The 111,826-nt window shown below is 61.6% G+C and carries 105 protein-coding genes and 2 pseudogenes (1 of these 107 cut by a window edge); 60 read left to right on the top strand and 47 right to left on the bottom strand.

From position 1 onward, the window contains the following. Positions 1 to 113: 113 nt before the first annotated feature. The 4 genes from gyrB to dnaA are packed head-to-tail and all read right to left on the bottom strand — an operon-like array spanning position 114 to position 6,346. Positions 114 to 2,534, bottom strand: coding sequence for a DNA topoisomerase (ATP-hydrolyzing) subunit B (gene gyrB / locus ACIP1G_RS13605; protein ID WP_400737693.1), 2,421 nt, complete (start codon positions 2,532 to 2,534; stop codon positions 114 to 116). 4 nt (positions 2,535 to 2,538) lie between these two features. Further along, positions 2,539 to 3,642, bottom strand: a complete 1,104-nt coding sequence (recF, locus tag ACIP1G_RS13610) for a DNA replication/repair protein RecF (protein WP_400737696.1) — start codon at positions 3,640 to 3,642, stop codon at positions 2,539 to 2,541. 15 nt (positions 3,643 to 3,657) lie between these two features. Next, positions 3,658 to 4,761: a DNA polymerase III subunit beta gene (dnaN, locus tag ACIP1G_RS13615; RefSeq protein ID WP_003253156.1), complete on the bottom strand. Its 1,104-nt coding sequence runs from the start codon at positions 4,759 to 4,761 to the stop codon at positions 3,658 to 3,660. A 40-nt stretch (positions 4,762 to 4,801) separates the two neighbouring features. Then, a complete protein-coding gene (dnaA, locus tag ACIP1G_RS13620) occupies positions 4,802 to 6,346 on the bottom strand; it encodes a chromosomal replication initiator protein DnaA (protein ID WP_400737700.1) in 1,545 nt (514 codons plus the stop codon). Between the two features lie 596 nt (positions 6,347 to 6,942). On the opposite strand from dnaA, the gene rpmH reads away from it, so the two are divergent. The 21 genes from rpmH to glmS all read left to right on the top strand — a co-directional run bounded on the left by rpmH (position 6,943) and on the right by glmS (position 27,568). Further along, positions 6,943 to 7,077 (top strand): 50S ribosomal protein L34, encoded by a 135-nt coding sequence (rpmH, locus tag ACIP1G_RS13625; protein WP_003253163.1) that lies wholly within the window; start codon positions 6,943 to 6,945, stop codon positions 7,075 to 7,077. 13 nt (positions 7,078 to 7,090) lie between these two features. Continuing rightward, complete coding sequence (gene rnpA, locus ACIP1G_RS13630) at positions 7,091 to 7,495, top strand: ribonuclease P protein component (protein ID WP_016712775.1); 405 nt, start codon at positions 7,091 to 7,093, stop codon at positions 7,493 to 7,495. Next, on the top strand, positions 7,488 to 7,733 hold the full coding sequence (gene yidD / locus ACIP1G_RS13635; protein ID WP_075046823.1) for a membrane protein insertion efficiency factor YidD: 246 nt from the start codon (positions 7,488 to 7,490) through the stop codon (positions 7,731 to 7,733). The genes rnpA and yidD overlap by 8 nt, the downstream gene beginning before the upstream one ends. A gap of 2 nt (positions 7,734 to 7,735) precedes the next feature. After that, the gene (gene yidC / locus ACIP1G_RS13640) at positions 7,736 to 9,418 is read left to right on the top strand and encodes a membrane protein insertase YidC (protein WP_016502301.1); all 1,683 of its coding nucleotides are present in this window, start codon (positions 7,736 to 7,738) and stop codon (positions 9,416 to 9,418) included. Between the two features lie 88 nt (positions 9,419 to 9,506). Further along, the gene (gene mnmE, locus ACIP1G_RS13645) at positions 9,507 to 10,877 is read left to right on the top strand and encodes a tRNA uridine-5-carboxymethylaminomethyl(34) synthesis GTPase MnmE (RefSeq protein ID WP_400737703.1); all 1,371 of its coding nucleotides are present in this window, start codon (positions 9,507 to 9,509) and stop codon (positions 10,875 to 10,877) included. 866 nt (positions 10,878 to 11,743) lie between these two features. Further along, positions 11,744 to 13,636: a tRNA uridine-5-carboxymethylaminomethyl(34) synthesis enzyme MnmG gene (gene mnmG / locus ACIP1G_RS13650; RefSeq protein WP_400737706.1), complete on the top strand. Its 1,893-nt coding sequence runs from the start codon at positions 11,744 to 11,746 to the stop codon at positions 13,634 to 13,636. Continuing rightward, the gene (gene rsmG, locus ACIP1G_RS13655) at positions 13,633 to 14,283 is read left to right on the top strand and encodes a 16S rRNA (guanine(527)-N(7))-methyltransferase RsmG (RefSeq protein ID WP_400737709.1); all 651 of its coding nucleotides are present in this window, start codon (positions 13,633 to 13,635) and stop codon (positions 14,281 to 14,283) included. Before mnmG ends, rsmG begins: the two co-directional genes overlap by 4 nt. An 18-nt stretch (positions 14,284 to 14,301) precedes the next feature. Then, a complete protein-coding gene (locus ACIP1G_RS13660) occupies positions 14,302 to 15,093 on the top strand; it encodes a ParA family protein (RefSeq protein WP_012274913.1) in 792 nt (263 codons plus the stop codon). A gap of 9 nt (positions 15,094 to 15,102) precedes the next feature. Continuing rightward, positions 15,103 to 15,975 carry a ParB/RepB/Spo0J family partition protein gene (locus tag ACIP1G_RS13665; protein WP_400737712.1) on the top strand — a complete coding sequence of 291 codons (873 nt, stop codon included), beginning with the start codon at positions 15,103 to 15,105 and terminating at the stop codon, positions 15,973 to 15,975. 149 nt (positions 15,976 to 16,124) lie between these two features. Then, positions 16,125 to 16,532, top strand: a complete 408-nt coding sequence (locus ACIP1G_RS13670; RefSeq protein ID WP_201200285.1) for a F0F1 ATP synthase subunit I — start codon at positions 16,125 to 16,127, stop codon at positions 16,530 to 16,532. Between the two features lie 16 nt (positions 16,533 to 16,548). After that, positions 16,549 to 17,418, top strand: coding sequence for a F0F1 ATP synthase subunit A (atpB, locus tag ACIP1G_RS13675; protein ID WP_056793867.1), 870 nt, complete (start codon positions 16,549 to 16,551; stop codon positions 17,416 to 17,418). A gap of 144 nt (positions 17,419 to 17,562) precedes the next feature. Further along, positions 17,563 to 17,820, top strand: a complete 258-nt coding sequence (gene atpE / locus ACIP1G_RS13680) for a F0F1 ATP synthase subunit C (RefSeq protein ID WP_003097235.1) — start codon at positions 17,563 to 17,565, stop codon at positions 17,818 to 17,820. Positions 17,821 to 17,879: 59 nt separating this feature from the next. After that, complete coding sequence (locus ACIP1G_RS13685) at positions 17,880 to 18,350, top strand: F0F1 ATP synthase subunit B (RefSeq protein ID WP_003260032.1); 471 nt, start codon at positions 17,880 to 17,882, stop codon at positions 18,348 to 18,350. 12 nt (positions 18,351 to 18,362) lie between these two features. Further along, complete coding sequence (locus ACIP1G_RS13690) at positions 18,363 to 18,899, top strand: F0F1 ATP synthase subunit delta (RefSeq protein ID WP_003253191.1); 537 nt, start codon at positions 18,363 to 18,365, stop codon at positions 18,897 to 18,899. A 21-nt stretch (positions 18,900 to 18,920) separates the two neighbouring features. Continuing rightward, positions 18,921 to 20,465 (top strand): F0F1 ATP synthase subunit alpha, encoded by a 1,545-nt coding sequence (gene atpA, locus ACIP1G_RS13695; RefSeq protein WP_400737715.1) that lies wholly within the window; start codon positions 18,921 to 18,923, stop codon positions 20,463 to 20,465. Positions 20,466 to 20,513: 48 nt separating this feature from the next. Further along, positions 20,514 to 21,374 (top strand): F0F1 ATP synthase subunit gamma, encoded by an 861-nt coding sequence (atpG, locus tag ACIP1G_RS13700; RefSeq protein WP_400737718.1) that lies wholly within the window; start codon positions 20,514 to 20,516, stop codon positions 21,372 to 21,374. A gap of 27 nt (positions 21,375 to 21,401) precedes the next feature. Next, a complete protein-coding gene (atpD, locus tag ACIP1G_RS13705; RefSeq protein ID WP_009684662.1) occupies positions 21,402 to 22,778 on the top strand; it encodes a F0F1 ATP synthase subunit beta in 1,377 nt (458 codons plus the stop codon). 44 nt (positions 22,779 to 22,822) lie between these two features. Continuing rightward, a complete protein-coding gene (locus tag ACIP1G_RS13710) occupies positions 22,823 to 23,242 on the top strand; it encodes a F0F1 ATP synthase subunit epsilon (protein ID WP_201200279.1) in 420 nt (139 codons plus the stop codon). 121 nt (positions 23,243 to 23,363) lie between these two features. Further along, positions 23,364 to 24,731 (top strand): bifunctional UDP-N-acetylglucosamine diphosphorylase/glucosamine-1-phosphate N-acetyltransferase GlmU, encoded by a 1,368-nt coding sequence (gene glmU / locus ACIP1G_RS13715; RefSeq protein WP_400737721.1) that lies wholly within the window; start codon positions 23,364 to 23,366, stop codon positions 24,729 to 24,731. Between the two features lie 221 nt (positions 24,732 to 24,952). Next, on the top strand, positions 24,953 to 25,729 hold the full coding sequence (locus ACIP1G_RS13720) for a DeoR/GlpR family DNA-binding transcription regulator (protein ID WP_400737723.1): 777 nt from the start codon (positions 24,953 to 24,955) through the stop codon (positions 25,727 to 25,729). 3 nt (positions 25,730 to 25,732) lie between these two features. Next, the gene (gene glmS, locus ACIP1G_RS13725) at positions 25,733 to 27,568 is read left to right on the top strand and encodes a glutamine--fructose-6-phosphate transaminase (isomerizing) (protein ID WP_400737726.1); all 1,836 of its coding nucleotides are present in this window, start codon (positions 25,733 to 25,735) and stop codon (positions 27,566 to 27,568) included. 136 nt (positions 27,569 to 27,704) lie between these two features. On the opposite strand, the gene lpdA is transcribed toward glmS, so the two are convergent. Further along, entirely contained in the window at positions 27,705 to 29,105 is a 1,401-nt protein-coding gene (lpdA, locus tag ACIP1G_RS13730; RefSeq protein ID WP_400737728.1) for a dihydrolipoyl dehydrogenase, read from the bottom strand. Positions 29,106 to 29,312: 207 nt separating this feature from the next. On the opposite strand from lpdA, the pseudogene cfaB reads away from it, so the two are divergent. Further along, a pseudogene (gene cfaB / locus ACIP1G_RS13735) lies at positions 29,313 to 30,494 on the top strand (C17 cyclopropane fatty acid synthase CfaB); the annotation flags it as partial. Between the two features lie 121 nt (positions 30,495 to 30,615). Here cfaB and cls read toward each other — a convergent pair. Then, positions 30,616 to 32,055 carry a cardiolipin synthase gene (gene cls / locus ACIP1G_RS13740; protein WP_400737731.1) on the bottom strand — a complete coding sequence of 480 codons (1,440 nt, stop codon included), beginning with the start codon at positions 32,053 to 32,055 and terminating at the stop codon, positions 30,616 to 30,618. Positions 32,056 to 32,187: 132 nt separating this feature from the next. On the opposite strand from cls, the gene ACIP1G_RS13745 reads away from it, so the two are divergent. Beyond that, a complete protein-coding gene (locus tag ACIP1G_RS13745) occupies positions 32,188 to 32,715 on the top strand; it encodes a DUF3617 domain-containing protein (RefSeq protein ID WP_400737733.1) in 528 nt (175 codons plus the stop codon). Here ACIP1G_RS13745 and folE2 read toward each other — a convergent pair. Together folE2 and ACIP1G_RS13755 are read right to left on the bottom strand one after the other, a co-directional pair. Then, entirely contained in the window at positions 32,712 to 33,605 is an 894-nt protein-coding gene (gene folE2 / locus ACIP1G_RS13750; protein WP_400737736.1) for a GTP cyclohydrolase FolE2, read from the bottom strand. The two genes, ACIP1G_RS13745 and folE2, sit on opposite strands and share 4 nt — an antisense overlap. 25 nt (positions 33,606 to 33,630) lie before the next feature. Next, positions 33,631 to 34,011, bottom strand: coding sequence for a glutamine synthetase (locus tag ACIP1G_RS13755; RefSeq protein ID WP_400737739.1), 381 nt, complete (start codon positions 34,009 to 34,011; stop codon positions 33,631 to 33,633). Positions 34,012 to 34,126: 115 nt separating this feature from the next. On the opposite strand from ACIP1G_RS13755, the gene zigA reads away from it, so the two are divergent. From zigA to ACIP1G_RS13770, 3 genes are read left to right on the top strand one after another with little or no spacing between them, the layout of a single operon-like run. Beyond that, positions 34,127 to 35,335: a zinc metallochaperone GTPase ZigA gene (zigA, locus tag ACIP1G_RS13760; RefSeq protein ID WP_400737742.1), complete on the top strand. Its 1,209-nt coding sequence runs from the start codon at positions 34,127 to 34,129 to the stop codon at positions 35,333 to 35,335. Continuing rightward, positions 35,332 to 35,958, top strand: coding sequence for a DUF1826 domain-containing protein (locus tag ACIP1G_RS13765; protein WP_400737744.1), 627 nt, complete (start codon positions 35,332 to 35,334; stop codon positions 35,956 to 35,958). Before zigA ends, ACIP1G_RS13765 begins: the two co-directional genes overlap by 4 nt. Before the next feature lie 39 nt (positions 35,959 to 35,997). Then, complete coding sequence (locus ACIP1G_RS13770; protein ID WP_400737747.1) at positions 35,998 to 36,969, top strand: CobW family GTP-binding protein; 972 nt, start codon at positions 35,998 to 36,000, stop codon at positions 36,967 to 36,969. On the opposite strand, the gene ACIP1G_RS13775 is transcribed toward ACIP1G_RS13770, so the two are convergent. Further along, entirely contained in the window at positions 36,970 to 37,362 is a 393-nt protein-coding gene (locus ACIP1G_RS13775) for a DUF3301 domain-containing protein (RefSeq protein ID WP_013974846.1), read from the bottom strand. 120 nt (positions 37,363 to 37,482) lie between these two features. Between ACIP1G_RS13775 and pdxY the strand changes: the two genes are divergently transcribed. Then, positions 37,483 to 38,355 carry a pyridoxal kinase PdxY gene (gene pdxY, locus ACIP1G_RS13780; protein WP_400737750.1) on the top strand — a complete coding sequence of 291 codons (873 nt, stop codon included), beginning with the start codon at positions 37,483 to 37,485 and terminating at the stop codon, positions 38,353 to 38,355. On the opposite strand, the gene ACIP1G_RS13785 is transcribed toward pdxY, so the two are convergent. Next, positions 38,352 to 38,837: an acyl-CoA thioesterase gene (locus ACIP1G_RS13785; protein WP_003253263.1), complete on the bottom strand. Its 486-nt coding sequence runs from the start codon at positions 38,835 to 38,837 to the stop codon at positions 38,352 to 38,354. The genes pdxY and ACIP1G_RS13785 overlap by 4 nt on opposite strands. A 346-nt stretch (positions 38,838 to 39,183) precedes the next feature. On the opposite strand from ACIP1G_RS13785, the gene ACIP1G_RS13790 reads away from it, so the two are divergent. Then, the gene (locus ACIP1G_RS13790) at positions 39,184 to 40,944 is read left to right on the top strand and encodes a cation:proton antiporter (RefSeq protein WP_400737752.1); all 1,761 of its coding nucleotides are present in this window, start codon (positions 39,184 to 39,186) and stop codon (positions 40,942 to 40,944) included. 268 nt (positions 40,945 to 41,212) lie between these two features. Here the strand turns inward: ACIP1G_RS13790 and ACIP1G_RS13795 are convergent, their stop codons facing one another. The 5 genes from ACIP1G_RS13795 to zwf form a co-directional block, all read right to left on the bottom strand. Continuing rightward, complete coding sequence (locus tag ACIP1G_RS13795) at positions 41,213 to 41,620, bottom strand: SMI1/KNR4 family protein (RefSeq protein WP_400737754.1); 408 nt, start codon at positions 41,618 to 41,620, stop codon at positions 41,213 to 41,215. Between the two features lie 114 nt (positions 41,621 to 41,734). Further along, complete coding sequence (locus tag ACIP1G_RS13800) at positions 41,735 to 42,589, bottom strand: Tim44 domain-containing protein (protein ID WP_400737757.1); 855 nt, start codon at positions 42,587 to 42,589, stop codon at positions 41,735 to 41,737. A gap of 278 nt (positions 42,590 to 42,867) precedes the next feature. Then, positions 42,868 to 45,054 carry a DNA helicase II gene (gene uvrD / locus ACIP1G_RS13805; RefSeq protein ID WP_400737760.1) on the bottom strand — a complete coding sequence of 729 codons (2,187 nt, stop codon included), beginning with the start codon at positions 45,052 to 45,054 and terminating at the stop codon, positions 42,868 to 42,870. A gap of 133 nt (positions 45,055 to 45,187) precedes the next feature. Next, positions 45,188 to 45,556 carry a hypothetical protein gene (locus ACIP1G_RS13810; protein ID WP_400737762.1) on the bottom strand — a complete coding sequence of 123 codons (369 nt, stop codon included), beginning with the start codon at positions 45,554 to 45,556 and terminating at the stop codon, positions 45,188 to 45,190. A 33-nt stretch (positions 45,557 to 45,589) separates the two neighbouring features. Next, entirely contained in the window at positions 45,590 to 47,032 is a 1,443-nt protein-coding gene (zwf, locus tag ACIP1G_RS13815) for a glucose-6-phosphate dehydrogenase (protein ID WP_400737765.1), read from the bottom strand. Positions 47,033 to 47,135: 103 nt separating this feature from the next. Here zwf and hexR point away from each other — a divergent pair, with 103 nt between their 5' ends. Together hexR and ACIP1G_RS13825 are read left to right on the top strand one after the other, a co-directional pair. Next, complete coding sequence (gene hexR / locus ACIP1G_RS13820; protein WP_012274878.1) at positions 47,136 to 48,002, top strand: transcriptional regulator HexR; 867 nt, start codon at positions 47,136 to 47,138, stop codon at positions 48,000 to 48,002. Between the two features lie 197 nt (positions 48,003 to 48,199). Continuing rightward, the gene (locus tag ACIP1G_RS13825) at positions 48,200 to 48,418 is read left to right on the top strand and encodes a PA3496 family putative envelope integrity protein (protein ID WP_201199557.1); all 219 of its coding nucleotides are present in this window, start codon (positions 48,200 to 48,202) and stop codon (positions 48,416 to 48,418) included. Here ACIP1G_RS13825 and ACIP1G_RS13830 read toward each other — a convergent pair. Further along, a complete protein-coding gene (locus ACIP1G_RS13830) occupies positions 48,360 to 49,322 on the bottom strand; it encodes a LysR family transcriptional regulator (protein WP_400737769.1) in 963 nt (320 codons plus the stop codon). The genes ACIP1G_RS13825 and ACIP1G_RS13830 overlap by 59 nt on opposite strands. Positions 49,323 to 49,512: 190 nt before the next feature. Between ACIP1G_RS13830 and ACIP1G_RS13835 the strand changes: the two genes are divergently transcribed. The 4 genes from ACIP1G_RS13835 (at position 49,513) to ACIP1G_RS13850 (ending at position 54,535) form a co-directional block, all read left to right on the top strand. Beyond that, complete coding sequence (locus ACIP1G_RS13835; protein WP_016489867.1) at positions 49,513 to 50,928, top strand: acetyl-CoA carboxylase biotin carboxylase subunit; 1,416 nt, start codon at positions 49,513 to 49,515, stop codon at positions 50,926 to 50,928. Between the two features lie 11 nt (positions 50,929 to 50,939). Beyond that, on the top strand, positions 50,940 to 52,748 hold the full coding sequence (gene oadA / locus ACIP1G_RS13840) for a sodium-extruding oxaloacetate decarboxylase subunit alpha (protein WP_400737772.1): 1,809 nt from the start codon (positions 50,940 to 50,942) through the stop codon (positions 52,746 to 52,748). A gap of 186 nt (positions 52,749 to 52,934) precedes the next feature. Then, positions 52,935 to 54,260 (top strand): type II toxin-antitoxin system HipA family toxin, encoded by a 1,326-nt coding sequence (locus tag ACIP1G_RS13845; protein ID WP_400737775.1) that lies wholly within the window; start codon positions 52,935 to 52,937, stop codon positions 54,258 to 54,260. Continuing rightward, positions 54,257 to 54,535: a helix-turn-helix domain-containing protein gene (locus ACIP1G_RS13850; protein WP_400737778.1), complete on the top strand. Its 279-nt coding sequence runs from the start codon at positions 54,257 to 54,259 to the stop codon at positions 54,533 to 54,535. The genes ACIP1G_RS13845 and ACIP1G_RS13850 overlap by 4 nt, the downstream gene beginning before the upstream one ends. Positions 54,536 to 54,606: 71 nt before the next feature. On the opposite strand, the gene ACIP1G_RS13855 is transcribed toward ACIP1G_RS13850, so the two are convergent. From ACIP1G_RS13855 to ACIP1G_RS13865, 3 genes are read right to left on the bottom strand one after another with little or no spacing between them, the layout of a single operon-like run. Then, positions 54,607 to 55,278, bottom strand: a complete 672-nt coding sequence (locus ACIP1G_RS13855; protein ID WP_400737780.1) for a GNAT family N-acetyltransferase — start codon at positions 55,276 to 55,278, stop codon at positions 54,607 to 54,609. Positions 55,279 to 55,285: 7 nt separating this feature from the next. Continuing rightward, positions 55,286 to 55,732 (bottom strand): GNAT family N-acetyltransferase, encoded by a 447-nt coding sequence (locus ACIP1G_RS13860; protein WP_400737782.1) that lies wholly within the window; start codon positions 55,730 to 55,732, stop codon positions 55,286 to 55,288. Between the two features lie 12 nt (positions 55,733 to 55,744). Continuing rightward, positions 55,745 to 56,374 carry an FMN-binding negative transcriptional regulator gene (locus tag ACIP1G_RS13865; RefSeq protein ID WP_400737784.1) on the bottom strand — a complete coding sequence of 210 codons (630 nt, stop codon included), beginning with the start codon at positions 56,372 to 56,374 and terminating at the stop codon, positions 55,745 to 55,747. Between the two features lie 89 nt (positions 56,375 to 56,463). Between ACIP1G_RS13865 and ACIP1G_RS13870 the strand changes: the two genes are divergently transcribed. Beyond that, the gene (locus ACIP1G_RS13870; RefSeq protein WP_400737786.1) at positions 56,464 to 57,996 is read left to right on the top strand and encodes a PLP-dependent aminotransferase family protein; all 1,533 of its coding nucleotides are present in this window, start codon (positions 56,464 to 56,466) and stop codon (positions 57,994 to 57,996) included. A 102-nt stretch (positions 57,997 to 58,098) separates the two neighbouring features. Here the strand turns inward: ACIP1G_RS13870 and ACIP1G_RS13875 are convergent, their stop codons facing one another. The 4 genes from ACIP1G_RS13875 to aspA form a co-directional block, all read right to left on the bottom strand. Next, positions 58,099 to 59,202 (bottom strand): polyamine ABC transporter substrate-binding protein, encoded by a 1,104-nt coding sequence (locus ACIP1G_RS13875; protein WP_400737788.1) that lies wholly within the window; start codon positions 59,200 to 59,202, stop codon positions 58,099 to 58,101. Beyond that, positions 59,202 to 60,245: a histone deacetylase family protein gene (locus ACIP1G_RS13880; RefSeq protein WP_400737791.1), complete on the bottom strand. Its 1,044-nt coding sequence runs from the start codon at positions 60,243 to 60,245 to the stop codon at positions 59,202 to 59,204. The genes ACIP1G_RS13875 and ACIP1G_RS13880 overlap by 1 nt, the downstream gene beginning before the upstream one ends. A 206-nt stretch (positions 60,246 to 60,451) precedes the next feature. After that, complete coding sequence (locus ACIP1G_RS13885; RefSeq protein WP_400737793.1) at positions 60,452 to 61,444, bottom strand: AraC family transcriptional regulator; 993 nt, start codon at positions 61,442 to 61,444, stop codon at positions 60,452 to 60,454. Positions 61,445 to 61,628: 184 nt separating this feature from the next. Next, positions 61,629 to 63,053 carry an aspartate ammonia-lyase gene (gene aspA / locus ACIP1G_RS13890; protein WP_346644335.1) on the bottom strand — a complete coding sequence of 475 codons (1,425 nt, stop codon included), beginning with the start codon at positions 63,051 to 63,053 and terminating at the stop codon, positions 61,629 to 61,631. Between the two features lie 182 nt (positions 63,054 to 63,235). On the opposite strand from aspA, the gene ACIP1G_RS13895 reads away from it, so the two are divergent. The 5 genes from ACIP1G_RS13895 (at position 63,236) to ACIP1G_RS13915 (ending at position 66,849) form a co-directional block, all read left to right on the top strand. After that, the gene (locus ACIP1G_RS13895; RefSeq protein WP_177313738.1) at positions 63,236 to 64,168 is read left to right on the top strand and encodes a LysR substrate-binding domain-containing protein; all 933 of its coding nucleotides are present in this window, start codon (positions 63,236 to 63,238) and stop codon (positions 64,166 to 64,168) included. A gap of 172 nt (positions 64,169 to 64,340) precedes the next feature. After that, complete coding sequence (gene purE / locus ACIP1G_RS13900; protein WP_003253304.1) at positions 64,341 to 64,832, top strand: 5-(carboxyamino)imidazole ribonucleotide mutase; 492 nt, start codon at positions 64,341 to 64,343, stop codon at positions 64,830 to 64,832. A gap of 10 nt (positions 64,833 to 64,842) precedes the next feature. Further along, positions 64,843 to 65,925 carry a 5-(carboxyamino)imidazole ribonucleotide synthase gene (locus tag ACIP1G_RS13905; protein WP_400737795.1) on the top strand — a complete coding sequence of 361 codons (1,083 nt, stop codon included), beginning with the start codon at positions 64,843 to 64,845 and terminating at the stop codon, positions 65,923 to 65,925. Between the two features lie 96 nt (positions 65,926 to 66,021). Then, entirely contained in the window at positions 66,022 to 66,267 is a 246-nt protein-coding gene (locus ACIP1G_RS13910; RefSeq protein WP_201199533.1) for a GlsB/YeaQ/YmgE family stress response membrane protein, read from the top strand. A gap of 48 nt (positions 66,268 to 66,315) precedes the next feature. Then, complete coding sequence (locus ACIP1G_RS13915) at positions 66,316 to 66,849, top strand: DUF3299 domain-containing protein (RefSeq protein ID WP_400737798.1); 534 nt, start codon at positions 66,316 to 66,318, stop codon at positions 66,847 to 66,849. A gap of 116 nt (positions 66,850 to 66,965) precedes the next feature. Here ACIP1G_RS13915 and ACIP1G_RS13920 read toward each other — a convergent pair whose 3' ends face one another. Further along, complete coding sequence (locus ACIP1G_RS13920; protein WP_400737800.1) at positions 66,966 to 67,862, bottom strand: D-hexose-6-phosphate mutarotase; 897 nt, start codon at positions 67,860 to 67,862, stop codon at positions 66,966 to 66,968. A gap of 71 nt (positions 67,863 to 67,933) precedes the next feature. After that, complete coding sequence (locus ACIP1G_RS13925) at positions 67,934 to 68,332, bottom strand: acyl-CoA thioesterase (RefSeq protein WP_016712731.1); 399 nt, start codon at positions 68,330 to 68,332, stop codon at positions 67,934 to 67,936. A 362-nt stretch (positions 68,333 to 68,694) separates the two neighbouring features. Between ACIP1G_RS13925 and ACIP1G_RS13930 the strand changes: the two genes are divergently transcribed. The 8 genes from ACIP1G_RS13930 (at position 68,695) to ACIP1G_RS13965 (ending at position 79,387) form a co-directional block, all read left to right on the top strand. After that, the gene (locus ACIP1G_RS13930) at positions 68,695 to 69,984 is read left to right on the top strand and encodes an MFS transporter (RefSeq protein ID WP_400737803.1); all 1,290 of its coding nucleotides are present in this window, start codon (positions 68,695 to 68,697) and stop codon (positions 69,982 to 69,984) included. Positions 69,985 to 70,219: 235 nt separating this feature from the next. Beyond that, positions 70,220 to 71,218 (top strand): phosphate ABC transporter substrate-binding protein PstS, encoded by a 999-nt coding sequence (locus ACIP1G_RS13935; protein ID WP_400737806.1) that lies wholly within the window; start codon positions 70,220 to 70,222, stop codon positions 71,216 to 71,218. A gap of 139 nt (positions 71,219 to 71,357) precedes the next feature. Continuing rightward, on the top strand, positions 71,358 to 73,646 hold the full coding sequence (locus tag ACIP1G_RS13940; protein ID WP_400737809.1) for a phosphate ABC transporter permease: 2,289 nt from the start codon (positions 71,358 to 71,360) through the stop codon (positions 73,644 to 73,646). Between the two features lie 71 nt (positions 73,647 to 73,717). Beyond that, positions 73,718 to 75,334: a phosphate ABC transporter permease PstA gene (gene pstA, locus ACIP1G_RS13945; protein WP_400737916.1), complete on the top strand. Its 1,617-nt coding sequence runs from the start codon at positions 73,718 to 73,720 to the stop codon at positions 75,332 to 75,334. Positions 75,335 to 75,435: 101 nt separating this feature from the next. Beyond that, positions 75,436 to 76,269, top strand: coding sequence for a phosphate ABC transporter ATP-binding protein PstB (gene pstB, locus ACIP1G_RS13950; RefSeq protein ID WP_400737812.1), 834 nt, complete (start codon positions 75,436 to 75,438; stop codon positions 76,267 to 76,269). Positions 76,270 to 76,423: 154 nt separating this feature from the next. Then, positions 76,424 to 77,194, top strand: a complete 771-nt coding sequence (phoU, locus tag ACIP1G_RS13955; RefSeq protein ID WP_400737815.1) for a phosphate signaling complex protein PhoU — start codon at positions 76,424 to 76,426, stop codon at positions 77,192 to 77,194. Between the two features lie 165 nt (positions 77,195 to 77,359). Further along, a complete protein-coding gene (locus ACIP1G_RS13960; protein WP_400737818.1) occupies positions 77,360 to 78,250 on the top strand; it encodes a response regulator in 891 nt (296 codons plus the stop codon). 240 nt (positions 78,251 to 78,490) lie between these two features. Beyond that, on the top strand, positions 78,491 to 79,387 hold the full coding sequence (locus ACIP1G_RS13965; RefSeq protein WP_400737820.1) for a peptidoglycan DD-metalloendopeptidase family protein: 897 nt from the start codon (positions 78,491 to 78,493) through the stop codon (positions 79,385 to 79,387). A gap of 117 nt (positions 79,388 to 79,504) precedes the next feature. Here ACIP1G_RS13965 and ACIP1G_RS13970 read toward each other — a convergent pair whose 3' ends face one another. From ACIP1G_RS13970 to phoB, 3 genes are all read right to left on the bottom strand, one after another. Beyond that, positions 79,505 to 80,845: a hemolysin family protein gene (locus ACIP1G_RS13970; RefSeq protein WP_400737823.1), complete on the bottom strand. Its 1,341-nt coding sequence runs from the start codon at positions 80,843 to 80,845 to the stop codon at positions 79,505 to 79,507. A gap of 173 nt (positions 80,846 to 81,018) precedes the next feature. Beyond that, entirely contained in the window at positions 81,019 to 82,326 is a 1,308-nt protein-coding gene (gene phoR / locus ACIP1G_RS13975) for a phosphate regulon sensor histidine kinase PhoR (RefSeq protein ID WP_400737825.1), read from the bottom strand. Positions 82,327 to 82,374: 48 nt separating this feature from the next. Further along, entirely contained in the window at positions 82,375 to 83,064 is a 690-nt protein-coding gene (phoB, locus tag ACIP1G_RS13980) for a phosphate regulon transcriptional regulator PhoB (RefSeq protein WP_003253341.1), read from the bottom strand. A 173-nt stretch (positions 83,065 to 83,237) separates the two neighbouring features. Here phoB and ACIP1G_RS13985 point away from each other — a divergent pair, with 173 nt between their 5' ends. Next, positions 83,238 to 83,606 carry a hypothetical protein gene (locus tag ACIP1G_RS13985; protein ID WP_400737827.1) on the top strand — a complete coding sequence of 123 codons (369 nt, stop codon included), beginning with the start codon at positions 83,238 to 83,240 and terminating at the stop codon, positions 83,604 to 83,606. Between the two features lie 103 nt (positions 83,607 to 83,709). On the opposite strand, the gene ubiA is transcribed toward ACIP1G_RS13985, so the two are convergent. Then, positions 83,710 to 84,600, bottom strand: a complete 891-nt coding sequence (gene ubiA / locus ACIP1G_RS13990) for a 4-hydroxybenzoate octaprenyltransferase (RefSeq protein WP_400737830.1) — start codon at positions 84,598 to 84,600, stop codon at positions 83,710 to 83,712. Then, positions 84,600 to 85,157 (bottom strand): chorismate--pyruvate lyase family protein, encoded by a 558-nt coding sequence (locus ACIP1G_RS13995; protein ID WP_400737833.1) that lies wholly within the window; start codon positions 85,155 to 85,157, stop codon positions 84,600 to 84,602. Before ACIP1G_RS13995 ends, ubiA begins: the two co-directional genes overlap by 1 nt. A 235-nt stretch (positions 85,158 to 85,392) precedes the next feature. Here ACIP1G_RS13995 and ACIP1G_RS14000 point away from each other — a divergent pair, with 235 nt between their 5' ends. The 4 genes from ACIP1G_RS14000 to ACIP1G_RS14015 all read left to right on the top strand — a co-directional run bounded on the left by ACIP1G_RS14000 (position 85,393) and on the right by ACIP1G_RS14015 (position 87,734). Then, positions 85,393 to 85,560, top strand: a complete 168-nt coding sequence (locus tag ACIP1G_RS14000; RefSeq protein WP_003253349.1) for a rubredoxin — start codon at positions 85,393 to 85,395, stop codon at positions 85,558 to 85,560. 15 nt (positions 85,561 to 85,575) lie between these two features. Beyond that, positions 85,576 to 86,724: an NAD(P)/FAD-dependent oxidoreductase gene (locus ACIP1G_RS14005; RefSeq protein WP_400737836.1), complete on the top strand. Its 1,149-nt coding sequence runs from the start codon at positions 85,576 to 85,578 to the stop codon at positions 86,722 to 86,724. A 187-nt stretch (positions 86,725 to 86,911) separates the two neighbouring features. Next, on the top strand, positions 86,912 to 87,211 hold the full coding sequence (locus ACIP1G_RS14010; RefSeq protein ID WP_400737838.1) for an HU family DNA-binding protein: 300 nt from the start codon (positions 86,912 to 86,914) through the stop codon (positions 87,209 to 87,211). A 148-nt stretch (positions 87,212 to 87,359) separates the two neighbouring features. Then, entirely contained in the window at positions 87,360 to 87,734 is a 375-nt protein-coding gene (locus ACIP1G_RS14015; RefSeq protein ID WP_400737840.1) for a helicase, read from the top strand. A 117-nt stretch (positions 87,735 to 87,851) separates the two neighbouring features. On the opposite strand, the gene ACIP1G_RS14020 is transcribed toward ACIP1G_RS14015, so the two are convergent. The 6 genes from ACIP1G_RS14020 to exbB form a co-directional block, all read right to left on the bottom strand. Then, complete coding sequence (locus tag ACIP1G_RS14020) at positions 87,852 to 89,255, bottom strand: HDOD domain-containing protein (protein ID WP_400737843.1); 1,404 nt, start codon at positions 89,253 to 89,255, stop codon at positions 87,852 to 87,854. Positions 89,256 to 89,333: 78 nt separating this feature from the next. Continuing rightward, positions 89,334 to 91,412, bottom strand: a complete 2,079-nt coding sequence (gene recG, locus ACIP1G_RS14025) for an ATP-dependent DNA helicase RecG (RefSeq protein WP_400737844.1) — start codon at positions 91,410 to 91,412, stop codon at positions 89,334 to 89,336. Positions 91,413 to 91,415: 3 nt separating this feature from the next. Then, positions 91,416 to 92,342 carry a LysR substrate-binding domain-containing protein gene (locus ACIP1G_RS14030; protein WP_346644314.1) on the bottom strand — a complete coding sequence of 309 codons (927 nt, stop codon included), beginning with the start codon at positions 92,340 to 92,342 and terminating at the stop codon, positions 91,416 to 91,418. Between the two features lie 94 nt (positions 92,343 to 92,436). After that, positions 92,437 to 93,168, bottom strand: a complete 732-nt coding sequence (locus tag ACIP1G_RS14035; protein ID WP_400737847.1) for an energy transducer TonB — start codon at positions 93,166 to 93,168, stop codon at positions 92,437 to 92,439. Continuing rightward, a complete protein-coding gene (gene exbD / locus ACIP1G_RS14040; RefSeq protein WP_013974803.1) occupies positions 93,165 to 93,593 on the bottom strand; it encodes a TonB system transport protein ExbD in 429 nt (142 codons plus the stop codon). Before exbD ends, ACIP1G_RS14035 begins: the two co-directional genes overlap by 4 nt. Positions 93,594 to 93,596: 3 nt before the next feature. Beyond that, complete coding sequence (gene exbB, locus ACIP1G_RS14045) at positions 93,597 to 94,571, bottom strand: tonB-system energizer ExbB (RefSeq protein ID WP_400737850.1); 975 nt, start codon at positions 94,569 to 94,571, stop codon at positions 93,597 to 93,599. 189 nt (positions 94,572 to 94,760) lie between these two features. Here exbB and ACIP1G_RS14050 point away from each other — a divergent pair, with 189 nt between their 5' ends. Further along, positions 94,761 to 95,618: an SDR family oxidoreductase gene (locus tag ACIP1G_RS14050; protein ID WP_400737853.1), complete on the top strand. Its 858-nt coding sequence runs from the start codon at positions 94,761 to 94,763 to the stop codon at positions 95,616 to 95,618. Positions 95,619 to 95,739: 121 nt separating this feature from the next. Here the strand turns inward: ACIP1G_RS14050 and ACIP1G_RS14055 are convergent, their stop codons facing one another. The 5 genes from ACIP1G_RS14055 to ACIP1G_RS14075 all read right to left on the bottom strand — a co-directional run bounded on the left by ACIP1G_RS14055 (position 95,740) and on the right by ACIP1G_RS14075 (position 100,444). After that, positions 95,740 to 96,471 carry a hypothetical protein gene (locus tag ACIP1G_RS14055; protein ID WP_400737855.1) on the bottom strand — a complete coding sequence of 244 codons (732 nt, stop codon included), beginning with the start codon at positions 96,469 to 96,471 and terminating at the stop codon, positions 95,740 to 95,742. Between the two features lie 59 nt (positions 96,472 to 96,530). Beyond that, a complete protein-coding gene (locus ACIP1G_RS14060; protein ID WP_009684531.1) occupies positions 96,531 to 96,911 on the bottom strand; it encodes a RidA family protein in 381 nt (126 codons plus the stop codon). A gap of 23 nt (positions 96,912 to 96,934) precedes the next feature. Continuing rightward, entirely contained in the window at positions 96,935 to 99,043 is a 2,109-nt protein-coding gene (gene spoT / locus ACIP1G_RS14065) for a bifunctional GTP diphosphokinase/guanosine-3',5'-bis pyrophosphate 3'-pyrophosphohydrolase (RefSeq protein WP_019471052.1), read from the bottom strand. A 59-nt stretch (positions 99,044 to 99,102) separates the two neighbouring features. Then, the gene (gene rpoZ / locus ACIP1G_RS14070) at positions 99,103 to 99,366 is read right to left on the bottom strand and encodes a DNA-directed RNA polymerase subunit omega (RefSeq protein WP_003253383.1); all 264 of its coding nucleotides are present in this window, start codon (positions 99,364 to 99,366) and stop codon (positions 99,103 to 99,105) included. A 205-nt stretch (positions 99,367 to 99,571) separates the two neighbouring features. Beyond that, entirely contained in the window at positions 99,572 to 100,444 is an 873-nt protein-coding gene (locus tag ACIP1G_RS14075; RefSeq protein ID WP_400737858.1) for a LysR family transcriptional regulator, read from the bottom strand. Between the two features lie 206 nt (positions 100,445 to 100,650). Between ACIP1G_RS14075 and ACIP1G_RS14080 the strand changes: the two genes are divergently transcribed. From ACIP1G_RS14080 to ACIP1G_RS14090, 3 genes are all read left to right on the top strand, one after another. Continuing rightward, positions 100,651 to 102,033, top strand: a complete 1,383-nt coding sequence (locus ACIP1G_RS14080) for a glutamine synthetase family protein (RefSeq protein ID WP_400737861.1) — start codon at positions 100,651 to 100,653, stop codon at positions 102,031 to 102,033. 4 nt (positions 102,034 to 102,037) lie between these two features. Continuing rightward, a complete protein-coding gene (locus ACIP1G_RS14085) occupies positions 102,038 to 102,805 on the top strand; it encodes a gamma-glutamyl-gamma-aminobutyrate hydrolase family protein (protein ID WP_400737864.1) in 768 nt (255 codons plus the stop codon). A gap of 119 nt (positions 102,806 to 102,924) precedes the next feature. Further along, the gene (locus tag ACIP1G_RS14090; protein ID WP_400737867.1) at positions 102,925 to 104,466 is read left to right on the top strand and encodes an APC family permease; all 1,542 of its coding nucleotides are present in this window, start codon (positions 102,925 to 102,927) and stop codon (positions 104,464 to 104,466) included. 133 nt (positions 104,467 to 104,599) lie between these two features. Here the strand turns inward: ACIP1G_RS14090 and gmk are convergent, their stop codons facing one another. Both gmk and ACIP1G_RS14100 read right to left on the bottom strand, forming a co-directional pair. After that, positions 104,600 to 105,220 (bottom strand): guanylate kinase, encoded by a 621-nt coding sequence (gmk, locus tag ACIP1G_RS14095; protein ID WP_400737870.1) that lies wholly within the window; start codon positions 105,218 to 105,220, stop codon positions 104,600 to 104,602. A 13-nt stretch (positions 105,221 to 105,233) separates the two neighbouring features. Beyond that, positions 105,234 to 106,097 (bottom strand): YicC/YloC family endoribonuclease, encoded by an 864-nt coding sequence (locus ACIP1G_RS14100; RefSeq protein WP_400737872.1) that lies wholly within the window; start codon positions 106,095 to 106,097, stop codon positions 105,234 to 105,236. 228 nt (positions 106,098 to 106,325) lie between these two features. Here ACIP1G_RS14100 and rph point away from each other — a divergent pair, with 228 nt between their 5' ends. Then, entirely contained in the window at positions 106,326 to 107,048 is a 723-nt protein-coding gene (rph, locus tag ACIP1G_RS14105) for a ribonuclease PH (protein ID WP_051096411.1), read from the top strand. 23 nt (positions 107,049 to 107,071) lie between these two features. After that, positions 107,072 to 107,440 (top strand): DUF4870 domain-containing protein, encoded by a 369-nt coding sequence (locus tag ACIP1G_RS14110; RefSeq protein ID WP_201199455.1) that lies wholly within the window; start codon positions 107,072 to 107,074, stop codon positions 107,438 to 107,440. A gap of 117 nt (positions 107,441 to 107,557) precedes the next feature. On the opposite strand, the gene ACIP1G_RS14115 is transcribed toward ACIP1G_RS14110, so the two are convergent. Then, entirely contained in the window at positions 107,558 to 108,337 is a 780-nt protein-coding gene (locus ACIP1G_RS14115; protein ID WP_400737875.1) for a catabolite repression control protein Crc, read from the bottom strand. An 80-nt stretch (positions 108,338 to 108,417) separates the two neighbouring features. On the opposite strand from ACIP1G_RS14115, the gene pyrE reads away from it, so the two are divergent. After that, entirely contained in the window at positions 108,418 to 109,059 is a 642-nt protein-coding gene (gene pyrE, locus ACIP1G_RS14120; protein ID WP_003253405.1) for an orotate phosphoribosyltransferase, read from the top strand. Between the two features lie 177 nt (positions 109,060 to 109,236). Here the strand turns inward: pyrE and argB are convergent, their stop codons facing one another. The 3 genes and pseudogenes from argB to dut all read right to left on the bottom strand — a co-directional run. After that, complete coding sequence (argB, locus tag ACIP1G_RS14125) at positions 109,237 to 110,142, bottom strand: acetylglutamate kinase (RefSeq protein WP_004575216.1); 906 nt, start codon at positions 110,140 to 110,142, stop codon at positions 109,237 to 109,239. A gap of 30 nt (positions 110,143 to 110,172) precedes the next feature. Beyond that, positions 110,173 to 111,540 (bottom strand): annotated as a pseudogene (locus ACIP1G_RS14130) (phosphomannomutase/phosphoglucomutase); the annotation flags it as partial. A 144-nt stretch (positions 111,541 to 111,684) separates the two neighbouring features. Then, positions 111,685 to 111,826, bottom strand: the 3' portion of a protein-coding gene (gene dut / locus ACIP1G_RS14135) for a dUTP diphosphatase (RefSeq protein ID WP_012274822.1). It continues 314 nt past the right edge of the window; the window shows 142 of its 456 coding nt (coding positions 315-456); the start codon falls outside the window, past its right edge; it ends in the stop codon at positions 111,685 to 111,687.

Genomic DNA, 111,826 nt, shown 5'->3' on the forward strand with positions numbered 1-111,826 from the left:
GGCCCTGAAAAACAAAACGCCCGATGCGGTGCACCGGGCGTTTTGAGGCCTACCGGCCTACCTGAACAGGTGTAAACCTATTTCAGGACTAGACATGGCAATCTACACCTGAATCAGAAGTCCAGGTTCGAAACCGACAACGCGTTGCTCTCAATGAAGTCACGGCGCGGTTCGACTGCATCACCCATCAGGGTGTTGAAGATCTGGTCGGCTGCGATCGCATCTTCGATGGTGACCTTGAGCATACGGCGCACGGTTGGGTCCATGGTGGTTTCCCATAGCTGGTCAGGGTTCATCTCACCCAGCCCTTTGTATCGCTGAATGGTATGACGCTTGGTGGTCTCGTTCATCAGCCAGTCCAGGCCTTCCTTGAATTCGACAATCACCTTGCGGCGCTCCCCACGTTGAACGTAGGCACCTTCACCCAGCAAGCTGGACAGCTTGGAACCGATGTTGACCACTGTGCGGTAGTCGTTGCTACCGAAGAAATCGCGGTTGAAAGTGACGTAGCTGGCCAGACCGTGGGAAGTTACTTCAACTTCCGGCAACCAAACGTTGCGCTCCTTGTCCTCGCGCAAGCTTGCCTTGTACACCAGGCCAGACTTCTGGCTGTTGTTCAAACGCTCCTGGAACTTGCTCAGCCACGACTGCATCACAGCATGATCACCCAACTGATCCAGCGTAACTTCGGGCAGGTAGATGAAGTGCTCAGTCAACTCTTCCGGGTACAGGCGAGACAGACGCTTGAGCGTCTTCATCACACTGCGGAACTCATTGACCAGCGCCTCGAGCTGCACACCGGAAACTGCTGGCGCTGACTCGTCCAGGTGCAGGCTGGCATCTTCCAAAGCCGACTGGGTCATGTACTCTTCCATGGCCTCGTCGTCCTTGATGTACTGCTCCTGCTTGCCTTTCTTCACCTTGTACAGCGGTGGCTGAGCAATGTAGATGTAGCCGCGCTCGACCAGCTCCGGCAGCTGACGGAAGAAGAAGGTCAGCAGCAGGGTACGGATGTGAGAACCGTCAACGTCAGCATCGGTCATGATGATGATGTTGTGATAACGCAGCTTGTCGATGTTGTACTCTTCGCGGCCGATGCCGCAGCCCAGCGCAGTGATCAGCGTGCCCACTTCCTGGGACGAGATCATCTTGTCGAAGCGTGCCTTCTCGACGTTGAGGATTTTACCCTTCAGCGGCAAGATCGCCTGAGTACGACGGTTGCGGCCTTGCTTGGCCGAACCACCTGCGGAGTCACCCTCCACCAGGTACAGTTCGGAAAGGGCAGGGTCCTTTTCCTGGCAGTCGGCAAGTTTGCCCGGCAGGCCGGCGATATCCAGCGCACCTTTGCGGCGAGTCATCTCACGGGCTTTACGCGCCGCTTCACGGGCACGCGCAGCGTCGATCATCTTGCCAACGACGGCCTTGGCCTCGTTCGGGTTTTCCAGCAGGAAGTCGGAGAAGTACTTGTTCATCTCCTGTTCCACGGCGGTTTTCACCTCCGAGGAGACCAGCTTGTCTTTGGTCTGGGAGCTGAACTTCGGGTCCGGCACCTTTACCGAGATGATCGCGGTCAGGCCTTCACGGGCGTCGTCGCCAGTGGTCGCCACCTTGTTCTTCTTGGCCAGGCCTTCCTGCTCGATGTAGCTGTTCAGGCTACGGGTCAGCGAAGAACGGAAGCCCACCAGGTGAGTACCGCCGTCACGCTGCGGAATGTTGTTGGTGAAGCACAGCAGGTTTTCGTTGAAGCTGTCGTTCCACTGCAGCGCAACTTCAACACCCACGCCATCGTCACGCTGGACGTTGAAGTGGAATACCTGGGAGTTGACCGGTGTCTTGTTGGTGTTCAGGTACTCGACGAACGCACGCAGGCCGCCTTCATACTTGAAGAACTCTTCCTTACCGCTGCGCTCATCCTTCAGCAGAATGCCAACTCCCGAGTTGAGGAAAGACAACTCGCGGATACGCTTGGCCAGGATGTCCCAGCTGAAGTGGATGTTCTTGAAGGTTTCAGCCGAGGGCTTGAAGTGGATGTGGGTACCGGTGGTTTCGCTGTCACCGACAACCGCCATCGGCGCTTGTGGCACACCGTGAACGTAGGTCTGCTCCCAGATCTTGCCGCTACGGCGAACAGTCAGCACCAGCTTCTCGGACAGGGCGTTAACAACCGAAACACCTACACCGTGCAGACCGCCGGATACCTTGTAGGAGTTGTCGTCGAACTTACCGCCGGCGTGCAGTACGGTCATGATGACCTCGGCTGCGGAAACGCCTTCTTCTTTATGCACGTCGACCGGAATGCCGCGACCGTTGTCGCGCACACTGATGGATTCGTCCGGGTGGATGATGACGGTGATGTCATCGCAGTGACCGGCGAGGGCTTCGTCGATCGAGTTGTCGACCACTTCGAAGACCATGTGGTGCAGGCCGCTACCATCATCGGTGTCGCCAATGTACATCCCGGGACGCTTGCGTACGGCATCCAAACCTTTCAGCACCTTGATGCTGGAGGAGTCGTACGTTTGATTTTCGCTCATGCCTTCACTCCCGATGGTCGTGGGTCTGGGTGATACGGCCTTGTTCCACGTGGAACAAAGCAACTGGCGTTTCCGTCTGCCAGCCTTCCCTCAGTAATTCGTGATCTACACAGGTGATGAACACCTGGCAGCGTAATTCTTCAAGCAAGCGGCACAGCGCGCGGCGATGCTGGTCGTCCAGTTCGGACGGCAAGTCATCCACGAGATAAATACAGTGACCGCGGCGAGCCTGGCTAACGAGGTGGCCTTGGGCAATGCGCAATGCGCACACCACCAGCTTTTGCTGACCTCGCGACAGGATGTCGGCTGCGTTGTTGGCAGCCAGACGAAGACGCAGATCAGCACGCTGCGGACCGGCTTGGGTATGGCCCATCTGCTGATCGCGAAGGAGAGAGGAGGCGAGGACTTCTTGCAGTTCCCGGTCCTTGTCCCAGCCTCGGTAGTAGCTCAGGGTCAACCCGTCCAGCTCGACCAGTTCGCTCAGGGTTCGCTCGAAGACGGGCTTCAAGGCCTTGATGTAGTTGCGACGGTATTCATCTATTTCCGCGCTGGCCAGGCACAATTCCCGGTCCCAGGCGGCTTGCGAAGCTGGGTCAAGTGTACCATGACGCAACCATGAGTTCCGCTGCCGCAGCGCCTTCTGCAGCCGCTGCCAGGCAAGTAAGAAACGAGGTTCCACGTGGAACACCCCCCAGTCCAGGAACTGACGGCGTATTTTCGGGGCACCTTCCAACAGCCGAAAACTGTCTGGGTTAATGAGCTGAAGCGGTAGCAATTCCGCCAACTGGGCCGCGCTGCGCGCATTCTGCCCATCGATGCGAATGGTGAACTCCCCCTGTCGCTCCCGGGATACCCCCAGGTTGCTGGTGCCACCCTCGGCCAGCTGCACTTCGCCAAACACGGTACAGGCAGGCTGTTCGTACTGAATGACCGGGTTCAAGCGGGTGCTACGGAACGAGCGCGCCAGCCCAAGCAGGTGCACGGCTTCAAGCACGCTGGTCTTGCCGCTGCCGTTGGCGCCGTAAAGGATGTTGATGCGGGGGGAGGGTGAGAGTGTCACCGGGTGCAAGTTGCGCACCGCGGTGACCATGATACGTCGAAGGGACATTTCGCCTGCTACGGGTTACAGACGCATCGGCATGACAACGTAGGAAGAATCGTCATTACCCGCTTCCTGCAGCAGGGCACTGCTGTTGGAATCGGACAGGATCAGACGAACTTGCTCGGTAGTCATCACGCCCAGCACGTCCAGCAGGTAGCTGACGTTGAAGCCGATCTCAAGCGAGCTACCTTCGTAGTCCACGCTGATTTCTTCTTCAGCTTCTTCCTGCTCGGGGTTGTTGGCCTGGATCTTCAGTTGGCCAGCAGCCAGTTGCAGGCGGATACCGCGGTACTTTTCGTTGGAAAGAATCGCAGTACGGCTGAAGGCTTCACGCAGCGCCTGGCGGTCGCCGACCACCAGCTTGTCACCGCCCTTGGGCAGCACGCGCTCGTAGTCCGGGAACTTGCCGTCCACCAGCTTGGAGGTGAAGGTGAATTCACCGGTGGTGGCGCGGATGTGGTGCTGGCCCAGAACGATGCTGACCATGCCTTCCGGGTCGGTCAGCAGGCGTGCCAGCTCCAGGATACCTTTGCGCGGCACGATCACCTGGTGGCGATCTTCCTGCTCGATGGGCGCGCTCATGGAGCAAAGCGCCAGGCGGTGGCCGTCGGTTGAGACAGCACGCAATGTGTTGCGGGAAACCTCCAGCAGCATGCCGTTGAGGTAATAGCGCACATCCTGCTGGGCCATGGCGAAGCTGGTACGTTCGATCAGGCGGCGCAGCTTGCTCTGCTCCAGGTTGCAGGTCAGCGAGCCTGGGCCTTCTTCCACGGTCGGGAAGTCGTTAGCTGGCAGGGTCGACAGGGTGAAGCGGCTGCGACCGGCCTTGACCAACAGTTTCTGCTCGTCGACCTTGATATCGATCAGGGCGTCGTTTGGCAGGCTTTTGCAAATGTCCATCAGCTTGCGTGCCGGGACAGTGATTTCGCCAGGCTCGGCCGGCTCTTCCAGTTGCACGCGGCCTACCAGTTCGACTTCCAGGTCGGTACCGGTCAACGACAGTTGCTGGCCTTGCACGACCAGCAATACGTTGGACAGGACCGGCAAGGTCTGACGGCGCTCGACGACACCGGCGACCAGTTGCAGGGGTTTCAACAGGGCTTCGCGTTGAATGGTGAAATGCATGGTCTAGTCCCTTGCCTTCAATTAGCTGCGCAGACGGCCATCAGGTCGTCAGCGTCCGCAGCAGGTTCTTGTAGTCCTCGCGGATGTCCGCGTCGGATTCCTTCAGTTCGTTGATCTTGCGGCAGGCGTGCAGCACGGTCGTATGGTCGCGACCACCGAACATATCGCCGATTTCCGGCAGACTGTGGTTGGTCAGTTCCTTGGACAGCGCCATGGCCACCTGGCGTGGACGCGCGACAGAACGTGAACGACGTTTGGACAACAGATCGGAGATCTTGATCTTGTAGTACTCGGCGACGGTACGCTGGATGTTATCCACACTGACCAGTTTATCTTGCAGCGCCAGCAGGTCCTTCAGCGACTCCCGGATCAGCTCGATAGTGATGTCGCGGCCCATGAAGTGCGAGTGGGCAATCACCCGCTTCAGTGCACCTTCCAGCTCACGTACGTTGGAGCGGATGCGCTGGGCAATGAAGAAGGCCGCGTCATGCGGCAGTTCGACCTTGGCCTGGTCGGCCTTCTTCATCAGGATCGCTACGCGGGTTTCCAGCTCTGGTGGCTCGACGGCCACCGTCAGCCCCCAACCAAAGCGCGACTTCAGGCGCTCTTCCAGGCCTTCGATCTCCTTGGGGTAGCGGTCAGAGGTAAGGATTACCTGCTGGCCACCCTCAAGCAGGGCGTTGAAGGTGTGGAAAAACTCTTCCTGCGAGCGCTCTTTACGGGCAAAGAACTGGATATCGTCGATCAGCAACGCATCCACCGAGCGGTAGAAGCGTTTGAATTCGTTGATGGCGTTGAGTTGCAGCGCCTTGACCATGTCCGCGACGAAGCGCTCCGAATGCAGGTAGACGACCTTGGCGTTCGGGTTCTTCTTCAGCAGGTGGTTACCCACAGCATGCATAAGGTGGGTTTTACCCAGGCCCACGCCGCCATAAAGGAACAGTGGGTTATAGCCATGCTTTGGGTTGTCGGCCACCTGCCAGGCAGCCGCACGCGCCAACTGGTTCGACTTACCTTCGACGAAGGTGTCGAAGGTAAAGGTGCGGTTGAGGTAGCTGGTGTGCTTGAGCGCACCTTCTACCTGCACGGTGCGCTGTTCGGTCCGGGCATTACCGGCCGGCGCTGAAGCCGGCTCGGCCATGGCATCGAAGCTGTCACGCGAGGAAGGCTCGGCCATTTCATCGACCAGCACAGGCTCGGCCGCCTGCACGGCGACCGGTTCAACCACCGGGGCTGCCGGCGCTGCCTTCTGTGTCTGGCTCTGCGCCTGTGTTTGCGCCAGCGAAGCGGCCACGGCGGCACTGACTGGCGCATTGGGCGCAGCCCGCGGTGCCGAGCTGCGGCGGCTGCCTATTAATAAGGAAAGGGCGGGCGCAATGCCGCTGCCGTTCTCACCCAACAGCTCGAGCAGACGACCCAGGTACTTTTCATTGACCCAATCGAGAACGAAACGGTTAGGCGCATAGACGCGCAACTCGTCGCCTTCGGCTTCGACCTGTAGCGGACGGATCCAGGTGTTGAATTGCTGGGCAGGCAGTTCATCGCGCAGAAGCTCCACGCACTGCTGCCAAAGTTCCACTGACACGGATATCCCCTGAGTTTGAAAGCCGGATGAGGCAAAAACAAACCGCCATTGTACCGGTCGAGCGCCCAGTTATCCACATGTGGACACGTTAGGAACCATGACAAAACAGCCATTTATCGACCAAAACAGCTTTTCCACACTGTGAATAAGCCCTGTGGATAAGCCGTCATGAGGGCTATGCACAACCCTGAGGCCAGCCCTGTTGATAACTCTACTGTGGATAAACGGTATTTTCATCCACAGCTTTCGCCCATGAACAAAACAAGCGCAGCACCGGTTGAGAACAAAGTTGTAAAACTCTGTACAGCGCGTATTTTCTGGCCTCAAGCATGTTATCCACAGAAGGTTATCCACTTAATATTTATAGATTCTTCTAAAAAGCTTTTTATATGTCTCTTCTTTTTTTTCATGTTGTCCCCAATTCGTGTGCCCGATCAAGCACCCCTCTGGGGATCGACCAGCACGCACCGTCCATCACACGCTCTATATGGAAAGACTGGTTGGAAATTGACCTATGGGCTTGCTTTCTCTAGAATCCCCGGTCTCTTAAAAAGGGGGCCATCCCGGCCCGTCGTCGACAAACCAGGTAATACGCCATGAAACGTACTTTCCAACCAAGCACCATCAAGCGCGCGCGCACCCACGGCTTCCGTGCCCGTATGGCTACCAAGAACGGCCGCGCTGTTCTGTCGCGTCGTCGTGCCAAAGGCCGTAAGCGTCTGGCCATTTGATTTTTCGGCACAGGTGGTGAGTCAGGACTTCAGTCGGGAAAAGCGACTGCTTACACCCCGACATTTCAAAGCGGTCTTCGACTCCCCAACCGGCAAGGTTCCAGGGAAAAACCTGCTGATCCTTGCTCGCGAGAACGGCCTCGATCACCCGCGCCTTGGCTTGGTGATCGGCAAGAAGAGCGTCAAGCTCGCCGTTCAGCGCAATCGCCTCAAGCGCTTGATGCGCGATTCCTTTCGTCTGAACCAGCAAATGCTTGCCGGGTTGGACATTGTGATCGTCGCGCGCAAGGGATTGGGTGAGGTAGAAAACCCGGAATTGCACCAACACTTTGGCAAGCTCTGGAAACGCCTGGCGCGCAGCCGGCCAACACCAGCAGTCACCGCCAATTCCGCAGGGGTAGACAGCCAAGATGCGTAAACTGGCGCTCGTTCCGATCCAGTTTTACCGTTACGCCATTAGCCCTCTGATGGCCAGCCACTGTCGTTTTTTCCCCAGCTGCTCCTGTTACGCGTATGAAGCCATCGAAAACCATGGCCTCTGGCGTGGTGGGTGGCTGGCCGTTCGTCGCCTGGGGCGTTGTCATCCGTGGAATGACGGCGGTTTCGACCCCGTTCCACCCGCTCCTTCCTCCCGAACTTCTTCGATAGCCGAGTAATCATGGATATTAAACGCACGATCCTGATCGCCGCGCTGGCAGTCGTGTCCTACGTCATGGTCCTGAAGTGGAACGATGACTACGGCCAGGCTGCCCTGCCGACTCAGAATACTGCTGCCAGCACTGTTGCGCCGGGCTTGCCCGATGGCGTGCCGGCCGGTAACAACGGTGCCAGCGCCGATGTACCGAGCGCCAACGCCGAATCGAGCCCTGCCGAATTGGCACCGGTCGCACTCAGCAAGGACTTGATCCGGGTCAAGACCGACGTCCTGGAACTGGCTATCGATCCGGTCGGTGGTGACATCGTCCAGTTGAACCTGCCGAAGTACCCACGCCGTCAAGACCACCCGAACATTCCGTTCCAGTTGTTCGACAACGGTGGCGAGCGTGTTTACCTGGCACAAAGCGGCCTGACCGGCGCCAACGGCCCGGATGCCCGCGCCAGCGGTCGCCCGCTGTATGCCGCCGAACAGAAGAGCTACCAGCTGGCCGACGGCCAGGAACAACTGGTGGTCGACCTGAAGTTCAGCGACAACGGTGTCAACTACATCAAGCGCTTCAGCTTCAAGCGCGGTGAGTACGACCTGAATGTCAGCTACCTGATCGACAACCAGAGCGACCAGGCCTGGAGCGGCAACATGTTTGCCCAGCTCAAGCGTGACGCCAGCGGCGATCCATCCTCGAGCACTGCCACTGGCACCGCAACCTACCTGGGCGCAGCCCTGTGGACAGCTTCCGAGCCTTACAAAAAGGTCTCGATGAAGGACATCGACAAAGGTAGTTTGAAAGAAAATGTGTCCGGCGGCTGGGTTGCCTGGCTGCAGCACTACTTCGTGACCGCCTGGATTCCGGCCAAGTCGGACAACAACGTTGTCCAGACCCGCAAGGACAGCCAGGGCAACTACATCATCGGCTACACCGGCCCGGCCCTCAGCGTACCTGCTGGCGGCAAGGTCGAAACCAGCGCCATGCTGTATGCCGGTCCGAAGATCCAGTCCAAGCTGAAAGAGTTGTCCCCAGGCCTGGAACTGACCGTCGACTACGGCTTCCTGTGGTTCATCGCTCAGCCGATCTTCTGGCTGCTGCAACATATCCACAGCCTGCTGGGTAACTGGGGCTGGTCGATCATCGTGCTGACCATGCTGATCAAAGGCCTGTTCTTCCCGCTGTCGGCTGCCAGCTACCGCTCCATGGCGCGTATGCGTGCCGTTGCGCCGAAGCTCGCTGCACTGAAGGAACGCTTCGGTGACGATCGCCAGAAGATGTCCCAGGCGATGATGGAGCTGTACAAGAAAGAGAAGATCAACCCGCTGGGTGGCTGCCTGCCGATCCTGGTGCAGATGCCGGTATTCCTGGCCCTGTACTGGGTACTGCTGGAAAGCGTGGAAATGCGCCAGGCCCCGTGGATGCTGTGGATTACCGACCTGTCGATCAAGGATCCGTTCTTCATCCTGCCGATCATCATGGGCGCTACCATGTTCATCCAGCAGCGCCTGAACCCGACTCCGCCGGATCCGATGCAGGCGAAGGTGATGAAAATGATGCCGATCATCTTCACCTTCTTCTTCCTGTGGTTCCCGGCTGGTCTGGTGCTGTACTGGGTTGTGAACAACTGCTTGTCGATTTCGCAGCAGTGGTACATCACTCGTCGCATCGAAGCAGCAACGAAAAAAGCTGCTGCTTGACGGGCTACTACGCTAGCCTGTGAATAAAAAACGCCCCCTAGTGGGGCGTTTTTGCTATCTGTCGTTTTTGTCGTAGAGGCTTTCGAGCATGAACACTGTGCGTGAAACCATCGCCGCCATCGCTACCGCCCAGGGCCGCGGCGGTGTGGGTATTGTCAGGTTGTCCGGCCCTCTGGCTGCCCAGGCCGGCCAGTTGATCACCGGCCGTACGCTTACGCCGCGGCATGCCCATTACGGCCCGTTCCGCGACGAGGAAGGCCTGGTACTGGACGAAGGGATCGCCCTGTTCTTCCCCGGGCCGAATTCGTTCACCGGCGAAGACGTGCTGGAACTGCAGGGCCACGGTGGCCCGGTAGTCCTGGATATGCTGCTGCAGCGCTGTGTACAAGTTGGCTGCCGCCTGGCCCGCCCGGGCGAATTCAGCGAGCGCGCGTTCCTCAACGACAAGCTCGACCTGGCCCAGGCAGAAGCCATTGCCGACCTGATCGAGGCCAGCTCCAGCCAGGCCGCGCGCAACGCCCTGCGCTCGCTGCAGGGGGAATTCTCCAAGCGTGTGCACAGCCTGACCGAGGCGTTGATTGCCCTGCGTATCTACGTCGAGGCCGCTATCGACTTCCCCGAGGAGGAGATCGACTTCCTCGCCGATGGCCACGTGCTGTCGATGCTCGATGCGGTGCGCGGCGAGTTATCCACCGTGCAGCGTGAAGCCGGGCAGGGTGCCTTGCTGCGTGACGGCATGACTGTGGTCATCGCCGGCCGTCCGAATGCCGGCAAGTCGAGCCTGCTGAACCAGTTGGCTGGTAGGGAGGCGGCCATCGTTACCGATATCGCTGGTACCACTCGGGATATCCTGCGCGAACATATCCACATCGACGGCATGCCGCTGCATGTGGTCGATACCGCAGGTTTGCGCGACACCGATGACCATGTGGAAAAGATCGGCGTAGAACGCGCCCTGAAGGCCATTGGCGAGGCTGACCGGGTGTTGCTGGTGGTCGACTCCACCGCGCCCGAGGCCAGTGACCCGTTCGCGTTGTGGCCTGAGTTTCTCGACCAGCGGCCAGACCCGGCCAAGGTCACGTTGATTCGTAACAAGGCGGACCTCAGCGGTGAGCGGGTAGCGCTGGAGCAGTGCGATGATGGCCATGTGACGATCACCCTTAGCGCCAAAGGCGACGACGCAGGGCTGCAGTTGTTGCGCGACCACCTGAAGGCCTGCATGGGTTATGAACAGACCGCCGAGAGCGGTTTCAGTGCCCGCCGGCGCCATCTGGATGCGTTGCGCCAGGCCAGTGGGCACCTGGAGCATGGGCGTGCGCAACTGACCCTGGCTGGCGCGGGAGAGCTGCTGGCGGAAGACCTGCGCCAGGCGCAGCATGCTTTGGGTGAGATCACCGGGGCATTCAGTTCGGATGATCTGCTGGGGCGGATTTTCTCCAGTTTCTGCATTGGCAAGTAATCCACAGCCAGCAAGGCCATGGGCCGCTCCTTCGGGGGCGGCTTTTTTTTGCCTCTGATAGAGCATCTCGGCTGAGGGGGGCTTGGCATAACATTTTTGTCGCCTTTGAGATCGAGCGCCGCCCGCGCGGCGCTTCGCGGGGCAAGTCGGATCGCCGCACCGCCGCTCCCACTGTCTGTTTCGGGCCAATCAGTCCTGTGAGGTCACCGCTGTCCGCCTTGTTTGTTCCATTTGATATCGAAGGGGACGCAGTTGCTCTTCATCCATCTCCAGCCATGCACCAAGGCTGCAACCCGCCTGGCACAGGAATAACTGGCCCGAAACAGATATGGGAGCGGCCTTGTGCCGCGAAGCGCCGCGCGGGCGGCGCTCGATCTGTGCATCGCCCTAAATCCCAAGACATGCACCTGGAAGCCCTCACTCCGCCTCCCCGACGGGCAAATCGCAGCCAATTTTTTACACACAGACACCAAACTCCTCTTAGGAGCCCTGTGGAAAACCCGCCTTCAGCTCCGTTGATAAGCGGGCTTTTTTTCTGAGGACAAACCCGCCTGTGGGTAAAGAGCCATTTAATCCACAGGCTAAAAGGCGTTATCCAAAGCCCTTATGGCACTCCAACCACAGGGTTTAAATTCTCTATACATAGCGTGAATTAAGGGCTGCAGCACTTTATCCACAGATCAGGCTGTGCATAAGAATAAACATAAAAACAAAGCTTTTATAAATTTCTCTTCTTTGATTTCTGTTGTTTGCCACTCATCCACAGACTGGTCAAAATTTGCTCAGATGGTTTCTTTAAGGGGGGGGAAGTCCCTATACTTGTCCGCTTACCTTCTCTATTCGCAAAAACAGGCACGAGGTGCGTGGTGGATTTCCCTTCCCGTTTTGAAGTGATCGTCATCGGCGGCGGCCATGCCGGTACCGAGGCTGCGCTTGCGTCTGCACGCATGGGTGTGAAAACCCTGCTGTTGACCCATAACGTGGAAACCCTCGGTCACATGAGCTGCAACCCCGCCATCGGCGGTATTGGCAAAAGCCATCTGGTCAAAGAGATCGATGCCCTCGGCGGCGCCATGGCGCTGGCTACCGACAAGAGCGGCATCCAGTTCCGCGTTCTGAACAACCGCAAGGGCCCGGCCGTACGTGCCACCCGTGCACAGGCCGACCGCGCCATCTACAAGGCAGTGGTGCGTGAAATCCTGGAAAACCAGCCCAACCTGTGGATATTCCAGCAGTCCTGCGACGATCTGATCGTCGAGCAGGACCAGGTCAAAGGCGTGGTAACCCAGATGGGCCTGCGTTTCTTCGCCGAATCGGTGGTACTGACCACCGGTACCTTCCTCGGCGGCCTCATCCACATAGGTCTGCAAAACCATTCCGGCGGTCGCGCCGGCGATCCACCTTCGATCGCCCTGGCCCACCGCATGCGCGAACTGCCGCTGCGCGTCGGCCGCCTGAAAACCGGTACCCCGCCACGCATCGACGGCCGTTCGGTTGACTTCTCGGTGATGACCGAGCAGCCAGGCGATACGCCGATCCCGGTCATGTCGTTCATGGGCAATGCCGAAATGCACCCGCGCCAGGTGAGCTGCTGGATCACCCACACCAATGCGCGCACCCACGAGATCATTGCCTCGAACCTCGACCGTTCGCCGATGTACTCGGGTGTGATCGAAGGTGTCGGCCCGCGCTACTGCCCGTCGATCGAAGACAAGATCCACCGCTTCGCCGACAAGGAAAGCCACCAGGTGTTCATCGAGCCGGAAGGCCTGACCACCCATGAGCTGTACCCCAACGGCATTTCCACTTCGCTGCCGTTCGACGTGCAGCTGGAGCTGGTGCGTTCGATCCGCGGTATGGAAAACGCCCACATCGTGCGCCCGGGCTACGCCATCGAGTACGACTACTTCGACCCGCGCGACCTCAAGTACAGCCTCGAGACCAAAGTCATCGGCGGCCTGTTCTTTGCCGGGCAGATCAACGGCACCACCGGTTACGAAGAAGCCGGCGCCCAGGGCCTGTTGGCCGGGACCAACGCCGCGCTGCGTGCGCAGGGCCGCGACAGCTGGTGCCCGCGCCGCGACGAGGCGTACATCGGCGTGCTGGTCGACGACCTGATCACCCTGGGTACCCAGGAGCCATACCGCATGTTCACTTCGCGCGCCGAATACCGGCTGATCCTGCGCGAAGACAACGCCGACCTGCGCCTGACCGAGAAGGGCCGCGAGCTTGGCCTGATCGATGACCAGCGCTGGGCTGCCTTCTGCACCAAGCGCGACGGCATCGAGCGCGAAGAACAGCGCCTGAAGTCGACCTGGGTACGGCCGAATACCGAGCAAGGCCAAGCCATTGTGGATAAGTTCGGCACCCCGCTCAGCCACGAGTACAGCCTGTTGAACCTGCTGGCGCGGCCGGAAATCGACTACGCCGGGCTGATCGAGGCGACCGGCGGTGACGCCATCGATCCACAGGTCGCCGAGCAGGTCGAGATTCGCACCAAGTACGCCGGTTACATCGACCGCCAGCAGGATGAAATCGCCCGCCTGCGCGCCAGCGAGGACACCCGGCTGCCTGTGGATATCGATTACTCGGGCATTTCCGGGCTGTCCAAGGAAATCCAGGGCAAGCTCGGCCAGACCCGTCCGGAAACCTTGGGCCAGGCATCGCGTATTCCAGGCGTGACCCCGGCGGCGATTTCCCTGTTGCTGATTCACTTGAAAAAACGCGGCGCTGGCCGCGAATTGGAGCAAAGCGCTTGAGTTCCCTGGTCACCCCGCAACACGCAGAAGAGTTGTCCACAGGTGCACGTCAGCTCGGAGTCGAGTTGAGCGCCGAGCATCACGAAAAGCTGCTGGGCTACCTGGCCCTGTTGATCAAATGGAACAAAGCCTACAACCTGACCGCCGTGCGCGACCCGGACGAGATGGTTTCTCGCCATCTGCTCGACAGCCTCAGTGTCATGTCGTTTATCCACAGCGAGCGTGACAATTGGCTGGATGTCGGCAGCGGCGGTGGCATGCCCGGCATCCCGTTGGCTATCCTGCATCCACACAAGCGCGTGACGGTGTTGGATGCCAATGGCAAGAAGACCCGTTTCCTGACCCAGGTGAAAATGGAGCTCAAGCTGGACAATCTCACGGTTATCCACAGCCGGGTCGAGGCCTTCACGCCGGCACAACCGTTCAGCGGAATTATCTCCCGTGCCTTCAGCAGCATGGAGAACTTCACCAACTGGACCCGCCACCTTGGCGACACCGGGACGCAATGGCTTGCAATGAAGGGGCTGCATCCTGCCGATGAACTGGTAGCATTGCCCGCAGACTTCACAGTGGAAAGTGAGCAGGCCCTGACCGTTCCGGGTTGCCAGGGCCAGCGCCATCTGCTGATACTGCGCCGCAAGGCATGACTGGGAACACGCGCATCAATGGCTAAGGTATTCGCAATCGCGAACCAGAAAGGTGGTGTGGGCAAGACCACCACCTGTATCAATCTCGCCGCCTCGTTGGCCGCGACCAAGCGTCGTGTGCTGCTGATCGACCTCGATCCGCAGGGCAACGCCACCATGGGCAGCGGTGTGGACAAGCACGAGCTCGAGCACTCGGTCTACGACCTGCTGATCGGGGAATGCGACCTGGCGCAAGCCATGCATTACTCCGAGCATGGTGGTTTCCAGTTGCTACCGGCCAACCGTGACCTGACCGCCGCCGAAGTGGTGCTGCTGGAAATGCAGGTCAAGGAGAGCCGCCTGCGCAACGCGCTGGCGCCGATTCGTGAGAACTACGACTACATCCTCATCGACTGCCCGCCGTCGCTGTCGATGCTCACGCTCAACGCCCTGGTCGCCTCCGATGGCGTGATTATCCCCATGCAGTGCGAGTACTACGCGCTGGAAGGTCTCAGCGACCTTGTGGATAACATCAAGCGCATCGCCGCCCGGTTGAACCCGGAGCTGAAGATCGAGGGCCTGCTGCGGACCATGTACGACCCGCGCCTGAGCCTGAACAACGATGTTTCGGCGCAGCTGAAGGAGCACTTTGGCCCGCAGCTGTACGACACGGTCATTCCGCGCAACATTCGCCTGGCCGAGGCCCCCAGCTTCGGCATGCCGGCCCTGGCCTACGACAAGCAATCGCGCGGCGCGCTGGCTTATCTGGCCTTGGCTGGGGAACTGGTCCGCCGTCAACGCCGTCAATCACGCACTGCACAAACAACTTAAGGAATCCGTATGGCCGTCAAGAAACGGGGTCTCGGACGTGGGTTGGATGCACTGCTCAGTGGTCCTTCCGTCAGCGCGCTCGAAGAGCAGGCAGTGAAGATCGACCAGAAAGAACTGCAACACTTGCCGGTCGAGCTGATCCAGCGTGGCAAGTACCAGCCGCGCCGGGACATGGACCCGGAGGCGCTGGAAGAGCTTGCACACTCGATTCGCAACCATGGCGTGATGCAGCCGATCGTGGTGCGCCCGATCGATGGCAACCGCTACGAGATCATCGCCGGTGAGCGCCGCTGGCGCGCAACGCAGCAGGCCGGCCTGGACACCATCCCGGCCATGGTCCGCGAAGTGCCCGACGAAGCCGCCATCGCCATGGCGCTGATCGAGAACATTCAGCGCGAAGACCTCAACCCGCTGGAAGAGGCCATGGCCCTGCAGCGCCTGCAGCAGGAATTCGAACTGACCCAGCAACAGGTGGCCGACGCCGTGGGCAAGTCGCGGGTTACCGTGGCCAACCTGCTGCGCTTGATCACCCTGCCCGAAGCGATCAAGACCATGCTCGCCCACGGCGATCTGGAGATGGGTCATGCCCGCGCTTTGCTCGGCCTGGAAGAAAACCGTCAGGAAGAGGGGGCGCGTCATGTTGTCGCACGTGGCCTCACCGTGCGCCAAACCGAGGCACTGGTTCGTCAGTGGCTCAGCGACAAGCCTGATCCGGTCGAACCGAGCAAACCTGATCCGGATATCGCACGCCTTGAACAGCGGCTCGCAGAGCGCCTGGGCTCGGCCGTGCAGATCCGTCATGGCAACAAGGGCAAAGGCCAATTGGTTATTCGTTACAACTCGCTTGACGAGTTGCAAGGCGTGCTTGCTCACATCCGCTGAAACAATTCCTGTTGTAGCGCGCAGTCGGAAATCACTACCGAAGAGTTGAATAGGGGTTAATCCACCCCTATACTCTGCGCGCATTTTGTCGGCACAAATTATGCCAAGTCATTGCTGACTTGTTGGTCGACTTCCGAGGAGCAGTTGTGATGGAAATACGCACGCCAAACCGCCTGCCTTTCCATCGCTGGGCGGTTTTTCCGGTACTGCTGACTCAGTTTGTTGTAGCGCTGCTGGCAACGTTGGTGTTGTGGCAGTGGAAAGGGGCGGTCAGTGGATATTCAGGTCTCTGCGGAGGTTTGATTGCCTGGCTACCCAATCTGTACTTCGCCTGGAAGGCTTTTCGCTTTAGCGGAGCCCGGGCAGCGCAGGCCATCGTCAAGTCGTTCTACGCTGGCGAGGCAGGCAAAATGATTTTGACGGCAGTGTTGTTTGCACTGACCTTCGCAGGAGTGAAGCCATTGGCGCCGTTAGCAGTATTCGGCGTCTTCCTGCTGACCCTCATGGTCAGCTGGTTCGCGCCACTGCTAATGAATAAAAGACTTTCGAGACCTTAGGGCGTTTGAGGCAACCATGGCAGCAGAAACCGCTTCGGGCTATATCCAGCACCACTTGCAGAACCTGACCTACGGTCAACTACCAGACGGCAGCTGGGGCTTCGCCCATTCGGCTGCAGAAGCCAAGGCAATGGGCTTCTGGGCGTTCCACCTGGACACCCTGGGTTGGTCCGTCGCGCTGGGCCTGATCTTCCTGTTCATCTTCCGCATGGCGGCCAAGAAGGCGACTTCCGGTCAGCCTGGTGGTCTGCAGAACTTCGTGGAAGTGATGGTCGACTTCGTCAACGGCAGCGTGAAGGACTCCTTCCACGGCCGTAGCCCGGTCATTGCACCGCTGGCGCTGACCATTTTCGTCTGGGTATTCCTGATGAACGCCGTCGACCTGGTACCGGTCGACTGGATTCCTCAGCTGGCCATCCTGATTTCCGGTGATCCGCACATTCCGTTCCGCGCCGTGTCGACTACCGACCCGAACGCGACCCTGGCCATGGCCTTCTGCGTGTTCGCCCTGATCATTTTCTACAGCATCAAGGTCAAGGGCCTGGGCGGCTTCCTCGGTGAGCTGACCCTGCACCCGTTCGGCAGCAAGAACATCTTCGTGCAGATCCTGCTGATTCCGGTCAACTTCCTGCTGGAATTCGTCACCCTGATCGCCAAGCCGATCTCGCTGGCACTGCGTCTGTTCGGCAACATGTATGCCGGCGAACTGGTGTTCATCCTGATCGCTGTAATGTTCGGCTCCGGCCTGCTCTGGCTGAGCGGCCTGGGTGTGGTGCTGCAATGGGCGTGGGCTGTGTTCCACATCCTGATCATCACCCTGCAAGCTTTCATCTTCATGATGCTGACCATCGTCTACCTGTCGATGGCCCACGAAGATAACCATTAAGACCGCCTGGCGTGTCTGATAGCCTTCCTCGCCTGTTCGGGGGGAGGGCTTAAAAAGTCCGCAAGGGCATGCTGTACCAAACGATTTGTTTTACCGCTTCAACTTAAAAACCTAACCAATACGACGTAAAAGTCGGGAGGAAAGATGGAAACTGTAGTTGGTCTGACCGCTATCGCTGTTGCTCTGCTGATCGGCCTGGGTGCACTGGGTACCGCCATTGGTTTCGGCCTGCTGGGCGGCAAGTTCCTGGAAGGCGCTGCTCGCCAGCCAGAAATGGTTCCAATGCTGCAGGTTAAAATGTTCATCGTTGCCGGTCTGCTCGACGCCGTAACCATGATCGGTGTTGGTATCGCTCTGTTCTTCACCTTCGCGAATCCGTTCGTTGGTCAAATCGCCGGCTAATCACTCGTTAACCACGAGTTGATAGCTGTGATGAACCAAAGACCGAGCGAGGTGTTGGCGTGAACATTAATGCAACCCTGATTGGCCAATCCGTTGCCTTCCTGATTTTTGTACTCTTCTGCATGAAGTATGTATGGCCTCCGGTCATCACTGCCCTGCAAGAGCGCCAAAAGAAGATTGCCGACGGCTTGGACGCTGCCAACCGCGCAGCTCGCGACCTGGAGCTGGCCCAAGAGAAAGCGGGTCAGCAACTGCGTGAAGCTAAAGCACAGGCAGCCGAAATCATTGAGCAAAGCAAGAAACGCGCTGCTCAGCTTGTCGAGGAAGCCCGTGACCAGGCCCGCGTCGAAGCTGACCGTGTGAAGGCTCAGGCTCTGGCCGAGATCGAACAGGAACTGAACAGCGCTAAAGATGCCCTGCGTGCCCAAGTGGGTGCCCTGGCCGTCGGCGGTGCTGAAAAGATCCTTGGCGCCACAATCGATCAAAACGCGCATGCGGAGCTGGTTAACAAACTGGCCGCTGAAATTTAAGCGAGGGCGATCATGGCAGAACTGACCACGTTGGCCCGACCTTACGCTAAGGCTGCCTTTGAGCATGCCCAGGCCCATCAGCAACTGGCCAATTGGTCAGCCATGCTCGGCCTGGCTGCTGCGGTGTCGCAAGACGACACCATGCAGCGCCTGCTCAAGGCCCCGCGACTGACGAGCGCAGAAAAGGCCGCCACGTTCATTGACGTGTGCGGTGACAAGTTCAATGCACAGGCACAGAATTTCATTCATGTTGCCGCGGAAAACGACCGTCTCCTGCTTCTGCCGGAGATTGCCGCCCTGTTCGACCTGTACAAGGCCGAGCAAGAGAAATCCGTGGACGTGGAAGTCACCAGTGCCTTCGCGTTGAACCAAGAACAGCAAGACAAACTCGCCAAGGTTCTCAGTGCACGGCTAGGCCAGGAAGTTCGCCTGCACGCGTCGGAGGATGCCAGCCTGATTGGCGGCGTCGTCATCCGCGCTGGTGACCTGGTAATCGATGGCTCTGTTCGCGGCAAAATCGCGAAACTGGCCGAAGCATTGAAATCTTGAGTTTGAAGGGGCAGCAGAGCAATGCAGCAACTCAATCCTTCCGAAATTAGTGAAATCATCAAGGGCCGCATCGACAACCTCGATGTGAGCTCCCAAGCCCGTAACGAAGGTACCGTTGTTTCGGTATCCGACGGTATCGTGCGGATCCACGGTCTGGCCGACGTCATGTACGGCGAAATGATCGAGTTCCCTGGCAGCGTATTCGGCATGGCCCTGAACCTGGAGCAAGACTCCGTAGGTGCAGTGATCCTGGGTGCCTATGACACCCTCGCCGAAGGCATGAGCGCCAAGTGCACCGGCCGCATCCTGGAAGTTCCGGTTGGTAAGGAACTGCTGGGTCGCGTCGTTGACGCACTGGGCAACCCGATCGACGGCAAGGGTCCTTTGGGCAACACCCAGACCGACGCGGTCGAGAAAGTGGCTCCAGGCGTGATCTGGCGTAAGTCGGTAGACCAGCCTGTACAGACTGGCTACAAGTCCGTCGACGCCATGATCCCTGTCGGCCGTGGCCAGCGCGAGCTGATCATCGGTGACCGTCAGATCGGCAAGACCGCCATGGCCATCGACGCCATCATCAACCAGAAAGACTCCGGTATTTTCTGTGTTTATGTTGCTGTCGGCCAGAAGCGTTCCACCGTTGCCAACATCGTTCGCAAGCTGGAAGAAGCCGGCGCCCTGGCCAACACCATCGTGGTCGTTGCCAGTGCTTCGGAATCCGCCGCACTGCAGTTCCTGGCGCCATACGCCGGCTGCACCATGGGCGAGTTCTTCCGTGACCGCGGTGAAGACGCCCTGATCGTTTACGATGACCTGTCCAAGCAGGCCGTTGCCTACCGTCAGATCTCCCTGCTGCTGCGCCGTCCGCCAGGACGTGAAGCGTACCCAGGTGACGTGTTCTATCTCCACTCCCGTCTGCTGGAGCGTGCTTCGCGCGTTTCGGAAGAGTACGTCGAGAAGTTCACCAATGGCGCAGTCACTGGCAAGACCGGTTCCCTGACCGCCCTGCCGATCATCGAAACCCAGGCTGGCGACGTTTCCGCGTTCGTTCCGACCAACGTGATTTCCATCACCGACGGTCAGATCTTCCTGGAATCGGCCATGTTCAACTCGGGCATCCGCCCTGCAGTGAACGCCGGTGTTTCGGTATCCCGCGTAGGTGGTGCCGCTCAGACCAAGATCATCAAGAAGCTGTCCGGTGGTATTCGTACCGCTCTGGCTCAGTACCGTGAACTGGCTGCATTCGCCCAGTTCGCTTCCGATCTGGACGAAGCGACCCGCAAGCAGCTGGAGCATGGTCAGCGCGTAACCGAGCTGATGAAGCAGAAGCAGTACGCGCCAATGTCCATCGCGGACATGTCCCTGTCGCTGTACGCCGCTGAGCGTGGTTTCCTGACTGACGTGGAAGTCTCCAAGGTTGGTAGCTTCGAGCAAGCACTGATCGCCTACTTCAACCGTGATCACGCCGCACTGATGGCAAAGATCAACGTGAAGGGTGACTTCAACGACGAAATCGACGCTGGCCTGAAAGCCGGTATCGAGAAGTTCAAGGCCACCCAGACCTGGTAAGCCGCAGCGGGGGCCCTGGCCCCCGCTTGCTAACCTGATAGGTGATACATGGCAGGCGCAAAAGAGATTCGCAGTAAGATTGCGAGCATCAAAAGCACGCAAAAAATTACCAGCGCCATGGAGAAAGTGGCGGTCAGCAAGATGCGCAAGGCACAAATGCGCATGGCTGCTAGCCGTCCTTACGCGGAGCGTATCCGCCAGGTGATCGGTCATCTGGCCAACGCCAACCCGGAATACCGCCACCCGTTCATGATCGAGCGCCCTGTAAAGCGCGCCGGTTATATCGTGGTGAGCAGTGACCGTGGTCTGTGCGGTGGCTTGAACACCAACCTGTTCAAGGCCCTGGTCAAGGACATGAACGAAAACCGCGAACAGGGCGTGGAAATCGACCTGTGCGTGATCGGCAGCAAGGGTGCGACTTTCTTCCGCATCTTTGGCGGCAACGTCGTAGCCGCGATCAGCCACCTGGGCGAAGAGCCATCGATCAACGATCTGATCGGCTCCGTCAAAGTGATGCTGGACGCCTACATGGACGGCCGTATCGATCGCCTCTCGGTGGTTTCGAACAAGTTCATCAACACCATGACCCAAAAACCGACGGTCGAGCAATTGGTACCGTTGGTGGCAACCCCGGATCAGGATCTCAAGCATCACTGGGATTACCTGTACGAACCCGACGCAAAAGAGCTGCTGGACGGCTTGATGGTGCGTTACGTGGAGTCGCAGGTATACCAGGCGGTGGTCGAGAACAACGCTGCTGAACAAGCAGCCCGGATGATCGCCATGAAGAACGCCACAGACAACGCCGGTGATTTGATCAAAGAGCTGCAGTTGATCTACAACAAGGCGCGTCAGGCTGCGATCACCCAGGAGATCTCGGAAATCGTCGGCGGCGCTGCCGCGGTTTAACGGTTCAAATATTCAGAGGATCCAGCTATGAGTAGCGGACGTATCGTTCAAATCATCGGCGCCGTCATCGACGTGGAATTCCCACGTGACGTCGTGCCGAGTGTTTACAACGCGCTGAAAGTACAAGGCGCGGAAACCACCCTCGAAGTTCAGCAGCAGCTGGGCGACGGCGTGGTTCGTACCATTGCAATGGGTTCGACCGAAGGCCTGAAGCGTGGTCTGGATGTCGTTGACACCGGTGCTGCCATTTCCGTTCCTGTTGGTAAGGCCACTCTGGGCCGTATCATGGACGTACTGGGCAACCCGATCGACGAAGCCGGCCCGATCGGCGAAGAAGAGCGTCGCGGTATCCACCAGCCAGCGCCTTCGTTCGCTGACCAGGCAGGCGGCAACGACCTGCTGGAAACCGGCATCAAGGTTATCGACCTGGTTTGCCCGTTCGCCAAGGGTGGTAAAGTCGGTCTGTTCGGTGGTGCCGGTGTAGGCAAGACCGTAAACATGATGGAACTGATCCGTAACATCGCCATGGAACACAGCGGTTACTCCGTGTTCGCTGGTGTGGGTGAGCGTACTCGTGAGGGTAACGACTTCTACCACGAGATGAAGGACTCCAACGTTCTCGACAAGGTAGCGCTGGTCTACGGTCAGATGAACGAGCCACCAGGAAACCGTCTGCGCGTAGCGCTGACCGGCCTGACCATGGCTGAGAAGTTCCGTGACGAAGGTAACGACGTTCTGCTGTTCGTCGACAACATCTATCGTTACACCCTGGCCGGTACCGAAGTATCCGCACTGCTGGGCCGTATGCCTTCTGCAGTAGGTTACCAGCCGACCCTGGCTGAAGAGATGGGCGTTCTGCAAGAGCGCATCACCTCCACCAAGGAAGGTTCGATCACCTCCGTTCAGGCCGTATACGTACCTGCGGACGACTTGACCGACCCGTCGCCAGCGACCACCTTCGCCCACTTGGACGCCACCGTCGTTCTGTCCCGTGACATCGCCTCCCTGGGTATCTACCCAGCGGTCGACCCACTGGACTCGACTTCGCGCCAGCTGGACCCGAACGTGATCGGCAACGAGCACTACGAGACCGCTCGTGGCGTTCAGTATGTTCTGCAGCGCTACAAAGAGCTGAAGGACATCATCGCGATCCTGGGTATGGACGAACTGTCCGAAAGCGACAAGCAACTGGTAGCCCGCGCTCGTAAGATCCAGCGCTTCCTGTCGCAGCCGTTCTTCGTGGCCGAAGTCTTCACCGGTTCGCCAGGCAAGTACGTATCCCTGAAAGACACCATCGCTGGCTTCAGCGGCATCCTCAAAGGTGACTACGACCACCTGCCAGAACAAGCGTTCTACATGGTCGGCAGCATCGACGAAGCGATCGAGAAAGCCAAGAAACTGTAATCCCGGCGCCCCGCGAGGGGCGCTAATCAGGTTGAGGCAAGCAGATGGCTATGACAGTCCATTGCGACATCGTCAGTGCGGAAGGGGAAATCTTCTCCGGCCTGGTCGAGATGGTAGTAGCGCACGGCAATCTGGGCGATCTGGGTATCGCTCCAGGCCACGCGCCGCTGATCACCAATCTCAAGCCTGGTCCGATCACGCTGACCAAGCAGGGTGGCACTCAAGAGGTGTTCTACATCTCCGGTGGCTTCCTCGAAGTGCAGCCAAACATGGTGAAGGTTCTTGCCGACACCGTGCAACGTGCTGCCGACCTGGACGAAGCTCAGGCTCAGGAAGCCCTCAAGGCTGCCGAGAACGCACTGAACACTAAAGGCTCGGACTTCGACTACGGCGCTGCTGCCGCACGTCTGGCCGAGGCTGCAGCTCAGCTGCGTACTGTCCAGCAATTGCGCAGAGGCAAGTAATCCGGCTTAGGCCAGGTACTTCCGTTGCGATTGAGTTAAAGGGTAGCCTCGGCTACCCTTTTTCTTTTTCTGAATTTCTATTTTGGTCACGTAGCTGACCGCCCAGGATTGGTAGCCAGTAATGTCACTCGATATCGTAATTCTCGCCGCCGGCCAAGGCACCCGTATGCGCTCGGCGCTGCCCAAGGTGCTGCACCCGGTAGCCGGCAACTCCATGCTCGGCCATGTTATCCACAGCGCGCGCCAGCTTCAGCCGCAAGGTATTCACGTGGTCATTGGCCATGGTGCCGAACTGGTTCGCGAGCGCCTGGCTGCTGACGACCTGAACTTCGTCATGCAGGACAAGCAACTGGGGACCGGCCATGCGGTTGCCCAGGCACTGCCGGCGCTGACCGCCGACACCGTGCTGGTGCTGTACGGCGATGTGCCATTGATCGAAGTCGAGACCCTGCAGCGTCTGTTGGCCAAGGTCAACGACCAGCAACTGGGCCTGCTAACGGTCACCCTCGATGACCCGACAGGCTATGGCCGCATCGTCCGTGACGAGCTGGGTAGTGTCACGGCCATCGTCGAGCACAAGGATGCCAACGATGCGCAGAAAGCGATCAAGGAAGGCAACACCGGAATTCTGGCCCTGCCGGCCGCACGCCTGGCTGACTGGATGGGCCGCCTGTCGAACAACAACGCTCAGGGCGAGTACTACCTGACCGACGTCATCGCCATGGCAGTGGCCGATGGCCTGGTGGTGGCTACCGAGCAGCCGCACGACCCGATGGAAGTGCAGGGCGCCAACGACCGTCGCCAGCTGTCTGAACTGGAGCGTCACTACCAGCTGCGCGAAGGCCGCCGCCTGATGGCGCAGGGTGTGACCCTGCGCGACCCGGCGCGCTTCGATGTTCGCGGCGAGGTCACCGTTGGCCGTGACGTGCTGATCGACATCAACGTGATTCTCGAAGGCAAGGTGGTCATCGAGGACGACGTGCAGATCGGCCCGAACTGCGTGATCAAGAACACCACCCTGCGCAAAGGCTCGGTGGTAAAGGCCAACAGCCACCTCGAAGGCGCAGTGATGGGCGAGGGCAGCGATGCCGGCCCGTTCGCCCGCCTGCGCCCGGGTAGCGTGCTGGATGCCAAGGCCCATGTGGGTAACTTCGTCGAACTGAAAAACGCCCGCCTGGGTGAGGGCGCCAAAGCAGGCCACCTGGCCTACCTGGGCGATGCCGAGATCGGTGCGCGCACCAACATCGGCGCCGGCACCATCACCTGCAACTACGACGGCGCCAACAAGTTCAAGACCGTGATGGGTGAGGACGTGTTCATCGGCTCCAACAACTCGCTGGTGGCGCCTGTGGAAATCAAGGCGGGTGCGACCACTGCAGCTGGTTCGACCATCACCCAGGCCGTCGAAGCTGGTGAGCTGGCGGTGGGCCGTGCACGCCAGCGCAACATCTCGGGCTGGAAGCGGCCGGAGAAGATCAAGAAGAGCTGAGTTATCCACAGCTGTTTCGATCGAAAGCCGACCTATGTAAGTAAGTCGGCTTTTTTATTGGCGTCACAAATACTCTTGGGGCCATCGTCTTGCTGAATTGCCAACCTTGGCGCACTTCATGTGGGAGCGGGTTGTCGCGAAGTTTTATCCACAGCTTGACGAATCGTCCATCTTAGGTTTTGATTGGCATCATTATCTTTCGAATCGAAACTTAACCGCTCATGTCGAAACGTAACACCCCCCAACGCCGCCACAACATTCTGGCCATGCTCAGCGAGCAGGGCGAGGTGAGCGTGGACGCCTTGGCCAAGCGTTTTGAAACCTCGGAAGTGACCATTCGCAAAGACCTCGCCGCCCTGGAAGCCAACGGCCTGCTGCTGCGCCGCTACGGTGGTGCGGTGCCGGTGCCGCAAGAGCTGCTCGGTGAACCCGCCCAGCCGGTGTCCTCCTATAAAAAGGCCATTGCCCGCGCCGCTGTCGGGCGTATCCGTGAGCATGCGCGCATCATCATCGACAGTGGCAGCACCACGGCAGCGATGATCCCCGAGCTGGGGCGCCAGCCTGGCCTTGTGGTGATGACCAATTCGCTGAACGTGGCCCGCGCCATCTGCGACCTTGAGCATGAGCCGGTGCTGCTGATGACCGGGGGTACCTGGGACCCGCATTCCGAGTCGTTTCAGGGCCAGGTCGCCGAGCAGGTCCTGCGCTCCTACGATTTCGACCAGCTGTTCATCGGTGCCGATGGCATCGACCTCGGCCGGGGCACCACCACGTTCAACGAGTTGCTCGGGCTAAGCCGGGTCATGGCTGAAGTCGCCCGTGAAGTGATCGTGATGGTCGAGTCGGACAAGGTGGGGCGCAAGATCCCCAACCTTGAGCTGCCCTGGGGCAGCGTGCACACCCTTATTACTGACGAACGCCTGCCCGCAGCGGCTCGCGAACAAATTCAAGCCCGCGGCATCAACCTGATCTGCGCCGCGATCAGCCAGGAGCAATAGAACATGTGTGGAATCGTTGGTGCCGTAGCCGAGCGCAACATCACAGCCATCCTGATTGAAGGCCTCAAGCGTCTTGAGTACCGCGGGTACGACAGTGCCGGCCTGGCGGTCCTCACCCAGAATGGTGAGCTGCAACGCCGCCGCCGTATCGGCAAGGTCGCCGAACTGGAAGCCGCAGTCGTCGCCGAGCCCCTCAACGGCCAGCTGGGCATCGCCCACACGCGTTGGGCAACCCACGGTGCACCGACCGAAGGCAACGCCCACCCGCACTTCTCGGGCAACGACGTGGCGGTGGTGCACAACGGCATCATCGAGAACCACGAAGAGCTGCGTGAAGAGCTGAAGGGCCTTGGCTACGTCTTCACTTCGCAGACCGACACCGAAGTCATCGTCCACCTGATCCATCACACCCTGAAGAGCATTCCGGACCTGGCTGATGCGCTGAAGGCTGCGGTGAAGCGCCTGCATGGTGCCTATGGCCTGGCGCTGATCAGCGCCAAGCAGCCGGACCGCCTGGTGGCAGCCCGTAGCGGCAGCCCGCTGGTCATCGGCCTGGGCCTGGGCGAGAACTTCCTGGCGTCCGACCAGCTGGCCCTGCGCCAGGTCACCGACCGCTTCATGTACTTGGAAGAGGGCGACATTGCCGAAATCCGCCGTGACCAGGTAACCATCTGGGACCAGGACGGCCACAAGGTCCAGCGCGAGACCGTGCAGTACCACGAAGGTGCCGAAGCTGCTGACAAAGGCACCTATCGCCACTTCATGCTCAAGGAAATCCATGAGCAGCCAACTGTGGTCCAGCGTACCCTGGAAGGCCGCCTGGGCAAGGACCACGTCATGGTCCAGGCTTTTGGCCCGCAGGCCGCTACGCTGTTCGCCAAGGTGCGCAATGTGCAGATCGTTGCCTGCGGTACCAGCTACCACGCCGGTATGGTTGCCCGCTACTGGCTGGAAAGCCTGGCTGGCATCCCGTGCCAGGTCGAAGTGGCCAGCGAGTTCCGTTACCGCAAGGTGGTGGTGCAGCCGGACACCCTGTTCGTTTCCATCTCGCAGTCCGGCGAAACCGCCGACACACTGGCTGCATTGCGCAATGCCAAGGAGCTGGGCTTCCTCGGCAGCCTGGCGATCTGCAACGTGGGCATCAGCTCGCTGGTGCGTGAGTCGGACCTGACCCTGCTGACCTTGGCCGGCCCGGAAATTGGCGTGGCCTCGACCAAGGCCTTCACCACCCAGCTGGTTTCGCTGATGCTGCTGACCCTGGCCCTGGGCCAAGTGCGCGGTACCCTGGAAGCCGGGGTCGAAGCCGAATTGGTCGAGGAGCTGCGCCGTCTGCCGGCGCGCCTGGGCGAAGCCCTGGCCATGGACGCCACCGTCGAGAAAATCGCCGAGCTGTTCGCCGACAAGCATCACACCCTGTTCCTCGGTCGCGGTGCGCAATACCCGGTGGCGATGGAAGGGGCGCTCAAGCTCAAGGAGATCTCCTACATCCACGCAGAGGCCTACCCGGCAGGCGAGCTGAAGCACGGCCCGCTGGCACTGGTGGACAACGACATGCCGGTGGTGACCGTTGCGCCGAACAACGAACTGCTGGAAAAGCTGAAGTCCAACCTGCAGGAAGTACGTGCCCGTGGTGGCGAACTGGTGGTGTTCGCCGATGAGCAGGCTGGCATGACCAATGGCGATGGTACTCACGTGATCAAGGTGCCGCACATCGCCGACGCCCTGGCGCCGATCTTGTACACCATTCCGCTGCAGCTGCTGTCGTACTACGTGGCCGTGCTCAAGGGCACCGACGTGGACCAGCCGCGTAACCTGGCAAAGTCGGTTACCGTCGAGTAAAGCGCAGGCTTGTCAGATTGCCGGGGGCGCTTTGCGCCCCATTCGCGGCACAAGGCCGCTCCTACAGGGGAACGCAATTCCCTGTAGGAGCGGCCTTGTGCCGCGATAGGGCTGCAAAGCAGCCCGCTCTCTCGAATCAGATCTGCATCGCCATCCCATCGACATTCATCGCTGCCTGGCGCAAAGCCTCAGAGCGGGTCGGGTGAGGGTGGCAGGTGAGGGCGATATCTTCGGCCGAGGCCGAGAACTCCATGGCCACGCAGAATTCGCCGATCATCTCGCTGACGCTTGGGCCTACCAGGTGCACACCCAGCACTTCGTCGGTTTCGGCATCGGCAATGACCTTGGCGAAGCCTTCGGTCTCATGGTTGATCTTGGCGCGGCTGTTGGCGGTGAAGGGGAACTTGCCAACCTTGTAAGCACGCCCTTCGGCCTTCAGCTGCTCTTCGGTCTTGCCCACAGTGGCCAGTTCCGGGCGGGTGTAGATCACGCCAGGGATGAGGTTGTAGTTGACCTCATGGGGCTTGCCGGCGATGCGTTCGATGCAGGCCACCGCTTCGTCTTCGGCCTTGTGCGCCAGCATCGGGCCGGAAGTGACGTCGCCAATCACCCAGACTCCAGGCACTGAAGTGCGGTGGTGCTCGTTGACGAGCATGCCGCGCTTGTCGGTTTCCAGGCCTACGCTTTCAAGGTTCAGCCCTTTGGTATAGGGGCGGCGGCCGATAGCCACCAGCACGTAATCGGCCTGCAGCGATTCTGCGGTGCCGCCAGCGGCAGGCTCCAGCGTCAGGCTTACGCCATCGGCACTTGCAGTGGCCTGGGTCACCTTGCTGCCCAGCTTGAACGCCATGCCTTGCTTGGCCAGTGCCTTTTGCAGGGTCTTGGCGGTTTCCGTGTCGGTGCCCGGGCAGATGCGGTCGAGGTATTCGATGACCGTAACCCGGCTACCCAGGCGACGCCATACCGAACCCAGCTCAAGACCGATTACACCGGCACCGATCACCACCAGGTGCTTGGGCACTTGTGGCAAGGACAGCGCGCCGGTCGAGTCGATGATGCGCTGGTTGTCGATGGTCACACCTGGCAGCGGGGTGGGCTCGGAGCCGGTGGCAATGACGATGTCCTTGGCCTCCAGCGCGGTTTCGCTGCCGTCCTCGGCCTTGACCACGACCTTGCCGACGCCGTCCAGGCGGCCCCAGCCTTTGATCCAGTCGACCTTGTTCTTGCGGAACAGGTACTCGATGCCCTTGGTCAGGCCAGTCACGCTCTCGTCCTTCTGTTTCATCATCTGGGCGAGGTTGAGGGTGGGTTTCACTTCGATACCGAGGTTGGCGAACTCGTCACCGCTGGCAGCCTCGTACAGTTCGGAAGCATGCAGCAGCGCCTTGGACGGCATGCAGCCCACGTTGAGGCAGGTGCCGCCCAAGGTCGAGCGGCCTTCCACGCAGGCGACGCTCAGGCCCAGTTGGCCGGCGCGGATGGCTGCGTTGTAGCCGCCAGGGCCACCGCCGATGATCACCACGTCATAGGATTTCATGGGTTCAACTCCAGGATGTAGAAGCGCGAGAGGGGCACAAGGGTAAGCTGAGACGCAAGAATTGTATACAATCTGCTGTGCGGATAAGATCGGTTGGTTCTAGACCATGGTCTTGTTTAGAGGAAACCTCCTACGAATGAACTACTCTGATCCGGCGACGTTCGAAATATCAGGCGTCGTGGCCAAATACGGACAGGAGGGTCGTTCATGCTTGCGCAACTTCCACCGGCCTTGCAGAGCCTGCATCTGCCGCTGCGGCTGAAACTGTGGGACGGTAACCATTTCGATCTTGGGCCTAGCCCGCAAGTCACTATCCTGGTCAAAGAACCACAGATGATCAGCCAGTTGACCCACCCGAGCATGGAGCAGCTGGGCACTGCATTCGTCGAAGGCAAGCTGGAGCTGGAAGGCGATATCGGTGAAGCCATCCGTGTGTGCGATGAGCTGAGCGAAGCGCTGTTTGCGCAGGAAGATGAAACGCCACCGCAGCGTTTGTCCCATGACAAGAGCACTGACGCCAAAGCCATCTCCTATCACTATGACGTCTCCAATGCGTTCTACCAGCTGTGGCTGGACCAGGACATGGCCTATTCGTGTGCCTATTTCCGCGAGCCCGATAACACGCTCGATCAGGCGCAGCAGGACAAGTTCGATCACCTGTGTCGCAAGCTGCGCCTGGACGCCGGTGACTACCTGTTGGACGTTGGCTGTGGTTGGGGTGGGCTGGCGCGTTTTGCCGCCCGCGAGTATGGCGCCAAGGTATTCGGTATCACCTTGAGCAAAGAGCAGCTCAAACTTGGCCGTCAGCGTGTCAAGGCCGAAGGCCTGGCCGACAAGGTCGAACTGCAGATTCTCGATTACCGCGACCTGCCCCAGGATGGTCGCTTCGACAAAGTGGTCAGCGTTGGCATGTTCGAGCATGTCGGGCATGCCAACCTGGCGTTGTATTGCCAGAAGCTGTTCGGGGCAGTGAGGGCAGGGGGGCTGGTGATGAACCACGGTATCACCGCCAAGCATATCGATGGTCGCCCGGTCGGGCGTGGTGCGGGCGAGTTCATCGACCGCTACGTGTTCCCCCATGGTGAACTGCCGCACCTATCGATGATCAGCGCTAGCATCTGTGAAGCGGGGCTGGAGGTGGTGGACGTGGAAAGCCTGCGTCTGCATTACGCCAAGACCCTGCACCACTGGAGCGAGAACCTGGAGAACCAGTTGCACAAGGCCGCCGCGCTGGTGCCCGAGAAGACCCTGCGCATCTGGCGCCTGTACCTGGCCGGGTGTGCTTATGCCTTCCAGAAGGGCTGGATCAACCTGCACCAGATATTGGCGGTGAAGCCTTATGCCGATGGGCATCATGACTTGCCTTGGACGCGCGAAGACCTTTACCGCCGAAACCTGCGGTCTAACCCATACCCTGTGAGAGCGGGTTTACCCGCGAATACGATGGTGGATTCACCGATGCATTCGCGGGTGAACCCGCTCCCACTTGAGCCTGAGTGAAAATGGGTTGTTACAGAATCGGCGAAATCAGCCGCGCAATCCGCATCCCCAGTTGTTGCAGCCGATGAGTATCACGGCTGTCCTCGGCAGTAATTTCCCGCGCCTGTTCGAAGTCATTGATCAGCATAAGCTCGACCTGATCGGCGAAGTCGCGGTCGACCGTCAGCAGGGTGATCTCGAAGTTCAAGCGGAACGAGCGGTTGTCCAGGTTGGCACTGCCGATCGCGCTGACATCGTCATCCACCAGCACGACCTTCTGATGCAAGAAGCCCGGTTGGTAGCGGTACATGCGCACCCCCGCGCGCACCGCTTCGAAGGCAAACAGGCTGGAGGCAGCGTAGACGATGCGGTGGTCCGGGCGTGACGGGATCAGCACACGCACATCGACCCCACGCAATACCGCCAGACGCAGCGCTGCAAACACCGCCTCGTCAGGGATGAAGTAGGGGCTGGTGATCCACACGCGGCGGGTAGCCGAATGGATCGCTTCGAGAAAGAACAGCGCGCAGGTTTCCTGCGGGTCGGCTGGGCCGCTGGCCAAGGCCTGGCACAGCACGCCGTTTTCCGGGTAGGCATCTGGCAGGATCAGCGGCGGTAGCTGGCGCGTGGCCCAGTACCAGTCTTCGGCGAACGATTCCTGCAGGCAGGCCAGTACCGGCCCGATAATCTGTACATGAGTATCACGCCAAGGGGAAAGCTGCGGGTGCTCGCCGAGGTACTCGTCCCCCACGTTGTGGCCGCCGATAAACCCGAGCAGGCCATCCACTACCACGATCTTGCGATGGTTGCGGAAGTTCACCTGGAAGCGGTTGAACCAGCCGCGGCGGCTGGCGAAAGCATGGATCTGCACGCCACCGTCACGCAGCACCTGGCTGTAGCTGGCTGGCAGGGCATGGCTGCCAATCCGGTCGTACAGCACGAACACCTGCACCCCCTCGGCGGCCTTGCGCATTAGCAGTTGTTGCAGCGCCTTGCCGAGGGTGTCGTCATGGATGATGAAGAACTGTACCAGCACCACATCGCGGGCTTTTTCGATAGCGGCGAAGATGGCTTCGAATGTTGCCGTGCCATCGATCAGCAACTTCACCTGGTTGTTGGCCAGGCAGGGCATGCGCCCCAGCTTGGGCATGGCACGCAAGGCCGCGTAGCTTTCCGACTCACGGGCCGTGAGGGCTTCTTCTACCCAAGGGCGCCAGTTGAGGTTGGCCATGGCCACGTGCATTTCCTGGTTGGCCTGGCGCCTTGCCTTGATGTAGGCATAGAACGAGCGGGCGCCAAAGATCAGGTAAGGGATCAATGTGAGGTAGGGGATGAAGAACAAAGGCATGGCCCAGGCGATTGCGCCCTGGGCAGTTCGCACGGTGAATAGCGCGTGCAGTGCGGCAACGATACCCAGCAAGTGAACGAGGCCGAGTAGGTAACCGAAGAAGTAGGGGCTGTGGTAATCCATATGCATCCTGCTTGCCGAGTACACTTGAGGTAACAGAACACGTTCCCGGTCCGACTTGCAACCCGCAGGTGGATTTGGCGTCTAAGGCTCAGCCCGGCCCACTTGGCCGGCTTTTTCCAGGAGCGTTCGTCCATGAAGATTCGTCTGCCACTGTTGGCGTTGGCCCTAGGTATGAGCAGCCCGCTGGTGCATGCTCAGATGCTGCAGCCAGGTTTGTGGGAGCTGACTACCAGCAACATGCAGGTCGATGGCAAGCCGTTACCCGACATGGAGTTCATGCTCGGCCAGTTGAAGAATTTGCCGCCGGAGCAACGCGCGATGATGGAAGGCGTGTTGGCCAAACAAGGGGTGACCGTCGGTGGTAAGGGTGTGCGTTCGTGCCTGACACAAGAGCAGGTGGCAACCAACGATATCCCGCTGCAGGATCCGAAGTCAGGTTGTACTCAGAAGATCACCGACCGCACCGGCAATGTCTGGAAGTTCCAGTTCAGTTGCCCGAAGGCTCAGGGCAGTGGCCAGGCTACTTTCCTCAGCGATCGGGAGTTCACCACCCAAGTCAACGGCACGTTCAACGCCTCGGGTGTTCAGCAGCAAGGCAGCATGAACACCCGTGCGGTGTGGTTGGGTAATGACTGCGGCACGGTCAAACCGCGCAGCTAAACATCCCATTGCCACTGGCTGGTGGCGACAGCGTCGTGGGCATGCAGGCTTTCTGCATGTTCCACACGCAACTTGAAGGCCGTGCTCCAGTCTATTTTCCGTAGCGCCTTATGAAGGCGTCGTGCGGCGTCTTCGCAGAACATCAGGTTCTGCCCGTTGGCCAAGGCGAAAGCTTGTTCATCTGCGCGTTTCACCGCGGTCTGCACCGCCGTCCCCAGGCTGGCCTCAATGCGATCGATCAAATCAGTGATGGGCAACACGTGCTGATTACTGCGTAGCCGTACCTGGATTTGCGCAGTACTTCGTTGGCTGTGAGGTGTAGCCACAATGCCTTCAGCGCTACCCAGCCATTCTAGAACCGCTGATTTGTCGAGCTGCATTTCGCTGAAATGCGCCTGGAACTGTTGCTGAATCAGCTGCCGAGCGAGTGCAGCCGAGCATGGGCAGGTCGAGGAGTAAGGTACGGAAACGGAAAGTTCCACGTGGAACATTTCATTTTCGATCTTTGCATCAACTGTCACGGCGTAACTTTTCCAGCCCGCCAATGGGCTGACCAACGCGGGCCGTTTCAACAGATGCTCGAAGCTGAGGCGCAAATAAGCCGAGGAGGAAAGGCCTTCATGGCTGCTCAGGAATTCAGCCAGAACCTGCCGGATTGCCAGCGGTGTGAGGGGCTGGTTTTCCAATGATTCCAGGGCAAGGTAAAGCCGCGACATGTGGATACCGCGCGAGCTCGCGTCTACCAGGCTTACCCCAGCATCGGCTTTGGCTGCTGCAGTTTTCCCTTCGAATTGCACAGGCAGGGCGATCCCGCACATACCTACCCAGTTCAACGGCAAGCTGTAGTGCTGGGTTTGTGCGGCGATATCGGGGAGCTTGAGCTGCGTCATTTGGCTTTCCAGATTAAAAGGGACATCAACGGCAACCACCGATCAAGCTGCAGTGCAGATTGAAGCTCTGCCCACTGGAACTCGATACGCGGTTCAAGGTGGTCCAGCCAATGCGCCGGCTGTAACCCACCCAAGCTTCACCATCGCTGGCAAGGCCGGTGAAAAAATTCAGCGCGCCATAGCGGCTATTGGTTTGTGCCCATAGGCGCCGGCTGCTGTAGTCGTATCCACGCAGGTACAACGTGCTGCCTTCGGTGCGCACGCTGTAGTAACTGCCCTTGCCGTCCTGGCAAGCGAGCAGAGTCGCGCTGCGCGTACATAGCGCCAATGCGTTGCCTTGTGGCATGGCCGGCAGCGAACTGGACACGGCGAACAACAGCAACACCATGGTGCGTGGCAGATTCATGTTTCATCCCCGGTGAGTACTCGTCCGTCGAGAACGGCTTGGCGAAATTGTATTGTTACTTTATAACATTGTGCAATGCATCGTTTCGAATGCGTCCGCTTGAAGAGGTTTCGCCATGTCCAACCGTCTCCCCGTCACCGTCCTGTCCGGCTTCCTTGGCGCCGGCAAAAGCACCTTGCTCAACCATGTACTGCGTAACCGCGACAACCTGCGGGTCGCGGTAATCGTCAACGACATGAGTGAAATAAACATCGACGCCACCGAAGTGCAGCGTAACGTCAGCCTCAACCGTGCCGAGGAGAAGCTGGTCGAGATGAGCAATGGCTGCATCTGCTGCACGTTGCGTGAAGACTTGCTTGAAGAAGTGGCGCGGCTGGCCGCTGAAGGGCGTTTCGATTATTTGTTGATCGAGTCCACGGGCATCTCGGAGCCACTGCCGGTGGCCGAGACTTTCACCTTTCGCGACGAACAGGGTCGCAGCCTGTCAGACATGGCGCGGCTGGACACCATGGTCACAGTGGTCGATGGCCTGAACTTCTTGCGCGACTACCAGGCAGCAGACAGCCTGGCCAGCCGCGGTGAGACCTTGGGTGAAGAGGACGAGCGGTCCATCAGTGATTTGCTGATCGAACAGGTAGAGTTCGCCGATGTGTTGTTGCTGAGCAAGATCGACCTGATCAGCCAGCACGAGCGCGAAGAACTCACCGCCATTTTGCGCAGCCTCAATGCCCGTGCGCAGATCGTGCCCATGGTCATGGGCCAGGTGCCGCTGGCGCGCATCCTCGACACTGGGCTGTTCGACTTCGACCAAGCTGCGCAAGCGCCCGGCTGGCTGCAAGCGTTGCGCGGTGACCATGTGCCAGAGACTGAAGAGTACGGCATCGCGGCCACTACCTGGCAGGCCAGGCGGCCGTTTCATCCACAGCGCTTTTTCGACTTTATCCACACCCCGTGGAGCAACGGCCGGCTGTTGCGTTCGAAGGGATTTTTCTGGTTGGCGAGCAAATACCAGGAGGCCGGTAGCTGGTCACAGGCGGGCGGGATGATGCGTCACGGCATGGCCGGTCGCTGGTGGCGCTTCGTGCCACGCGAGCAGTGGCCAGAGGATGTGGATAACACGGCTGCGATCCTGAAACACTGGTCCGCCGAGACCGGTGACTGCCGGCAGGAATTGGTGTTCATTGGGCAGAATATCGACTTCGGAAAACTATCCACAGCCCTCGATTTCTGCCTGTTGACGGATCAGGAAATGCATTTGGGGCACATGGGTTGGTTGCGCCTGCCCGATCCGTTCGGCCCTTGGCATGAGGAGTCGCCAGCATGACTCTAGCGCTTAAGCCTGTGGATAACTTACAGGTGTTCGGCGAGACGCCGCAAGTCCTGACCGAAGTGCTGCAGGATGGCGTGAACCTGGCAGTGTGGCGTCGGCGCTTGCCGGCACAGTTGGAGGACTTTGCCGAGTTGGTGGTCTGCCTTGGCCAACCTTTGACCGACCAGCGCGTCATCGACGTGGACGAGCAGCAAATGCCGGCCCTGGCTGACCTGTTGCGTGAAGCGGCTGACCTGCATGGCTACGAAGCCTTCGTTGCCGATGTGGCTTGGCTGGTGGCTGCCTATACGTGCCTGGTAGGCGCTCGGCGGGTCGGGTTGCGGCTGCGAGTACTGGCCGGCCCCATGTGCCCGCGCTTCCATGTGGATAACGTGCCGTTGCGCCTGCTTACCACCTACGTGGGCCCCGGCAGTGAGTGGTTGCAAGAGCAGGCCTGCCAGCGTGGAGAGTTACCCACAGCAAATCATGGTGTGGATAACATTCAGAGATTGCGGGCCGGCGAAGTGGCCGTGCTAAAGGGCGAGAAGTGGCAGGGCAACGAAGGCGCAGGCCTGGTGCACCGCTCACCTTCGGGGCAGCAGGGGCGCCTGTTGCTCAGCCTTGACTGGTTGGCCTGACGGCGCATAGTGAGGCATCACCACTGCTTGAAGCCCCCCATGCTGCAGAACATACCCACTCATGTGATTGCCGGCCCGCTGGGGGCCGGCAAGACCACCCTGATTCGTCACCTGCTGGCCCAGCGCCCGGCCAACGAACGCTGGGCCGTTTTGATCAATGAATTCGGGCTTGTGGGCCTGGATGCTGCCTTGCTAAGCCGCGATGAGGACGGGATTGCCATCGGCGAGGTCGCAGGCGGCTGCCTGTGCTGCGTCAACGGCATGCCGTTCCAGGTAGGTTTAGGCCGGCTGCTGCGCAAGGCCAGTCCTGATCGGCTGTTTATCGAGCCCTCCGGGCTGGGTCATCCTTTGCAGTTGCTGGCTCAGCTGCAGCAAGCCCCTTGGGCTGGAGTGCTGACAATACAGCCGTTGTTGATGGTTTTGGATGCCCAGTCAATGGCCCGAAACGAGCCACTTGCGGAGGCTCAAAAGCTAGCTTTCGAGGCGTGTGAAAGCGTTGTTTTCAACAAGTCGGAGGCTGTGGATGAATCATTTAAGTTGTTGATAACTAATAAATTTAAACAGAAAACTATTTCCTGGGTCAGCCAAGGAAAGCTGCCATTTTCGGGCCTTCCAGCCTCATCCATAAAGATTGTCGACAGCCCGTTTGCAGAAAACAAGATTGTCGACAATCTTAAAAGTGCCCCAGCAATGCTATTGGCAGACCCCGGCCAGCCGGTGTGTTCTGCGCAGCAAGGTGAAGGGGGTTGGAGCATCGGCTGGCGCTGGCACCCCGGCCAGCAGTTTTATCCACAGCGGTTACAGGCGTTCTTGCGCGCCTGGCCCTGGCAGCGTGCCAAAGGGGTTATCCACAGCGTGGAGGGTTGGCAATCATTCAATGGCCTGAATGGGGATATCCCCGCCTGGCAGCCCAGCGACTGGCGCCGGGATACGCGTATTGAGCTGATTTTCGAGCAGCCGCAATCGCAACCCGAACTGCAAGCCGGGTTGAGCGAATGCCGAGTCAGTTGATCAGTTGCGCCAGCGGTTGTGCTCTTGGCGCCACTGCTGCATCTCGATGACGTTGTCGGCGCGCGGTGGGGTCTTGATTTCGAACGGGTAGGGTGCCAGTTCGATCTGTACGCTGTGCGCACCGAACTGGGTCACGGTACCGGGGTGGCGTTGCTCGCCGGTGACGGTGAACTCGAAGGCGTAGACGCGCGCCAGGCGCTTGCGGCCATTGGCGTCACGGACAAAGGCGATGCGCTTGAGCGCGACGGCATCGTCGAGCAACTCGAGGTCGAGCTTGGCGCAATGCTGTTTGACCCGCTCCAGGGCTTTTTCGCGCAACCCGTGGTTGTGCCACAACCAGGCGCCTGCCGTGGCTACCAGCATCAGGACGAAGAGGTTCTCCAGGGTCAACATTTGCATATGCTCCAAACAGGTAGATCCAGCTTAACTGCGTCCCTGGCCTGTCGTACAGGTGGCAATCGAGTTCATACTGCGCTGCGCACAATCCCTGAAACAGTTTTGGAAACCTCCCGCATGAAACGTACCCCGCACCTGCTCGCCATCCAGTCCCATGTGGTGTTCGGCCACGCCGGCAACAGCGCCGCGGTGTTTCCCATGCAGCGTATCGGGGTCAATGTCTGGCCGCTCAATACCGTGCAGTTCTCCAATCACACACAGTATGGCCAGTGGGCTGGCGAAGTGCTTGCCCCAGCGCAAATTCCTGCGTTGGTGGAAGGCATTTCCAATATTGGCGAGCTGGGCCACTGCGACGCAGTGCTTTCCGGCTACCTGGGCAGTGCCGAGCAAGGCCGGGCGATTCTGGCGGGCGTCGAGCGGATCAAGGCCGTGAACCCAAAGGCGTTGTACCTGTGCGACCCGGTCATGGGGCACCCGGAGAAGGGCTGCATCGTGCCACCGGAAGTCAGCGAGTTCCTGCTCGACGAAGCGGCTGCCAGGGCTGACATCCTCTGCCCCAACCAGCTTGAGCTGGACAGCTTCTGCGGGCGCCGTGCGCAGTCGTTGGAGGATTGCGTAGGCATGGCGCGCAGCTTGCTGCAGCGTGGGCCGCAGGTGGTGCTGGTCAAGCACCTGGCCTACCCCGGGCGTGCCGAGGACCAGTTCGAGATGCTGCTGGTGACCGCCGAGCACAGCTGGCACCTGCGCCGCCCGCTGCTGGCGTTCCCGCGTCAGCCGGTAGGGGTGGGTGACCTGACCTCAGGCCTGTTCCTGGCCCGCGTGCTGCTTGGCGACAGCTGGGTGCAGGCATTCGAATTCACTGCCGCAGCGGTGCACGAAGTACTGCTGGAAACCCAGGCCTGCGCCAGCTACGAGTTGCAGCTGGTGCGGGCCCAGGACCGCATCGCTCACCCCCGGGTGCGTTTCGAGGCGCAGCCGCTGGCGCTTTAAATGGCGTCGGTTTTCAGGTCCTGATAGCGCTTCTCCAGCTCCTGACGGATCTGCCGGCGCTGCTGGCCTTGCAGGAAGCGGCGTTTTTCTTCGCTGCTGTGCGGCTGGCGCGGCGGTACCGGCACCGGGCGACGGTTGTCGTCGACCGCGACCATGGTGAAGAAGCAGCTATTGGAATGACGCACCGAGCGCTCGCGGATGTTCTCGGTCACCACCTTGATGCCCACCTCCATCGAGGTGTTGCCGGTGTAGTTGACCGACGCCAGGAAGGTCACCAGTTCACCCACGTGCACGGGCTCGCGGAAGATCACCTGGTCAACCGACAGGGTGACCACGTAACTCCCGGCGTAGCGGCTGGCGCACGCATAGGCCACTTCGTCGAGGTACTTGAGCAGGGTGCCGCCATGTACGTTGCCAGAAAAGTTGGCCATGTCCGGGGTCATCAGGACGGTCATGCTCAGCTGGGCGTTTCCAGGTTCCATAGTGTGCTCACGGTGAGGTTGCGCTGAATCGGGCGAATGGAGGGCGTTATCTTCTGCAGACACTTCTGTTCCCCTCTTTTTAATTTGCCTTGCTGATACGGGACGTTGGCTGACGCGCCATCGTCACGCTGATCATGCCATCAGCGGCGCTTTTCCAGCCGATCTGTTTCTGCATATTGCACCGGCTTTTTGGGGCGTGGCGCGATGTTAACCTGAGTACGCCCATGCAACATGGGCTTTCCTGCATTCAATACAGTATGTACTTGCTGCTCGCTCAGGGTTGCCTTGGCAGAGGAGCGGTCTGCCCAGGCATCCATAAAAAAGACGAGAAAAGGAGTATCACGCCATGCATGCCATCAGCTTCATCCAGGACCTGGCAGTCATCATGCTTGTTGCTGGCGTGGTCACCATTCTGTTTCACCGCCTCAAGCAGCCGGTGGTGCTGGGCTACATTGTCGCTGGCTTCATCATCGGCCCGCACACCCCGCCATTCGGCCTGATCCATGACGAAGACACCATCAAGACCCTCGCCGAACTGGGGGTGATCTTCCTGATGTTCTGCCTGGGCCTGGAGTTCAGCCTGCGCAAGCTGTTCAAGGTGGGCGCCACGGCATTTATCGCGGCGTTCCTGGAAATCGTGCTGATGATCTGGATCGGCTTCGAGATTGGCCGCTGGTTCGGCTGGAACACCATGGATTCGCTGTTCCTGGGTGCCATCCTGGCCATTTCCTCGACCACCATCATCGTCAAGGCGCTCAACGACCTGAAGATGAAGAACGAGCGCTTTGCCCAGCTGATCTTCGGCGTGCTGATTGTCGAGGATATCCTCGGCATCGGCATCATCGCCTTGCTGTCGGGCATCGCCGTCAGCGGCACGGTCAGCTCGGGCGAAGTGTTCTCCACCGTCGGCAAGCTGTCGCTGTTCATGATCGTCGCGCTGGTCATCGGTATTTTGCTGGTGCCGCGGTTGCTGGCCTATGTGGCCAAATTCGAAAGCAACGAGATGTTGCTGATTACCGTGCTGGGCCTGTGCTTCGGCTTCTGCCTGTTGGTGGTGAAGCTGGAATACAGCATGGTGCTGGGCGCCTTCCTGATCGGCGCGATCATGGCCGAATCGCGCCAGTTGCTGAAGATCGAGCGCCTGATCGAACCGGTACGCGACCTGTTCAGCGCCATCTTCTTCGTCGCCATCGGCCTGATGATCGACCCTCAGGTACTGATCGACTACGCCTGGCCAATCGTGGTCATCACCCTGGCGGTGGTACTGGGCAAGATGATTTCTTGCGGCATGGGGGCGTTCATTGCCGGCAACGACGGGCGTACGTCACTGCGGGTGGGCATGGGGCTTTCGCAGATTGGCGAGTTCTCGTTCATCATCGCCGCGCTGGGCATGACCCTGCAGGTGACCAGCGACTTCCTCTACCCGGTGGCCGTGGCGGTATCGGCAATCACCACGCTGCTCACGCCGTACCTGATCCGTGCGGCCGATCCGCTGTCGCAGAAGCTGGGCAATGTGGTGCCCGGCCGTCTGGCGCGAGTGCTTTCGTTGTATGGTGAATGGTTGCGCAGCATCCAGCCACAGGGCGAGAGCGCCATGCTGGCGGCGATGATCCGTCGCATCCTGTTGCAGGTGGGGGTGAACCTGGCACTGGTGATCGCCATCTTCTTCAGCGGCGGCTACTTCGCTGGGCGTATTGGCAACTGGCTCAGTGAGTGGGTCAGCGACGTCAGCCAGCAGAAAGCGCTGATCTGGGGCGCGGCGTTGTTGCTGTCGCTGCCATTCCTGATCGCCGCCTATCGTAAGCTCAAGGCGCTGTCGATGTTGCTGGCAGAGATGGGCGTGAAGCCGGAAATGGCCGGGCGGCATACCCAGCGTGTGCGCCGTGTGGTCGCCGAGGTGATCCCACTGTTGTCGCTGCTGGTGATTTTCCTGCTGCTGTCGGCGTTGTCGGCGAGCATCCTGCCGACCAGTGAGTTGCTGCTGGTGATTGCCGTGGTGGCCGCGGTGGTGGTGGCCTTGCTGTGGCGCTGGTTCATCCGCGTGCACACACGCATGCAGATTGCCTTGCTGGAGACGCTGGAGAACAGCCGCGAGAACTCGCACTGAGGGGGTAACGCTCCCTGCGCAAGATTTCACCGTTGTCCGAGGGGATGGAGCGGTAGCGATGTCGCCAAGCGCAGAAAGCTTGGCGATTTTAACTGCATTGGTGGCACTAAGCCATAAATTTTCCTGCGCTGGCCTCTTCGCGGCGGTTCGACGCCTCGATGAACCCGCTCCCACAGGACTGCTCAATGCTCAGCACCTATGCAGTCCCTGTGGGAGCGGGTTCACCCGCGAAGAGGCCAGCACAGGCTGCATCAATTAGAAACTGGAATCAGCTCTCCAGCCAAACATCCCGCGCCCAGTGCCACACCGATTCCCAACTGTCTTCGCCGACGATTTCGTCTTCGGCATCCCACAACACCACGGTGCCGTCTTCCTCGACACAGTAGTAATTGTCACCGTCCTGGCACAGCGGGATCAGCTCACGCGGCACGCCGGCATCCCAGGCGTTGGCGGCAACTTCTGGCAGGTAGGTGTGCGACTGTGGGTCGGTACAAGTAACCGGCTCAAGGGAGCCGTAGACCACATCACTCACGGTCAGCAGAAATTCTTTGAACACGAACGGAATGTTGATGAACAGCTGCTCTTCGATCTCTACCAGCTGGTCCTCGTCGGGAAGCTCCAAGGGTACTGGTACCGGCTCATTGGCTTCACGGAGTTGTTCGATCACTTCTTCCACGGTTCACTTCCTCTGACCTAGATGACAACGCTGCGCGTTATACCCTAGTAGGCCACTCTGGCAAAAGCAAAAACCCCGGGGCAGGCCCGGGGTTTTTTGTGCAGCACGCAGCGGTTAGCCGTTTTGACGGATACCGGCGACCAGCCAAGGCTGGTTCTCGCCCGGGGCGCGAACCATGTGCCAGCTTTCGCTGAACACTTCGCCCTGGTCGAAGCGCGAGTTCTTCGACACGCCACGGAAGGTCAGGGTGGCGTCGGTACGGTCGGCGCGGTCGTCGACGCCGTCCAGCTGCACTTCGAGGTTGTCGATGTAGGTGGCCTGGAAGCCATCACCCAGCTCAGCACGCTCACGCTTGAGGAACTCGAGCATTTGCGGGGTCACGAACTCGGCGATCTTGTCCATTTCGTTGGCATCCCAGTGCTGCTGCAGCGACTGGAAGTGGTTACGGGCGGCAGCCAGGAAGCTTTGCTCGTTGAACCAGGCCGGGGCGTTGATCACCGGGGCGGCTGCGGCAGCAGGTGCGGCCGAACCACCGAAGACCGACGGCTGGGCAGGCTGGCCGTGAGCTTCACGCTGCATCGGCGCATGGCCCGGCATGGCCATTTGCGGCTGCTGCTGGCGACGGCGCGCGGCGATGAAGCGGAACACCAGGAAGGCAATGAGCGCTACGATCAGGAAGTCCATGATCTGGAAACCTTCGAAACCGTCGCCCATGAACATGGAAGCCAGCAGGCCACCGGCGGCCAGGCCGGCCAGTGGGCCCAACCAGCGCGAAGCACCGCTGGCGGCCGGGGCTGCACGGCCAGGTGCGGTCGGCGCGGCGGCAGGCGTGGTTGGCGTGGCCTGGCGGGTCTGGTGGATAGGCGCGGAGCCCGAGCTCTTGCCGCCGCCGAAACGCTTGGCGTTGGCGTCCAGGCTCAGCGTCAGGCCGACGCAGAGCGCCAGTGCGATGCTAAGAAAACGTTGCATAAGTGGGATATCCCCTGTTGTGGATTGCACGCGCGTCATGGTGCACAGGTTCCCGGGCACATGACCAGCGACATAATGTTTCGAGCTTTTGCCTGGATGTTACAAGGTAGGTAGGACCGCCCCTCTGAATGCTGTCGCAATCCCTGTAGGAGCGGCCTTGTGTCGCGACAGGGCTGCGCAGCGGCCCTAGGATTTCTGCCGGGGTGCTGAAATTGTTGGGGCTGCTGCGCAGCCCTGTCGCGACACAAGGCCGCTCCTACAAGGGGCGGCGCTGGGCTTTAGATAGCTTCGAGCTTGGCATACCCCAGCATCAGCCACTTGCTGCCTTCGGCAAAATTCACCTGCACCCGTGCCTGCGCGCCGGAACCCTCGAAATTGAGGATCACCCCCTCGCCGAACACCGCATGTTGCACACGCTGGCCGAGGTTGAACGCAGTCTGCGGAATGCTGGCGTTGGCGAACAGGTTGCTGTTGGTGGCCGTCTTGACTCCGCCAAACGGGCGGCTGACGCTGTTTGACAAGCGCACTTCCTGAATCAGGCCCGCCGGAATTTCACGTACGAAACGCGACACCTTGTTGTAGGTCTCGCTTCCATACAGGCGGCGCGTCTCGGCGTAGGTCATGACCAGCTGGCGCATGGCGCGGGTAATGCCCACATAGGCCAGGCGGCGTTCCTCCTCCAGGCGGCCGGGTTCTTCCAGGCTCATCTTGTGCGGGAACAGGCCTTCTTCCATACCCACCAGGAACACATACGGGAATTCCAGGCCCTTGGCGCTGTGCAAGGTCATCAGCTGGACGCTGTCTTCATGCTCGTCGGCCTGGGTATCGCCTGCTTCAAGCGAGGCGTGGCCGAGGAACGCCGAAAGCGGCGAGAGCTCGGGGTCTTCGTCGGTGGACTCGAAGTTGCGCGCCGCGCTGACCAGTTCCTCAAGGTTTTCTACCCGCGCCTGGCCCTTTTCACCTTTTTCTTCCTGGTGATAGATGATCAGCCCGGACTGCTCGATGGTGGTCTGGGTCATGGTATGCAGCGGCATGTCCACGACCTTGGCAGCCAGCCCCTCGATCAGCTCGATGAATGCCCCCAGGGCGCTGGCGGCGCGGCCCTTGAGAGCCTTGGCGGCAAGCAGCTGGCACATGGCCCCCCACATCGACAGCTGGCTGTGGCGGGCGTGCTCGCGGATGGCTTCGACGGTTTTCTCGCCAATGCCGCGTGGTGGCACGTTGATCACGCGCTCCAGGGCGGCATCGTTGCCACGGCCTTCGATCAAGCGCAGGTAGGCCATGGCATTCTTGATTTCGGCGCGCTCGAAGAAGCGCTGGCCACCATAGATGCGGTAGGGAATGCGCTCGCGCAGCAGGGCTTCTTCCAGTACCCGCGACTGGGCGTTGGAACGGTACAGGATGGCGATTTCGTTACGCGCGTTACCCTGCTTGACCAGGCTTTCGATGGTCTCCACCACGTAGCGCGCTTCGTCGTGCTCGTTGTAGGCCGCATACAGGGTCAGCGGCTCGCCTTCGCCCATGTCGGTCCACAGCTCTTTGCCCAGGCGCCCGCTGTTGTTGGCGATCAAGGCGTTGGCCGCCTTGAGGATGCCACCGGTGGAGCGGTAGTTTTGCTCCAGGCGGATCATTTCGGCATCGGGGAAGTCGGCGGTGTACTGGTGAATGTTCTCGATCTTGGCGCCGCGCCAGCCGTAGATCGACTGGTCGTCATCGCCCACCGCCATCAGGCTGGCGCCACCGCGCGCCAGCAGGCGCAACCAGGCGTACTGCACGGCGTTGGTGTCCTGGAACTCGTCTACCAGCACATGTTGGAAGCGCCGCTGGTAGTGCTCCAGCAGCCCAGGGTGGTCGCGCCACAGGTCCAGCGCACGCAGCAGCAGCTCGGAGAAGTCGATGACCCCGGCGCGCTCGCAAGCCTGTTCGTAGGCGGTATAGACGTCGCGCATGGTCGACAGGAACAGGTCGCCCCCGGCCTGGATATGCTGTGGGCGCAGGCCTTCGTCCTTCTGCCCGTTGATGAACCACTGGGCCTGGCGTGCCGGCCATTTCTGTTCATCCAGGCCAAGCTCGCGCATCACGCGCTTGATCAGCCGCTGCTGGTCGTCGCCGTCGAGGATCTGGAAGTTCTGTACCAGCCGCGCTTCCTGCCAGTGCGCCCGCAGCAGGCGATGGGCCAGGCCGTGGAACGTACCCACCCACATGCCTGCCGGGTTGATCCCCAGCAGTTGCTCGATCCGCTGACGCATTTCGGCAGCGGCCTTGTTGGTGAAGGTCACCGACAGGATCGAGTGCGGCGATGCCTGCTCCACCTGGATCAGCCAGGCGATGCGGTGCACCAGCACGCGGGTTTTACCGGAACCGGCGCCGGCAAGCACCAGTTGACGCCCGAGCGTGGCCGCTACGGCCTGGCGTTGGGCATCGTTAAGGGAGTTCAGCAGGAGGGAGAGGTCGTCTGTGCGCATCGGGCCATTCTAGGGTGCGCCAGGAAATGGGGCAAATCTCTACTGTATAAATATGCACCTTTACCCTTGTCCGTTCATCGACCCGGTATAGGCAGCCAGGCCGCCACCTTGGGCTGGCCTGGCAGTAAATGGCTCAGTCTATCGTCTCCAGGGTGCGGATTTCGCAACGCTGAGAGCCATCGGCCTGGACGATCTCCAGGCTCTTCCAATAAGTACCGCCTACCCGCTCGAACATCACGGTTTTTTCCGTGAGTACCTGCATAGTGATAGCACCCGTGTCTTTCAGCTGCAGTTCCAGTACTTCCCAACCGCCCCTGTGGCGGATTTTCGGTTCCACCAGCACCGGCTCGATCGCAGGGTTGGCAACCGTCACGGTACAGTGAACCCTGAACACCTTCTCGCTGGCTGCGATGTCATTGATTGCAACGAGGTTGTTGATTACAGCCATGGTCTGCTCCTGATCGGATTGAAAGTAGCGCGTTTGCGCGGCGACTACTTTCACGGTTTCCGCACACCTCAGGAGCAGGGCAAGATTTCAGCTATTCCAATGTCTACCGTGCCTGGCGAGCAGACTGTTGGCCTGTTCCGGTCCGGAAGTTCCCGCTGGATAGTGACGAGGTGCCTGGAAGTGTTCTTCCCAGCCCTTGAGGATGGGGTCGACCCAGGCCCAGGCCGCTTCGACTTCATCGCGGCGCATGAACAGTGTCGAATCACCTTCCAGCACATCCAGCAGCAAACGCTCATAGGCCTCCCAGCGGCGGGTCTGGCTGAACACCTGGGCCAGGTTCAGGTTCAGGTCTACCGGCTCCAGGCGCATGCCCTTGCCCGGGCTCTTGGTCATCATGCGCAGGCTGATGCGTTCGTCCGGTTGCAGCTGGATCAGCAGCTGGTTGACCTGACCACCGTTGAACAGCTCGTGGGGCACCGGCTTGAACTGGATGACGATCTGCGAAGAGCGACGTGCCATGCGCTTGCCGGTGCGCAGGTAGAACGGTACGCCCGCCCAGCGCCAGTTTTCGATATGCGCCTCGATGGCGACGAAGGTTTCGGTGTCGCTGTCGTTGTCGACGTCCTTCTCGAAGTAGTAGGCCGACACTTCCTGGCCGCCGATGCGCCCGGCGCCATATTGGCCGCGCACGGTCTTGTCCTGCACGTCCTGGCCAGTGATCGGCTTGAGCGCGCGCAGGATCTTCACTTTCTCGTCGCGTACCGCTTCGGCTTCGAACTGCGCCGGTGGCTCCATGGCCACCAGGCACAGCAGCTGCAGCAGGTGGTTCTGCAGCATGTCGCGGATCGCCCCGGCGCGGTCGTAGTAGCCGCCACGGTTCTCAACACCCAGCGTCTCGCAAACGCTGATCTGTACGTGGTCGATCTGGTTGTTACGCCACACCGGCTCCAGCAAGGCATTGGCAAAACGCAGGGCCATCAGGTTCTGTACGGTTTCCTTGCCCAGGTAGTGGTCGATGCGGAACACCTGGCCCTCTTCGAACACCTCACCAATCGCTTCATTGATGGCGGTAGCCGATTCCAGCGAGTGGCCGATCGGTTTTTCCAGCACGATACGCGCTTCACTGTCGGCCAGCCCGGCAACGCGCAGGTGGTTGGCGATCGGTACGAACAGATTGGGCGCCGTGGCCAGGTAGAAGATGCGCGTCAGCCCGCCGGGCTCGCCCAGGTAGCGTGCCAGGCGGCCGAAATCGGCGCTCTGCGAAGCATCCATGGGGAAGTAGTCGAGGCGTGCGGAAAAACGCTGCCACACTTCATCGTCGAAGTCGTTGCGGGCAATCTGTGCTCGGCAGTGGCGTTCGGCGAGCTTCAGGTAGTCGATTCGGGGCAAGTTGCGTCGGGCCAGGGCAATGACCCGCACGGCGGGGTTCAAACGGGCCTCGCGAAACAGGTGGTAGAGCGCCGGAAGCAGTTTGTGCAAGGCCAGATCGCCGGTGCCGCCGAAGACCAGAATGTCGCAAGGAATAGTCAAACCGCCACTCTCCACGTTCGTTTAACTGGGCGGGTTGGCGTCCATGTAGTATAACTACAAGAAAGCTACAACCCGGCCAGCCGATCATAACCGAGTCCAGCCCGTGAATCTGTTGCAACATATCGCCCAATCGCGCCACCTGCTGCGCAAATCGGAACTGAAAGTGGCCGACCACGTGCTGCTCGACCCGGCTGCCGTCATGCACAGCTCGATGGCCGACCTGGCGCATAGCGTGGGTATCAGTGAACCGACCATCGTGCGTTTCTGCCGCGCCATTGGTTGCTCGGGTTTTCAGGACCTGAAGCTGAAACTGGCGCAAAGCCTGGCCGCCGGGGCCAGTTTCGGCCAGTTCGCCATCCATGAAGACGATTCGGTTGCCGACTACAGCCTGAAGATTTTCGACACCACCCTGCACACCCTGATGGAAGTGCGCGAGCACCTCGACCCGCACGCGCTGCAACAGGCGGTAAGCGCCATGGCCCAGGCGCAGCGCGTGGAGTTCTACGGCTTTGGTGCCTCTGGTGCGGTGGCGGCCGATGCCCAGCACAAGTTCTTCCGCCTGCTGCTCAGCGCGGCGGCGTATTCCGACCCGCACATGCAGGCGATGTCGGCGGTTACCTTGAAGCCGGGCGATGTGGCGGTGTGCATTTCCCAGTCGGGCCGTTCCAAGGACCTGCTGATCACGGCCAACCTGGTGCGTGAGAGCGGCGCCAACCTGATTACCTTGTGCCCCAGCCAGACGCCGCTGGCCGAGTTGTCGACGGTCAACCTGGCGATCGACGTGCATGAGGACACCGAAATCTACACCCCGTTGACTTCGCGTATTGCCCACCTGGTGGTGATCGACGTGTTGGCCATGGGCGTGGCCATGGCGCGCGGGCCGAGCCTGGTCAACCACCTGAAGAGCGTGAAGCGCAGCTTGCGCAGCCTGCGTTTGTCGCCCAAGTCGATCAAGGCTACAGACGACTGATTTTCGTTGCCTGTTCCGGCCTATTCGCGGGTAAACCCGCTCCTACACTGGAACGCGTACCTGTGTAGGAGCGGGTTTACCCGCGAATAGGCCGGCACAGGCAAAGCAACTTTCATTGTTTTGTCACCATTCCACAGCCAAACCGTAAACCATCAAGGCCAGTCTGAAACTCCCGCATCCTATCTGGGAGACAGGCAATGGCTCGTGACTTCGACGGTACATACCAACCCAACGCCAAAGCTCGCAAACAGCAGGAAAAGGATCAGCGCCGCATGGAGTACCGCCGCGCGATCGAGAGCTATTGCGACCAACGTCAACTGCTCCGCGACCTGGTGGACTACCCCGAGTTGCAGGAACTCACGGTTTGGCAGGCGTCGTCGGCAACTTCCCCGAAAAACGTTCAACAATCGCGCTGATCAGCGCACGTTCGCTGCGGATGAACGCCAGAAAGGCCAAAGCCACCGGCGATTGCCGCTTGGCCTTGGCCTGCACCACGCACCAGCTGCGGTACAACGGCAGTTCCTCCACCGGCAGTTCTTTCAACACCCCGGTGGCCAGCTCCAGGTTGACCGCGTGGCGGGTCAGCAGGGCGATGCCCAGGCCGGCGATCACACACTCACGCTGGGCATCGGCCGATGCCACTTCCAGGGTCTGGGTGAAGTGCACGCGCTTGTCCTTGAAGTACTCTTCGCAAGCCTTGCGCGTGCCCGAGCCTTGTTCGCGGACCAGCAGGGTATGAGGCTCCAGGTCCTGCAGGCGCAGCTGCTCCAGCTTGCACAGCGGGTGCTCGGGCGGCGCTACCGCGATGATCGGGTTGTTGAGGAACGGCAGAAACTCCAGGCCCATGTCCTGAGGTACCATGGACATGATGATCAGGTCGTCACGGTTGTCCGACAGGCGCCGGATGGCCTGGGCGCGGTTGACTACCGTAAGGGTCAGGTTGACCTCCGGGTGACGTTGCTTGAAGGCGGCGAACAGGTGTGGCACGAAGTACTTGGCACTGGACTCGATCGCCAGCTTCAACTGCCCCTGCAGTGAGCCCTGCATGTCCGACAGCTGCATGTCCAGGCTCTCCAGGCGCCCGAAGATATCCCGGCTGGCGCGCTGCAGCGCCTCGGCTGCTTCTGTCAGGTAGAGCTTCTTGCCGACGTACTCAAAAAGCGGTTGGCCGATCAGTTCTTCAAGCTGGCGGATCTGTAGACTAACGGCGGGTTGCGTCAGTGCCATCTCCTCTGCCGCTCGGCTGTACGAGCGCAAATCGCACACCTCGTTAAAGATCTGCATTTGACGCAAAGTCATACGCATCAAGGACTTACGCATTTTTTATTGGCTCTTCGGCAACACCTTGTTACCGAACTATAAGCTTTTGCTAATGCAGTCCCTAACAAATATTGATTTTTGTTTATCGACCTACAGCGCTAGGGTGAATGTGCGACTGGCCAGCAACGTCTGGTCACGCGCCGACCGGGAGAACCGGCTCGACTGTTCCTACGGCTTTGGGAAGACTCCAGTGATAAAAAAAATCCTGATCGCCAACCGAGGTGAAATCGCAGTTCGGATCGTGCGTGCCTGCGCCGAGATGGGCATTCGCTCGGTGGCGATCTATTCCGACGCCGACCGGCACGCCCTGCACGTCAAGCGCGCCGATGAAGCTCACAGCATTGGTGCCGAGCCGCTGGCCGGTTACCTGAACCCGCGCAAGCTGGTGAACCTGGCTGTGGAAACCGGCTGTGATGCCCTGCACCCGGGCTATGGTTTCCTGTCGGAAAACGCTGAACTGGCAGAGATCTGCGCCGAGCGCGGGATCAAGTTCATCGGCCCGGCCGCTGATGTCATTCGCCGCATGGGCGACAAGACCGAAGCGCGCCGCACCATGATCGCCGCAGGTGTGCCGGTAACCCCGGGCACCGAAGGCAACGTTGCCGATATTCATGAAGCCCTGAGCGAAGGTGAGCGCATCGGTTACCCGGTAATGCTCAAGGCTACCTCCGGTGGTGGCGGCCGCGGTATTCGCCGTTGCAACAGCCGCGAAGAGCTGGAACAGAACTTCCCGCGGGTTATCTCCGAGGCCACCAAGGCCTTCGGCTCGGCCGAAGTGTTCCTGGAAAAGTGCATCGTCAACCCCAAGCACATCGAGGCGCAGATCCTCGGTGACAGCTTTGGCAACGTGGTGCACCTGTTCGAGCGCGACTGCTCGATCCAGCGCCGTAACCAGAAGCTCATCGAAATCGCCCCGAGCCCCCAGCTTACCCCCGAGCAGCGCGCCTACATCGGCGACCTGGCGGTGCGTGCGGCCAAGGCGGTGAACTACGAGAACGCCGGTACCGTGGAGTTCCTGCTCGCCGATGGCGAAGTGTACTTCATGGAAATGAACACCCGGGTGCAGGTGGAACACACCATCACCGAGGAAATCACCGGTATCGACATTGTCCGTGAGCAGATCCGCATTGCCTCGGGCCTGCCGCTGTCGGTCAAGCAGGAAGACATCCAGCACCGCGGTTACGCGCTGCAGTTCCGTATCAACGCGGAAGACCCTAAGAACAACTTCCTGCCCAGCTTCGGCAAGATCACCCGTTACTACGCCCCCGGCGGCCCGGGCGTGCGCACCGACACGGCGATCTACACCGGCTACACCATTCCGCCGTTCTACGACTCCATGTGCCTGAAACTGGTGGTGTGGGCGTTGACCTGGGAAGAAGCCATGGACCGCGGCCTGCGGGCCCTGGACGACATGCGCGTGCAAGGGGTGAAGACCACCGCCGCGTACTACCAGGAAATCCTGCGCAATCCGGAATTCCGTAGCGGCCAGTTCAATACCAGCTTCGTTGAAAGCCACCCTGAACTGACCAACTACTCGATCAAGCGCAAACCCGAAGAGCTGGCCCTGGCCATCGCCGCCGCCATCGCCGCCCACGCAGGCCTGTGAGGAACCCCATAATGTCCAAGAAAATTCACGTAACCGACACGATCCTGCGCGACGCCCACCAGTCCCTGCTGGCCACCCGCATGCGTACCGAAGACATGCTGCCGATCTGCGAAAAGCTCGACAAGGTCGGCTACTGGTCGCTGGAAGTCTGGGGTGGCGCCACCTTCGACGCCTGCGTGCGCTTCCTGAAAGAAGACCCGTGGGAGCGCCTGCGCAAGCTGCGCGCAGCACTGCCCAACACCCGCCTGCAAATGCTGCTGCGCGGCCAGAACCTGCTGGGCTACCGCCACTACAGCGACGACGTGGTCAAGGCCTTCGTCGCCAAGGCTGCGGTCAACGGTATCGACGTGTTCCGCATCTTCGACGCCATGAACGACGTGCGTAACCTGCGCGTGGCCATCGAAGCGGTGAAAGCCGCCGGCAAGCACGCCCAGGGCACCATCGCCTACACCGTCAGCCCTGTGCACACCATCGACGCCTTCGTAGCCCAGGCCAAGCAGATGGAAGCCATGGGTTGCGACTCGATCGCGATCAAGGACATGGCCGGCCTGCTGACGCCGTTCGCTACCGGCGAGCTGGTCAGGGCGCTGAAGGCCGAGCAATCGCTGCCGGTGTTCATCCATTCTCACGACACCGCTGGCCTGGCTGCCATGTGCCAGCTGAAGGCTGTGGAAAACGGTGCCGACCACATCGACACCGCGATCTCCAGCTTCGCCTGGGGCACCAGCCACCCGGGTACCGAGTCGATGGTTGCTGCGCTCAAGGGCAGCGAATTCGACACCGGCCTGGACCTGGAGCTGCTGCAGGAAATCGGCCTGTACTTCTACGCCGTGCGCAAGAAGTACCACCAGTTCGAAAGCGAGTTCACCGCCGTGGACACCCGCGTGCAGGTCAACCAGGTGCCGGGCGGCATGATTTCCAACCTGGCCAACCAGCTCAAGGAGCAGGGCGCCCTCAACCGTATGAACGAAGTGCTGGCCGAGATCCCGCGTGTGCGTGAAGACCTCGGCTTCCCGCCGCTGGTGACCCCGACCTCGCAGATCGTCGGCACCCAGGCGTTCTTCAACGTGCTGGCCGGCGAGCGATACAAGACCATCACCAACGAGGTGAAGCTGTACCTGCAAGGCGGTTACGGCAAGGCCCCGGGCGTGGTCAGCGAGCAGCTGCGTCGCCAGGCCATCGGCAGCGAAGAAGTGATCGACGTACGCCCGGCCGATCTGCTGAAGCCGGAAATGACCAAATTGCGGGGCGACATCGGCGCCCTGGCCCGTTGCGAAGAAGACGTGCTGACCTTCGCCATGTTCCCGGACATTGGCCGCAAGTTCCTTGAAGAACGCGAAGCCGGCACCCTCACCCCAGAAGCCCTGCTGCCGATTCCGGAAGCTGGCGCGGTGGCAGCCCCAGGCGGTGAAGGTGTACCGACCGAGTTCGTCATCGACGTGCACGGCGAAACCTATCGCGTCGACATCACCGGTGTTGGCGTGAAGGCCGAAGGCAAGCGTCACTTCTACCTGTCGATCGACGGCATGCCGGAAGAAGTGGTGTTCGAACCGCTCAACGAGTTCGTTGGCGGCGGCGGCAGCAAGCGCAAGCAGGCTACCGAGCCGGGCCACGTCAGCACCAACATGCCAGGCAACATCGTCGATGTGCTGGTCAAGGAAGGCGACATGGTCAAAGCCGGCCAGGCCGTGCTGATCACCGAAGCCATGAAGATGGAGACCGAAGTGCAGGCGGCCATCGCCGGCAAGGTCGTGGCCATCCATGTGGCCAAGGGCGACCGGGTGACACCGGGTGAGATCCTGATCGAGATCGAGGGCTGATTCAGGCCCTCATCTACAAGCGGTTTACCTCTGGGGAGCGGATGCTCCCCTTTTTTTGTGCATTAAAATGCATTTTTGACGAAAGTTGGCAACAGAAATATGCAATAAAATGCATTTTTTGTGGGTGTAGTACGAAGGCTAATGCACTATATTGCATGTTGTATCGACATTTGCAGCAGGTCGCACATGTACCCGCTAACCCTTCAAGTCTTCGCAGATAGCATTTGGCAAGACGCCATGACGTTGACGTTCTCGCGGCCAGAACAAGGCTTCAACGGGCCTTGCGCCGTCGCGTATGAAGCTACCTATGTCAGGGACAACCTGGATGCTTATCAGAGCTTTGCTGCCAAGGCGGTCAGTGCCCGGCTACCGGTAGATTTCGACAGCTTCATGCTCCCTGCCGCCCCTGCGTTCGTTCATGACATTGCGCCATCCGGTGCGGCCAAGCGATTCCTGATGGCGCATGTTGGTCAGGCAAAGCCTCAAGGAGTCAGTGATGACATGTTTCTTCTGGCAAGGAGCACACCAGCGCCCGTGGGCAACATGCGCATCAAGGAGTCCATGAACTATCTGGATACACGTGAGCCGATGGGCTTCACCAGGCAGGATGTGGTCATTCGCGATCAACGTTTTCTTGAGTACGCCTACGAGCAAGGTGCTGCCATCGGCGGGGCTACAGGCGCAGGTGGCGAGGCCCCCAAGCTGCTGATGACGGAAGGCGAGGACGGTCTGCTTTATCCCGATGCCGCGCTCGATGATGGGCTAGCTTGCCGGCATTGGTTCATCAAGTTTGCCCGCAATCAGGCCTTGAACAACGACCAGGAGATCTTGCGGGCTGAGTACCTGTACTACCGTGCATTGCAAACCTTGGGCGTGGAGACTGTGGCTACGCATGACATGGCGTTGGAGGAGGGTACAAAGCCAAGCCTGTGGATGCGCCGCTTTGACCGCGAGGTTACCCAGCACGGTGTGCAACGGCTGGCAGTCGAGTCCATGTACTCGTTGTCTGGTGTGACCCAGCCCGGCAGCCGAATGGACCATGGCGACGTGTTGAGGAACCTGGTGGCGCTGTGGAGACAGGCCGGGCAAGACCAGCAGATCAATGAGCTGATTGCTGATTACCTGCGCCGCGATCTTATCAACAAGGTTGTGGGTAATGCCGACAATCACGGGCGGAACATGGCGGTCATTCGTAGGACCAATTCCGTCAGGTTGGCGCCTATCTATGACCTGGCGCCGATGGTGCTGGATGCCGAAGGTATTACCCGGACTACCAAATGGGCAGCGGGCATAGAGCGTGCTGGCGATATCGACTGGTGGGCAGCATGCACCAGCCTTTGCGACCTGATCGACCCGCAGCTGGCCTTTGAACGGTTACGGCAAGATGCTGCGCGCCTATTGGCCTTGCCAGACCTGCTTAGCGCTGCAGGATTGCCTGATGTGGTCATGAATCACCCAGCGGTTCACTTGAGGCTGCTTGAACAACGAATGAAAGAGTGGAAATTGCTATGACGCTTACGCCCGAACAACGTGCCCAGGTAATCGACGATGTTCAAAGCGGCATTGCCGATGGCACTTGGGAACTGGGAGCCGGGGTAAGGCATTTGCGGGTTACGGTAGCCAACCTGCAACAGGCTCAATTCGCCAGGATGTGCAAGATTTCGCTGCGCACGCTAATTCAGATCGAGCAAGGCGAAGGAAACCCGACACTCAAATCGTTGAATGCCGTTTATCGCCCTTTTGGCTTGCAAATGGGGGTTGTGAGGCGACAGCGCAATGTCATCTGAGCGCATCAGGCATCAGCACTGTATCGGGGCGCCGAACCGCCGCGAAGAGGGCCGCTGATCCAGCACAACTTTCAACCTTTGCGGCACACCTCAAGTGTTTCCACCTGCCCGCCCGGCTGCTGGTTTGCGTCACCCAACCACCGCTCAAACCCCGCAGCCACCGTTGGCCACTCATCATCGGTAATCGAATACCACGCCGTGTCACGGTTGTGGTCCTTCACCACCAGGTGTTTACGGAACACCCCTTCGAAGGTGAACCCGAACCGCTCCGCCGCACGCTTGGAGCGGGCATTGGCGTTGTTGCACTTCCACTCCAGCCGGCGGTTACCCAGCTCGAAGCCCAGCTTGCCCAACAGGTACACCGCCTCGGTGCCCTTGGGCGTGCGCTGCATGGCCGCGCTAAAGGCGATATGGCCGATTTCGATGCGGCCGTGGTCGGGCACGATCGACATCAGGCTGAGAATGCCCTGGGCCTGGTCGCTGGGGCGGTCGATGACGGTATAGAACAACGGGTCGCGACCGGCGGCGTTGCCCTCCAGCCAACGGTCGAAGGCGGCCCGCTCGGAAAACGGGCCGTAGGGCAGGTAGTCCCATAGCACCGGGTCTGAAGCCGGGCCTTGCAGCACTTCCCAGAGGTCGTCGCCATGGCGTGCCGGGTCGAGCTTTTCCAGGCGGATAAAGCGGCCTTCAATGGGCTCGGCACGGGGCGTTGCGGCGGGTTTCCAGTTCAATGCGTCTGTCATGTCTGGTCTACAAGCCTTTGCGGAATTGAATGAAGCCCGAGCGCTCGGCAACCTGCTGGTACAGGCTGATGGCGGTGGCGTTGGTCTCGTGGGTCAGCCAGTGCACCTTGATGCAGTTGTCGGCTTTTGCAGCAGCGTAGACGTGCTCGATCAGCTGGCGACCGATGCCCAGGCCGCGCTGCGTGCTGTCCACGTACAGGTCCTGCAGGTAGCAGGCGTTCTCGATGCTCCAGTTGGAACGATGGTAGATGAAGTTGACCATGCCCACCGCCTTGTCATCGACCCAGGCCAGGGCCGAGTGGGTTGGCTCGCTCGGGTCAAGCAGGCGCTGCCAGGTGCTGAGGCTGACTTCATCGGCCAGCTCGGTTTCATAGAAGTGCAGATAAGCCTGCCACAGGGCGAGCCAGGCGGCGTGGTCTTGGGCGCTGACAGGGCGCAGGGTAACGCTTGACATGGGGCTATTCCTTCAGAGTTGGCGCATGTGCGCTGCGAGTTGGTTGTCCTGTTGGTCGGGACTGGCGCTCAGGCCTTCGCGCACGCCGGCGATGTCCTGCTCAGAGCGGTTCTGGCTGAGCTTGCGCGCGCCTTGCAGGCGGGCGATGGGCAGGCGGATACCGACGATGGCGCGGAGCATGCCGTCGATATAGTCGCCAGGGGCTTCGCTGACTTTCCACGGTTCGCTGCGGCCTTGCTCGTGGCGGTCAGTCAGGCCGCTGACGATAGCCAGCAGCTTTGCTGCGTCGTGGATCACCTCGGCCGGGCCATAGGCGTGCACAGCCAGGTAGTTCCAGGTTGGCACCACCTTAGGGTTATCGGCCTTGCTCGGGTAGTAGCTGGGGCTGACATAGGCATCGTCACCGGGGAAGACCAGCAGGGCTTCACCGCCTTGCTCCAGGTCTTGCCATTGGCGGTTGGCCCGGGCCAGGTGGGCATAGACAGTGCCGAACTCGCCTTCGGTGGTATTGACCAGCACCGGCAGGTGCGTGGCCAGCAGGCCCTGTTCGCCGTGGCTGACCAAAACGGCCAGGCGGGTGTCGAGCATGTGCTGGTGCAGGCGACCGAGGTCGTGTTCCTGGTGGGGCTTGCTGTTGTACATGGCAGGGTCCTTGTCGAATGGCTTCATCCTAGGCAGGCTATTGGCTCTGGGTAAGAGCCATTACTACCTGTTTTCATAGGTCCAATGCCATGAGCGAGCGCCCCCTCATACTGCCGTTCGACCCCGCCGGGATCGCCCTGGATCGCCGCCGCGGGCTAAGCCAGCAGCTGTACCAGGCGCTGCGCGAACGGGTACTGGACGGGCGCCTGAGCAGCGGCACGCGGTTGCCGGCCACCCGCGATCTGGCCGCGATGCTGGCGCTGTCACGCAACAGCGTGGTGCGTGCCTATGACCAGCTGTATGCCGAAGGCTACATCGAAAGCAGGGTGGGGGATGGCACTTACGTTAGCCGGCTGCCGAAACTATCCACACAAGTATCCACAGGGTTATCCCTGGGTTTATCAACAGGCTTATCCACATTTTCCTCGGGTGACACTGAGGATTTATCCAGCAAGCGACGTTTCAGCGAGCCGTTACAGCGTCTGAAAAGTAACCACCTGCCGCTGCCAAAGAGCGGTGCTCCGCGTGCTTTTCGTGTCGGTATTCCTGCATTCGACCTGTTCCCTTTCGACGTGTGGGCCAAGCTACAGGCGGGTTTCTGGCGCAATCCGTCCCCTACAAAGCTGGGTTATGGTGACCCGGCAGGTGAGCCGGCACTGCGTGAGCTGATCGCGGCCTACTTGCGCCGCTCGCGTGGGCTGAGTTGCACGGCTGAACAAATTGTGATCACCAGTGGTGCACAGCAGGCCATCAGCCTTTGTGCACAGCTGCTGTTACAGCCAGGCGACGGCGTGGCTGTGGAAAACCCTGGGTATCGGGCGGCCGGGCATGCCTTTGCGCTGGCCGGTGGCAAGTTGCACGGCGTGGCGGTGGATGAGGACGGTATGGACTGCACGCGGCTCGGGCAGTTGGCGCACTGCCGGCTGGCCTATGTGACACCGGCCCACCAGTACCCGACCGGGGTGACCATGAGCCTGGCGCGACGCCTGGAGTTGCTGGCCTGGGCCGAGCGCAACGATAGCTGGATCATCGAAGACGACTACGACGGCGAGTACCGTTACAGCGGCGCGCCCTTGGCCCCGCTTGCGGCGCTCGATCGGCACGGGCGGGTGTTGTACGTCGGTACGTTCGGCAAGATCGCCTTTCCGGCGTTGCGCCTGGGTTACCTGGTGTTGCCGCCGCAGCTGGCGCAGGCGTTCAGCCAGGGCAAGGCGCTGGCGGTGCGGCATTCGGAGGTGAGTACTCAATGCGTGATGGCCGAGTTCATGGCGCGCGGGCATTTTCAGCGGCACATCCGGCGCATGCGCAAGGCGGCCTTGAGTCGGCGCAATGTGCTCAAGGCCGGTTGGCCTGTGGATATTCCGGGGTTGGGTGCCATGCCAGAAGTGGCGGCCGGGCTGCATGTGAAGGTGGATGTGGATAACTTTGTGCGGGAGCAGGAATTGGTGGCCAAGGCCGAAGCGGTGGGGGTGGAGGTGACGCCGCTGAGTAATTTCTGGTTGGCGGACAGCGAGGCGCCTGTGGATAAGCGCGCGGGGCTGGTGTTGGGGTTTGCAGCGGTGCCGGAGGGGGAGATTGCCGAGGCCTTGATGAAGTTGCGCAAGGCTTGGCGCAAAGGATGAGGCTGACGGCCTCTTCGCGGGTAAACCCGCTCCTACAGGTGCGCGCAGGCCTTGTAGGAGCGGGTTTACCCGCGAAGGGCTGCAAAGCAGCCCCAAAATACATCAGGTCCCCGACTTGATCCGCGTCCAGGCCCGAGTCCTGGCCCGTTCGGCATCCCGCGCCAGAGGCTTGAGGGTATACAACTTGGCCATCGCCTCCGCCGTCGGGTACAGGTTGGGGTTGTTGCGAATCGCCGGGTTCACCTTGTCGGTGGCATCCTTGTTCGGGTTCGGGTACCCGACAAAGTCGCTGATCGGTGCAATTACCTCTGGCCGCAACAGGTAATTGATGAATGCATGCGCGTCTTCCGGGTTGGCCGCGTTCTTCGGAATCGCCAGCATGTCGAACCAGATAGGCGCACCTTCCTTGGGCAGGCGCATGTCCACCACCACGCCGTTCTTCGCCTCGCGGGCACGGTTGGCGGCCTGCGAGAAGCTGCCGCTGTAACCTACCGCCACGCAGATATCGCCGTTGGCGATGTCAGCCATGTACTTCGAGGAATGGAAGTAGGTGATGTGCGGGCGAATCTTCAGCATCAACGCTTCGGCCTTCTTGTAGTCGGCCGGCTTGTCGCTGTTCGGCGGTAAGCCCAGGTACTGCAAGGCCAGCGGCAGAATCTCCGAAGGCGAGTCGAGCAAGGCCACGCCGCACTGCTTGAGCTTGGCGATGTTCTCTTCCTTGAAGATCAGGTCCCAGCTGTCAACCGGGGCGTTGTCGCCGAGTGCAGCCTTGACCTTGGCCGGGTTGAAACCGATCAGCACGGTGCCGTACATGTACGGCACGGCAAACTTGTTGCCTGGGTCGTTGGCCTCGATCAGCTTCATCAGCGCCGGGTCCAGGTGCTGCCAGTTCGGCAGCTTGCTACGGTCCAGCGGCTGGAACACCCCGGCTTCGATCTGCTTGGCGAGGAACACGTTGGACGGCACCACCACGTCATAGCCAGAGTTGCCGGTCAGCAGTTTGGCCTCCAGCGCCTCGTTGGTGTCGAAGATGTCGTATATCAGTTTGACGCCGCTGTCCTTTTGGAAGTCGGTCAAGGTCTGCGGGGTGATGTAATCGAACCAGTTATACACACGCAAAGTGCGCTGCTCGCCTTGAGCGTGCAGGGCGCCGGTGAACAAGGTGGCAGCGATGAACGGGGCGAGCAGACGCTTGAGTCGGACCATTACCGGGCTCCTGGCTGGGCGCGCTGGAAGCCTTCCAGCACATTGACCGCGTTGATACCGATTTCTTCCACAGCGTAGCCGCCTTCCATCACGAACAGGGTGGGCTTGCCGAGCTGGCCGATGCGCTTGCCCATTTCCAGGTAGTCCGGGCTGTCCAGCTTGAACTGCGAGATCGGGTCGTCCTTGAAGGTGTCCACGCCCAGCGAGATCACCAGCACATCGGCATCATAGGCGGCGATGCGCTGGCAGGCGTCTTCCAGGGCGGCGCTCCAGGCGGCCCAGTCGCTGCCGGCCGGCAATGGGTAGTTGATGTTGCAGCCCTCGCCGGCACCTTGGCCGGTTTCATCGGCGTAGCCGAGGAAGAACGGGAACTCGTCCTGCGGGTCGCCGTGAATCGAAGCGAAGAACACGTCGTCGCGGCGGTAGAAGATGTCCTGGGTGCCGTTGCCGTGGTGGTAATCGACGTCGAGTATGGCGACCTTGCGCCGGCCCTGGTCGAGGAAGGCCTGGGCGGCGATGGCGGCGTTGTTCAGGTAGCAGTAGCCGCCCATTACTTCACCAGCGGCGTGGTGCCCTGGTGGGCGGCACAGGGCAAAGGCCGAATGGGCGCCTTGCTGGATCGCCGCTTGTGCGGTGAGGGCGACCTGGGCAGCGCTGTAGGCGGCCTGCCAGGTACCGGCGGTGATTGGCGCGCCGGCATCGAAGCTGTAGTAGCCCAATTCGCCGTGCAGGCCGGTGGGTTTTACCTGGCGCAGGGTGCGGGCAGGCCAGGTGAATGGCAGCAGGTCGCCTTCCTGGCCCAATGCGGCCCAGCGTGCCCAGGCGCCTTCGAAGAAGTTCAGGTAGTCGGCGCTGTGGATGCGCAGCAATGGCGCGCGGCCGAAGTCGGTGGGGCCCTGAATGTCACCGAGGTTGCGCTTTTTTACCTGGTCGAGCACATGGTCGGCGCGCGAAGGCATTTCGAAGCAGGGCATCAGCTTGCCGTCGATCAGCTCGCAGCGGCCGTGGTGCAGGCGGTGATCATCGGAATAGATCGTCAGCATTGTTGTTCTCCGGTGGGTACTGGCGTGGGTCCATTGTCAGGGGCGGGCAAGTAACGGAAAACGACGCAAACGGCCAAAAGGGGATTGATGTGGCCAAGGTCTGTGGCCGAATTTTCCTGTGCCGGCCCTTTCGCGGGTAAACCCGCTCCTACAACGATCGCAATACTTTGTAGGAGCGGGTTTACCCGCGAAGAGGCCGGAACAGGTCAACCGCGGAAGTGGCTAGGCGCCACACCACTCCAACGCTGGAAGGCATGCCGGAAGCTGGCCGTCTCGCTGAACCCCAAGGTTTCGGCAATCCGGTAGATGGGCATCTGCTCATCGGCCAGCAACTGCTTGGCCCGCTCGAACCTCAATTCATCCAGCAGCTGTTGATAACTGCAGCCCAGTGCCTGCAAATGCCTGCGCAGGGTGCGCGACGAGCAGTTCATCTGCCGCGCCAGCCCCTCCAGCCCGGGCGCCGCGTCCAGTTGCTGCGTCAGCAACTGACGAATCCGCCCCAGCCAGGCCTGGCGGCCGGTGAACTCCAGGTTCAGGCGCCGGCAGCGTTCGCTCATGGCCTTGTGGGTAATCGGGTCGGCCAGCGGCAGCGGCATGTCCAGCCAGCGCCGCTCGAAGGCAAAGGCATTGTCCTCGGCGGCGAAACCGACCGGGCACTGGAATGCACCGGTATAGAGTGCGTGGTAACCGGGCCGTGGGTGTTCGAAACGGGCGCCAAGCAGCGGCAGCGGGCGCCCGAGCAGGTCATCGCAGATGACTTTCAGTGACACCAGGCAGAACTCGGCATTGAAAGCGCTCAGCGCCGGGCTGTCGTGGTAATCGCTGGCGCTGAACCAGACACGCTGGCCATCGTCGAGCAAACGCAGCTTGAAGACTGTTCCCAGCAGTGCCGGATACTGCAGCGCCAGGCGCAAGGCGTCACCCAAAGTGGCACTGGAGAGCAAGGCGTAACCGAGCATGCCGTAGCACGACACATGCATGCGCCGCCCCAGCTCCAGGCCGATGTCCTCGCGCCGGGCCACGGCGTTGGCGCACACCTGCAGCTCCTGCTGGGTGGTGATGCGCGCATCGGCGAGCCCCAGGTCTGCCGGGCCAATGCCGCTGCCGGCCAGCAACGCCGAAGCATCGCAACCGTCTGCCTGGAAGACGTTGAGGATCAGCGATACCGCGTTGAGGGTGGTCAGGTGGCTGTGCAGCATGCTGGGTAATCCCGTTGGGCTGGGACGCATTATGGAGCAAGTTGTGTGCCGTTATCCGATGGGCTGCGCAGCAGCCCCACTATCCATCAGGCAAAAAAAAAGGCCCGAAGCATAGGCTCGGGCCTTGGAAAGGTTGAGAGGTGTCTAGTCCCTTAACCTGGTGAGACAGTTTGCAGCAGCCGGGTTACGCCTTCAGCGGAACCAGACGTGGAGCGATCATGTTTTCCGGACGCAGGATGTCGTTGAGCATCTCTTCGTCCAGCAGCTTCTCCTCGCGCACCAGTTCCAGCACACCGCGGCCGGTTTCCAGGGCAACGCGGGCGATACGGGTGGCGTTTTCGTAGCCGATGTACGGGTTCAGGGCGGTGACCAGGCCGATCGAGTGCTCGACCAGTTCACGGCAGCGCTGTTCGTTGGCGGTGATGCCGACGATGCAGTGCTCGCGCAGCATGTCCATGGCGCGCTGCAGCAGGCGGATCGAGTCGAAGATCTTGTAGGCGATCAGCGGCTCCATCACGTTCAGCTGCAGCTGGCCACCTTCGGCAGCGACGGTCAGGGCCAGGTCGTTGCCCATGATGGCGAACGCGACTTGGTTGACGGCTTCCGGGATAACCGGGTTGACCTTGCCTGGCATGATCGAGCTGCCTGGCTGACGCGCTGGCAGGTTGATCTCGTTGATGCCGGTGCGCGGGCCGCTGGACAGCAGGCGCAGGTCGTTGCAGATCTTCGACAGCTTGACCGCGGTACGCTTGAGCATGCCGGAGAACAGCACGAAGGCGCCCATGTCGGAGGTGGCTTCGATCAGGTCGGCAGCCGGTACCAGCGGCTGGCCGCTGATGGTGGCCAGGCGCTGCACGGCCAGGGCCTGGTAGCCAGGGTCGGCGTTGATGCCGGTGCCGATGGCAGTACCGCCCAGGTTGATTTCGGTCAGCAGTTCCGGAGCCAGCGAGCGCAGGCGCTGCAGGTCTTCGGTCATGGTGGTGGCGAAGGCGCGGAATTCCTGGCCCAGGGTCATCGGCACGGCGTCCTGCAGCTGGGTACGGCCCATCTTCAGTACGTGGTCGAACTCTTTACCTTTGGCAGCGAAGGCCTGGATCAGGCTGTCGAGGCTGGCCAGCAGGGCGTCGTGGCCCAGCAGCAGGCCCAGGCGGATGGCAGTCGGGTAGGCGTCGTTGGTCGACTGCGCCATGTTCACATCGTTGTTCGGGTGCAGGTACTGGTACTCACCCTTCTGATGGCCCATGGCCTCCAGCGCGATGTTGGCAATGACTTCGTTGGCGTTCATGTTGGTGGAAGTACCGGCGCCACCCTGGATCATGTCGACCACGAACTGCTCGTGATAGTCGCCTTTGATCAGTCGGCCGCAAGCAGCGCTGATGGCAGCATGCTTGGCATCGCTCAAGTGCCCCAGCTCTCGGTTGGCGTCAGCAGCAGCCTGCTTGACCATCGCCAGGCCGACTACCAGTTTCGGGTAGTGCGACAGCGGAACACCAGAGAGGTGGAAGTTGTTGGCAGCGCGCAGGGTCTGGATGCCGTAGTAGGCATCAGCAGGAACTTCAAGGGTACCCAACAGATCTTTTTCGACGCGGAACGATGCAGCGGAGGACATGATGTATATCATCTCGATTTTGACCCGGCACATGCCGGAATGGCGCCAATCCTAGGCCTGAAGCTGATTTTGCGGCCAATGCTGTTGCACGCTAACCTATGCACAAACGGCATAGTGTTTCATGTGACGCCAATTGACATTCGAGCGTGTTCCATTTTGGTGCACGCCAGGAGATGTGCTTCGTGAACCTTGAAAGCAAATGGCTGGAAGACTTCAGCGCGCTGGCCGCCACCCGCAGTTTCTCCCAGGCGGCAGAGCGGCGTTTCGTTACCCAGCCGGCGTTCAGCCGGCGCATTCGCAGCCTGGAAGCGGCGTTGGGCTTGCAGTTGGTGAACCGTTCCCGCACGCCGATCGAACTGACCGAGGCAGGCCAACTGTTTCTCGTCACGGCACGCACGGTTGTCGACCAGTTGGGCGAAATTCTCCGCCATTTGCATCATCTTGAAGGCGGGCAGGGCGAGGTGGTGCAGGTCGCTGCGGCACACTCCCTGGCGTCGGGCTTTTTCCCGCGTTGGGTGGCCCAGCTGCGCAACGACGGTCTGAACATCGCCACCCGCCTGGTTGCGACTAACGTAGGGGATGCCGTGCATGCATTACGCGAAGGCGGCTGCGACCTGATGCTGGCTTTTTATGACCCGGACGCGGCACTGCAGATGGATGCCGAGATCTTCCCGTCGCTGCACATGGGCAATACCGAAATGCTGCCGGTGTGCGCCGTGGATGCCGAGGGCAAGCCGTTGTTCGACCTGGAAGGCGAGGGCAGCGTGCCTTTGCTGGCCTATACCGCCGGTGCGTTTCTTGGCCGTTCGGTGAACTTGCTGCTGCGCCAGCGCAACCTGCGCTACACCACCGTCTATGAAACCGCCATGGCCGACAGCCTCAAGAGCATGGCGCTGGAGGGCATGGGCATCGCCTGGGTGCCGCGCCTGTCGATGCGGGGCGAGCTGGAGCGGGGCGAACTGGCGGTCTGCGGCGGCAGCCAGTGGCACGTGCCGCTGGAAATCCGCCTGTACCGCTGCGCCCTGGTGCGCAAAGCCAACGTCAGGCTGTTGTGGCGCAAGCTCGAAGGGGCTGCAGCGGTTGACCCAAAAGTCAGCCAAAGCCCCGAAAAATAAGGGGCGACAGTTGGTCGCCGGGGTGCCTTAAACGCACCACCTTACGGTATACTGCGCGGCCTTTCGACCGGATGCGTCCGGTCCTGATCAGCAAACAAGCCACGCCGGTCGTCCCCGCGTGGCTTGTTGTTTTTTGACGCGCCCGCGGGCGCACAAGCGAAGAGGCTCGACGATGAGTGCACTGGTTGGCGTGATCATGGGCTCCAAGTCCGATTGGTCCACCCTTAGCCACACCGCCGATATGCTGGAAAAACTCGGCATTCCCTACGAAGTGAAGGTGGTTTCCGCCCACCGCACCCCGGATCTGCTGTTCCAGTATGCCGAGGAGGCTGAAGGCCGTGGCATCGAGGTGATCATCGCCGGTGCCGGTGGCGCAGCCCACCTGCCAGGCATGTGCGCCGCCAAGACCCACCTGCCGGTGTTGGGCGTGCCGGTGCAGTCGTCGATGCTGTCGGGCGTCGATTCGCTGCTGTCGATCGTGCAGATGCCAGCCGGCGTGCCGGTTGCCACCCTGGCCATCGGCCGTGCCGGTGCTGTCAACGCTGCGCTGCTGTCGGCCAGCATCCTCGGCGCCAAGTACCCGCAGTACCACGCGGCACTGAAGCAGTTCCGCACGGAACAGACCGACACCGTGCTGGACAACCCAGACCCGCGCCAGGCTTGAGGCTCAATCCATGAAGATCGGTGTAATCGGTGGCGGCCAGCTGGGCCGCATGCTGGCCCTGGCGGGCACCCCGCTGGGCATGAACTTCGCCTTCCTCGACCCGGCGCCAGACGCTTGCGCTGCGCCGCTGGGCGAGCACCTGCGTGCCGACTACGGCGACCAGGGCCACCTGCGCCAGCTGGCCGACGAAGTCGACCTGGTCACCTTCGAGTTCGAAAGCGTCCCGGCCGAGACCGTGGCCTTCCTTTCGCAGTTCGTGCCGGTGTACCCCAGCGCCGAAGCGCTGCGCATCGCCCGTGACCGCCTGTTTGAAAAGAGCATGTTCCGCGACCTGGGTATCCCCACCCCGGCCTTCGCCGACATCCTCTCGCAGGCAGACCTGGACGCCGCGGTAGCCAGCATCGGCCTGCCGGCCGTGCTGAAAACCCGCACCCTGGGTTACGACGGCAAGGGCCAGAAGGTGCTGCGCACACCTGACGACGTGGTAGGCACCTTCGCCGAGCTGGGCAGCGTGCCATGCCTGCTGGAAGGCTTTGTGCCGTTCACCGGTGAAGTGTCGCTGGTGGCCGTGCGTGCCCGTGATGGCGAAACCCGCTTCTACCCGCTGGTGCACAACACCCACGAGAGCGGCATCCTGAAGTTGTCGGTGGCCAGCGCGGCGCACCCGCTGCAAGGCCTGGCCGAAGACTACGTCGGCCGCGTGCTCAAGCAGCTGGACTACGTTGGCGTGATGGCTTTCGAGTTCTTCGAAGTCGACGGTGGCCTGAAGGCCAACGAAATCGCCCCGCGTGTGCACAACTCCGGGCACTGGACCATCGAAGGCGCCGAGTGCAGCCAGTTCGAGAACCACCTGCGCGCCGTCGCCGGCCTGCCGCTGGGCTCCACTGCCAAGGTGGGTGAGAGCGCAATGCTCAACTTCATCGGTGAAGTACCGGCCGTGGACAAAGTGGTCGCCATCGATGATTGCCACCTGCACCACTACGGCAAGGCCTTCAAGGTCGGCCGCAAGGTTGGCCACGCCACCCTGCGCTGCCATGACATGGCCACCCTTGAGCGCAAGATTGCCGAAGTAGAAGCCCTGATCAGCAACTGATCGAACTTCTTTCTGCGGCTTGCCCTCTGAGATGGCGACAAGCCAAAGCGCTGTCTAGGCTTTGGCTTGTTCCATTTTCACTGCAGAGGGATTGCCATGGGCATCATTGGAACCATCTTCATCGGCCTCATCGTCGGCCTGCTGGCTCGCTTCATCAAACCGGGCGACGACAGCATGGGCTGGATCATGACCATCCTGCTGGGTATTGCCGGCTCCCTGTTGGCCACTTACGGCGGCCAGGCACTGGGGATTTACCAGGCGGGGCAGGCTGCAGGCTTTATCGGCGCACTGGTCGGTGCCGTGATTCTTCTGGTGATCTACGGATTCATCAAGAAGCGCTGATTACTGGTTAGAATGCCCGGCAATTCAATCGAGTTGCCGAGCATTTTCATGCGTGCCTTTTTCCTCGTCCCACTCCTCTTGGCCAGTGCCCTGGCCCATGCCGAACTGCCCGAAACCGACTGGCTGGAGCTGATGCCCAAGTCGGACCAGAAGGCCCTCGAGCAAATGCCCGAAATCGACCACAACTCGCCAGAGGCCATGGGTACCTTTACCGACAAGGGCGGCCTGAAGCAGAGCAAGGGCCTGCCAGCGGTGATGTACTCAAGCAAGACTGTGGCGGCCATGAACGGCAAGGACATCCGCCTGGGGGGTTACCCGGTGCCGCTGGAGAGCGACGCCAAGGGCAACAGCACGCTGTTCTTCCTGGTGCCGTACCCAGGCGCATGCATCCATGTGCCGCCACCGCCGCCAAACCAGCTGGTGCTGGTGCGTTACCCGAAAGGCCTGAAGATTGATGACATCTACACACCGCTGTGGGTCAGCGGCACGCTGAAGGTGGAGAAGGTCAGCAATGACCTGGCCGATGCGGCCTATGCGCTGGATGCGGGGAAGGTGCGGGTGGTGGAGGACGCTGACCTCTGATTGCCTGTACCGGCCCTTTCGCGGGTAAACCCGCTCCTACACAGGTCGTAGGAACGACGCGATCCCCTGTAGGAGCGGGTTTACCCGCGAAGAGGCCGGCACAGGCGCTACAAGACTCAGATCATTTCACAAGCGATCTTGACCCCCAGCGAACTGCTGGCCCCAGGCTTCAACTCCACCAGGTTATCCCACACATTCGCCGTCTCGATGCACAGCATCCGCTGCCAGCCATCATCGGCCATGTCCGCCAACTCCCTGGCCCGCTCGGTCCAGGGGTTCCAGATCACCGCCGAATGCGACCCGCTGCTGGTCAAGGTAATCCGCCGCTCCCAATGCGGGTCGACAATGCTCAGCGTTTGTGGGGTAGCAAGGTAGATCCGGTCAGTCTCCCCGGCAAACTCAAGGGCCCCCTGCTGCTGGCGCTGTTCCCAGTCAGCCAGGGTCTCGATATAGCTCAGCCCTTCAACGCCTTCAACCCGCGCCTGGCGCACATCGCTGACCGCAAAGTAGCTGTGCAGGGCCTGACTGATGGTAACCGGAGTATTGCCCATGTTGCGGCTGGTCAGGTTCAGCTTGAGGTCCTCACCCAGCTCCACCACCAACTTCAGCTCCACGTCGTGCGGCCAGCCGGGTAGGTCGCCCTGTGCTTCAGGCAGTTCGAACTCGATCCGTAGGGTCTCGCCCACTTCCTCGATACCCAGCAACTGCCAGTCACGCGCGCGGGCAAGCCCGTGGGCAGGCGCCTGCTCACCTTGGTACATGGCCTGCACGGCCTCTGGGTTGCGCTGCAAGTTGCCAAACCACGGCCAGCACACCGGCACCCCGGCGCGTACCGACTTGCCCTTGCTGAAGATGGCCTGATCGCTCAGCCACAGCAGCGGCGGCTCGCCCACCCGCTGGTAGCTGAGGATCTGCGCGCCCTGCTGGGCGATCAGGAGTTCGGCGCAGTCGCTGCTGATACGCCAGCAGTTGAGTTCGCCATGTTGCTCGGTTACGACCTGGAAGGTAGCCATTGCATTCATCTCATTGATTGCCAGTGGGCCTTGGACCCGGGCACATGCAATGAGTTTACCGCCAGCAAGGCTCAGCGACGAGGCACGGAGCGGGTGCGGCCACTGCCGTCGATGGCGACGAAGACGAAGACCGCTTCGGTGACCTTGCGCCATTCGCTGGACAGCGGGTCGTCACTCCACACTTCGACCATCATCCGGATCGAGCTGCGGCCGATTTCCAGGGTCTGGGTATAGAATGACAGCTGCGCGCCTACCGCGACCGGTACCAGGAAGGCCATGCGGTCGATGGCCACGGTGGCCACGCGGCCGCCGGCGACACGGCTGGCCATGGCGGTGCCGGCCAGGTCCATCTGGGCAACCAGCCAGCCGCCGAATATGTCGCCAAAGCCGTTGGTTTCACGCGGCAGCGCGGTGATCTGCAAGGCCAGGTCGCCTTGCGGGATTGGATCTTCTTGTTCGAGCTCAATCATGCGATGGGGCCTCTGACCCGTGACGCTTTTCGTTGGTGTGGCGCAAAGGCCGGGTAAACGATTCAGCTTGAAACATACTACGCCGATTTCGTTTCACTGGGCGGCCGTAGGGAAACTCTGCGAAACCGCCTGACAATAAAGACCGGCGTTTTCGCACAACATCCCACGTTAGGAGCAACCTTTTCCTACGAATTGCCAGTATATAGAGCATAACCGCCAGCGACGACCGTGCATTGATGAATATCAGTACGGATTTTGTATCGCTTTCGGCCCGACTCGGCAATTTGCTATCTTCGCCTGTCTCCCAATCCAGAAGCCGCGTGCCAAGCGGCCTGCATGCCCTACAAAGAGAACAACGAGCGATGACTTCCGTGCCGAGCAGTATCGAGCAGCCCTCGCGGCCGCTGACCCGCAGTGACTACAAGACCCTCTCACTGTCCGCCCTGGGCGGCGCGCTGGAGTTCTACGACTTCATCATCTTCGTGTTCTTCGCCACGGTGGTCGGCAAGTTGTTCTTCCCGGCCGACATGCCCGAGTGGCTGCGGCTGATGCAAACCTTCGGCATTTTCGCCGCCGGCTACCTGGCGCGGCCGTTGGGCGGCATCATCATGGCGCACTTCGGCGACCTGCTCGGGCGCAAGAAGATGTTCACCCTGAGCATCTTCATGATGGCCCTGCCAACGCTGGTCATGGGCCTGCTGCCGACGTATGCACAGATCGGCATGTGGGCACCGGTCCTGTTGCTGCTGATGCGCGTGATCCAGGGTGCGGCGATCGGTGGCGAGGTACCGGGCGCCTGGGTGTTCGTCTCTGAGCACGTGCCAGAGCGCAACACCGGCTACGCCTGCGGCACCCTCACCGCCGGCCTGACCGCGGGCATCCTGCTCGGCTCGCTGGTGGCGACCCTGATCAACAGCGTCTACAGCGCGGCAGAAGTGGCCGATTACGCCTGGCGTATCCCGTTCCTGCTCGGCGGTGTGTTCGGCCTGTTCTCGGTGTACCTGCGCCGCTGGCTGCACGAAACCCCGGTGTTCGCCGAGATGCAGCAGCGCAAGGCGCTGGCCGAGGAGTTGCCGCTGCGTGCCGTGCTGCGTGACCATCGCGGTGCGATCATCCTGTCGATGCTGCTGACCTGGATGCTGTCAGCCGCCATCGTGGTGGTTATCCTGATGACTCCGGCGTTGCTGCAGAGCATCTACCACATCAGCCCGATCGACTCGCTCAAGGCCAACAGCATGGCCATCGTACTGCTCAGCTTCGGCTGCATTGGCGCTGGCAGCCTGGCCGACCGCTTTGGTGCGGGCCGAGTGTTCGTGATTGGCAGCCTGTTGCTGCTGGCCAGTTCCTGGGCCTTCTACCACAGCTTGCCGACCCACCCCGAGCTGCTGTTCCCGCTGTACGCGGTGACTGGCCTGTGCGTGGGGGTGATCGGCGCGGTGCCTTATGTGATGGTCAAGGCGTTCCCCGCAGTGGTGCGGTTCAGCGGGCTGTCGTTCTCGTACAACGTGGCCTACGCGATCTTTGGTGGGCTGACGCCGATGGTGGTGACCGCGCTGCTGAAGGTCAGCCCGATGGCGCCTGCCTACTATGTGGCGGGGTTGTGTGCCGTTGGTCTGGCCGTGGGGCTGTACCTGCTGGCCAACAAGCGCTGATCTGCGCCGGGGCTGCTGGCCTCTTCGCGGCTAAAGCCGCTCCTACAGGTATGTCACCGCCCCTGAGGCATGTGCAATTCCCTGTAGGAGCGGCTTTAGCCGCGAAGAGGCCAGACCTGCTTTCAGTGATGGCCTTTCATCCAATTGTCACATTCAAGTCATATCGTATTCATGCGGCCTCCCGATACTTGGGCCCGTTCCATTCAACCCCCAATATTCCTGCTAGGAGCAAGGCATGAAACTGAAGCGTTTGATGGCGGCCCTTACCTTCGCCGCCGCTGGCGTTGCAACCGCCAACGCGGTAGCCGCCGTCGATCCGTCGATCCCGACCTACACCAAGACCACCGGTGTATCGGGCAACCTCTCCAGCGTAGGCTCCGACACCCTGGCGAACCTGATGACGCTGTGGGCAGAGGCCTACAAGAAGGAATATCCGAACGTAAACATCCAGATTCAGGCTGCCGGCTCCTCCACCGCGCCACCCGCGCTGACCGAAGGCACCGCCAACCTCGGCCCGATGAGCCGCAAGATGAAGGACGTCGAACTGCAAGCCTTCGAGCAGAAATACGGCTACAAGCCGACCGCCATCCCGGTCGCTGTCGACGCCCTGGCTGTGTTCGTGCACAAAGACAACCCGATCAAAGGCCTGACCATGGCTCAGGTCGATGCCATCTTCTCCTCCACCCGCCTGTGCGGTGGCAAGGCCGAGATCAAGACCTGGGGCGACGTCGGCGTGACCGGCGACCTGGCCAACAAGCCAATCCAGCTGTTCGGCCGCAACTCGGTATCGGGCACCTACGGCTACTTCAAGGAAGAAGCCCTGTGCAAAGGCGACTTCAAGCCTAACGTCAACGAACAGCCTGGCTCGGCTTCGGTCGTGCAGTCGATCAGCTCCTCGCTGAACGGCATAGGCTACTCGGGCATCGGTTACAAGACCGCCAGCGTCAAGACCGTAGCCCTGGCCAAGAAAGAAGGCGGCGAGTTCGTTGAAGACAACGAAGCCAACGCCCTGAACGGTAGCTACCCGCTGTCGCGCTTCCTGTACGTCTACGTCAACAAGGCGCCGAACAAGCCTCTGGCCCCGCTGGAAGCCGAGTTCGTCAAGCTGGTGCTGTCGCAAGCTGGCCAGCAGGTCGTGGTGAAGGATGGCTACATCCCGCTGCCGGCCAAAGTCGTCGACAAGACCCTGGCTGACCTGGGCCTGTCGCACGCCGGTAACGTCGCAAAAAAGTAAGTAACTGAGGGGGCGGCCGGTGCTGATGCCCGGCCTCTTCCACGAGTTTTCAGCCCGAAGCCAGGCCCCCTGTGCGGCGGGCTTTCGTGCGTCACCACTTTGTAATGTTTTTGTCACACGGGACCGCTAGGGTGTGCGCATGAATGATCTGGCCAATTCCAACATGACCCAAAACTCCCAACCCGTGCGCATTGACTTCAATACGCCCGAGTTGCAACGCAAGCGCCGCATGCGCGCGCTCAAGGACCGCCTGACCCGCTGGTATGTACTGGTGGGCGGGCTTGCCGTATTGGCGGCAATCACCCTGATCTTCTTCTACCTGGCTTATGTGGTGCTGCCACTGTTCCAGGGTGCCGAGCTGACCAGCAAGAAAGCCCTGGCACCGACCTGGCTGCAGCAGGATGCCGGCAAGCCGCTGATGATCGCGCTTGAAGAGCAGAACCTGGTGGGTATGCGTGTTTCGGACAAGGGCCAGGCATTGTTCTTCGATACCAAGACCGGTAGCGAGCTAAAGCGTGTCGACCTGCCGGTGCCGGCAGATACCCAGGTTACTTCGATCAGTGCCGACCAGCCGGGTAGCCCGCTGGTGGTGCTGGGCTTGTCCAATGGCCAGGCATTGGTGTTCCACTACACCTACAAGATCACCTACCCGGACAACAAGAAGACCATTACCGCCAACATCGACTACCCGTACGGCGAGCAGCCGTTCGCGCTCGACGAGCAGGGCCGTGCGCTGGAGCACGTCAGCGTCAACGTCAACGGCGACACCCTGGTGCTGGCCGGCTCCACCGGTGCGCAACTGCAGGTGCTGGAGCTGACCCGCAGCGAAAACATGATGACCGAAGAGGTCACCACCGAGCAGAACCGCATCGTCCTGCCGCAGATGACCGAGGTGGTGAAGAACATCTTCATCGACCCGCGCCAGCAGTGGCTCTACGTGATCAACGGCCGCGCCACGGCCGATGTGTTCAGCCTGCGCGACAAGAGCCTCAATGGCCGCTACAAACTGTCCGAAAGCGCTGACACCGAAGTGACCGCCACCGGCCAGCTGGTCGGCGGTATCTCGCTGATCATCGGTGACTCCAAGGGCGGCCTGGCCCAATGGTTCATGGCCCGCGACCCGGACGGCGAGTCGCGTTTCAAGCAGATCCGCACCTTCCAGATGGGCAAGGCGCCAATCGTGCAGATTGATGCCGAAGAGCGCCGCAAGGGCTTCATCGCCCTCGATGCCGAAGGTAAGCTGGGCGTGTTCCACAGCACTGCGCACCGCACCCTGCTGGTCGAGCCGGCTGCCGAAGGCCCGGGCATCCTGGCCCTGTCGCCACGCGCCAACCGCATCATCATCGAACAGGGCGGCAAGCTGCTGCCGCTGAGCCTGCGCAACCCACACCCGGAAATCTCCTTCAGTGCGCTGTGGGGCAAGGTGTGGTACGAGAACTACGACGAGCCGAAATACGTCTGGCAATCGACGGCTTCGAACACTGACTTCGAGCCCAAGCTGAGCCTGTCGCCGCTGACCTTCGGTACCCTCAAGGCCGCGTTCTACGCGATGATCCTGGCAGCCCCGCTGGCCATTGCTGCCGCCATCTACACTGCCTACTTCATGGCCCCGGGCATGCGCCGCAAGGTCAAGCCGGTGATTGAGCTGATGGAAGCGATGCCGACGGTGATCCTCGGCTTCTTCGCCGGCCTGTTCCTCGCCCCGTACCTGGAAGGCCACCTGCCGGGCGTGTTCAGCCTGTTCCTGCTGATGCCGTTCGGCATCCTGCTGGCCGGCTTCACCTGGACCCGCCTGCCAGAGTCGATCCGCCTGCGCGTGCCGGATGGCTGGGAAGCGGCGATCCTGATCCCGGTCATCCTGTTCACCGGCTGGTTCGCCCTGACCATGAGCCCGCACCTGGAAAGCTGGTTCTTCGGCGGCGACATGCGCCTGTGGATCACCAATGACTTAGGCATCACCTACGACCAGCGCAACGCCCTGGTGGTGGGTATCGCCATGGGCTTCGCGGTCATCCCCAACATCTACTCGATTGCCGAAGACGCCGTGTTCAGCGTGCCGCGCAGCCTGACCCTGGGCTCGCTGGCCCTGGGTGCGACGCCTTGGCAGACCCTGACCCGCGTGGTCATCCTCACTGCCAGCCCGGGTATCTTCTCGGCGCTGATGATCGGCATGGGCCGTGCAGTGGGCGAGACCATGATCGTGCTGATGGCCACCGGCAACACCCCGGTGATGGAGATGAACCTGTTCGAGGGCATGCGCACCCTGGCCGCCAACGTGGCCGTGGAAATGCCCGAATCGGAAGTCGGCGGCAGCCACTATCGCGTGCTGTTCCTGGCCGCGCTGGTGCTGCTGATGTTCACCTTCATCATGAACACCTTGGCCGAGCTGATTCGCCAGCGTCTGCGCAAGAAATACTCGTCGCTTTGATAGAAAGGTAGCGATCCGTGAAAAAGGATTCCCTAAAAGGCTGGTTCAAGAGCGGCGCCCCAGGTGTCTGGATGAGCGGCGCCGCGGTGGCGATGGCGGTGATCATGACCGTCGGCCTGCTGGCGGTAATCGCCGTACGCGGTCTGGGCCACTTCTGGCCGGCCGACCTGGTCCAGGCCACCTACAAGGTGCCGGGCCAGGCCGATCTCGTCGTCATCGGCGAAGTGGTGCAAAAGGAAGAGGTACCCCGTGCCCGCCTGAAGGGTGCTGGCCTGCCGGTACCGGACCAAGGCCCGGAGTTCATGACCCGCGAGCTGATCAAGGTGGGTAACCGTGACCTTAACGGCAGCGACTTCACCTGGGTGGTCGGTGACTGGCTGGTGGACGAACAGCGCCCAGCCGACCTGATCGCCCTGGAGCGCCGCGAGTGGGGCAACTTCTATGGCTACCTGGTCAGCGTCAAGGAAGAGGGCCGTGTGGTCGCCGAGGGCCCTGCCGCCTGGAACGAGCTGCAAACCCGCCTCAAACGTGCCAGCCAGCTCAACAGCGAGCTGCAGCAGCTGGAGAAGAAGGACATCGGTGCCATCAACCATGGCCTCGAACGCCTGCGCCTGCAGGCCCGCAAGCTGGAGCTGCACGGCAAGCTGGACGCCGCCGCCCAGGCCGACATGGACGCCGACCGCGCCGAACTGAACAACCGCTACAAAGCCATCGAAGACCGCCTCAGCGGCCTGCACCAGGCCTTTGCCCGTGACAGCCTGGTGGCGCGCGACGGCAACGGCCGTGAAGTGGAAATCAACCTGAGCAAGGTGGTGCACGCCATCCAGCCGAACGGCATGTCCGCATTCACCAAGCTGGGCACCTACTTCGCCAAGGTCTGGGAGTTCCTCAGTGACGACCCGCGTGAAGCCAACACCGAAGGCGGTATCTTCCCGGCCATCTTCGGTACCGTGATGATGACCCTGATCATGGCCGTGATCGTCACCCCGTTCGGTGTGCTGGCAGCCGTTTACCTGCGTGAATATGCCCGGCAGGGGCCGGTGACGCGCCTGATCCGCATCGCGGTGAACAACTTGGCGGGTGTACCGGCGATCGTCTACGGCGTATTTGGCCTGGGCTTCTTCGTCTATGTGCTGGGGGGCTCGATCGACCGTCTGTTCTTCCCCGAATCGCTGCCGGCGCCGACCCTGGGTACCCCAGGCCTGCTGTGGGCATCGCTGACCCTGGCGCTGCTGGCGGTGCCGGTGGTGATCGTGGCCACCGAAGAAGGCCTGGCGCGTATCCCGCGTACCGTGCGCGAGGGCTCGCTGGCCCTGGGCGCGACCAAGGCCGAGACCCTGTGGAAGATCGTCCTGCCCATGGCCAGCCCGGCGATGATGACCGGTATGATCCTCGCTGTGGCGCGCGCCGCTGGTGAAGTGGCGCCGCTGATGCTGGTGGGTGTGGTGAAGCTGGCGCCGTCGCTGCCGGTGGACGGTAACTACCCGTACCTGCACCTTGACCAGAAGATCATGCACCTGGGCTTCCACATCTACGACGTCGGCTTCCAGAGCCCTAACGTCGAAGCCGCGCGGCCGCTGGTTTACGCCACGGCGCTGCTGCTGGTGATGGTGATCGCCGCCCTCAACCTTTCGGCGGTGTGGATCCGTAACCACCTGCGCGAGAAGTACAAGGCGCTGGACAGCTGATTGAAGCTTTAAGCCACAAGCGGCAAGCTCCAAGCAGATTGCCGCTTTGCCCAAACTTGCAGCCTGCAGCTCGAAGCTTGCAGCTACAAACGGAGTCAACCATGCAGAACGAATCCCACACCCATGGCATCGACATGTCTGCCCTGGGCCGTAACAAGCAGAGCCTGCGCCTGGCCGAAGAAACCGTGGCCATCGAAGTACCGGGCCTGAGCCTGTTCTACGGCGACAAGCAAGCCTTGTTCGACGTCAGCATGAACATCCCCAAGCAGCGCGTGACTGCCTTCATCGGCCCGTCCGGCTGCGGCAAGTCGACCCTGCTGCGCACCTTCAACCGCATGAACGACCTGGTTGACGGCTGCCGCGTGGAAGGCGCCATCAACCTGTACGGCAACAACATCTACCGCAAGGGCGAGGACGTGGCCGAGCTGCGCCGCCGTGTGGGCATGGTGTTCCAGAAGCCCAACCCGTTCCCCAAGACCATCTACGAGAACGTGGTCTACGGCCTGCGCATCCAGGGCATCAACAAGAAGCGTGTGCTCGACGAAGCGGTCGAGTGGGCACTGAAGGGCGCGGCCCTGTGGGACGAGGTCAAGGACCGCCTGCACGATTCGGCACTGGGCCTGTCCGGTGGCCAGCAGCAGCGTCTGGTCATCGCCCGCACCATCGCCGTGGAGCCGGAAGTGCTGCTGCTCGACGAACCGTGCTCGGCACTGGACCCGATCTCGACCCTGAAGGTCGAAGAACTGATCTACGAATTGAAATCCAAGTACACCATCGTCATCGTCACCCACAACATGCAGCAGGCGGCCCGCGTTTCGGACTACACCGCGTTCATGTACATGGGCAAACTGGTCGAATTCGGGGATACCGATACCCTGTTCACCAACCCGGCCAAGAAGCAGACCGAAGACTACATCACCGGTCGCTACGGCTAAGCGCCGCTCGTGATGAGCACCTGGCCCCTGTAGGAGCGGGTTTACCCGCGAAGCAGGCGGCTCGGTGCCTGGCACCGGCTTCGCCGGTGTTCGCGGCGGTTCGACGCCTCGATGAACCCGCTCCTACAGGGCCGCGCTACCAAAGGACAAAACGATGATCAACAAAGAAAGCCTTACACACCATATTTCCCAGCAATTCAACGCCGAGCTGGAAGAGGTGCGCAGCCACCTGCTGGCCATGGGCGGCCTGGTCGAAAAGCAGGTCAATGACGCGGTTACCGCGCTGATCGAAGCCGATTCGGGCCTGGCCCAGCAAGTGCGCGAAGTTGATGAGCAAATCAACCAGATGGAGCGCAACATCGACGAAGAGTGCCTGCGCATCCTCGCCCGTCGCCAGCCGGCGGCCTCCGACCTGCGCCTGATCATCAGCATCTCCAAGTCGGTGATCGACCTGGAGCGCATCGGTGACGAGTCGACCAAGATCGCCCGCCGTGCCATTCAGCTGTGCGAAGAAGGCGAGTCCCCGCGTGGCTACGTCGAGGTGCGCCACATCGGCGACCAGGTGCGCAACATGGTGCGTGATGCGCTGGATGCCTTTGCCCGCTTCGACGCCGACCTGGCGCTGTCGGTGGCCCAGTACGACAAGACCATCGACCGCGAGTACAAGACCGCCCTGCGTGAGCTGGTGACCTACATGATGGAAGACCCGCGCTCGATCTCGCGGGTGCTCAGCGTGATCTGGGTGCTGCGTTCGCTGGAGCGTATCGGCGACCATGCGCGCAACATCTCCGAGCTGGTGATCTACCTGGTGCGCGGCACCGACGTGCGCCACATGGGCCTCAAGCGCATGACTGCAGAAGTGCAGGGCACCGCCATCGCCGACGGCGAAAAGGCTAATGTTCCGGGCGAATCTGACGATAACTAAGGTTGCTCCCGAGCATCGACGCCCGGCCTTGGCCGGGCGTTTTCGTTTGCGGTCGAGGAGCCGGCAGGCACACGCGAACGATGTGAAGAAGTCCCGGCGTGACCGAGGTTGTAGCAAATGGCCATTATTTGGCAGTAGGCTAGTCGGGATTGAAAAGGAGTCTCAATGAGTAAAGTGAATGTGCTGGTCGTGGATGACGCCCCGTTTATCCGTGACCTGGTCCGCAAGTGCCTGCGCAATGCCTTCCCGGGCATGGCCATCGACGACGCCGTCAATGGTCGCAAGGCCATGGCCATGTTGGGCAAGGACGCGTTCGACCTGGTGCTGTGCGACTGGGAGATGCCGGAAATGTCTGGCCTGGAACTGCTCACTTGGTGCCGCCAGCAGCCTGCGCTGAAAAACCTGCAGTTCATCATGGTGACCAGCCGTGGCGACAAGGAAAACGTCATTCAGGCGATCCAGGCGGGCGTTTCCGATTTTGTCGGCAAGCCATTCACCAACGAGCAGTTGCTGACCAAGGTGAAAAAGGCGCTGGCCAAGATCGGCAAGCTCGACAGCCTGATGGCCATCGGCCCGGCGCGAGTCAATTCGGCGTTTGCCAACGATTCGCTGAATGCGTTGACCGCCGGCAAGCCGGAAGTGGCCAAGGTGACAGCCCCTGCACCCGCGCCGGCCAAGCCATTGGTAACTGCACCCACGCCTGCTGCCCCTGCGCCAAGCGGCCGTGGCCAGGGCCAGTTGCGCTTGGCCAGCGGCATGCAGCCGTGCGTGATCAAGGCGCTGAGCCTGAAGGAAGCGCTGCTGGTGGTGCGCCGCAGCGAAGCGCTGCCGCAGGTGCTGGAAGGTGCAGTGCTGGACCTGGAGCAGGGTGAGAGCGCCGAAGTTGCGCGCCTGAACGGCTACCTGCATGCCGTCGCGGCGCTTGAGCCAAAGCCGGACAGTGACTGGCTGCAACTGACCTTCAAGTTCGTCGACCAGGATGCGCAGAAGCTCGACTACCTGTCGCGGCTGATTGCCCGTGGGACTGCGCAGAAGCACTTCACCCCCGGCGCCTGACCCAAACCTCACACCGCACTTTATGTAGGAGCGGCCTTGTGTCGCGATAGGGCTGCGCAGCAGCCCCAGGATTTCAGCGTCGAGGCATGAATTTCTGGGGCCGCTTCGCGGCCCTATCGCGACGCAAGGCCGCTCCTACAAAAAGCCTGCGCAGCCCTGAGCCATCCGACCAACTGCAATACTCGCCAGCAAACCCGCTGCTAGGCTTCGACAGATCGCAACTGTCAAAAAGCCACTATCATGCCCGCGCGCCTGCTGCTGTTCTGTGCATTGCTCATGGCCTCGGCGTCGAGCCTGGGTGTGACCCTCTACAAGATCACCGACGAGTCCGGAGTCATCTCCTATTCCGACCGCCCAGGCCCTGGCGCCAAGCCTTTGGTGTTGCTCGAACCCATGGTCGAAACGCTCGAAGGCCAGGTACTGCTGAACGCCAAAACCTTCGACGGCGGCGTGAGTTTCTCGGCCCGCAACGAGTTGCATGTGCCGGTGGAGGTGGAGCTGCGCCTGGATAACCTGGTGAACGCCCAGGGCGGCGATGCCCCGCGTATCGTGCGCCGGCTGCTGCCGCCGCACACCACGCAATTGCTCAGCGTGCTCAGGGGGCGGCCCGGGCTGCTGCTGAACTACCGTTCGACCCTGCTGCAGGCCATGGGTGACCCGGGCAAGCGGCCGCAGGGCTTCCGCTATGCGTTCCCGTGGCTCGGCGGGCCGTTCCGCGTGACCCAGGGCCCCAATGGTCGAGTCAGCCATTTTGGCCCCAAAGGGCGCTACGCCATGGACATCGCCATGCCAGAAGGCACCACGATCATCGCAGCGCGGGAAGGGGTGGTGGTGAAGACACAGAACAACCAGAGCGGGCGTGAGCCCAACCCGTCAGGCAACTTTGTCAGGATCCTGCATGCGGACGGCACCATGGGCGTGTACCTGCACCTGATGCGCGGTTCGGTGGTGGTGGCAGAGGGGCAGCGGGTGCGGCAGGGGCAGATGCTGGCCAAGTCGGGCAATACCGGCAACAGCACCGGGCCGCACCTGCATTTCGTGGTGCAGCGCAATGTGGGGTTGGCGCTGGAGTCGATACCTTACCGGTTCGACCGGCCGATCAGCGGGTTGCCGGACTTTACTGCGGGTAATCCTTGAGATTTTGGGGCCGCTCTGCGGCCCTTTCGCGACACAAGGCCGCTCCTACAGAAATGCGCAAATCCTGTGTAGGAGCGGCCTTGCGTCGCGATGGGCTGCGCAGCAGCCCCATGGCCCTCAATCCAGCTTCAGTACCTTGGCCAATACAATCTTCGGCCCTTTCATCTTCTTGATGATGATGCGCAGCCCTTCGACCTCCAGCACTTCCTCTTCTTCAGGCACGCGCTTGAGCGTCTCGTAGATCAGGCCAGCCAGGGTCTCTGCTTCGATGTGGTCGAGGTCAATGCCCAGCAGCCGCTCGACCTTGAACAGTGGCGTGTCGCCGCGCACCAGCAGCTTGCCCGGCTGGTAGGCGAGGATGCCGCGCTCGGTCTTGCGGTGCTCGTCCTGAATGTCGCCCACCAGCACTTCCAGCACGTCTTCCATGGTCAGGTAACCGATTACCTTGCCATCAGCTTCCTCTACCAGCACGAAGTGCGCGCCACCCTTGCGGAACTGCTCCAGCAGCTGCGCCAGCGGCATGTGCCGCGACACGCGCTCCAGCGGCCGGGCCAAGTCGTCTAGGTCGATGGTCTCGGGCAAGTGCTCAAGTTCTGCCAGCTCCAGCAGCAAGTCCTTGATATGCAGCAGGCCGATAAATTCCTCGCGCTCGGCGTCGTACACCGGGTAGCGGCTGAACTTGTGACGGCGCACCAGGGCCAGGATCTGCTTCAGCGGCGCATGGGCGTCGATGCTGACCATGTCTTCGCGCGAGTTGGCCCAGTCGACCACTTCCAGTTCGCCCATTTCCACGGCTGAAGCGAGCACACGCATGCCCTGGTCACTCGGGTCCTGGCCACGGCTGGAGTGCAGGATCAGCTTCAGTTCTTCGCGGCTGTAGTGGTGTTCGTGGTGCGGGCCAGGCTCGCCCTGGCCGGCAATGCGCAGGATGGTGTTGGCGCTGGCATTGAGCAGGTAGATGGCCGGGTACATCGCCCAGTAGAACAGGTACAGCGGCACTGCAGTCCACAGCGACAGCAGCTCGGGCTTGCGGATGGCCCACGACTTGGGCGCCAGCTCGCCGACCACGATGTGCAGGTACGAGATGACGAAGAAGGCGACGAAGAACGACACGCCTTTGATCAGCTCGGGCGAGTCGACACCGAAGTACGCCAGTAGCGGCTCGAGCAGGTGGGCAAACGCCGGCTCACCGACCCAACCCAGGCCCAGCGAGGCCAGGGTGATGCCCAGCTGGCAGGCCGACAGGTAGGCGTCGAGCTGGTTGTGTACCTTGCGCAGGATGTTGCCGCGCCAGCCATGCTGCTCGGCGATGGACTCCACGCGGGTGGCGCGCAGCTTGACCATGGCGAACTCGGCGGCAACGAAGAAGCCGTTGAGCAGCACCAGCAGGAAGGCAAAGATGATCATGCCGAAATCGGCGAATAACGAGGTGAGGCTGATACCAGGGGAAGGGTCCATGATGGAGTTTTTACGGGGTCCGTCTTAGAAATAGAGAGAAAAAAAGTGCCAGCTCTAGCTGGCACAGGGGATCCAATGTAGCGGCTGGGGCCGCAAAAGCAAAGGGTACTGGATTTATTGCGGTCCCTGTGGGTGCGGGCGTGCCCGCGAAGGGCTGCGCAGCAGCCCCAATCTCAACCCTTGCCGTTAGCCAATTGTGCCGGCGCAAAGTGACAGGTAAAGGTACTGCCATGCCCCGGCACACTGCTGATCTCCAGCTTGCCGCGGTGGCGCATCAGCACATGTTTGACAATCGCCAGCCCCAGCCCGGTGCCGCCGGTATTCGATGCACGGCTGGAATCCACCCGGTAGAAGCGCTCGGTCAGGCGTGGCAGGTGCTTGGCGTCGATACCTACCCCCGAGTCCTGCACCGACAAGTGCGCGCCCTGGGCATCGGCCCACCAGCGGATACGGATATTGCCTTCATCCTGGGTGTACTTGACCGCGTTGAACACCAGGTTGGAAAAGGCGCTGCGCAGCTCCGACTCGCTGCCCTTGAGCTTGATGCCGGGTGCAGCCTCCAGGGTGATGCGCTGGTTGCGCGGCCCGGACAGGGCCTGGGCGTCGTTCTTGATGGCGGCGAGCAAGGCATCGACCGCCACCGGCTGGTTGTCCGACGGGTAGTCGGTGGCTTCCAGCTTGGCCAGCAGCAGCAGGTCGTTGAGCAGGGTCTGCATGCGCGAACCTTGCTGGCTCATCTGCTGCAGGGCCCGGCCCCAGCGCGGGTTCACGTCCTCGACGTTGTCCAGCAGGGTTTCCAGGTAGCCGGTGATCACCGTCAGCGGTGTGCGCAGCTCGTGGGACACGTTGGCGACGAAGTCCTTGCGCATCTGTTCCAGCTGGTGGATGCGGGTAACATCGCGCACCAGCATCAGGTGCTCGTTGTTGCCGTAGCGGGTGATGTGCAGCTGAACGCGCATGCGGTCGTTGATCGGCGAGGGGATTTCCAGCGGTTCGAGGTAGTTCTCCGCCTCGAAGTATTCCTTGAAGCGCGGGTGACGCACCAGGTTGGTCACTTGCTGGCCGCCATCTTGCGGGGTCTTGAAGCCCAGCAGGGTCTCGGCGGCGCGGTTCCACCATTCCAGGTTGCCGTCGCTGTCGAGCATGATCACCGCGTCACGCAGCGCGGCGGTGGACTCCTGCACCCGGTCGATCACCGCCTGCAGGCGGCCGCGCACGCGCTGGTCGCGGCGTTGCAGGTGGTAGATGCTGTCGAACACCTCGCCCCACAGGCCGTAGCCATCGGGCGGAGCTTCTTCGGGCTGGTGGTTGCGCAGCCAGTCATGCAGGCGCAGCAGTTGCTTGAGGGTCCAACCCAGGTACAGCGCCAGGCCAATGGCCAGGCTCCAGCCGTAATAGCCGCTGACCAGGCCGCCGATCAGGCAGACGGTGATCAGCAGCAACAGGTGGCGAATCAGGGTCGCGTGCCAGTTCTGGTTCAAATGACGGTCCTTGTACAACGACGTGCAGCTTGGCGCTTTTGAACTCGATCAGCTCTTGGTCGAGAAGCGGTAGCCAGTGCCCCGGACGGTTTGTACCAGATTTTCGTAGGCTTCACCCAGCGCCTTGCGCAGGCGACGGATGTGCACGTCGACCGTGCGCTCCTCGACATACACGTTGCCGCCCCACACCTGGTCGAGCAGCTGGCCACGGGTGTAGGCGCGCTCCTGGTGGGTCATGAAGAACTGCAGCAGGCGGTACTCGGTAGGGCCCATCTCGGCCGGCTTGCCGTCGATGGTCACGCGGTGGCTGATCGGGTCGAGCAGCAGGCCGCCGACTTCGATCGGCGCTTCGCTGTCGCTCGGGCCGGTGCGGCGCAGCACGGCCTTCAGGCGCGCGACCAGCTCACGCGGCGAGAATGGCTTGGTGATGTAGTCGTCAGCACCCACTTCCAGGCCCTGGATCTTGTTGTCCTCTTCACCCTTGGCGGTGAGCATGATGATCGGAATGTCGCCGGTCAGCTCGTCGCGCTTGAGGCGGCGGGCCAGCTCGATGCCGGAGGTGCCGGGCAGCATCCAGTCGAGCAGGATCAGGTCCGGCTTGCGGTCGACGATGATCGCGTGGGCCTGCTGGGAATTTTCCGCTTCCAGGCAGTCATAGCCGGCCATTTCCAGGGCAACGGCGATCATCTCGCGAATAGGCGCTTCGTCGTCGACGATCAGAATGTTCCTGCCAACCATGCTCAAAACCTCTCCTGGATTCGGTGTCTTGGCCCGCATTAGATAACGGAATTATTGCAGCTGTGTGACAGGGTGTTGGCCGTTCTGGCGACATTCCGTGACTGAACTAGGCTACACAGGGCCGCTGTTGCGGCAACCTGAACCCAATTCCCCCCGAAACAATGGTGAATCCAATGACACGACAAACGCTGAGCTGGATGGCCCTTTTCGCTGCGCTGGCGCTCCCGGGGGTGGCGTCGGCCCACCATGCCATGGAGAAGGACGGCATGTGGGTCGATCATGCCGGCATGACCCTGTATACCTTTGACAAGGATGCGGGTGGCAAGTCGATGTGCAATGGCGAATGCGCTACCAACTGGCCGCCGTTGATGGTCAGTGATGGTGAAAAAGCCGAGGGCAAGTGGACGCAGATCAAGCGTGATGACGGCAAGATGCAGTGGGCCTATGACGGCAAGCCGCTGTACACCTTCATCAAGGACAAGAAGGCCGGGGACAAGACCGGTGATGGCGTGAAAGACGTCTGGCACATCGCCAAACCCTGAACAGCGCCACATAGCGTTGTAGGAGCGGGTTTACCCGCGAATGCGGTGGTGCAGCAGACATCGCATTCGCGGGTAAACCCGCTCCTACAAGGCTGGTGAAGTCTCAGCGCAACGCGTAATCTAGCACCACCCCGATGAACACCAACAACCCCGCCCAGTGGTTGTGCAGAAACGCCTTGAAGCAGGACTCCCGGTCCAGCTTGCGCGTCGACCAGTATTCCCAGGCAAAGCACGCCGCCGCACCCAGCAGCCCCAGGTGGAACCAGCCACCCAGGTCAAAGCGGCTACCCGCCAGCAACAAGCAGCCCAGCGACAGCAGCTGCAAGGTCAGGATGATGGTGCGGTCCGCCTCACCAAACAGGATCGCCGTCGACTTCACGCCAATCTTCACGTCGTCATCACGGTCGACCATGGCGTAGTAGGTGTCGTAACCCACTGTCCACAGCAGGTTGGCGATATACAGCAGCCAGGCGCTGGCCGGCAGTTCGCCACCGACGGCAGTGAAGGCCATGGGAATGCCCCAGGAATACGCTGCCCCCAGCACCACTTGCGGGTAATAGGTATAGCGCTTCATGAACGGGTAGCAGAACGCCAGCGCCACCGCGCCAAACGACAGCCACACGGTCTGGCTATTGGTGCACAGCACCAGCAGGAAGCTTACCCCGACCAGAATGGCGAACAGCGCCAGCGCCTCGCGTGGCCGCACCCGGCCACTGGCCAGCGGGCGGTCGGCGGTGCGCTTGACGTGGCCGTCCACCTTGCGGTCGGCAAAGTCGTTGATGCAGCAGCCTGCGGCGCGCATCAGCACCACGCCAAGGCCGAATATCAGCACGTTGGCCAAAGTGGGCGAACCGTTGCCGGCAATCCACACTGCCGTCAGGGTCGGCCACAGCAGCAGGTAGATACCGATCGGCCGGTCCATGCGGCTGAGCTGGACAAAGTCCCAGGCCCGCGGGTGCAGGCGGTTGAGCGACTTGAGCAGTTGCAGGTACATCAGCGGTTTTCCTCCTTGGCCGCTTGCCACAATGCCGGCAGGAACACTTCTGCCACCAGCAAGTCCAGGCCGCCACGCTCAAAGCGCGAGCGCCGGCCCCAAAGCGCCGCATGGGCGGCTTCGGGAGGCAGCCAGGCTTGTGGATAACTGCACACTTCGAGCGGGTGGCGGATAAACGCCTGGTCGCAGAACAGCAACTCGCCCAGCGAGCGGCTGCCCAGGGTTTCCAGGTCCAGCCCGCCGCGTTCCAGGGCACTGCGGCTGGCCACGCTGCGGGCGAACACCCACGGCTGGCCATGGCCACGCAGGTACACCTCGCGCACCCAGCCTTCGGCGCCGGCAGCGATGCCCAGCGCCTGGCACTCGTCATCGCGCAGCGCTTGCCAGCCCTCGAACAGCGGGGTGACGGAGAAGTGATCGTTGGACAGGCGGGTCAGGCGGCGGGTCAGCGAGCCCTCGTCGAACAGCCAGTCAAGGGTAGGCTGGTCGATGTCGGTGGCCAGCTGTGAATACGGCAGCCACGCGACAGCGGCTGCTTGCGGGGATTCGTACGACACGTCGGTCTGCTTGTTACAACCAGAGAGGCGGCGAGCTTAGCATGATTGCCCCGACTGCTTGCATACTGCCGGCAGGGCCGCTACAAAGCCCCCACGAATTGCGCGCTGGCTTCTTCGCGGGTAAACCCGCTCCTACAGTCTTGAGCCTGCGGTGATCCCTGTAGGAGCGGCTTTAGCCGCGAAGAGGCCCTCAGCAGCAACACAAAGCCCAGCCCGAACCGAGGAAAAAGACCTGATGAAAAAGTGGCAATGTATTGTCTGTGGCCTGATCTACGACGAAGCCGAAGGCTGGCCCGACGACGGCATCGCCCCCGGCACCCGTTGGGAAGACGTACCGGAAGACTGGCTGTGCCCCGACTGTGGCGTTGGTAAAAGCGACTTTGAAATGATTTCCATCGGCTAATTGAGGAAGCACGACATGACGTCCCCTGTGGTAATCATCGGTACCGGCCTTGCGGGCTACAACCTGGCCCGTGAATTTCGCAAGCTCGATGCGCAGACGCCGCTGCTGCTGATCACCGCCGATGACGGTCGTTCCTACTCCAAGCCGATGCTCTCCACGGGCTTTGCCAAGCAGAAGGGCGCCGACGGCTTGTGTATGGCCGAGCCGGGCGCCATGGCCGAGCAACTTCAGGCCGAGATCCGCACGCATACCCGCATCAGCGGCATCGACCCCGGCCACAAGCGCCTGTGGATTGGCGAAGAGGCCGTGGAATACCGCGACCTGGTGCTGGCCTGGGGCGCGCAGACCGTGCAGGTGCCGGTCGAAGGTGACGGCAGCCACCTGGTGTTCCCGATCAACGACCTGGAAGACTACGCGCGCTTCCGTGCTGCCGCTGTCGGCAAGCAGCGCGTATTGATCCTCGGGGCTGGCCTGATTGGCTGCGAGTTCGCCAACGACATGAGCCTGGGTGGCTTCCAGGTCGATGTGGTCGCGCCGTGTGAGCAGGTCATGCCGACCCTGCTGCACCCGGCCGCTGCGGCGGCGGTGCAGAGCGGGCTGGAAGGCCTGGGCGTGCGCTTCCACCTGGGGCCGGTGCTTAACCGCCTGCAGCAGCTGGACCACGGCCTGGAGGCGCACCTGTCGGATGGCAGCGTAATCGCCTGCGACCTGGTGGTTTCGGCGATCGGCCTGCGCCCGCGCACCGACCTGGCTGCCGCAGCCGGCTTGCAGACCAATCGCGGCGTCAGTGTTGACCGCGAGTTGCGTACATCCCACGCCAACATCTTCGCCCTTGGCGACTGTGCCGAGGTCGATGGTATCAACCTGCTCTACGTGATGCCGCTGATGAGCTGTGCCCGTGCGCTGGCGCAAACCCTGGCTGGCAAGCCGACCGCAGTCGCCTATGGGCCGATGCCGATCACCGTGAAAACCCCGGCCTGCCCTCTGGTGGTTTCGCCACCGCCCCAAGGGCGCGAAGGCACGTGGCAGGTGGAGGGGCAGGGCAGTGACCTCAAGCTGCTTTGCCTGGATGCTGACGGCAAATTGCTGGGCTATGCCCTGACGGGAGCAGCAGTCATGGACAAGCTGGCGCTGAATCGCCAGTTGCCAGCAGTAATGGCGTAAATAGCGGGCGTTCTGTCGGATTTATCCTGTTGTTGCCTGCACAATGGCCGCCCAGATACTGGCGCGGCCCCTGAGCACGTGCCATTCTCACTCCCGTCTGCCGCAGATTAGAGCCTGCGGTGCCTTGAGCGCTGCTCCCAAAGGCAGCACGGCATAACAACAAGAATTCCGTCAAAGAGGCTTCACTATGCGCAAACCAGAACTCGCCGCCGTCATCGCCGAAAAGGCCGATCTGACCAAGGAAAAGGCCAATCAGGTTTTGAACGCGATTCTCGACAGCATCACCGGCGCCCTGGACAAGGACACCGTGACCCTGGTCGGTTTCGGCACCTTCGAAAAACGCCATCGCGGCGCGCGTACCGGCAAGAACCCGCAAACCGGTGAGCCGGTCAAGATCAAGGCCAGCAACACCGTGGCCTTCAAGCCAGGCAAAAACCTGCGCGACAGCGTCAACGCCCCCGTCAAGCCGGCCAAGAAGGCCAAGTGATCGCACCCTGACAACCCCAGTGTCAGCCAAGCGGGCGCCTCAGGGCGCCCGTTGTGCTTTCTGCAGGCAAAATGTTTCGAACTTGCATAAATAGTTCTGGAAAAGGATAAACTGCGCGCCTTAGTCACTTTTAATTCGAGGCGCGCTGATGAAGTTCCGCTTTCTCCTCTGGGCCATGGGGCTGTTGATGGCCAGGGCCAGCCGTAACAACCCGGCGTTCCAGCAGCAACTCAAGGGCAAGGATTTGGTGTTCCAGATGCAGACCTTGGACGGCAAGGTTGCCCGGCACTTCATCGTCGATAACGAGCGCATCAGCAGCAAGGGCGGCGCGCACCCGCAACCGGCCTTCGCCATTGCCTTCAAGGACGCAGCCTACGGCTTCGCTACGATGCAGGCGGGCAACAAGCAGTTGGCGTTCATGCAGGGGATTCAGGACAAGAACATCCAGATCAAGGGCAATCCGGCGTTGGTGATGTGGTTTCAGGGGTTGATGAAGTACCTGAAGCCGAAGAAGAAGGGCTGAAACCCAACAGGCTGATGGCTCACGCGTACCCTGTGGGAGCGGGTTTACCCGCGAATGCTGCAGTGAATCCACCGACGCATTCGCGGGTAAACCCGCTCCCACAGGGGGCCAACAACCTCAATGCGGTGTGTGGAACTGCGAAGCCAGTTCACGCAACAGGCTCTCGGCCTCCAGCACCTTGTTCACCGCCTCCTCGGCCTTGTCCCGGGTAATCCCCAACCGCTCCAGCAGCTGGTCAGGAATTTCCTCCAGCGGCCCCGAACCAATCCCCCGCGAGCGCAGCAGGCGCGTCGCCAGGCACACCAGGTTGGGGAAGGCGGAATACTCGCCCTCGTACGCCGGGTCATGCTGGAAGCGCAGCGCTGTGCACAACTCTTCCGGCATGTCCCACAGCTTCATCAGCCAGGCGCCGATCTGCTCGCGGCTGATGCCCAGCAGGTGCTGTTCCACGTAGGTGTGGCTCAGGTGAGGGTTAACCTCCAGGTGGCGGCAGATCAACGAAAAGTGCGGCGGGAATACGTGCGCCAGCAGCAGGTAGCCAAAGTTGTGCAGCAGCCCGGCCAAGTAGGTAAGGCCGGCCTCGGGGCGTTCAGCCCGTGGCATGGCGCGGGTCAGGCCTTCGATGATAGCGGCCGTGTAGATCGACTGTTGCCAGTACGGCGTGGCCTGCTGTGGGTGGTCTTTCGGCAGGCTTAGGGATTTGCCCAGTGCCAGGCCCAAGGCCAGGTTGATCACCAGGTCGAAGCCCAGCACACGCACGATGGCGTCTTCCACCGAGCGGATCTTGCCCGGGGAGGCGTAGTAAGGCGATGCTGCCCAGCTCACTACCTGCGCCGCCAGCGCCGGGTCGGTTTCGACCACGCCAGTGATGTCATCGATGCTGGCGTTGGGGTCTACCCGCAGCTTGATGATTTTTTGCGCGGTGTCGGCAAGCGGTGGGATTTCGATGGTTTCTTCCAGGCGCTTCTGGATGCGCCGGGCAGTGAAGGCCTGCACAGCATTGGTGATTTCCCGGGTGTCGTCATCGGGGCGGTCGAGGTTGGGGCTGATGGCCTCGACTTCCTGGCCAAAGCTGCTGGCACTGGCCTTGGCCAGCATGCGCTTGAAGTCCGCGCGCTCGATTGCCAGCAGCAGGCCGGCTTCACCCGACTGGATATACACGGTCTCGACGTCGAGCAGTCTCTTTTCGTATTGGCACGGCGAGCTGGTTAGCGCCGGGATGGCCGGCAAGGCCTTGAGCAGGTGCTTGTCGAGCATCTGCTTCAGGCGCGGCACCGACACGGCAGTGAGCTTGCGCCCGGTCAGTTCGGCCAGGCGGTTCAGGTCCAGCAACTGGCTCTGTGGGAACAGCACCATCAGGGCGCCGACCTCGTCGTCGAGCAGCACGGCTTGTACCCGCGAGGCCGCCGGCAGGTGCGGGTGTTCGACTACCTCACGGTAGGCCACGCCCAGCTTGTCGAGCAGCAGCCTGATGACCGAGGGTGTGTGTGGGGTTGCGGTGTCCAGGGCAACTTCAGTCATGGTCCGTATCCACTGATGCTTTTAAACGCGAAGTATAACCAGCCTGGTGGCAAATCTGGATCCATTATGGGACCGAGGTCACACTTGGCCATATTGCTGGCCATGGCGCAGCCAGCGGTCGAGCAGCGGGCTGACGTGATCCGGCCAGCGTGCGATCAGGGCCTGAGCGGCGTCGCGCACGGCCGGCAGCAGGTCGGCGTCGCGCATCAGGTCGGCGACCTTGAACTGCAGCAGGCCAGTCTGGCGGGTGCCAAGCATCTCGCCGGGGCCCCTCAGCTCCAGGTCTTTTTCGGCGATGATGAAGCCGTCGTTGGTCTCGCGCATGATCCCCAGGCGCTCGCGGCCGATCTGCGACAGCGGCGGGTGGTACAGCAGCACGCAATGGCTGACAGCACTGCCCCGGCCTACCCGGCCACGCAGCTGGTGCAACTGGGCCAGGCCCAGGCGCTCGGGGTTCTCGATGATCATCAGGCTGGAATTGGGCACGTCCACGCCTACCTCGATGACCGTGGTGGCGACCAGCAGTTGCAGTTCACCAGCCTTGAACTGCGCCATGATTTCGGCTTTTTCTGCCGGTTTCATGCGCCCGTGTATCAGCCCCACCCGCAGTTCGCCCAAGGCGCTGCCAAGCTCCTCGTAGGTGCTTTCGGCGGCCTGGCAGGTCAGCTCTTCGGACTCTTCGATCAGGGTGCACACCCAATAGGCCTGGCGCCCCTCGGCGCAGGCGGCGCGTACCCGCTCGACCACTTCGAAGCGGCGGCTGTCAGCCACCAGCACGGTGTTCACCGGGGTACGCCCGGGCGGTAGCTCATCAAGCACCGAGGTATCCAGGTCGGCGTAGGCGCTCATGGCCAGGGTGCGCGGAATAGGCGTAGCGGTCATGATCAGCTGGTGTGGGCACAGCTCGCCGGCCACGCCCTTCTTGCGCAGGGCCAGGCGCTGTTGCACGCCAAAGCGGTGCTGTTCATCGATGATCGCCAGGGCCAGGTGCTTGAACTTCACTTCTTCCTGGAACAGCGCATGGGTGCCAACCACCATCGGCGCACCGTTGGCGATCTGCTCCAGGGACGCAGCCCGGGCCTTGCCCTTGAGCTTGCCAGCCAGCCAGGCCACTTCGATGCCCAGTGGTTCAAGCCAGCGTTTGAAGGTGATGTAGTGTTGTTCAGCGAGGATCTCGGTGGGCGCCATCAACGCCACCTGGTAGCCGGCCTCCAGGGCCTGCAACGCGGCCAGGGCAGCGACCACGGTCTTGCCGGCACCCACGTCGCCCTGCACCAGGCGCATCATCGGCTCGTGCTGGCTGAGGTCGTAGGCAATTTCGTTGGCCACCCGCTGCTGCGCGCCAGTCGGCTGGAAGCCCAGGTTGGCCAGGTATTGCGCCTGCAGGCGCGTGGCCTTGGGCAGTACCGGCGCCCGCAGGCTGCGCAGGCTTTCGCGCAGGCGCTGTTGCGAAAGCTGGTGGGTCAGCAGTTCTTCGAAGGCCAGGCGGTGCTGAGCCCAGTGGTGACCCAAGGCCAGTTCGTCGACGTCGGCGTCGGCTGGCGGGTTGTGCAGGTAGCGGATGGCATCGTCCAGCGGTGCCAACTGATAGTCGCGGGCCAGTTCGTCGGGCAGCCAGTCGGGCAGGCTGCGCGGGCCAAGCAGGCCCAGGCTCTGCTGGCACAGCAGGCGCAGGCGTTGTTGGGTAAGGCCTTCGGTAGACGGGTAGATCGGTGTCAGGGTCTGATCGACCGGAGGCGGCGGTTCGTCGCCGTTCAGGGCGCGATACTCCGGGTGGTAGATTTCCAGGCCCGAAGCGCCGGGGCGGGCTTCGCCGTAGCAACGCAGGTGGGTGCCACGCTTGAGGCCTTCCTTCTGCGCGTTGCTGAAGTGGTAGAAGCGCAGGCTCAGCACGCCGCTGCCATCACCCAGGCGCACCACCAGGCTGCGGCGCTTGCCCATGGTCACGTCGGCACCGCTGACCACGCCCTCGATCACTGCGTCCTGGCCAGGGCGCAACTGACCGATCGGCACCACACGGGTGCGGTCCTGGTAGCGCAGGGGCAGATGGAACAGTACGTCCTGCAGGTTTTCCAGGCCGACCTTGGCGAGTTTTTCCGCCATGGCCTCGCCAACCCCCTTGAGCACCGTTACCGGGACCTTCGACAGCTCACTCATGGCTCAGGCCGGTTGTTCCGCGGGCGCTTTGGCCACCGAGCACAGGCGGATCGAGTCGGCGAGGATCTCGATGGCCTTGGGCCGCGGGAAGCTGGCGCGCCAGGCGATAGCCACGGTGCGGAATGGTGCCGGTGCAGTCAGCGGGCGCACTTCGATCACGCCGGGAGCGTAATGGTGGCTGTGCACAGCGGACAGCGGCAGGATCGATACGCCAAGGCCCGAGGCCACCATGTGGCGGATGGTTTCCAGCGAGCTGGATTCGACCGTGGTGTGTTTGGCCCCTTCACCGCCTTTGTTCAGCGTTGGGCAAGCTTCCAGTACCTGGTCGCGGAAGCAGTGGCCCTCACCGAGCAGCAGCAGGCTCTTGTCGTTAAGCATGGCAGTATCGATGGTCTTTTTCGCCGTCCACGGGTGGTCGGCCGGCATCAAGGCGCAGAACGGCTCATCGTAAAGCGGCAGGGTCAGCACGTCGGCTTCGTTGAACGGCAGGGCGATGATCACCGCATCCAGTTCGCCGTTACGCAGCTTTTCGCGCAGTACATGGGTGAAGTTTTCTTCGATGTACAGCGGCATTTGCGGCGCCACGCGGTGCAACTGCGGGATCAGGTGCGGGAACAGGTACGGGCCAACGGTATAGATGGCGCCGACCTTGAGCGGGGCGGTCAGCTGGTTCTTGCCGGCCTGGGCCAGCTCGCGAATGCCCTGGGCCTGCTCCAGGACCTTTTGTGCCTGGGCGACGATGCTTTCGCCAACCGGGGTCAGGCGCACCGCGCTCTTGCTGCGCTCGAAGATCAGAACGCCAAGCTCATCCTCGAGCTTCTTCACCCCGACCGACAGGGTCGGCTGGCTCACGTGGCAGCGCTCGGCGGCATGGCCGAAGTGCTGTTCCTGGGCGAGTGTGACGATGTAGCGTAATTCTGTGAGGGTCATAACGTGCGTCCATGAAGTTGCGGGCCCAGCATAGCGGCTGCAATCGATAGACGCACGTTATCAGACTTGCCGATTTGTGACAGAAGCAAAAGTCTTAGCGGCGGTCCAGCGAGTAGACGAACGGTGCCACGACTTCAATCGTGCCATTGTTCAGCAACTCAGGTGGCGGCTTGGGTACCGTGCCGGCCCGACGGATCATTTCCAGGGTCGCCCGGTCCAGTGCAGCACTGCCCGAACCACCGGCCATGGAGTACGACACCACCTTGCCTTCGGCGTCGACCACGAAGCGCAGGCGGTTGATGCCCTGCAGGCCGCGACGGCGCGCGTCTTCCGGGTAACGCTTGTACTTGGCCAGGTGACGCAGCAGGTCACTCTGCCAGGTCGGCAGGGCGTTGCTGTTGGACGCGATGCTCGGTGCCGGTGCCGCAGACTTCTGCGGTGGCGTGTTGCTCGGCGGTGCGTCTACCGTTTCCTCGGTTGGTGGTGCCTCCTTCGGCGGCTCAGGCTTTTTCTCGGGCTTGGGCGGTTGTGGCTTGGCCTTCGGCTTGGGCGGCTTGGGGATGGCGATCTTGGGCTTGGGTGCCTCCACCAGCTTCGGCAGCGGTGGTTCTTCGACCGGCGCCGGTGGCTGCGGAGCTGCCTTTGGAGGTGGTGGTGGCGCAGGCTCCGGCAACGGTGCCAGTTCGACCATCATGGCTGCCGGGGGCAGCTCGATGGCCTGGGGCACCGACCAGTTGAGCGTCAGCAGCACGGCGACTACGTGCACGCCCAGCACGATCGCCAGGCTGCCACCGTAGCGCGCCATGTTTGAGCGCGTTTTTGTCATTTCTTGGCTGCCGTCTCGAGACCTACCAGACCGACTTTCAGGTAGCCGGCCGCGCGCATGTTGTTCATCACTTCCATCAGGTCACCGTAATCCACGCCTTTGTCGGCCTGGAAGAAGATGGTGGTTTCCTTGTCACCCTTGGTCTTGGCGTCGAGCATCGGGCCAAGCTGGTCGGGTGCCGGAACCTGATCGTCGCCGACGTACAGCTTCTGGTCGGCCTTGACGCTGACGAACACCGGTTTCTCGGGCCTCGGCGCCGGTTTGGCGGTCGAGGCCGGCAGGTCGACCTTGATGTCGACCGTGGCCAGGGGGGCTGCGACCATGAAGATGATCAGCAGCACCAGCATCACGTCGATGAACGGCGTAACGTTGATTTCGTGGTTTTCGGCGAGGTCGTCGCCACCTTCGTTGAGATGCAGGCCCATGGCTTACCCCACTTTCACCATGTGCGGGGCAGCGCGCTCGCTGCCCTGGTGGTCCAGGTCACGGCTGACCAGCAGCAGTACCTGGGCGGAGGCGTCGGACACCTGGGCCTTGTAGCCGGCAATGGAGCGGGCGAAGACGTTGTAGATGACCACTGCAGGGATTGCCGCGACCAGGCCCAGGGCGGTGGCCAGCAGGGCTTCGGCGATACCTGGGGCAACCACGGCCAGGTTGGTGGTCTGGGTCTTGGCGATGCCGATGAAGCTGTTCATGATGCCCCATACGGTACCGAACAGGCCGACGAAGGGTGCGGTGGAACCGATGGTGGCGAGTACGCCGGTGCCATTGCTCATGTTGCGGCCGCTGGCGTGCACCAGGCGCTCCAGGCGGAAGCTGACGCGTTCCTTGATGCCTTCTTTCTCGCGGGCATTGGCCGACAGGCGCATCTCTTCGAGGGCGTCATGGACCAGGGTGTGGGCCAGGGTGCCTTCCTTGTTGGAGACATCGCTGGCTTCTTTCAGGCTGGCGGACTTCTTCAGTTGGGCGATTTCACCACGCAGGCGACGCTTGGCGCCCATCAGCTCGAAGCCTTTGGCAATCCAGATGGTCCAGGTGATGATGGAGGCGATGGCCAGGCCGATCATGACGATCTTCACGACGATGTCGGCGTTCTTGTACATGCCCCATGGGGACAGGTCGTGGGCCATGCCCAGCGAGGTATCTTCAACCAGGGCTTCGACGCTTGGGTCTACTGCAGCAGGTGCCTCAACCGGGGTGGTGGCAGCTGCGCCGGCAGCAGGCGCCTGCGCATCGGCTGCCGGGGCAGCTACCGGAGCAGTGGCGGCGGCAGGGGTGGCAGCGTTGGCGGTTGGCTCATCGGCCATGGCCACCGGGGCCAGCACCAGGCTGAGTGTCAGCGCGGCGATGGCGCGCCAGGCGCGCGACGGGGTTGGCGAAGCGGAAGGTTGAGTACGTGTCATGCTGGCCGGACCTGATGAAGAAAAAAGTGAGCGTTCTCCAAGGCCTCGAGGTAGGCCGAGAACAAATTGGCGGCCATTATTGCAAGTAATTCTTGTTAACAAAAGCAATCTTGTTGCTTTTTTCGCCTATGGTCTAGCCATCCATCGTGTAGCGTGGCCGGCTGATCAATTGGTCTAGGGAGTTTTGTGATGTCAGACCTTTCCGTGATGGTGGTGGGTTGTGGTGATGTAGGCGGGCGCCTGGCTCGGCAAATGCTGGCGCGTGGCTGGCAGGTGAGCGGCCTGCGCCGTTCGGTCGGAGAGCTGCCAGCGGGCGTTGCGCCGGTTGCCGCAGACCTGGCCGAGCCGTCGATTCCGCACGCTTGGCCACAGGGTCCGCTGGACTATCTGGTGTACTGCGTGGCGGCCAGCCAGCATGACGAGGCGGGTTACCAGTCGGCTTATGTCGACGGCTTGCGTCATGTGCTGGCCTGGCTGGCCGAGCGCGGCCAGCGCCCGCGCCGCCTTCTGTTCGTCTCCAGCAGCAGCGTGTATGCGCAAAAGGACGGCGAGTGGATCGAGGAAGGTGCGGCCACCGAGCCGGAGGGCTATTCCGGGCGGGTGATGCTGGAGGCTGAAGCGCTGGCGCTGGCCAGTGGCATCCCGGCGAGCGTAGTACGCCTGACCGGCATCTATGGCCCCGGCCGCGAGTGGCTGTTGAGCCAGGTGCGCCAGGGTTACCGCGTAGCCGAAGAGCCGCCGCTGTATGGCAACCGCATTCATGCCGAGGATGCTGCCAGCCTGTTGGCGTTCCTGCTGCAGGCTGATGCCGACGGCAAAGTGCTGGACGACTGCTACATCGGCGTAGATGACGACCCGGCACCGCTGGCCGATGTGGTGGCCTGGCTGCGCGGGTACATGGGAGTTACCGAGTGGTCCGATGAACAGCGGGTGCGGCGCACCGGCAGCAAGCGCTGCAGCAATGCCCGGGCGCGGGCGCTGGGTTGGGCGCCGGTGTATCCGAGTTACAAGGAAGGCTATGCCGCAATCCTGAAAGGAATGTGCTGAGTCCACCGGCCTCTTCGCGGGTGAACCCGCTCCCACATGTATAGCGTCGCACTCACCGGCGGTGCCGTACCTGTGGGAGCGGGTTTACCCGCGAAGAGGCCGGTGGCGATTTCAGCAGGCTTCAGCTCTTTTCCAGCACCCACTGTCGCTTGCCCGCCGCCAGTTGCGGCATTTCATCCGCCTGCGCACGGTTCAGCGCCTGGAAGATCTCCAGCTTGTCGCCATCGCGTTTGAGGATGAACGGCGCGCCACGCTGGTTGCGTTCCAGCCACAGGCTGTCATTGCTGCCGCCCATGGTCGCGCAGTCGCCTGCCAGGCACAGGGCGAAGCGGTCTGGTCCAGGCAGGCCGGTGACGCTACCGGTGTCGCTGAAGCGCACGCTGCCACCTTTGCCCTGGCCCTCGACGATTTTCCAGTTGCCGCCCAGGTAAGCCTGGTACAGCGCCTTCTCGAAGCTGCTGCCCAGCGGTGCATTGGCGGTTGCCGGTGCCTTGGCGCGCACGAAGGTCTGCTTGCTGCCGCTCTGGTCGACGGCTTGCAGCTCGTTACCATCGAGCGACAGCTGTTCGGTCTGGCCGCCCTGGAAGCTGGCCTGCCATTGCTTGTCATTGGCGCTCAGCTGGCCGTCAGCCGCTTCGAAACCATTGCTGAAGCTGGCCTGCTGGTTGGCGACGTCGAGCTTCCACTCGAATACCGGGCCGTTCTCGTTCAGCGCCTGGCGCAGGCTGCCGCCTTTGACGGCCGCGGTGATGGCGTCCTGGTTGATCCAGGTGCCGTTGAAGTCTTCGGGTTTGTGGCTGGCGCAGCCGCCCAGTAGCAGGGCTGCCAGCGCGAGGGGCAGTGCTTGACGCATGACGGGGTAACCTTGCAGAGGAGAGAAGGTGACGGGCAGGGCGCCCGTCACCAGGGGCATCATTCGATGACCAGGATGGCGTCCATTTCGACCTGGGCGCCTTTTGGCAGCGCGGCAACGCCAATGGCGGCGCGGGCCGGGTATGGCTGCTCGAAGTAGCGGCCCATCACCTCGTTGACCTTGGCGAAGTGGCTGAGGTCGGTGAGGAAGATGTTCAGCTTGACGATGTCCTTGAACGAACCGCCAGCGGCTTCAGCCACGGCCTTGAGGTTCTCGAACACCTGCACGGTCTGGGCTTCGAAGCCTTCGACCAGTTCCATGGTCTTCGGGTCCAGCGGGATCTGGCCCGACATGTACACGGTGTTGCCGGCCTTGATCGCCTGCGAGTAGGTACCGATAGCGGCTGGGGCCTTGTCGCTGTTGATGACGGTCTTGCTCATGATGACTCCTTGCGGTTGGCGGACTACGTACGCATGCGGGTGATGCGGACCACACCGGTCAGGGTACGCAGCTTCTTGATCACACGTGCCAGGTGCACGCGGTCGTGCACGCTGACCACCAGTTGGACCACGCTGATACGGCCGTCGCGTTCGTCCATGCTGATCTTCTCGATGTTGCCGTCGGCGGCGTTGACGCTGCTGGCCAGCAGGGCGATCAGGCCACGCTGGTGTTCCAGTTCGACACGCAGTTCGACATTGAACTCGCCCGTGATGTCCTTGGCCCAGGAGAGCTGCACGCACTTTTCCGGGTTGTGGCGGATTTCACTGATGTTGCGGCAGTTTTCCAGGTGCACGACCATGCCCTTGCCGGCCGACAGGTGACCAACGATCGGGTCGCCCGGGATCGGCGTACAGCACTTGGCGTAGCTCAGCACCAAGCCCTCGGTACCGCGGATTGCCAGCGGGCCTTCCGGCGCCGGCAGCTGCTCGCCTTCGGCCGACAGCAGGCGGCGCGCGACCACGTAGGCCATGCGGTTGCCCAGGCCGATGTCTTCGAGCAGGTCTTCGATCAGCTCCAGGCGGTACTCGGCGAGAATCGCCTGGATGCGCTCCTGGGGGATTTTCTCCAGGCTGCTGTCGAAGCCGGTCAACACCTTGTTCAACAGGCGCTCGCCGAGGCTGATGGACTCGGAGCGGCGCTGCTGCTTGAGCGCATGGCGGATGTGCGTGCGCGCCTTGCCGGTGACCACGAAGTTGAGCCAGGCCGGGTTTGGCCGTGCGCCCGGGGCGCTGACGATTTCCACCGTCGAGCCGCTTTGCAGTGGCTCGGACAGCGGCGCCAGGCGGCGGTTGATGCGGCAGGCGATGCAACTGTTGCCAACGTCGGTGTGCACCGCGTAGGCGAAGTCGACGGCCGTGGAGCCTTTCGGCAGCTCCATGATCCGGCCTTTGGGCGTGAACACGTAGACCTCGTCCGGGAACAGGTCGATCTTCACGCTCTCGATGAACTCCAGCGAGTTGCCGGCCCGTTGCTGCAGCTCGAGGATACCCTTGACCCACTGGCGGGCGCGGGCGTGGCTGCCCTTGGGCTGCTCGTCGTCGTTGGACTTGTACAGCCAGTGCGCGGCAATGCCGTTGTTGGCCATCTCTTCCATCTCGCGGGTGCGGATCTGGATTTCGATGGGCACGCCGTGCATGCCGAACAGCGTGGTATGCAACGACTGGTAGCCGTTGGCCTTGGGGATCGCGATGTAATCCTTGAAGCGACCGGGCAGCGGCTTGTACAGGTTGTGCACTGCGCCGAGTACGCGGTAGCAGGTGTCGACCTTGTCGACGATGATGCGGAAGGCATACACGTCCATGATCTCGTTGAAGGCGCGGCGCTTGCCGCGCATCTTCTTGTAGATGCCATAGAGGTGTTTCTGCCGGCCGCTGACCTCTCCTTCGATGCCGTCGGCAGCCAGGCAGTTGGCCAGCGAGTGCTCGATCTTGGCGACGATCTCTTTGCGGTTGCCGCGTGCGCTTTTCACCGCCCGGTGAATCAGCGACGAGCGCATCGGGTGCATGGCCTTGAAGCCGAGGTCCTCGAACTCTACGCGCACCGTGTGCATACCCAGGCGGTTGGCGATGGGGGCGTAGATTTCGAGAGTTTCCTTGGCGATGCGCCGGCGTTTTTCGCCAGACAGCACTTCCAGGGTGCGCATGTTGTGCAGGCGGTCGGCCAGCTTGACAAGGATCACGCGGATATCGCGGGCCATGGCCATGGCCATTTTCTGGAAGTTTTCGGCCTGCGCCTCTGCCTTGGTCTCGAAGTTCATCTGGGTCAGCTTGCTGACCCCATCGACCAGTTCGGCCACGGTCTCGCCAAACTGCTGGCTGAGGGCTTCCTTGGCGATGCCGGTGTCTTCGATCACGTCGTGCAGCATGGCGGCCATCAGGCTCTGATGGTCCATGTGCATGTCGGCGAGGATGCTGGCCACGGCCAGCGGGTGGGTCACGTAGGGCTCGCCGCTGCGGCGGCGTTGCCCATCGTGGGCCTGTTCGGCGTAGAAATAGGCGCGCCGGACCAGGTTGACCTGTTCGGGGCCAAGATAGGTCGACAGCCGTTCGGCCAAGGCTTCTATACCCGGCATGGGTTCACCTCCTGCCGAGGAAGGGGGCCTTGCGCCGTGCGACGTCGACCTGGCATCAATCAGACAGCCTCGTTGTTCTCGTCCTCGAACGCGGCGAAGACCGGATCCTCGGTGACGATCTCTTCGGCGGCGATGAACTCGTTGGTGACGATGCCTTCGGCGATTTCACGCAGGGCAACAACGGTAGGCTTGTCGTTTTCCCACGCTACGCGTGGCTCTTTGCCGCCGGTCGCCAGCTGGCGAGCGCGCTTGGTCGAGAGCATGACCAGCTCAAAGCGGTTATCCACGTGTTCCAGGCAGTCTTCAACAGTTACGCGGGCCATGGTCTTCCTCAGTAGCAAATGCGGTGGGCGTGCAGCCCAATAATGGGCAGGCGGACTCGATAGTTTAAAAAATCACCAGCCAATAGGGAAGCGCTGTTTTGTCGGGCCGATTCATCCCCGGGCCTGCCGCCGCACCCTGTGGGAGCGGCTTTAGCCGCGAAAGGGCCGGAACAGACACCCTCGATGCATGAACCTGACGATAACCTCAGAGCATCGCGTCACGCAACCTCGGGGTCAGCTCCTCGAACAAGGTCTGCACCGAGCGCAACGCCCGGCAATCCGGCCGGGTCAACAGCCACAGCTGGGTATCGCAGCCGGGCAGCGGCCCGCTCAGCGCATCCACCCCCGGCAGCGCATGCACCATGTAGTCCGGCAACGCCGCCACACCCAGCCCGGCGGTCACCAGTTGGGCGATGGTCGACATGCCGCTGCACTGGTAGCGCGGGCTCAGCCCCGGATGCTGCTGGTTGCGCCAGACCACCGTGGGGTGGTCCTGCATGGAGTCGTCGGGGGCGATCCACGGCACGCTGGCCGGCGCCGCGGCCAGGCGCTCGCGCCACTGCGGCTGGCCGCAGATTACATAAGAGGTAGAGCCCAGGTTCCGGCCCACCAGGTGCTCCGGCGGCGTGTTGGTCAGGCGCAGGGCAATGTCGGCATCGCGTCGGCTGAGGTTGGCAAAGGTGTTGGAGGTGCCCATCTCCAGCGACAAGGCCGGGTAGTTGGGCATGAACTCGGCCAGCGCCGGCAGCAGCAGGCTGTGCATCACCGCCTCGGTACAAGTCAGGCGCACCGTACCGCTGACCACCTGCTCGCCACTGGTCATGGCGATGCGCGCCGCCTCCAGCGCCTGCTCGGCGCGCTCGGCCTGTTCCGCCAGGGCCTGGGCGGTATCGGTTGGCAGGTAGCCTTTGCGGCTTTTTACAAACAGCGCGGTACCGAGTGCCGATTCAAGCCGGCGAATCGAACGGAACACGGTCGAAACGTCGACTTTGAGCAGCTCGGCGGCTTTGGCCAGCGAGCGGCCACGTTCCAGTGCCAGGACCAGGGAAAGGTCGGCGTGGGTAATCTGATATTGCATTGGTGCACGCTCTGCTTGCCGAATTGCCAATGTCTGTTGCGTCGGGGCCATTTTATAGTGAAACGGCCCCCCGGAATCAATGCGCCCGGTCGGGTAACCAATCCCCACGATGGGAAAGTGAAAAGAACAACAGCTGCAACCATCGTCGCCCGTGAGGCGCCAGCCGTATCCCCACATCGCCGCAGCAAATCATAGGATGTACAGCCATGACGTCGGTAACCCCGTGCGCCAGTTCTTCCAGCGAGATGAATGACTTCCTCCAGGCCCATCCGGACACGCAGTACGTCGACCTGCTGATCTCCGACATGAATGGCGTGGTACGTGGCAAGCGCATCGAGCGGGCCAGCCTGCACAAGGTGTACGAAAAGGGCATCAACCTGCCGGCATCGCTGTTCGCCCTGGACATCAACGGCTCCACCGTGGAAAGCACCGGCCTTGGCCTGGACATCGGCGATGCCGACCGCATCTGCTTCCCGATCCCCGGCACGCTGTCGGACGAGCCGTGGCAGAAGCGCCCGACCGCCCAGCTGCTGATGACCATGCACGAGATGGATGGCCAGCCGTTCTTCGCCGACCCGCGTGAAGTGCTGCGCCAGGTGGTAAGCAAGTTCGACGACCTGGGCCTGGATATCTGCGCCGCGTTCGAGCTGGAGTTCTACCTGATCGACCAGGACAACCTCAACGGCCGCCCGCAGCCGCCGCGCTCGCCGATTTCCGGCAAGCGCCCGCAATCGACCCAGGTGTACCTGATCGACGACCTCGACGAATACGCCGACTGCCTGCAGGACATGCTCGAAGCGGCCAAGGAGCAGGGCCTGCCTGCTGACGCCATCGTCAAGGAGAGCGCCCCGGCGCAGTTCGAGGTCAACCTGCACCACGTGGCCGACCCGCTGAAGGCCTGCGACTACGCGATCCTGCTCAAGCGCCTGATCAAGAACGTTGCCTACGACCATGAAATGGACACCACTTTCATGGCCAAGCCCTACCCGGGCCAGGCTGGCAATGGCCTGCATGTGCACATTTCGTTGCTGGACAAGAAAACCGGCAAGAACATCTTCGCCAGTGACGATCCGCTGCAAAGTGACACGCTGCGCCACGCCATCGGTGGCGTGCTGGAGACCATGCCGGCGTCGATGGCCTTCCTCTGCCCGAACATCAACTCCTACCGCCGTTTTGGCGCGCAGTTCTACGTGCCCAATGCACCGAGCTGGGGCCTGGACAACCGCACCGTAGCGGTACGCGTGCCGACCGACAGCAGCGACAACGTGCGCCTTGAGCACCGCGTGGCCGGCGCCGACGCCAACCCGTACCTGATGCTGGCGGCCATTCTGGCCGGCGTGCACCACGGCCTGACCAACAAGGTCGAGCCAGAGGCACCGATCGAAGGCAACTCCTACGAACAGCTGGAGCAGAGCCTACCGAACAACCTGCGCGATGCCCTGCGCGCGCTGGATGACAGCGAAGTCCTCAACCAATACATCAGCCCGGACTACATCGATATTTTCGTGGCCTGCAAGGAAAGCGAACTGGCCGAGTTCGAAGTGTCGATCTCCGACCTTGAGTACAACTGGTACCTGCACACGGTGTAAGCCCATGAGCGCAACTGCGGTCCCCTTGATCGGTGTCAGCGCCTGCCGCCAGCAGGTGGGGAAGAACTCGTCGCACACGGTAGGCGACAAGTATGTCGAGGCGGCCGGCTTTGCCGGCCTGCCGCTGATCTTGCCGGCCCGTGACGGCGGCAGCGACACACCCGCGCTGCTGGCCCGCCTGCACGGCATTGTTTTTACCGGCTCGCCTTCAAATATCGAACCGCATCATTACAATGGCGCCCCCAGCGCGGCGGGCACCCGGCACGACCTGGCGCGTGATCGGCTGACCCTGCCGTTGCTGCAGGCGGCCATTGCTGCTGGTGTGCCGGTGTTGTGCATCTGCCGTGGCTACCAGGAATTGAACGTGGCCCTTGGCGGCAGCCTGCACCAGCGCGTGCAGGAACTGCCCGGTTATGTGGACCACCGCGAACCTGAGGACGCACCCCTGGAGGTGCAGTACGGCCCTCGTCACCCGGTCAGCATTGAGCCTGGCGGGTTGTTCGAGCGCCTGGGCCTGGCTGCGCAGTTCGAGGTCAACTCGCTGCACAGCCAGGGCATTGACCGCCTGGCCCCAGGCCTGCGCGTCGAAGCACGGGCCCCGGATGGCCTGATCGAAGCGGTGTCCATGCCTGATGCGCCGGGCTTTGTGCTCGGCGTGCAGTGGCACCCGGAGTGGCGTTTTAGTGAAAACCCGGTCTCGCTGCGCCTGTTTCAGGCGTTTCGCGAGGCCTGCATTGCCTACGCAGCACGGGAGGGCGCACGGCAGGCGTGATGCTGACGTCAGCCGAAGGTCTCGGATGACGTGTCCCCGACAGCAAGCTTTCAATGAGTGAAAGCGGGCCTTGTACGCAAGGCCTGTGAAAACAATTCCAAAATTTACGGCAAATACTCATGAGCAATTACACAGAAGCCGGCCGCCCACCCGATGTGGCGGCCGACGCGGGCAACACCCAGCGCAGCAAGGGCCTGGCCAAAGGCCGCTTGGGCTTGCTGGCCAGCGTGGTGCTGGGCATTTCCACCATCGCGCCGGTCTACACCCTGACCGGCGCCCTTGGCCCGACCGTGCGTGAGGTGGGTGCCCACCTGCCAGCCGTGTTCATCGTTGGCTTCCTGCCGATGCTGCTGGTGGCCCTGGGCTACCGCGAACTGAACTCGGCAGAGCCGGACAGTGGCACTTCATTCACCTGGTCGGCGCGTGCCTTCGGCCCGATGATCGGCTGGATTGGCGGCTGGGGGCTGGTGGTGGCCACCACCATCGTGCTGTCCAACCTGGCCGGCGTGGCGGTCGACTTCTTCTACCTGTTCCTCGGCCAGATCACTGGCAAGCACGAGTTGGCGGCGTTGGCCGACAACCTGTTGATCAACATCACCACCTGTTGCGTGTTCATCGCCCTGGCGGTGTGGATCTGCTGTCGCGGCATAGCCACCACCATGACTGTGCAGTACGGCCTGGTGGCCCTGCAGTTGCTGGTGCTGATCGGCTTTGCCTTCGCCGCCTTCGGTGGCACCACTGCACCGCCACCGCTGGCGTTCGATTTCGCCTGGTTCAACCCGTTCGGCGTCGAGTCGTTCTCGGCCTTTGCCGCCGGGCTGTCGCTGTCGATCTTCATCTTCTGGGGTTGGGACACCTGCCTGACCGTCAGCGAGGAATCGGTGGGCAGTGAAGAAGTGCCGGGCAAGGCCGCTACCTGGACGGTGATGCTGATCCTCGGCCTGTACCTGTTCACCGCCATCGCCACCCTGCAGTTTGCCGGTATCAGTGAAACTGGCCTGGGCCTGAACAACCCGCGCATCCAGGAGAACGTGTTTGCCCACCTGGCCGGCCCGGTCATGGGGCCGCTGGCGATCCTGATGTCCATCGCGGTGCTGGCCAGCACCGCAGCCTCGCTGCAGTCGACCTTCGTGGCGCCGGCGCGCACCCTGTTGGCCATGGGTTACTACGGCGCGGTACCGCCGAAGTTCGCCAGTGTCTGCCCGCGCTCGCAAACCCCGCGCTACGCCACCATTTGTGCGGGCATCGCTGCCGGCTTGTTCTACGTGACCATGCGTACCCTTAGCGAGAACGTGCTGGCGGATACCATCACGGCACTGGGCATGATGATCTGCTTCTACTATTCGCTGACGGCGTTCGCCTGCGTCTGGTATTTCCGTGACAGCCTGTTCAGCAGCCTGCGCCACTTCATCATGCGCGGCATGTGCCCGCTGGTGGGTGGGGTGATCCTGTCGGTGATTTTCGCGCGCACCGCCATCGACAGCGCTTCGCCGGACTTCGGCAGCGGCTCGCATGTGGGCGGGCTGGGGTTGGTGTTCGTGATTGCCGCGATCATCTCGGTGCTGGGCATCGGGCTGATGATGCTGTCGCGCATGCGTGCGCCGGCGTACTTCCTGGGGGCTACCCTGCGTCAGCAGGCTACCCTGCCTCTGCAGGAATAAAGCTGGGGGCGCTTTGCGGCCCTTTCGCGACACAAGGCCGCTCCTACAAGAGATCGCGTTAGTCAGGCTTGCGCGATCCCCTGTAGGAGCGGCCTTGTGTCGCGATAGGGCCGCAAAGCGGCCCCATCGATCTTCAGCCGATCATTTGCTTCAGCAGTGCTGCATGACGCTGCTGCTGCTTCTTCAGCATCAGGCGATTCGAGCGGAACACCGCTTTCAAATCCTCCAGCGCCACGTCGAAATCATCGTTGATGATCACGTAGTCATACTCGTCGTAGTGCACCATCTCGCTGACCGCTTCCCTCATGCGCCCGGCGATGATCTCTTCACTGTCCTGCCCACGGCCGTCCAGGCGCTGACGCAGCGCTTCCTGGCTCGGCGGCAGGATGAATACCGACAGTGCCTGCGGCATCAGCTTGCGCACCTGCTGGGCACCTTGCCAGTCGATTTCCAGGATCAGGTCGTAGCCCTGGTCCAGGGTTTGCTGCAGTGCGCTGCGCGAGGTGCCGTAGAAGTTGCCGAACACCTCGGCATGCTCCAGGAAGTCACCTTGCGAGATCAGCGCCTTGAATTCCTCGTGGACGACGAAGTGGTAGTTCACCCCGTGCTGCTCGCCCGGGCGCATGGCGCGGGTGGTGTGCGAGACCGAGACGCGAATCTGCTGGTCGTCCTTGGTCAGGGCGGTGACCAGGCTGGTCTTGCCGGCGCCCGAAGGGGCCGAAACGATGTAGAGGGTGCCGCTGCTGTGGTTCATGGTCGGGGTGGCCTTACTCGATGTTCTGTACTTGTTCACGCATCTGTTCGATCAATACCTTCAGGTTGACCGCCGCTTGTGTGCTGCGTGGGTCGAAGGCCTTGGAGCCGAGGGTGTTGGCCTCGCGGTTGAGTTCCTGCATCAGGAAGTCCAGGCGCCGGCCGGCGGCGCCGCCGCCCTTGAGCACCCGGCGCACTTCGGTGACGTGGGTGCTGAGGCGGTCGAGTTCCTCGGCCACGTCGCTTTTCTGCGCCAGCAATACCATCTCCTGCTCCAGGCGCTGCGGGTCGAGTTCGGCCTGCATGTCGCCGAAGCGGTCGAGAATCTTCTGCCGCTGCGCCGCCAGCATCTGCGGCACCAGGGCGCGCAGGGTGGTGACTTCGCTGGCCATGTTGTCCAGGCGTTCGTTGATCAGCCGTGCCAGTTCCTGGCCTTCGCGCAGGCGCCCGGCCTTGAGCTCGGCCAGGGCTTCGTCGAACAGCGCCATGGCTTCGGCGTTCAGCGCCTGTGGGTCGCTGGTGTCGGCCACCAGCACGCCCGGCCACGACAGCACTTCCAGTGGGTTCAGCGGTGCCGGCTGCTTGATCAGGCCGGCCACTTCCTCGGCGGCGGCAACCAGCTGTGCGGCGCGCTCGCGGTCCACTTTCAGTGGCTTGCCGTTGCTGTCCTCGTTGAGGCGCAAGGTGCATTCCACCTTGCCCCGTGACAGGCCTTGGCGCAGGCCTTCACGTACTCCGCCTTCGAGGTCGCGCAGGGCCTCGGGCAGGCGCAGGTGCGGCTCCAGGTAGCGGTGGTTGACCGAACGCAGCTCCCAGACCAGCGTGCCTTGGCTGCCGGCGCGCTCGACACGAGCAAAAGCGGTCATGCTGTGCACCATGGGGAGTACCTCGCGTAGATGAATGAACGGTGGGAGCCTCTCGGCTGCAAGGCGCAGGATTGTAGCGCAGTGGGGCCGTGGCGCCCAATCCGACCATGTTACAGAGGGGTGGCTGCAGTGGTAGGAAAAGGCGACGGGCAGCCCCGCGCGCGACAATAGGCATGTCCTCTCCGGGCTGCGGGCTCTATAATGCTCGGCAGATTCAAAGTCCCAGTACAGGTATCCCAGATGAAACGTCCAAGTGGTCGCGCCGCCGATCAGCTCCGCTCGATCCGCATCACCCGCAACTACACCAAGCACGCCGAAGGGTCGGTACTGGTCGAGTTCGGTGACACCAAGGTCATCTGCACGGTCAGCGTGGAAAACGGTGTGCCGCGCTTCCTCAAAGGCCAGGGCCAAGGTTGGCTGACCGCCGAATACGGCATGCTGCCGCGTTCCACCGGCGAGCGTAACCAGCGCGAAGCCAGCCGTGGCAAGCAGGGTGGTCGCACCCTGGAAATCCAGCGCCTTATCGGCCGGTCGCTGCGCGCCGCGCTGGACATGAGCAAGCTCGGTGACATCACCCTGTACGTCGACTGCGACGTGATCCAGGCCGATGGCGGCACCCGTACCGCTTCCATCACCGGTGCCATGGTCGCCCTGTGCGACGCCCTGGCGGTGATCAAGAAGCGCGGCGGCCTGAAGGCAGGCAACCCGCTCAAGCACATGATCGCTGCAGTGTCGGTGGGCATGTACCAGGGCGAAGCCGTGCTCGACCTGGACTACCTGGAAGACTCCGCTGCCGAAACCGACTTGAACGTGGTCATGACCAGCGCAGGTGGTTTCATCGAAGTACAGGGTACTGCCGAAGGCGCGCCGTTCCAGCCTGAAGACTTCAACGCCATGCTCGCCCTGGCGCAGAAGGGCATGACTGAAATCTTCGAACTGCAGCAGGCCGCGCTGGCCGACTGATCCCAGCCAGGGAGGTGCGGGGCATGAGCGATTCGAACCTGTCGATCACCCCGCCCAATGCCGAAATCCGGCAATGGGCGATGTTCTGCCACCTCTCCGCGCTGTTGGGCCTGGTAGTGCCGCTCGGGCACCTGCTGGGCCCGCTGGTGCTGTGGCACCTCAAGCGCGAGCAAGACCCTTTCATCGACGCCCAGGGCAAAGAGGCGCTGAACTTTCAGATCAGCGTGACCATTGCCGGGTTCATCTGCTTCTTGCTGATGTTCGTGTTTATCGGGCTGGTGCTGTTCGCCATGCTGACGGTGGCGGTGCTGATCCTGATCATCATTGCCGCGGTGCGGGCGAATGAGGGCAAGCCTTATCGCTACCCGATGATCTGGCGGCCGATCAAATAAAGCTGGGGCTGCGTTGCAGCCCTATCGCGACACAAGGCCGCTCCTACAGGGGAATGCATAACCCTTGTAGGAGCGGCCTTGTGTCGCGATAGGGCCGCAAAGCGGCCCCCATGCCTTTTAGATGGTCAACGTCCAGTCATAGTCGACAATCAGCGGCGCATGCTGCGAGAAGCGCGGCTGACGCGGCAGGCGAGCATTGCGCACGAAGCGGCGCAGGCCCGGGGTGAGGATCTGGTAGTCGAACCGGTAGCCCAGGTTGAGCATCTCGGCCTGTTCGTTGTTCGGCCACCAGCTGTACTGGTCGCCTTCACGGCTGACTTCGCGCAGGGCATCGACATAACCCATCTCGCCCGTGATCGCATCCATCCAGGCGCGCTCCGGCGCCAGGAAGCCCGGCGACTGCTGGCTGTCACGCCAGTTCTTGATGTCGAGCTTCTGCTGCGCCACGTAGAACGAGCCGCAATAGATGTACTCGCGGCGCTTGCGGCGCTGCTTGTCCAGGTACTTGGCGAAGTCGTCCATCAACTTGAACTTCTGGTTCAAGTCTTCGTCGCCGTTCATGCCCGAAGGCAGCAGCAGGCTGGCAATACTGACTTTGTCGAAATCTGCTTGCAGGTAACGCCCGTAGCGGTCGGCTGTCTCGAAACCCAGGCCGGTGATGACTGCCTTGGGCTGCATGCGCGAATACAGGGCCACACCACCTTGGGCAGGCACCTCCGCGTCGCAGGCATAAAGGAAATAGCCATCGAGCTGGAAAGCTGGGTCATCGAGTTCAAAGGCCGAGGCGCGGGTATCCTGAAGGCAGATGACGTCGGCATTCTGGGCTTGCAGCCAGCTGAGCAAACCACGCTCGGCCGCAGCCTGAATGCCATTTACGTTCACACTGATGATCCGCATAAATGGCCCCAAAAATCTCGTGCGTGTATGATACCCGAGCTCAACCCATTTAGCTAAATCCGTGGTGTCCGGGACTATTCATGCAGCCGTATCAGCGCGACTTTATCCGTTTTGCCATCGATCGCGGGGTACTGCGTTTCGGTGAATTCACCCTGAAATCGGGGCGTACCAGCCCGTATTTCTTCAATGCCGGCCTGTTCAACACCGGTTCCGCATTGGCCGAGCTGGGGCGTTGCTACGCCGCAGCCATCGTCGACAGCAAGATCCCGTTCGATGTGCTGTTCGGCCCGGCCTACAAGGGTATCCCTTTGGCGGCGACCACCGCCGTGGCCCTTGCCGACCAGCATCAGCTCGATGTGCCATGGTGCTTCAACCGCAAGGAAGCCAAGGACCACGGCGAAGGCGGCAGCCTGGTTGGCGCACCGCTGGCCGGTGACGTGCTCATCATCGACGACGTGATCACTGCCGGTACCGCCATTCGTGAGGTCATGCAGATCATCAACGCCCAGCAGGCCAAGGCCGCTGGCGTGCTGATCGCACTGAACCGCGAAGAGCGTGGCAATGGCGAGCTGTCGGCGATCCAGGAAGTGGAGCGTGACTTCGGCATCCCGGTGGTCAGCATTGTTTCGCTGACCCAGGTGCTGGAGTTCCTGGCGGATGACCCACAGCTGAAGCAGCACCTGCCGGCTGTAGAGGCCTATCGGGCGCAGTACGGGATCTGACCCTGGCCTGGAAATGAAAAAGGCGACCTTCTTGTGAAGGTCGCCTTTTTTTGTGCCGCCTGTTCGGGCCTCTTCGCGGGTGAACCCGCTCCTACATCGGGCAGCGCTAGACTCGAGGGCTGCGATTGCCTTTGTAGGAGCGGGTTTACCCGCGAAGAGGTCGGGGCAGGTTAACGATCAACGCGGCTTGCGGTTGGTGATCAGGGTACCCACGCCGCTGTCGGTGAAGATCTCCAGCAGCACCGCATTCGGCACGCGGCCGTCGATGATGTGCGAGCTGTTCACGCCGCCCTGTACCGCATCCAGCGCGCACTTGATCTTCGGCAGCATGCCGCCGTAGATGGTGCCGTCGGCGATCAGTTCGTTGACCTGCTCGGTGGTCAGGCCGGTCAGGACCTGGCCTTGCTTGTCCATCAAGCCGGCGATGTTGGTCAGCAGCATCAGCTTCTCGGCCTTCAGCGCTTCGGCCACCTTGCCCGCCACCAGGTCGGCGTTGATGTTGTACGACTCACCATTGGCACCCACGCCGATTGGCGCGATCACCGGGATGAAATCGCCCTTCACCAGCATGTTCAGCAGGTCGGTGTTCACGCTCACCACTTCGCCAACGTGGCCGATGTCGATGATTTCCGGGGTGGTCATCTCGGGTGTCTGGCGGCTGACGGTCAGCTTGCGCGCGCGGATCAGCTCCGCGTCCTTGCCGGTCAGGCCGATGGCGCTGCCGCCGTGGCGGTTGATCAGGTTGACGATGTCCTTGTTGACCTGGCCACCCAGCACCATCTCCACCACGTCCATGGTCGCCGAGTCGGTGACGCGCATGCCGTCGATGAAGTGGCTTTCGATCGACAGGCGCTTGAGCAGGTCGCCGATCTGCGGGCCACCACCGTGGACCACCACCGGGTTGATACCCACAGCCTTCATCAGCACGATGTCACGGGCGAAGCCGGTCTTGAGCTCCTCGCTCTCCATCGCGTTGCCGCCGTACTTGATCACCAGGGTCTTGCCGACAAAGCGGCGGATGTAAGGCAGTGCTTCGGACAAAACCTCGGCTACATGGGAAGCGGCATCGCGATCGAGGGTCATGCAGGGCTCCTGTAAGGAACAGATAGTCGGTCAGAACGGCAGTTGCAGCTCAGGCTCAACCCGCAGCAACTGAGTACGGAAAACATCTTTGATACGTTGCAATTCGGCGTCGCTGTCGGCCTCGAAGCGCAGCACCAGCACCGGGGTGGTGTTGGAGGCGCGAACCAGGCCCCAGCCATTGGCGTAGTCGACCCGCACACCGTCGATGGTGGTCAGGTTGGCTTCGCCCCATTCGGCGTCGCGTTGCAGTGCATCAATGATGCTGAATTTACCCTCGTCGGTCACATCAATATTGATTTCCGGCGTGGAAATATCGTTCGGGAAGGCCGCGAACAGGTTTTCGGCGCTCTGCCCGGCCTTGCTGAGGATCTCCAACAGGCGCGCGGCGCTGTAGATACCGTCGTCAAAACCGTACCAGCGTTCCTTGATGAAGATGTGACCGCTCATCTCGCCGGCCAGCAGCGAACCGGTCTGTTTCATCTTCTTCTTGATCAGCGAGTGGCCGGTTTTCCACATCAGCGCGCGGCCGCCATGCTGTTCGATCAGCGGGGTCAGGCGACGGGTGCATTTGACGTCGAAGATGATTTCGGCGCCCGGGTTGCGCGCCAGCACGTCCTGGGCAAACAGCATCAGCAGGCGGTCGGGGTAGACGATGCTGCCGGTGTTGGTCACCACGCCGACGCGGTCGCCGTCACCGTCGAAGGCCAGGCCGATGTCGGCACCGGTTTCCTTGACCTTGGCGATCAGGTCTTCGAGGTTTTCCGGTTTGCCCGGGTCCGGGTGGTGGTTGGGGAAGTTGCCGTCGACCTCGCAGAACAGCGGGATCACCTCGCAGCCCAGGGCTTCGATCAGTTGCGGTGCGACCACGCCAGCGGCGCCGTTGCCGCAATCCACCACCACCTTGAGCTTCTTGGCCAGCTTCACGTCGCCGACGATCTGCTGGAAGTAGCGGTCAAGGATCTCGACCTTGTCCACGCGGCCTTCGGCCAGGGTCAGGTCGTTGGTTTTCAGGCGGGTCAGCAGGGCCTGGATCTGTTCGTTGGCCAGGGTGTCACCGGCGATGACGATCTTGAAGCCGTTGTAGTCCGACGGGTTGTGGCTGCCGGTCAGCATCACGCCCGACTTGCCGGCCAGCACGTTGGCGGCGTAGTACAGCGCCGGGGTTGGCACCAGGCCGACGTCGCTGACCTGGCAACCAGCGTCGACCAGGCCCTTGATCAGCTGTTCGACCAGCATCGGGCCGGACAGGCGGCCATCGCGGCCAACCGAAACCTGCGGTTCGCCCTGGGCCAGGCTTTGCGCGCCGATGGCGCGGCCGATCCAGTAGGCGGTTTCGGCGTGAAGGGTCTTGCCGACCACGCCGCGAATGTCATATGCGCGGAAAATGCTGTCTGGCAATGCGGCGGGGACCAGGTGGGCCATGTCGTTCATCTCTGGAAGCTCCATTAGTCAAAGGCTTTCTGGGCAGGCGCAAACTGAACGCTTGGACGGTGGTTTCGCCAGAGAGTTCGCCATCCTTGGCCCGAACGGTCATCTGGCGGCTCAGTGGCTGCCGGAATGGCCGAAGCCGCCAGCACCACGCTGGCTTTCATCGAAAGCTTCGACGATGTCGAAGTGGGCCTGCACGACCGGTACCAGCACCAGCTGGGCGATACGCTCGCCAACAGCGATGGTGAACGGGGTG

It is taken from the genome of Pseudomonas sp. NPDC089392, assembly GCF_044749595.1.
Classification (GTDB): Bacteria; Pseudomonadota; Gammaproteobacteria; order Pseudomonadales; family Pseudomonadaceae; genus Aquipseudomonas.

What these genes read in the sequence shown, in the direction of transcription:
- gyrB (WP_400737693.1), bottom strand. Translation starts at nt 2,534, where the DNA reads ATGAGCGAAAATCAAACGTACGACTCCTCCAGCATCAAGGTGCTGAAA.
- recF (WP_400737696.1), bottom strand. Translation starts at nt 3,642, where the DNA reads ATGTCCCTTCGACGTATCATGGTCACCGCGGTGCGCAACTTGCACCCG.
- dnaN (WP_003253156.1), bottom strand. Translation starts at nt 4,761, where the DNA reads ATGCATTTCACCATTCAACGCGAAGCCCTGTTGAAACCCCTGCAACTG.
- rpmH (WP_003253163.1), top strand. Translation starts at nt 6,943, where the DNA reads ATGAAACGTACTTTCCAACCAAGCACCATCAAGCGCGCGCGCACCCAC.
- yidD (WP_075046823.1), top strand. Translation starts at nt 7,488, where the DNA reads ATGCGTAAACTGGCGCTCGTTCCGATCCAGTTTTACCGTTACGCCATT.
- yidC (WP_016502301.1), top strand. Translation starts at nt 7,736, where the DNA reads ATGGATATTAAACGCACGATCCTGATCGCCGCGCTGGCAGTCGTGTCC.
- mnmE (WP_400737703.1), top strand. Translation starts at nt 9,507, where the DNA reads ATGAACACTGTGCGTGAAACCATCGCCGCCATCGCTACCGCCCAGGGC.
- ACIP1G_RS13660 (WP_012274913.1), top strand. Translation starts at nt 14,302, where the DNA reads ATGGCTAAGGTATTCGCAATCGCGAACCAGAAAGGTGGTGTGGGCAAG.
- ACIP1G_RS13665 (WP_400737712.1), top strand. Translation starts at nt 15,103, where the DNA reads ATGGCCGTCAAGAAACGGGGTCTCGGACGTGGGTTGGATGCACTGCTC.
- ACIP1G_RS13670 (WP_201200285.1), top strand. Translation starts at nt 16,125, where the DNA reads ATGGAAATACGCACGCCAAACCGCCTGCCTTTCCATCGCTGGGCGGTT.
- atpB (WP_056793867.1), top strand. Translation starts at nt 16,549, where the DNA reads ATGGCAGCAGAAACCGCTTCGGGCTATATCCAGCACCACTTGCAGAAC.
- atpE (WP_003097235.1), top strand. Translation starts at nt 17,563, where the DNA reads ATGGAAACTGTAGTTGGTCTGACCGCTATCGCTGTTGCTCTGCTGATC.
- ACIP1G_RS13690 (WP_003253191.1), top strand. Translation starts at nt 18,363, where the DNA reads ATGGCAGAACTGACCACGTTGGCCCGACCTTACGCTAAGGCTGCCTTT.
- atpA (WP_400737715.1), top strand. Translation starts at nt 18,921, where the DNA reads ATGCAGCAACTCAATCCTTCCGAAATTAGTGAAATCATCAAGGGCCGC.
- atpG (WP_400737718.1), top strand. Translation starts at nt 20,514, where the DNA reads ATGGCAGGCGCAAAAGAGATTCGCAGTAAGATTGCGAGCATCAAAAGC.
- atpD (WP_009684662.1), top strand. Translation starts at nt 21,402, where the DNA reads ATGAGTAGCGGACGTATCGTTCAAATCATCGGCGCCGTCATCGACGTG.
- ACIP1G_RS13710 (WP_201200279.1), top strand. Translation starts at nt 22,823, where the DNA reads ATGGCTATGACAGTCCATTGCGACATCGTCAGTGCGGAAGGGGAAATC.
- glmU (WP_400737721.1), top strand. Translation starts at nt 23,364, where the DNA reads ATGTCACTCGATATCGTAATTCTCGCCGCCGGCCAAGGCACCCGTATG.
- ACIP1G_RS13720 (WP_400737723.1), top strand. Translation starts at nt 24,953, where the DNA reads ATGTCGAAACGTAACACCCCCCAACGCCGCCACAACATTCTGGCCATG.
- glmS (WP_400737726.1), top strand. Translation starts at nt 25,733, where the DNA reads ATGTGTGGAATCGTTGGTGCCGTAGCCGAGCGCAACATCACAGCCATC.
- lpdA (WP_400737728.1), bottom strand. Translation starts at nt 29,105, where the DNA reads ATGAAATCCTATGACGTGGTGATCATCGGCGGTGGCCCTGGCGGCTAC.
- cls (WP_400737731.1), bottom strand. Translation starts at nt 32,055, where the DNA reads ATGGATTACCACAGCCCCTACTTCTTCGGTTACCTACTCGGCCTCGTT.
- ACIP1G_RS13745 (WP_400737733.1), top strand. Translation starts at nt 32,188, where the DNA reads ATGAAGATTCGTCTGCCACTGTTGGCGTTGGCCCTAGGTATGAGCAGC.
- folE2 (WP_400737736.1), bottom strand. Translation starts at nt 33,605, where the DNA reads ATGACGCAGCTCAAGCTCCCCGATATCGCCGCACAAACCCAGCACTAC.
- ACIP1G_RS13755 (WP_400737739.1), bottom strand. Translation starts at nt 34,011, where the DNA reads ATGAATCTGCCACGCACCATGGTGTTGCTGTTGTTCGCCGTGTCCAGT.
- zigA (WP_400737742.1), top strand. Translation starts at nt 34,127, where the DNA reads ATGTCCAACCGTCTCCCCGTCACCGTCCTGTCCGGCTTCCTTGGCGCC.
- ACIP1G_RS13765 (WP_400737744.1), top strand. Translation starts at nt 35,332, where the DNA reads ATGACTCTAGCGCTTAAGCCTGTGGATAACTTACAGGTGTTCGGCGAG.
- ACIP1G_RS13770 (WP_400737747.1), top strand. Translation starts at nt 35,998, where the DNA reads ATGCTGCAGAACATACCCACTCATGTGATTGCCGGCCCGCTGGGGGCC.
- ACIP1G_RS13775 (WP_013974846.1), bottom strand. Translation starts at nt 37,362, where the DNA reads ATGTTGACCCTGGAGAACCTCTTCGTCCTGATGCTGGTAGCCACGGCA.
- pdxY (WP_400737750.1), top strand. Translation starts at nt 37,483, where the DNA reads ATGAAACGTACCCCGCACCTGCTCGCCATCCAGTCCCATGTGGTGTTC.
- ACIP1G_RS13785 (WP_003253263.1), bottom strand. Translation starts at nt 38,837, where the DNA reads ATGGAACCTGGAAACGCCCAGCTGAGCATGACCGTCCTGATGACCCCG.
- ACIP1G_RS13790 (WP_400737752.1), top strand. Translation starts at nt 39,184, where the DNA reads ATGCATGCCATCAGCTTCATCCAGGACCTGGCAGTCATCATGCTTGTT.
- ACIP1G_RS13800 (WP_400737757.1), bottom strand. Translation starts at nt 42,589, where the DNA reads ATGCAACGTTTTCTTAGCATCGCACTGGCGCTCTGCGTCGGCCTGACG.
- uvrD (WP_400737760.1), bottom strand. Translation starts at nt 45,054, where the DNA reads ATGCGCACAGACGACCTCTCCCTCCTGCTGAACTCCCTTAACGATGCC.
- ACIP1G_RS13825 (WP_201199557.1), top strand. Translation starts at nt 48,200, where the DNA reads ATGGCTCGTGACTTCGACGGTACATACCAACCCAACGCCAAAGCTCGC.
- ACIP1G_RS13830 (WP_400737769.1), bottom strand. Translation starts at nt 49,322, where the DNA reads ATGCGTAAGTCCTTGATGCGTATGACTTTGCGTCAAATGCAGATCTTT.
- oadA (WP_400737772.1), top strand. Translation starts at nt 50,940, where the DNA reads ATGTCCAAGAAAATTCACGTAACCGACACGATCCTGCGCGACGCCCAC.
- ACIP1G_RS13845 (WP_400737775.1), top strand. Translation starts at nt 52,935, where the DNA reads ATGTACCCGCTAACCCTTCAAGTCTTCGCAGATAGCATTTGGCAAGAC.
- ACIP1G_RS13850 (WP_400737778.1), top strand. Translation starts at nt 54,257, where the DNA reads ATGACGCTTACGCCCGAACAACGTGCCCAGGTAATCGACGATGTTCAA.
- ACIP1G_RS13855 (WP_400737780.1), bottom strand. Translation starts at nt 55,278, where the DNA reads ATGACAGACGCATTGAACTGGAAACCCGCCGCAACGCCCCGTGCCGAG.
- ACIP1G_RS13860 (WP_400737782.1), bottom strand. Translation starts at nt 55,732, where the DNA reads ATGTCAAGCGTTACCCTGCGCCCTGTCAGCGCCCAAGACCACGCCGCC.
- ACIP1G_RS13865 (WP_400737784.1), bottom strand. Translation starts at nt 56,374, where the DNA reads ATGTACAACAGCAAGCCCCACCAGGAACACGACCTCGGTCGCCTGCAC.
- ACIP1G_RS13870 (WP_400737786.1), top strand. Translation starts at nt 56,464, where the DNA reads ATGAGCGAGCGCCCCCTCATACTGCCGTTCGACCCCGCCGGGATCGCC.
- ACIP1G_RS13875 (WP_400737788.1), bottom strand. Translation starts at nt 59,202, where the DNA reads ATGGTCCGACTCAAGCGTCTGCTCGCCCCGTTCATCGCTGCCACCTTG.
- ACIP1G_RS13880 (WP_400737791.1), bottom strand. Translation starts at nt 60,245, where the DNA reads ATGCTGACGATCTATTCCGATGATCACCGCCTGCACCACGGCCGCTGC.
- ACIP1G_RS13885 (WP_400737793.1), bottom strand. Translation starts at nt 61,444, where the DNA reads ATGCTGCACAGCCACCTGACCACCCTCAACGCGGTATCGCTGATCCTC.
- aspA (WP_346644335.1), bottom strand. Translation starts at nt 63,053, where the DNA reads ATGTCCTCCGCTGCATCGTTCCGCGTCGAAAAAGATCTGTTGGGTACC.
- purE (WP_003253304.1), top strand. Translation starts at nt 64,341, where the DNA reads ATGAGTGCACTGGTTGGCGTGATCATGGGCTCCAAGTCCGATTGGTCC.
- ACIP1G_RS13905 (WP_400737795.1), top strand. Translation starts at nt 64,843, where the DNA reads ATGAAGATCGGTGTAATCGGTGGCGGCCAGCTGGGCCGCATGCTGGCC.
- ACIP1G_RS13910 (WP_201199533.1), top strand. Translation starts at nt 66,022, where the DNA reads ATGGGCATCATTGGAACCATCTTCATCGGCCTCATCGTCGGCCTGCTG.
- ACIP1G_RS13915 (WP_400737798.1), top strand. Translation starts at nt 66,316, where the DNA reads ATGCGTGCCTTTTTCCTCGTCCCACTCCTCTTGGCCAGTGCCCTGGCC.
- ACIP1G_RS13920 (WP_400737800.1), bottom strand. Translation starts at nt 67,862, where the DNA reads ATGGCTACCTTCCAGGTCGTAACCGAGCAACATGGCGAACTCAACTGC.
- ACIP1G_RS13925 (WP_016712731.1), bottom strand. Translation starts at nt 68,332, where the DNA reads ATGATTGAGCTCGAACAAGAAGATCCAATCCCGCAAGGCGACCTGGCC.
- ACIP1G_RS13930 (WP_400737803.1), top strand. Translation starts at nt 68,695, where the DNA reads ATGACTTCCGTGCCGAGCAGTATCGAGCAGCCCTCGCGGCCGCTGACC.
- ACIP1G_RS13935 (WP_400737806.1), top strand. Translation starts at nt 70,220, where the DNA reads ATGAAACTGAAGCGTTTGATGGCGGCCCTTACCTTCGCCGCCGCTGGC.
- ACIP1G_RS13940 (WP_400737809.1), top strand. Translation starts at nt 71,358, where the DNA reads ATGAATGATCTGGCCAATTCCAACATGACCCAAAACTCCCAACCCGTG.
- pstA (WP_400737916.1), top strand. Translation starts at nt 73,718, where the DNA reads ATGAGCGGCGCCGCGGTGGCGATGGCGGTGATCATGACCGTCGGCCTG.
- pstB (WP_400737812.1), top strand. Translation starts at nt 75,436, where the DNA reads ATGCAGAACGAATCCCACACCCATGGCATCGACATGTCTGCCCTGGGC.
- phoU (WP_400737815.1), top strand. Translation starts at nt 76,424, where the DNA reads ATGATCAACAAAGAAAGCCTTACACACCATATTTCCCAGCAATTCAAC.
- ACIP1G_RS13960 (WP_400737818.1), top strand. Translation starts at nt 77,360, where the DNA reads ATGAGTAAAGTGAATGTGCTGGTCGTGGATGACGCCCCGTTTATCCGT.
- ACIP1G_RS13965 (WP_400737820.1), top strand. Translation starts at nt 78,491, where the DNA reads ATGCCCGCGCGCCTGCTGCTGTTCTGTGCATTGCTCATGGCCTCGGCG.
- ACIP1G_RS13970 (WP_400737823.1), bottom strand. Translation starts at nt 80,845, where the DNA reads ATGGACCCTTCCCCTGGTATCAGCCTCACCTCGTTATTCGCCGATTTC.
- phoB (WP_003253341.1), bottom strand. Translation starts at nt 83,064, where the DNA reads ATGGTTGGCAGGAACATTCTGATCGTCGACGACGAAGCGCCTATTCGC.
- ACIP1G_RS13985 (WP_400737827.1), top strand. Translation starts at nt 83,238, where the DNA reads ATGACACGACAAACGCTGAGCTGGATGGCCCTTTTCGCTGCGCTGGCG.
- ubiA (WP_400737830.1), bottom strand. Translation starts at nt 84,600, where the DNA reads ATGTACCTGCAACTGCTCAAGTCGCTCAACCGCCTGCACCCGCGGGCC.
- ACIP1G_RS14000 (WP_003253349.1), top strand. Translation starts at nt 85,393, where the DNA reads ATGAAAAAGTGGCAATGTATTGTCTGTGGCCTGATCTACGACGAAGCC.
- ACIP1G_RS14005 (WP_400737836.1), top strand. Translation starts at nt 85,576, where the DNA reads ATGACGTCCCCTGTGGTAATCATCGGTACCGGCCTTGCGGGCTACAAC.
- ACIP1G_RS14010 (WP_400737838.1), top strand. Translation starts at nt 86,912, where the DNA reads ATGCGCAAACCAGAACTCGCCGCCGTCATCGCCGAAAAGGCCGATCTG.
- ACIP1G_RS14015 (WP_400737840.1), top strand. Translation starts at nt 87,360, where the DNA reads ATGAAGTTCCGCTTTCTCCTCTGGGCCATGGGGCTGTTGATGGCCAGG.
- ACIP1G_RS14020 (WP_400737843.1), bottom strand. Translation starts at nt 89,255, where the DNA reads ATGACTGAAGTTGCCCTGGACACCGCAACCCCACACACACCCTCGGTC.
- recG (WP_400737844.1), bottom strand. Translation starts at nt 91,412, where the DNA reads ATGAGTGAGCTGTCGAAGGTCCCGGTAACGGTGCTCAAGGGGGTTGGC.
- ACIP1G_RS14030 (WP_346644314.1), bottom strand. Translation starts at nt 92,342, where the DNA reads ATGACCCTCACAGAATTACGCTACATCGTCACACTCGCCCAGGAACAG.
- ACIP1G_RS14035 (WP_400737847.1), bottom strand. Translation starts at nt 93,168, where the DNA reads ATGACAAAAACGCGCTCAAACATGGCGCGCTACGGTGGCAGCCTGGCG.
- exbD (WP_013974803.1), bottom strand. Translation starts at nt 93,593, where the DNA reads ATGGGCCTGCATCTCAACGAAGGTGGCGACGACCTCGCCGAAAACCAC.
- exbB (WP_400737850.1), bottom strand. Translation starts at nt 94,571, where the DNA reads ATGACACGTACTCAACCTTCCGCTTCGCCAACCCCGTCGCGCGCCTGG.
- ACIP1G_RS14050 (WP_400737853.1), top strand. Translation starts at nt 94,761, where the DNA reads ATGTCAGACCTTTCCGTGATGGTGGTGGGTTGTGGTGATGTAGGCGGG.
- ACIP1G_RS14055 (WP_400737855.1), bottom strand. Translation starts at nt 96,471, where the DNA reads ATGCGTCAAGCACTGCCCCTCGCGCTGGCAGCCCTGCTACTGGGCGGC.
- ACIP1G_RS14060 (WP_009684531.1), bottom strand. Translation starts at nt 96,911, where the DNA reads ATGAGCAAGACCGTCATCAACAGCGACAAGGCCCCAGCCGCTATCGGT.
- spoT (WP_019471052.1), bottom strand. Translation starts at nt 99,043, where the DNA reads ATGCCGGGTATAGAAGCCTTGGCCGAACGGCTGTCGACCTATCTTGGC.
- rpoZ (WP_003253383.1), bottom strand. Translation starts at nt 99,366, where the DNA reads ATGGCCCGCGTAACTGTTGAAGACTGCCTGGAACACGTGGATAACCGC.
- ACIP1G_RS14075 (WP_400737858.1), bottom strand. Translation starts at nt 100,444, where the DNA reads ATGCAATATCAGATTACCCACGCCGACCTTTCCCTGGTCCTGGCACTG.
- ACIP1G_RS14080 (WP_400737861.1), top strand. Translation starts at nt 100,651, where the DNA reads ATGACGTCGGTAACCCCGTGCGCCAGTTCTTCCAGCGAGATGAATGAC.
- ACIP1G_RS14085 (WP_400737864.1), top strand. Translation starts at nt 102,038, where the DNA reads ATGAGCGCAACTGCGGTCCCCTTGATCGGTGTCAGCGCCTGCCGCCAG.
- ACIP1G_RS14090 (WP_400737867.1), top strand. Translation starts at nt 102,925, where the DNA reads ATGAGCAATTACACAGAAGCCGGCCGCCCACCCGATGTGGCGGCCGAC.
- gmk (WP_400737870.1), bottom strand. Translation starts at nt 105,220, where the DNA reads ATGAACCACAGCAGCGGCACCCTCTACATCGTTTCGGCCCCTTCGGGC.
- ACIP1G_RS14100 (WP_400737872.1), bottom strand. Translation starts at nt 106,097, where the DNA reads ATGGTGCACAGCATGACCGCTTTTGCTCGTGTCGAGCGCGCCGGCAGC.
- rph (WP_051096411.1), top strand. Translation starts at nt 106,326, where the DNA reads ATGAAACGTCCAAGTGGTCGCGCCGCCGATCAGCTCCGCTCGATCCGC.
- ACIP1G_RS14110 (WP_201199455.1), top strand. Translation starts at nt 107,072, where the DNA reads ATGAGCGATTCGAACCTGTCGATCACCCCGCCCAATGCCGAAATCCGG.
- ACIP1G_RS14115 (WP_400737875.1), bottom strand. Translation starts at nt 108,337, where the DNA reads ATGCGGATCATCAGTGTGAACGTAAATGGCATTCAGGCTGCGGCCGAG.
- pyrE (WP_003253405.1), top strand. Translation starts at nt 108,418, where the DNA reads ATGCAGCCGTATCAGCGCGACTTTATCCGTTTTGCCATCGATCGCGGG.
- argB (WP_004575216.1), bottom strand. Translation starts at nt 110,142, where the DNA reads ATGACCCTCGATCGCGATGCCGCTTCCCATGTAGCCGAGGTTTTGTCC.